The sequence below is a fragment of the Halosimplex rarum genome (assembly GCF_047715405.1).
Classification (GTDB): domain Archaea; phylum Halobacteriota; class Halobacteria; order Halobacteriales; family Haloarculaceae; genus Halosimplex; species Halosimplex rarum.
In genome coordinates, this window is sequence record NZ_CP180412.1 from 1,782,483 (window position 1) to 1,890,842 (window position 108,360).

The following is a 108,360-nucleotide window of genomic DNA, read 5'->3' on the forward strand; positions in this document are numbered from 1 at the left end:
TCAGAGAGCGCGTCGAGTGGACGCTCGACAACACCCACGGCACCGACTTCGAGACGGCCTACGCGACGATCAACACCCCGACGTTCTACCTGCCGTCGGGCAAGTTCGAGGACAAGCTCGCGGCGCTTGGCGCCGTCGAGCGCACGGAGGTGAAAGCATGACTGACCGACCCGCAGACAACCGAGAACAGTTCCGCCCCGCCGACCACGACAACGACCACTTCCTGCTGACGACGGTCGTCGGCAGCTACAAGAAGCCCAAGTGGCTCGACCACGCCCGCGACCTCCTCGAAGACGAGGACACGAACTTCGGCGACGAGGAGTGGGAGGAGGCCACCGACGACGCCGCCCGCCTCATCACCGAGGAGCACGAGCGTTCCGGGCTCGACGTCGTCGTCGACGGCGAGATGCGCCGCAACGAGATGGTGGAGTACTTCGCCGAGCGTATCGACGGCTACGAGTTCAACGGCCGCGTGAAGGTCTGGGGCCACAACTACTTCAACAAGCCCAGCGTCGCCGACGAGGTCGAGTACGGCGAGCAGTGGCTCGTCGACGAGTTCGAGTTCACCGACTCCGTGGCTGATCGCCCGGTCAAGGTGCCCATCACCGGCCCGTACACGCTCGCGAGCTGGACGTTCAACGAGGCCTACGAGGACGACGAGGCGCTCGCCTACGACCTCGCCGAGCTCGTCAACGAGGAGATCGAACAGCTCGTCGACGCCGGCGCCCGCTACATCCAGATCGACGAGCCCGCGCTCGCGACGACGCCCGACGACCACGCCATCGTCGGCGAGTGTCTCGAACGCATCGTCGAGGACATCCCCGAGGACGTGCGCATCGGTGTCCACGTCTGCTACGGCGACTACTCCCGCATCTACCCGGAGATCCTCGACTACCCGGTCGACGAGATCGACCTCGAACTCACGAACGGCAACTACGAGCAGATCGACGTGTTCACCGATCCCGAGTTCACGCTCGACCTCGCCCTCGGCGTCGTCGACAACCACACCGCCGAGGTCGAGACCGTCGAGGAGATCAAGGAGAACATTTTGCAGGGATTCAAGGTCGTCCCGCCGGAGCAGCTGACCATCTCCCCGGACTGCGGGCTGAAGCTCCTGCCCCGCGAGATCGCCTACCAGAAGATGGAGAACATGGTCCAGGCCGCCCGCGAGGTCGAGGCCGAACTCGACGCCGGCGAGATCGACGTGCCCGTCGCCGGCGAGACCGCCAGCGCCGACGACTGACGCCGTCCGTTCTTTTCACCCGGCGCGCGCGATCGTGCGTACGGGGAGTTTCCGATGCCCTCCGTTCGACTCCAGGAGGACCGACCGAAACCTGTCTCCACCCGACCGCAGTGACTGGACCGTCGCACCCGATCAGTATCACGCCTGCATACCGACAGAGATGGGTCCAAACACCACATTAGGGACCTAGAAGCCCTTGAAGGAATACGGCGGAAAGGGTTTTCAGGGGTCCACCCGAGAAATCGATCAAGTGAGAGACACCATGACCAGCTCAACGGACTATCGCGTCGAACTGTACCTCCGCGGCGACACGTACGGGAGCTACGACCGCCAGAGTCGAATCCTCGAACGCGTCGAGGCCCTCGACTCGGAGGGCGTCGTCGCCGACAGCGAGGTCGACGCGTCCTGGCAGCGCATCCGAACGCCCGAACAGGACAGTCGGGACGAGGCCCTGCGGACATACGAGGACCTGCGCGCGTGGGCGAACGAGAACGGCTACCGCATGGAACCGGCGTTCCAGCGGCGCCAGCGCTCGTATATCGGGACAAACGCGGTCCACGACGTGGTCGTGTTCCCGATGGCGTCGCTGGCGGTCTACGCGGACGCCGACCTGCAAGCGGTGTTCCCCTGCGCGGACGAGTCGGGCGAGATCCACTACTCGGTGCAGGACTGCCTCGACGCGTTCGAGAGCGGCGAAACCGACTGGTTCGAGCAGTTCGCGCCGGTGACGGTCGACCGCGCGGCGCCGCGGCTGACCGTCAGCGCGGACTGAGGGGGGTCGGTGGTCGGCGGCGAGTTCTCGAACGGCGGACGGATTTTTCGAGCGGGAATCGGCGAGAGAGTCAGCTCCTGAGCGCCTCGACCGGTCGCTCGTTGGCCGCCTTCCACGCCGGATAGAGGCCGCTGAGCAGGCTCGTCCCGACGCCGAAGGCGAAGGCGAGGCCGATGTAGACGAAGTTCCCCGGGCGGAAGGCGAGCATCGCGTCGCCGACGATGAAGTGGTTGATGACCAGTCCGGCGACGACGCTGAAGGCGACGCCGACGATACCGCCCATGATCCCGAGGAGGACCGCCTCGGAGAGCATGATCTTCAGCACGTCGCGCTTCTGGAATCCGACGGCGCGCAGGACGCCGATCTCCTGGCGTCGCTCGACGGTGCTCATGAGCATCACGTTGAGGATGCTCACCCCCGCGACCAGCAGGGAGATGGAACCGATGCCGATCAGGAAGAGGTTCAGCGCCTGGAACGACTGGCCGATCTGGTCGGCGACGCTGGAGTAGTCCCGCACGGAGACGCGTTCGCGGCGGTCGTTCAGCCGCGAACGGACGGCCATCGCGGTCGCGTTGGCCGCGGTGCTGTCGCTCTCGGTGATCGTGATCGCGTCGTACCCACGCTGTTGGAAGCTCCGCGTCGGGAGGACGATCTGATTGCTCGGATTCGTGTAGCCGAAGCCCTGGCTCGGGGAGAGCACAGCGGCGATGCGCTCTGTCGAACCGTTGACGGAGATGGTATCGCCGGGCGAGAGGTCGTACTGATCCGCCAGGTTGGGCCCCACCAGCGCACCGCTGCGGTAGGGCTGGGGGATCGCGCCCTCGCGGGCCTCGAACAGTTGTCCCGGTTTGTCCATCCCCATGACAAACCGGGTTTCAGATGACCCCCTGCCGTACGACACGCGGGTGAACCGCCGTTGGGCCGGCGCGACGGTCGCCTCGGCGCTTGCGAGAGACTCGATCTGGCGGAGATCGCGCTCGGTGAGCAGTTCCGGAGCCCCCTCGGAGTCCGCAGGCTCGACCATGACCTGATTGCCGATGCTGCCAAGGTTCTCCGTGAGCTGATACCGCAGCGTCAGCCCGAACATGCCCAGGGAGGCGATGGCGATGACGCCGATGACGATGCCGAGCGCCGCCAGTATTGACCTGACCTTCGTCCGCCCGATGTTGCGCCGGGCCATCAGCAGGGCGGGGAGCCGCCGGCGCAACCAGCCCATCACGGCGGATCACCCCCCGCGTGGCTTCCGTCGGACGACCCCACGCCGTCCGTGACGGGGGCCGAGTCGACGCTCTCGTCGGGGCGACGCCCGCCGTCCGCGGGCACCTCCTCGCCCATGTAGCCGTCGACGAGTTCGACGGTCCGGTCGACGTACTCGTTGACGAGTTCGTCGTGCGTGACGGCGATGACGGCCACGTCGCGCTCGGTGATCTCGACGAATTCGTCGAGGATCTGCCGGCCGGTCTCGCGGTCGAGATTGCCGGTCGGCTCGTCGGCGAGCAACACGCGCGGTTCGTTGATGAGCGATCTGGCGATGGCGACGCGCTGTTTCTGCCCGCCGGAGAGCTCGTCGGGCTTGTGGTCGAGGCGGTCGCCCAGCCCCATCCGTTCGAGCAGGTCGACGGAGCGCTCCTCGACGGTCGGGTCGTGGTCGAACAGCGCCGGCACCTCGACGTTCTCCTTCGCCGTCAGCGTCGGGATGAGGTAGAAGTTCTGAAAGACGAACCCGATGGTGCGCTTGCGGGCGGTGGTCTGCTCGCGGTCCGAGAGCCCCGTGACGTCCTCGCCGTCGAGGAGGACCTCCCCCTCGCTGGGGTCGTCGAGCAGGCCCAGCAGGTTCAGCAGGGTGGTCTTCCCGCTCCCGCTGGGGCCCATGATGGAGACGAACTCGCCGGGTTCGACGGCGAAGTCGATCCCCTTCAGGGCTGTCAGCGTCTGCCCGCCGGTCCGGTAGCGCTTGACGACGTCCCGAGTCTCAATCACCGCCACGACTGTTCCTCCAGGCGCGAACGATGAGCACGGCGACGCCCGCTGCGACGAAGAGGCCGACGACCGCCGGCAGGAGGAAGCCGCCGCCCCCGGAGCCGCTCGTGTCCGGCTCGGGACCGGTGGCGAGCGCGCGGCTCGCGCCCGCGGCGTCGACCTCGACGGTCCGGGTGTGCTGCTCGCCGTCGACGAGGTATTCGACGTCGAGCGGGACGGTCGAGACGTTGCCCTGCACGGTCGCGTACACGTCGAAGGAGACGAAGTCGCTCGCCGGGACGGTCCCGACGAAGAACTCGCGGTTGGGCGAGGTGGGCGTCACCCGCTCGGTGTCGACGACGACGACGCGGACGCTCTCGGCGTCGGTCGTCCCGAGGTTGCTCGCGCTCCCGGAGATGCGCAGGCGGTTGCCCTCCGGGACGACCTCCAGTCCGGTCAGACCGATGGTCCCCGGCGTATGGGTCAGCGCCGTCGAACCGGCCGCCCGGCCGCGCTGCTCACCGACGTCGTAGGTCGACTCGACGTCGACGGTCGCGCTGTTCTCCGACATCGAGGCGTTCAATCGGACGGTCCGCGACTCGCCGGGCGCGACCCGGTCGAGCAGCGCCTGGCCGACGGTAGCGTTCGGCGAGGTCCCCCGGACGCTGACGTTCGAGAGCGGCGCGTTGCCCTGGTTGAGCACCGTCACCTTGACGGCCTGCGAGTTGCCGCCCTCGACCGAACTCAGGTCGAGCGCGACGCGGTCGCGCAGCGGTTCCACTTCGATGGGGAGCGTCTCGGTGACGGTGCGGGTCGCCCCGCCGCGGGTCGAGTAGCGCAGCGTCGCGGTCAGTTCCTGCTCGCCCGCCTCCGCGGGCCGGAAGTCGAAGTTCGCCGTCGCCGATTCGCCGTCAGCGACGCGCGTGAACACCGTCCGGTCGTTGCGGACGGTGACGCCCTCGCCCGACACGGTCAGTTCGGCGTTGGTCATCGCCGCACCGATCCCGTTGGCCACCGTCACCGTCCCGTCGGACTCGATCCCCGCTGTGGAGGTGTTCGTGTCGATGTCGAGCTGCGGGCGTTCCTCGGTCGTCCGGACGGTCACTGTGTCGGTCACGGTGTCGGTCACGCCGCCGGAGGTGGTGTAGGTCAGCGTCGCCGTCATCCGATGAGTGCCGGGCTCGTCGGCTCGGTAGTCGAACTCGACCGTGCGCGAGGCGTTGGGTTCGACCGTCGCGAGCACCGCTCGGCGATTGGTGATCGCCACGTCCTCGCCGTCGACGGTGAGTTCGACGTTCTCGATGGGACTCCCCAGACTGTTCGCCACCGTCACCGACCCGTCCGTGCGGATGCCCGCCGCGGAGTCGTTCGCGTTCACGTCGACCTGGGGCGTGCGGTCTTCGACGGTGATCGTGAGCGGATAGCTCAGCTGCGTCCGCTGGTCGTTCGCGGTCTCGCGACCGGATACCCGGACCCGGAGGTCGTACGTCCCGGGTTCCTCGAAGGTGGTCGACAGCGGGACCGTCTTCGTCCCGCCGACCGGGATCGTCCCGAGGTCTTTCACGTCGGCGTACTCGTCGGGGTCGTTCCCGCCGCCCGCCTCCACGACTCGGACTCGGTCGACGAAGTAGCCGGCGGAGCTGCTGTCGAAGTTCTCGATAGTCGGTTCGATCGCCACCTCGTCGCCCGGAACCGGCTCGGAGGGGCTCACGTCGACCCCCGTGATCGTCACGTCGATGCTTGCGGCGGCCGAGACGGCCGGGAGCGATGCGACTGCGAGCAGTGCCAGTACGGCGAGCGTCTTGGTGCGGTTCATTGGTTGGAGGGATGCGATCGTCGAACGCGCGAGCGGGCTGTCGAGCGGGTGATTCGGCGAGACACGATCAGAGCACCTCGAGGGCGACCAGCAGCGTCCGGGCCGTCCAGAGCAGTCCCAGCCCGACGGGGACCGCTACGGTGATCGCGGCCTGGCGCAGGGTCAGATCCCGGGCGTGCTTCAGCGCGAACGTCCAGAGGAAGGCGCTCCAGAGCGTGAAGACGATCGACAACACGGCGGACAGCGCGACGAGCGGCCCCGTCTGGAGCGACTGGGAGAACTGTTGGTAGGCCTCCATCGTCATCTCGGTGGGGACGTCGATCCCGCGGACGTTGAATCGATAGTAGTTGACCGCCGCGCCGGCGATCGACCCGAGGACGCTCGGGACGTATCCCCAGCCGACGAGCGCCAGCGTCGTCGAGAACTCGCCCTCGCCGTCCAGCAGCGCCGAGATCCCGTGGAAGAGACCGGCGTACAGCAGCCAGAATACGAACGGGAGCGCGAACGAGAACACCAGTGACACCGCTCGGATCGCCGTCACGAAGCCACCGCCCGCACCGCCGCTCTCGAACACCTGCGACATGAACTGGAACTGGAGTAGAGACGCCACCACGCTCACTACTGCGATGGCGGCGACCACCACTGCGGGCCCCTTCAGCGATGGATCCGGCACCCGTCTCCGGAAGAACTCGTCCGGATCGGTCAGGAGGGACAGTACGGAGGGCATGACGCCGGGCGATCCGTACAGTTAGGACTTAAATACTTCGTTTCAACTTACACGTTCTGGCCAGAACAGGTCCGTGAGGAGCGTTGGTGCGTCGAGGAAAGCGGGCAGGTCAGAGCGGAGCGCCGCGACGCGTCGCGCTCACCGCGGGACGGCGTCGAGGAGGCGGTCGAACTGCTGGCGGTACTGGAACTCCGCGCGGGCGCGGCCGAGGTCGTCCTCGGCAAAGGCGTCGTCGAAACCGGTCATCCGCCACAGCAGCGTCGACAGCTGGTAGATCGGTTTGCACTGCTCGTACTGTTCGTCGGGTTCGAACTCGTGGTGGGTGCGGTACCCCTCGTACAGTTTCGTCCGCAGACGCTCGCGGGTCTGGGGGTCGTCGAACGTCGAGTCGATGTAGAGGAACTCCGCCTGGGCGAGCTGGTAATCGCGGTGGGCCGCGAGCGTGTCCTGCCAGTCCAGCACGGCCGTGATCGGGTCGGGTTCGTCCAGCATGCACAGGAGGTTCGTCGGCTGCATGTCGTCGTGGACGAGCCGCGGCATGCCGTCCTCGGGCACCAGCGAGACGCTGTCCTCCAGCGCCGCCTCGGCGCGCGACTGGACGCCGTCGAACGGTGTGCCGTCCAGTTGGCCGATGTGCGAGCGCGTCAGGTCCGCGAAGTACTCCCGCCAGTTGCCGCGCCAGTTGCGGATCGTGAGCCGGCCGTCGTAGAGCATCAGCCGCCCGAACGCCTCGAAGGCGATCTCCGAGTGCAGGTCGCCCATGATCGAACCGACCTGTTCGATCACCCGCTCCCAGTCGTCGCCGGCCATCTCGCCGTACCTGTCCGCGAGGTTGTCGCCTCGTACCCGCTCGGTGACGAAGTACGGCGGGACCGACCGCTCGGGCTCCTGTTTGAACACGAGGATCCGCGGGATGGGGATCTCCGTCCGGTCGGCGACGTACTCGTGGAGCTTCGGCTCGACCGCGAACCGCTCCTCGCCCGCCGGTTTGAACTTCACGTACACTTCGTACTCGGTCCCTCGGTAGACGAGCGTGACCATGTACACGTCAGCCCGCGTCCCACCCGTGGCCGGCTCGTAGCTGAATTCCTCGTAGTCCGGCCCGGACTCGTCGAGGACGGCTTCGATATCGGCGGCCGATGTCGTCTGCACGGCCCTCTATTGGATAGGGGGTGCCAAAAATGTATCAGTCGCGGCGACGGGAGACGCCGGGTCTGTCTCCCCCGCGGTCGCCGGAGGGCGACCCGGCTACCCGGCGGTGGGACTGGCGGCGCTCGTCGTGTAGCGAGTGCGGAGAGACGAGACCGTCGGGGGTCTCAGTGAGACTCGTCTTCGTAGACCCAGGGCTCGTCCGCCCGGGCGTAGTCGACGAGTTCGTCGTCGTCGAAGAACAGCTCGATCTCGCGTTCGTTGGCGCCCTCGTCCTCGTGGTCCGAGCCGTGGATGACGTTCTGGCTCAGGTCGAGGCCGTAGTCGCCGCGGATGGTGCCCGGGGCGGCCTCGGCGGGGTCGGTCGCGCCCATCATGCGGCGGACCTGGCGGGTCGCGTCCGCGCCTTCCCAGACCATCGCCATGACCGGGCCCGAGGTGATGAACTCGACCAGGTCGTCGAAAAAGGGCTTGTCCTCGTGCTCGCCGTAGTGCTGCTGGGCGAGGTCCTCGTCGATCTGCATGAACTTCGCCGCGACGAGCTTCAGACCGCGCTCTTCGAGCCGGGAGATGACCTCGCCGGTCAGGTTGCGCTGGACCCCGTCGGGCTTGACCATCACGAACGTGCGCTCGTCGTGGTGGCTCACGCTTCGGCCTCCTCCTCTTCGGCTTCCTCGTCGTCCGAGTCGTCGTCGGCTTCGGCCTCGTCGGACTCCTCGTCCGCTTCGGCTTCGGCGTCGTCCGCGTCGTCCGCGTCGTCGTCCGACTCGGCATCCGCTTCAGCTTCGTCTGCTTCGGCCTCGTCTGCTTCGGCGGCCTCGTCCGCAGACTCCTCCTCGGGTTCCGGCTCCGGCTCCGCTTCGGGTTCCGGCTCCGACTCCGCTTCGGCTTCTTCGCCGGCCCATTCGAGGTCGCGCGACTCGCGACCGAGGTTGGCGTTCTTCTCGCACTTCGAGGAGCAGTAGTGGATGGTCGAGCCGTTGACGCGGACGAACATGGTTCCCGTGCCGGGCTCGATGTCGGTGCCACAGTAGTCACATTCGCGCGTTCGTGGCATTATTGGCCTCCGATCTGGTCGGCCTCGCGGGCGGTCTCGCGGAGCTGGAGCACGTCACCCTCGCGGACCGGCCCGAGGACGTTTCGCGTGATGATGCGGCCCTGATTCTCGCCGCTGCGGATCCGGCACTTGACCTGCATGGCCTCGCCGTGCATCCCCGTGCGGCCCACGACTTCGATGACTTCGGCGGCCGTGGAACCGCCGTCTCCGTCGTTTTCTTCAGCTGACATCGTCGGTCACCTACCGGAGTTCCTCGACCTTGGAGGCGATGTCGTCGACGTCGTCCTGGGCGTCGCCCGCGTCGACGATCGCGGCGGCCGCGCTGCCGACTTCGAGGCCGGCCGCGTGACCGACGTCGTCCTGCGTCGCGATGAAGACGAACGCGATGTCCTTCTCGTCGGCCAGCTCGGGGAGGTGCATGACGATCTCCTCGGGCTGGACGTCCTCTGCGACGAAGACGAGTTCGGCGTTGCCGCGCTCGACGGCCTTGGTCGTCTCGTTGGTTCCTTTCTTCACTGTCCCTGTGTCTCGTGCGACCTCGAGGGCCTCGAGGGCGTCGTCCTCGAGGTCCGCGGGCACGTCGAAATCTACGTATACTGGCATTTGTGGATCACCTCCTGCGCGTGGGCTCGCGCTCCCCCGCCGTCCGGGCAGACGCCCGGGCACCGCGAACGGATCGCGGCGAGATATCCTGAGAGGCTAGGAGCATCATCAACCCCGCACAGGCTGTACACCGTACTGGCAGAGGAGTACTAAAAGCCCTTTCGAAGACGAAATAGCGTGAGAGGCCTGCACACGCCTCGACCGGTCGCTTCAGACGCCGCGAAACCGCCGGTTCGAACCCGGCCAGCCAGCGGTGTGACACGCGGCCTCAGGGGCGGTCGCCGCGGAGGCGTTCGAGCGATTCGACCGTCGCCGCCGCGCCGCCGACCAGTCGCTCCACGACCGCGGCCGCAGGGTCGACTTCGTTCACGCCGCCGACGCTCTGTCCGGCGTAGTGTGGCAACTCCCCGACACGCCCCTCGACGCCCGACAGCGGCGGCAGGTCGACGTACCGTTCGAGCGGCTCGCCCGATCCCGTCTCGGCCACCACCTCGTCGGCGTCGTCGCGTTCGTCGAGGGGCGGTCGCCCCGCGGCGACCCACCGTTCGGTGGCGCGTGATTCGAGCGTTCGATGAGGCTGGTCGGGCCACCCCTTCGGAAACGGCGTCCCGCGGACCGTCTCGTCGGCCGCGCCGTCGACCACGGACGACCGGTAGCGCTCGTGTGCGTCGGCTTCCTCCGTCGCGACGAAGCGCGTCCCGAGCCAGACGCCGTCCGCCCCGAGCGCGAAGGCCGCCGCCAGGCCGCGCCCGTCGGCGATACCCCCCGCCGCGACGACCGGTACGTCGTCCGGCGTCTCGTCCGCCACCCGCGGGACGAGCGCCATCGTCGACACTTCGCTCTGGACGTGGCCGCCGGCCTCCCACCCCTGTGCGACGACCGCGTCGACGCCCGCCCGGACTGCTGCCCGGGCTTCGGCCGCGCTCCCAACCGTCGCAAGCGCGTCGGCGCCCGCATCGTGGACTTGACCGACGTAGGGCGCGGGGTCGCCGAACGAGAACGAGACGAGCGGCGCACCGGCGTCGAGGCACACGTCCAGGTGGTCGTCCGTCGGGAACTCGGTCGCCTCGTCGTCGAGAACGAGGTTGACCGCGAACGGTGCGTCGGTGCGGTCGCGGACTGCCTCGATGACCGCGCGGGTCGCCTCGAAGTCCCGCCAGGTCACGGCGAGCGTCCCGAGCGCGCCGGCGTTCGAGACGGCCGCGGCGAGTTCGGGCGTCGAGACGCTCCCGATGGGCGCCTGTACGACGGGGTGGTCGAGGTCGAACCGGTCACAGAGCGGCGTGTGGAGGGACACGGGTGGTCGTGGGAGTCCGGCGAACTTGAATCCGATCGGCGGTTCTTTGCCGCTCGCCGGCGGACCCACAGCCATGACCGTCGGCCGCGTCGCGAGCGCGCTCCGCGGGGAAGCCGTCGCCACCGACGAGCGGCGCCTCCTCGTCCTCACCGGCGACGCGACCGCCACCCGCGAGGCCGCCGCCGACGCCCTCGACGCCGCCGCCGTCGACGCCCCGGACGTGACGTACATCGGCGAGTCCGCAGACACTCCCTGGGAGCAGGTTCCACAGGCCCGCGCCGGCGACCTCCTCGGTACCACGCACGCCGCGCTCGTGCTGGACTGCCACGCGGAGTGTCGTCCCAACGCCATCGGCCGGGCGGTCGGCGCCGTGGACGGCGGCGGCCTGCTCGTCCTCTGCGTCCCGCCGCTGGACTCCTGGCCCGGGCGCCGCGACGCCTTCGACGAGTCGCTGGCGGTCCCTCCGTTCGACGTCGACGACGTCGCCGGGAACTTCCGGACACGGCTGGTCGAGCTACTTCGCGTCCACCCAGGGATCGCGATCGTCGACGTGGGCGACGGGACCGCCGACCCGTCCGTCGAACGCGACGGGCTCACGAACCCCGCGCCGCGCGTCCGTTCGGACCCGCCCACGGCGCCGGAGAGACCCGTGTTCCCGGCCGCGGTGTACGAGCGCTGTCTCACCGACGACCAGGTCGCGGCCGTGGAGGCGCTCGAAGCCCTCCGCGACCCCGGGAACGCGGTCGTCGTCGAGGCCGACCGCGGTCGCGGGAAGTCGAGCGCCGCCGGCCTGGCCGCGGGGGCGCTCGCGCTCGGCGGCCGGGACGTGCTCGTCACCGCACCGCAGTACCGGGGCGCCGCCGAGGTGTTCGCCCGAGCGCAGGAGGTGCTCGCGGACGCGGGCGCGCTCGCCGGCGATCCGGACGAAGGCGACCCTGAGCGACTGGAAACGACCGAAGACGCGGGCGGCCGCGTCCGCTTCGAGCGGCCCGCTACGGCCGCTGAACTCCCGGGGAGCCCCGACGCCGTCGTCGTGGACGAGGCGGCCGCGCTCCCGGTCCGGCTGCTCGAACGGTTCCTCGACGCGCCCGCGGCGGCGTTCACCACGACCGTCCACGGCTACGAGGGCGCCGGTCGCGGCTTCTCGGTCCGGTTCCGCGACCGCCTCGACGAGAGCGAGTTCGCGGTGCGCGACGTGGCGATGATCGACCCGATCCGCTACGCCGCCGGCGACCCCGTCGAGGTGTGGGCCTTTCGCGCGCTCCTGCTCGACGCCGGACCCGCCGTCGACCCGCTCGTCGCCGACGCCGGTATCGGTGCCGGCGTCGGCGACGACACCGATGCCGACCCGGACTCGATCGCCTACCGCGTCGTCGACGCCGCCGACCTGCTCGCCGACGAGCACCTGCTCCGGGAGGTGTTCGGCCTGCTCGTCGCCGCTCACTATCAGACGGAACCCGACGACCTCGCCCGCCTGCTCGACGCCCCAAACGTCGCCGTCCGGGCGCTCACGTTCGACGGGCACGTCGTCTCCGTGGCGCTGCTCGCCCGCGAGGGGGACCTCCCCGCGGACCTGCGGGCGCACATGTACGAGGGCGGCCGCGTCCGCGGGAACATGATCCCGGACGTACTGACCAGCCAATTGCGCGACGAGGAGGCGGCCGTTCCCGCGGGACTGCGCGTCCTCCGCATCGCCACGCACCACGCCGTCCGTTCGCGCGGCCTCGGATCGCGACTGCTCTCGGAGGTCCGCGCCGAGTTCGCCGACGACGTAGACTGGCTCGGGACCGGATACGGCGCGACGCCCGATCTCCTGTGGTTCTGGCGGGCGAGCGGCTTCTCGACGGTGCACCTCTCGACGACCCGCAACGAGTCCAGCGGCGAGTACTCCGCGGTGATGCTCGCCCCGACGAGCGACGCCGGGCGAGACCTCGCCGAGCGCCACGGTCGGTGGTTCGCCGACCGCGTCGGCGCGATGCTGTCGGACCCGCTCGACGATATGGACCCCGACGTGGTCCGCGCCGCGCTCCGGAGCGTCGACGTGCCCCCTGCGCTGGACCTCTCGGCGTGGGAGTGGCGACTCCTCGTCGGCATGACCGGCGGCGCAGGCATCTTCGACACCTCGCCGCGGCCGCTCCGCCGGCTGACCATCCGGTATCTCGTCGAGGCCGGAGCCGCGGGCGACGAGCCGCTGTTGACTCACCGGCAGGAGCGCCTGCTCGTCCGGAAGGCGCTCCAGGGCCACACCTGGGAGGCGGTCGCCGACGACCTGGGATTCCACTCGCTCGGGCAGTGCATGCGGGCGCTGGGCGAGGCGGTGCGACCGCTGCTTTCACGGTTCGGGGACGCCAACGTGGAGGCAGAACTGGAGCGATTCGAATGATGCAACTCCCCGCAGTCGGCGCCCTCCCCGTCGACCTGCTCGTGCTCGTCGCGTTCGCCCTCCTGATCGCCGGCGTCGTCGGCAGCGTCACGCCGCTGGTCCCCGGGGGCGCCCTCTCGCTCGCCGGCGTCCTCGTCTACTGGTGGGGGTCGGGCTTCTCCGAACCGAACGTGCTCGTCCTCTCGGGCGTGATATTCGTCGCGCTCGTCGCCGTTCTGACGGACTGGCTGGCGGGCGCGATCTCCGCGAAGGCCGGCGGCGCGTCGCTGCGGACGACGATGATAGCTACCCTCGTCGGCCTCGTCGGCCTGACGTTCGGCCCGATCGGCTTCCTGGTGGGGACCGCCGGCACCGTCTTCCTGCTCGAACTGGCCGAGGGCGGCGAATTCGAGGAGAGCGCACGCGCGGCCGGCGTCACGCTGCTCGGGATGCTCACTTCCAGCGTCCTCCAGGTGCTGCTCACCGCGGGCGTCCTCGTCGCGATGGTCGGCGTGTACCTCCTGTGAGCGCACCGCCGGTCCGCCGGCGGGAAAGACTCTCCTCGCGGCGCCCGTAGTGAGCGCATGGCCGAGTGCGCGGAGGAAGACTGCGACGCCGCGGCGGTCGTCGAGTTGCACATCCCCTGGGCGGACAACCGCCTCGTGTGCGCGGGGCACGCGCGGGTGATCGCCAGACAGGACGGCGTCGTCGCCGACCCGCTCGACGGATACGAGGACGCCTGGCCGTGAGAACCGCTCGCCCGGGAACAGCGCGGGCAGCCCCTCTTACTCCGAGCATCGACGGACCCAGCGGTCCGAACGATGGGTCTCGGCGACGTCGAGACAGCGTTCGAGCAGGGGCGCCGAGTCGTAGTCGACGACGCGGGTCTCCTCGTCGAAGTCGATCACGCCGGCGGCGGCGAGTTTGGGGAGGTGGCCGTGGTAGAGGTCCGATGCCACAGTCGCGGCGTCCTCGTCGGTCTTCGCCGCGACGCCGTCGACGAGTGCCGGGAGTTCCAGCGAGCTGCGAGGGGCGCTCCGGAGCACGTCGATCACCGCACGCCGACGCCGATCGGCGAGCAGTTCGAAGGCCGCGTCGAGTCCGTCGCCTTCGCCACCTGTCATTACGTGAGCAATCGGGAGAACGAGTGAAAAACGGACACGGTGGTGTACCAGGTCCACCACGGATATACCGGGAACAAGCGCCCTCCAGGCGATTCTGCGCCGCCCTCACGGTGCCGTCGCCAGCATGACCTCGTCGAGGTACTCGCCGTCGTACTTGTAGTGGTCCTCGCGGACCGCCTCGACCTCCCAGCCGTGGGCCTTCAGGAACTCGATGGCGGCCTCGTTCGAGTCGGGGACGCTGTTGTAGATCTTCTCGTAGCCGTTGTCGGTGGCCCACTGGAGGCCGCGTTCGAGGAGTTCGCTCCCGATGCCGTGGCCGCGGTACTGTTCGAGGACGCCCACAGTGAGTTCGGCAGTGTGGTCCAGTTTCTCCGTCTCGTTCGTGTTGAGGTTCACCCAGCCGACGACGTCGTCCTCGACGGTGGCGACGAAGAACACCCGCGACTGGAGTTCGTTGTGCCGTAGGAGCACCTCCTCGTGGTCGATCACGTCGGCGACCGTCTCCGCGTCGACGTACGTCCCGTCGCCGATGGCCTGCCGGATCACCCCGACGAGGCCGGTCAGGTCCTCCTCGCGGGCGCGGCGGATCGTCACCTGAACCCCGTCAGAGCTGAACTCCTCCTCGAGTTCGTCCTCGTAGGCGATGCGCAACTCGCCCTCCGACTCCAGCAACACGCCGTCGCGCTTCAGGATGGCGACGTGGTGGCCGAACGCCCGCGGTTCCATCTCCAGCGCCCGCCGGGCCTTCCCCGGCTTCACCGACCCGTGTCGCTCGACGTAGTCGTAGATGTCTCGCCGGTCGTCGTGGTCGAACGAGAGTTCGGCTGTGAGCTCCATGGGTATCGGTACCACGCCACGACACTTATCGTTTGTCACGGTTGATCGGGTAAAACACGGCGCGTCGAGCCGGTCGGGCGGGTTGGGCGGCGACGGATCGGCGAGAGAACTCAGATCAGCCGTATGCCGCCCGCTCGTCGGTACGTTCGGGGACGTTGGTCAGGATCCGGGCCACGTCGGCGACGTTGTGCGTGTCGATCAGGGCCTCGGCGGCCGTCCTCACGGAGTAGTCGGCGTCGAGTTCGACGCCGTAGCAGCGGGCGTACAGTTCGAGGTAGTCGTTCATCGCCCGTTCGAGGCGGGCGAACTCCTCCTCGCCGAAGCGGTCCCATTCGCCGCTACGGGCGTCCACGTAGACGGCGACGGCCTCGCCGACGCCCTCCCGGCAGAACGCCATCGCGCGCTCGGCGTCCGGTGGGTCGGTCGGCGGGTCGAACGACTCGCGGGCGCTCGCTGCCTCGGCGGCGAGGTCCTCGATGCGGTCGCTGTACTGTGAGGCCATGGCGAGTCGAGGGCGGTTCAGCCCTCCTTGTACTCGACGCCCTTGCCGCCGCGCGGGTGCGTCCAGTCGGTGTCGGCGACGACGGCGCAGGTGCCGCACTCGACGCAGGGCTGGGTGTCGAGGCTGACGACGTGCTCCTCGGTGCCGTTCGTCCCGACGTACTCGTCGCGGTAGCAGCCGCCGCCGAAGTCCTCCGCGCTGACGGGGCAGGCCGTCACGGCCGTCCCGCTCGCCTCGTAGGAGTTGTCCCTGAGTTCGATGTGGGGGTTGCCCTGGTCGACGTCGTACGTCAGTTCCCCGATGCGGTCGTCGAGTTCCGGGGGTTCGACCGTCGATTCGCCCTCGACGGGCGCACCGAGTTCCTCGGCGATCACGGTGGGGACGGTGACGTAGCCCATCCGCGTGTCGGGGAGCATCCCCATGAGGAACGGGGAGTTGAACAGGGTCTCCGCCCGGTCGCCGAGCGCGGAGATGGCCGTGCGACCGACCACGGAGTCGGTCACGGCGTTCATCGCCGACGCGACGGGACCGACCTCGCCGAGTCGACCCAGCGTCTTGTACCGCGTCGGCCGGAGTTTGTCCATCACGCCCTCGTTCTCAAGCTTCGTGACGTAGCGCTCGCCCGCTGCGCCCGTATCGCCGCGGGACTTGGCGTCGACGAACGCCTCGGCCGCGAGCGCGCCCGCGGTGACGGCGTGGTTCATCCCCTTGATGATCGGCCCCTGGGCCTGCATCTGCCCGGCGGCGTCCCCGACGAGGAGGAGCCTGTCGCGATACGGCGACGGGTGGGCCACCTTCTTCGAGTCCGGGACGAGCTTCGCCGAGTACTCCAGTTCGGTGTACTCGTCGCCGATCCAGTCGGCGAGTAGCGGGTGAGTCAGCAGGTTGTCGAGCAGTTCCTGCGGTTCCGCGCGCTCGTTCGCGATGGAGTCGAGGTGGAAGACGGTCCCGACGGAGAGGGACTGGTCGTTCGTGTAGAGGAAGCCGCCGCCGCGGACGCCCTGGAAGAGATCGCCCGAGAACAGGTGGGCGACGCCCTCGCTCTCCGCGACGTCGAAGCGGTCCTCGATGGCGCCCTCGGGCATATCGACGACCGCCTTGACACCCTGGAACCACTCGTCCGGCTCCTCCCAGTCCATCAGCCCCGCGTCGCGAGCCAGTTCGGAGTTAACGCCGTCGGCCGCGATGATCACGTCGGCCGTGATCGGGTCGATCTCGTCGCAGGTGACGCCGACGATCTCGGCGCCCTCGCGGAGCAGACCGTTGACGCGGACCTCGGTGAGGAGGCCGCCGCCGGTCTCGCGGGTCATCTCGTGGACTTCGCGGGCGAGCCACGAGTCCATCTTCCGCCGCAGGACCGAGTCCGCCCACTCGGTGTCGTGGTGGTGCAGGTCGTGCAGGTCGAACGTCTTCACGTTCCGCCCGGCGACGTTGTGGATGTAGTGGTCGGTGACCTCCCGGTCGGTGGCTTCCTCGCGGAAGCCGGGGAACAGTTCGTCGACGGTGTACGGCGAGGACTCCTCCGCGTAGAGGAGGCCGCCGGAGACGTTCTTCGACCCGGCGTCCACGCCCCGTTCCAGGACCAGCGTCTCGATACCGTTGCGTGCCAGCGTGGCGGCCGCGGCCGCGCCGCCCGGGCCGGCGCCGACCACGACCGCTTCGTAGTGTTCGTAGTCGTCTGTCATGGTCAGTCGTCGCTCGCCTCCGCGAGTGCCGCCGCCAGTTCGCCCGATTCGACCGCCTCGGTCAAGCGGGGGAGCACCTCGAAGAGGTCGCCCTCGATGAAGTAGTCCGAGAAGCCGCGGATGTCCGCCTCGGGGTCGGTGTTGATCGCGATGATCGTGTCGGACTCGTCCATCCCGACCTTGTGCTGGATCGCCCCGGAGATGCCCGCGGCGACGTACACGTCGGGTTCGACCACCTGCCCGGACTCGCCGATCTGGCGGTCCTCGCCGACGTACTGTTCGACGTGGCCCTCGAAGTTGTACGAGGAGGTGATCACTCCGCGCGAGAGACCGAACGCGGCGTCGTCGAACGCCTCGACGAGGTCGAGGCCGAGTTCGATCCCCTCGGTAGGCGAATCGCCGATGCCCCGGCCTATCGCGACGACCACGTCGTGACCCGTGAGGTCGATGCCGCTGTCGAGGGTGTCGAACTCCGTCACCTCGACCTGGAACCAGTCGTCGTCCAGGTCCATCTCGTGCTCGATCACCTCGCCTTCCCGTTCGGGGTCGGCCTCCGGGATCTCGAAGCTCCCCGGGATGACCGACGCGCCCTGCGGGTGGAAGTCGCGGAACGGCTTGTCGATACAGAGGATCGTCGAGTACTCGAACCCGGAGAAGTCCGGCCGCTTCATGTGGAGGATACGGTCGAACTCCTTGCTGTCGCCGGGCTTGCCCGTCTTCGCCGGGTTCGAGATCATCGCGTCCTCGATGTACAGCCCCGAGCAGTCCGAGGCCAGCCCGGAGTCGAGTTCGCCCTGCACCAGCGCCGAGAGGTCCCGGCCGTTGTTCGTCGCCGGGAACACCGTGTACCGGGGTTCGTCGTACTCTTTCCAGTCGACGTCCTCCTGGTCCTCGTCGGCGACCTGCCCGCCGGCCCGCGCCATCGAGCAGAAGATCTCCGTGTAGGGCGTGTGCCTGAACCGCTCCAGCCGGTCGTCCTCGTGGTAGACGACCCGGTCGGCGCCGTACTCGACGGCCTGCTCGGTCAGATCACCGACAGAGTCACCGATGAGCACGGCGACGACGTCCTCGGGATTCCCGTCTTCGTCCCCGCCGTACTCCTGGTTGTACTCGTCCATCAACTGGCGGGCCTTCCCGAGCATCTCCAGCGACACGTCGATGAGTTCGCCGTGCTGGGTCTCGCAGTAGACCCACATGTCCCGGTAGGAGCCGTCGTCGATGTTCTCCACCCACTGCTTTTCGTTCGTGGGGTGGTCGAGGTCGGGGTGTTTCTCCTCGGGCGGGACGTACTCCAGTTCCTCGCCCTCCTCGTCGTCGCTGCCCTCGATGGACTCGATTCTGTCCTCGATCTGCCCCTTCGCGGTCTTGCGGTCCTGGCCCGCCTCCTCGCGTTCGAGCAGGTCTTCGAGGACCCCCACGTCGTCGATATCACGGACGAGGTTGGCGATGTCGGCGACAGTGAGGTCATCCAGATCGACGGTCTGGGGGTCGATCTCCTCGTCCTCGCCCTCGACCTTCTCGATGCGGTCCTCGATCAGGGTCTTGACCGGCACGCGGTCCTCGCCGCTCTCCTCGAGTTCCAGCATCTCCCGCAACTCGTCGGCGTCGTCGACGTCTTTGATCTTCGGGCCGAGCTCGGCGATCTCGTGTTCGGTCGGGTCTATCTCCGGCACGGTCAGTCACCCCCCGCGTAGGGCGCGAGTTCCTCGACGACCTGTTCCATCCCGGCGTCGTCGCTCGGGTCGACCACCGTGGCCTCGCGTTCGGAGGGGGCCTTCGGGATCGGGTCGACGCCGGCGACGATGGTCGGCGAGCCGTCGAGACCGATGTAGTCGGGGTCGAGGTTGAGCGCCGCGTGGTTCCACATCGTGAAGCGGTCGTACTCGGCGACGTCGAGATCGGTGTCGTCGTCGATGTACTCGCCGAACTCGTCGGCGCGCTCCCGGGTCTGCTCGCGCAGGTCCTTGTGTTTCAGCCGGTGTTCGGCCTTCCGGTAGGTCGGTTCGAACTCCGGGTCGGCGACGACGAACGCCGGGAGCGGCGCCTCGACCGTCTCGATCTCCTCGACGTCGCCCTCGACGAGGCGCTTCGCCCGCAGGATCCCCTCGTCCTCGTCGATGTCGAGCGAGATGACGTGAGTGACCAGCGGCATGTCGAGACACCAGTCGGTCTGGGGCCCGGTGTGGCCGGTCTCCCCGTCGGCGGTCTTGAAGCCGGCGAACACCAGGTCCGGCGGCTCGTCGAGCTTCTGGATACCGGTCGCGGCGGTCATCGCGGTCGCCCACGTGTCCGCCGCACCCATCTCGCGGTCCGAGAGGAGATACAGATCGTCAGCGTAGACGTCCCGCATTCCCTCCTGAAGGACTTCCATGTAGCCCGGCGGACCCATACTCATCAGCGATACCGTCCCCCCTTTGCGGACCTTCGTCTGCAGCGCCGCCCTGAGCGCGTGCTTGTCGTTGGGGTTCATCACCGTCGGCGTCTTCCCCCGCTCCAGGTGGCCGTCTTCGTCGAAGGAGACCTGGCCTTCCCTGAAGTCGGGGACGCCTTTCGTCAGTACGACACTGTGCATAGTGTTATCACACACATTGGTAACCGAACGGACAATGGGTAAGTTTTTCGTCCATCAAAACCTCGATTCTGGGACGCATCTCGCCGTCGTGACGGGCGATCGGCGCGGAGCAGTCGCTCGGCGGGAGAGTTGTTTAGAAAACTACAAAACGGCCATCGACGGGTCCGACGGCGTCAGATGCGGCCGGCGCGACCGGGGTCGACGTCGATGGCGTCGACCGGACAGACGTCGACGCAGAGCATGCAGTCGATGCACTGGTCCTCGTGGGCCGGGTCGGCCTTGATCTCGCTCTCGGGGTGGTCCGGGGTGTCGACCCACTCGAAGACGTCGACCGGGCAGTCTTCCAGACAGGCGCCGTCGGCGAGGCAGATGTCGAAGTCGACGGCGACGTGGGTCCCGTGGATGCCCAGCGTCTCGGGTTCCTCGACGGGGCCCCAGACCTTGTGCCCCTCGTGTTCCTCGACGACCTCGCGGTTGTTCTCGAACTCGGGATCGATGGCCATGGTACCTAGTCTGACCGGTCCGGCACACGTAAAGGTTGTCCCAGCCGAACCTCCGTACTCCAGCGGATCGCCGCCCCGAGCAGCCGAACCCGTCGAACCGTCCCGGGAGCGGTCGACGGATACCGCGGCACCGCAGTCACGGGATACCGCGACGTCGTAGTCACCGGAGACGGCGGCGTCCCGATGCCCGGCCACGGTCGGTCCCGCTCGCGTCTCTCAATTCTCGGCCGAGGTGAGGATAGTGTTGGTCGTGAGTCTGACTATCGCCCGACGGAGTCGCTCGGTGACCGCCTGGTCGGAGATGCCCAGGGCCTCGGCCAACTCGACGGTCGTGCAGCTGCGCGGAATGTCGTAGTATCCCTTCTCCACTGCGAGGACGATCGCCTCGCGCTGTCGCTCCGTCAGACCGAACCACGGGCCGAGGTCGGGGTCGTTCGGGTTGTACACGCGGATGACCTCGAATCCGACTCCGTCGTCGCGGCAGCGCTCGCGGAAGGTCGACATTGCGTCGTGCGACGGAAAGCGCAGTTCGAAGCGCCAGGAACCGTCGGTGCCGGTCGCGTTGAGGATGTAAGCGTTCACGCCCCTGATAGCCCGGAAGACGGCGTCGTTCTCGACGGACCACTCGAACGTGTAGAGGACGCGGTCGTCGTAGGTGTCGATCTGGACGAGATTGCTGACCGACTCGTTCCTGGCGACCGTCGCCTCGAACGCCTCGAAGTCCGCGTCGTAGACCCAGAAGAACGGCACCGCCCGCTCCCCGGTCGGGACGAGCGACTCCAGTTCGACCGTCCCCGACCGGGAGACGTCCATGATACGTCCCAACTCGAACTCCGTCGCTGGAATGCTAATCTCGGCGATGACGCTCATATAGACAACGTCCGTGAATTATACCGGCCCGCGGGATAGGGGGTCAGCATGACACATCATGCCGCAACTGTTCGAGAGCCACACGTTCCACTACAGAGAGACGACGGAAAAAACTGTTCTATGAGGCGACACCTCTTCGAAACCCACCAGCCGACCGAGAAGTCGCACCTCGAAGCGACCGCAGTCGCTCGCACGGCGGCCCGGTCGTCGGCCGACACTCGGCCGAACGCAGGGAGACCGACCGATTACGGGTGCGTGTAGTACGCGACCGCCGGATCGGCGTCGAGGTCGTCCAGCCGGGCGAATCCGACACGTTCGAACTGGAGCAGCGCGCCCTCGTCGTACTCGACGACGCCTGGCTCGGCGACCCCGGTCACGTCGCCGTCCATCGTCCGCAGGCGCAGGCGCGGCCCCGCAGCCGGCGCCCAGTGGATCACCGACACGTCGCCGTCCCGGACCACGTCGAGGTCGTCGCCCGTCGCGGCGAGTTCGCCGTCCTCCGCGCGGACGCAGCCGTACCCCTTGAGCCAGACCCGCTCGCCTTCCCCGGGCGCGTCGCCCGTTTCCAGCACGACCTCGTCACCGACGGGCACGTGCCGTCGACCGCGGTCCTCGTGGTTCGGGTGGACGAGCGGTTCACCGGCGTCGGGCCCGCCCGAGATCGCCATCGCGACGGCGCCATCCGTTCCGGGCCCCTCCTCGCGGACGAAGAAGGCGCGGTCGGTCTCCTCGTCGACCAGGTCGCGGTTGTTCGCGTAGATCGACGACATCGCGAGGTCGACGTTCGACGAGGAGGTGCCGAGTTCGGCCATCGCGTCGACGATGGCTTCGCCGCGGATGCCCCGCCGTCGGAGGCTCGCGATGGTGGGCGCGCGCGGGTCGTCCCAGCCCGTCAGCTCGCCCGCTTCGATCTTCTCGATGATGGTCGACGTGCTCATCGGCACGTCGTAGGCGTCGATCTGGACGTGCCCCCAGTGGACGACCTCGGGGTACTCCCACCCGAAGTAGTCGTAGACGAACGCCTGGCGCTTCGCCGAGTCCTGCAGGTCGATCCCGCGGATGATGTGCGTGATCCCCGTCAGCTGGTCGTCGATCCCGCTCTGGAAGTCCAGCATCGGCCAGCAGCGGTACTCGGCGGCCTCCTCGCGGGGATGGGGCGTGTCGATCATCCGGAACGCGACGAAGTCACGGAGCGCCGGATTCTTGTGCTCGATGTCGGTCTTGACCCGCAGGACCATCTCGCCGCTGGCGTACTCGCCGGCGACCATGTCCTCGAACTCCTCGCTGACCGTCTCGACGTCCTTGTCCCGGTGCGGGCAGGCTTCGCCGGAGTTTTTCATGTCGGAGAACGCCTCGCCGGAACACGAGCAGGTGTAGGCCCCGCCGAGGTCGATTAGCTCTCGCGCGTGGTCGTAGTAGATATCGAGGCGGTCGCTCGCCTTGATGACCTCGTCGGGTTCGAACCCGAGGTAGTCGATGGCGTCGAGGATGTCGTCGTAGGCGTCCAGATCCGGCCGCTTGGTCTCGGGGTCGGTGTCGTCGAACCGGCAGAGCATCCACCCGTCGTACATCTCCTTGTAGGTCCCGATTACCGCCGGCATCCGCGCGCTCCCGAGGTGCCACGGTCCGTTGGGGTTGGGCGCCAGGCGCATCCGTACCTCGTCGTACTGGTCGGCGTTCGGCAGGTCCGGCAGGATCTGGTCGTCCTCCTCCTCCTCGGCGTCGAGTTCCTCGACCCGCTCCGGGGCGAGTTCGGCCAGTCGCTCGCGCTTCTCCGCGGCGTCCATCCCGTTGACCCGCTCGACGACGGGCGCCACGACCCCGGCCATCTCGTCACCGTGCTCGCGGAACTCCGGGTTCTCGCCCATGAGCGGGCCCATGATGGCCCCGACCTGCGCGTCGCTGTCGTGTTTCAGCGCGTTGAACAGCGCGTTCACCTCGGCGGCCTCCTCGGCCTGCTCGCGTACGTCGTCGTCCATTACCCGGGCGTTCGATTCCGGGGGTGAAAATCCCGTTGGGTTGGGGCCGGCGACGGGACACCGCGTCGGACGGTAGGGTTTTCAGCCTCCCCCTCGCACCCCCGGACATGGCACGGGAGGTCGTCGCCTTCCTCGCGGGGTCACCCGACCGACTCGCTCTGCTCGACTACCTCGCCGAGGAGCCGTGCGCGCCCCGCGACGTGGCCGACGCGCTCGGCGTCTCCGGCAGGAGCGCCCAGCGCAACCTCGCGCAGTTCGCCGACCGCGGCTGGGCCGAAAAGCACGACGGCGCCTACCACCTGACGGCCCGCGGCCGCCTCGTCCGCGAGGCATACGCCGACTGTCTGGACCGGATCGACCGGATCGACGACCTCGCGGGGTTCTACGACCACCTCCCCGACGGCGACGAGGCGCCCGATCCCGCGTGGCTCGCCGACGCGACGGTCGTCACCGCCGACCCGGACCATCCCCAGGAACCGGTGACGCGATACGTCGACGCCGTCCGGTCACTCGACACCGACCGCGTGCGAATGCTCTCGCCGGTGCTCTCGCGCATCTTCGAGCGACCACACGCCGAACTCGTCCGCCGCGGCGCGAGCACGGACCTGATCCTCCCCGCCGACCGCGTCGCGGCCGCACGCGAACGGAACCCGCCGAAGTTCGAGACGGTCCTCGCCGTCCCCTCCGTCACCCTCTACGAGACCGACGACCCCGTCGACGTCGGCCTGACCGTCACCGACGAGCGGACCTTCGTCCTCGCGTACGACGCGGACGGCCACCTCCGGGCCTGCGTCGACGGCGCCGACCCCGACCTCCGGACGTGGGCCGTCGACCGCTTCGAGGACTACCGCCGCGCGGCGGCCGAAGTCGAGGGACGCGGCCCGTTCTGATCGGGCGCGGTCACCCCTCGCCACCCCTCGTCGGTCGCGACAGCCCTTGTCACCGGCGCCAGCGAATGTCGTGAAGGCGGCAGGCAGCGTATCCGGAGGTATGAACGTCCTCGTCGCCGGCGGCACCGGCTTCGTCGGCACTGAACTCTGTCGAGCGCTCGCCGACCGCGGCCACGACGTGACCGCGATGGCCCGGCATCCCGAAGACGCGGCGCTCCCCAACGCGGTCGAGACGGTCGCGGGCGACGTGACCGACCGCGAGTCAGTCGCGGCCGCGGTCGCCGGCCGCGACGCAGTGGTCAACCTCGTCGCCCTCTCGCCGCTGTTCGAACCCGACGAGGGAGGGGAGGCCCACGACCGGATCCACCGCGGCGGCACCGCGAACCTCGTCGCCGCCGCCGAGGACATCGGCGTCGACCGCTTCGTCCAGATGAGCGCCCTCGGTGCCGATCCGGACGGCTCGACCGCGTACCTCCGGGCGAAGGGAGCCGCCGAGGAGGTCGTCCGCGCCTCCGACCTGGACTGGACGCTCGTCCGCCCCTCCGTGGTGTTCGGCGACGGCGGCGAGTTCGTCGGGTTCACGAAGCTCCTGACGACGCCGTACGTGACCGGTCTCCCCGGCGGCGGCGCGACCCGCTTCCAGCCGATCTGGGTCGGCGACCTCGCGCCGATGCTTGCCGAGTGCGCGACCGGGGACCGCCACGTCGGCCGGACGTACGAACTCGGCGGTCCCGAAGTGCTGACGCTCGCCGACGTGACCCGCGCGGCCTACCGCGCCGAGGGGAAGTCGACCGTCGTCCTCCCCGTCCCGATGGCCCTCGCACGAGTCGGTCTGACGCTGGCCGGATTCGTCCCCGTCGTACCGTTCGGCGCCGACCAGTACCGGTCGCTTCGCCTCGACAACACCGTCGGCGACAACGACGTGACCGCCTTCGGCCGCGATCCCGCGTCGCTTCGCACACTCGGCGCGTATCTCGACGGGAGAGACGAGCGCGACGGAGATGCCGAACGCCACGACGGCGTCGACCGCCACGACGGCGACAGTGTCGACCGCGACAGCGGAGGTGCCCGCAGTGTCGACGACGGGGATCGCGGCGAGCGGGACGCAACGACGACCCCGCTGTATCGGTCGCAGGCGGTCCTCGCCGTCTTCGGCTTCCTCGCGGCCGCGTGGTCGCTGCAGTACGTCGTCGACATCTACGTGCACCCCCTCGTCCGGTGGCTGTTCGTCGTTCCCTACGTGGTGACGCTGTTCCTCTTCGACAACGGAGTAACCGAACAGGTAGTCTACGCGGTCGAACCGTTCGTTCCGGTTCCGGGGCCGGTCCTCTGGGAAGTCGGCAACCTACTCACTTACTACCTGGTCTCGATCGTCATCGGCGGGCTGATACGCGGCGGGAGACTGCTCCTGGGCCGGAACGACGGAGGAGATGCGGACAGCGCGACGATCTAGCCGCCGTCCGAGACCGACGCCGCGCGACCGGCGCGTTCGGCCCGCGCCTTGATCCCGAGCATCATCCCGCGTTCCATGACGAAGTGCGGCAGTTCGTACCCGACGTAGCGAGCGAGGTATCCGAGAGCGGTCCGGGCAACCGGCTTGCGCCCGCGCACGAGAAAGCGCGTCGTCTCGTCGTCGACCCGTTCGAGGTGAAACGTCCACGTTCCACCGTCGTGGCCCCGGAGCACGAGCGTTCGGCGGGGGTCGACGCGTTCGACAACCATCGACGTCGTCGGACTCTGGAGCCAATAGTCCGGTCGGACCATCCGGATCCTATCGCCCGCTCGCAACTGCTGTAACGCCGGGTCGACGCGGTCGGCGTTGTGAATACCCGCGCCGACCATGTTCTCGAGCCAGGTGTAGCTGTAGAAGCCCCCGCGTCCCTGACCGAGTTGCACGACCCAGGCCCAGACCTCGTCGGGGGACGCTTCGATGGTCACGGCCCGCGTGGTCTCGTCGCAGGGTTCGGGCGTGACGCCGTCGCCGGGGAGCCGCCGACGCACCTCTTCGTCGGTGGCGCCCCAGCGTCTGTGCCGGGGTCTGAACAACAGGTGATACGTCGAAAGGAGCGCGGCCGCGACGACGAGTGCGATTCGAGCAGCGTCGCGCCGCCCGATCGCCGTCCGAACCGAGTCCGTCTGGACGCCCTCGCTCGTTTCGGTACGCATGCTACTCTCTCACCAGTGGCGGTACGTGCGGAGTCAAGACGTATGTTTCGCCGCGACCAACGGGTGGCATGGGCGACCGAGGCGAACGGATCGAACCGTTCTCACCCCGTCGTCGCGGCACGGTCGATTACATGCGCGCGGCGGGCCGACGAAGCAACGTCCACGGTCTCGTCGAGATCGACGTCACCGAAGCGAGAAGGGCCATCCGGGCCATCGAAGCGGAGGAGGGCGAGGACGTCTCGTTCACCGCGTTCGTCGTGAACTGCCTCGCACGAGCCGTCGACGACCACCCCTACGTCAACGCGTATCGCGACTGGCGGGGACGGGTGCACGTCTTCGACGACGTCGACGTGAACGTGCTCGTCGAGACGGAGATCCGCGGCGAGCGGATCGGCGTCCCGCACGTCCTCCGCCGGGCGAATCGACGGTCACTGCGGTCGCTCCACGACGAGATCCGGTCCGCGCAGGAGTCGCCAGACCCCACGGACCTCTCGCGCTGGGCCGAACTGGCGCTCCGGCTCCCCGGGCCCGTCCGACGGCTCGTCTGGCGGCTCCCGCAGTGGTTCCCCCGACGCTGGAAGGACACGGCCGGGACCGTCGCAGTGACTTCCGTGGGGATGTTCGGTCGCGGCGGCGGGTGGGCGATCAGCCCGACGAACTACACGATGCAGGTGACCGTCGGCGGCATCGGCGAGCAGCCGCGACTCGTCGACGGGGACGTCCGGAACCGCGAGTTCCTTCACCTCACGGTGACGTTCGACCACGACGTGGTCGACGGCGCACCCGCGACCCGGTTCGTCCGACGGCTCGGGGAACTCCTCGAGGACGCCCACGGGCTCGATTCGTGGACCGAGACGTGACCGAACCAGTCCGCGCATCGACAGCCGGGGCTATCCTGCGAGGTGGAGAAAGCGAGAGAATCGAGAGAATCGAGAGACCGACCTGAATGCGAGCTAGTACTCGCGCTCGATGAGGTAGTCGGCGATGTCTTCCAGGCGGTCGCGCGAGTCGTTATCGGGGAGGACCTGGAGGTTGTCCTTCCCGCTGGCGATGAGGTCCCGGGCGGTCTCGCGGGCGTACTCGATGCTGCCGACCTCGCGGAGGCGCTCGACGGCGGCCTCGATCTCGGCCTCGTCGACGGCCTCGACGGAGTCAGTCTCGACGAGATCGTCCACGTCGACGCCCTGTTCGCGGGCGTGGAGCGTGATGAGGGTCTGCTTGCCCTCGACGAGGTCGGATCCCCGCTGTTTACCGAGTTTCTCGCTCGGCGTCGTCAGGTCGAGCAGGTCGTCCTGGATCTGGAAGGCCCGGCCGACGTCGAGGCCGTAGCCGTACAGCGAGTCGACGGTCTCCTCGTCTGCGCCGAGTAGCATCGCGGCGATGGCGGCGCTCGCGGCGTACAGCACGGCGGTCTTCAGTTCGACCATCTCGAGGTACTCGTCGGTGGAGACGGCGCCGCGCGACTCGAAGTCGATGTCGAGCGACTGGCCCTCGCAGATCTTCGTGCAGGTGGTGGCGAGTTCGAGCGCCGCCGCGTTGGTGTGCTCGGGGTCGGCGCCCGTCTCGAGCAGTTGCTGGAAGGCTTCCGAGTAGAGCGTGTCCCCGGCGAGGATCGCCGTCGAGAGGTCGTACTCGCGGTGGACCGACGGGACGCCCCGCCGCAGGTCGTCGTCGTCCATGATGTCGTCGTGGATGAGCGTGAACGTCTGGATGACCTCGACGCTGACCGCCGCTTTCATCACGTCGACCGCGTCGTCGCCGACCGGGAACGACCGGTAGTCGACGGCGTCGGGTTCGACGTCAGCCAGCGACTCCGCGACCAGCAGCAGGACGGTCGGGCGGAGCCGTTTCCCGCCCGCGTCGAGCAGGTACCGCGTCGCCTCGTAGAGGCGCTCGGGGTGCTCGATCGGGAGTTCCTCCGCGATTGCCTCGTTGACGCGCTCTCGACGCGCGACGATGGCCCGCTCGACGGCCGCCTGGGACTGCCCGCTCATGTTACTCGACCAGCTGGATCATGTTGCCGTTGCGCGTGACGTGCAGGTCGCGCCCCATCTTGTAGCCCTGGCTCTCGCAGAGGTTGACGTACTCCGAGAACCCGGACATGTCCTGGTGGGCCGGGATGACGTTCTGGGGCTGGAGTGCGTCGAGCATCTCGTAGTGGCCCTCGCGGTTGAGATGGCCGGAGACGTGGATGTCGTCGTAGATGCGCGCGCCCTGCATGCCGAGCAGTTTCTCGGATTGGTAGCGCTGGCCCTCGTTGGTCGGCTCGGGGATGACCCGCGCCGAGAAGATGACCTTGTCGCCGTTGTCCAGTTCGTACGGCGTCTCGCCGCGGCCCATGCGGGTGAGCATCGCGCGCGGTTCGCCCTGGTGACCCGTCACGATGGGCAGGAAGTTCTCCTTGCCCTCGTTCATGATCCGCTTGAACGTGCGGTCGACAGACTTGCGGTGGCCGTACATCCCCAGGTCGTCCGGGAAGTCGACGAAGTCCAGTCGCTCGGCGGTGCCGGAGTACTTCTCCATCGACCGGCCGAGCAGGACGGGCTGGCGTCCGATGTCGTCCGCGAACTCGACGAGCGAGGAGACGCGAGCGATGTGAGAGGAGAACGTCGTCGCGACGATGCCGCCGTCGTAGTCCTCCAGGCTGTACATGACGTCTTTGAGGTGACGGCGAGCGACGGACTCGGAGGGCGTGCGGCCCTTCTTGCCCGCGTTCGTGCAGTCCTCGATGTAACAGAGGACGCCCTCGCCCTCGCGACCGATCTCGCGGAAGCGCTTCATGTCGATGGGGTCGCCGATGACCGGCGTGTGGTCCATCCGCTTGTCGAGGCCGTAGACGATTGCGCCCTCGGGAGTGTGTAGCACCGGGTTGATCGCGTCGATGATCGAGTGGGTGACGTTGACGAATTCGAGTTCGTTCTGGTCCCCGATGGACATCGTCTCGCCGGCCTCCATCTTCTGGAGGTCGTTCTGGACGCCGAACTTCTCCTCGCTCTTGATCTGCTGTTTGACCAGCTCGATAGTGAAGGGCGTGGCGACGATCGGTGCGTCGTAGCGGTGGGCCAGTTTGGAGATGGCGCCGATGTGGTCGAGGTGACCGTGCGTCGGCACGATGGCCTTCACGTCGCCCTCCAGGTCGGACATGACGCGGTCGTCGGGGATCGCGCCCATGTCGATCAAGTCGAGGCTGTGCATCCGTTCGGTCTCGACGTTGTCGTGGATGAGGACCTTCGAGAGGTTGAGGCCCATGTCGAACACCACGACGTCGTCGCCTGCGCGAACTGCGGTCATCTGGCGGCCGACTTCCTCGTAGCCGCCGATAGTTGCGATTTCGATTTCCATGGTTTGCACTCCGAGGAAGGCTCGCCCGCGGGCGCGATGGCGACCGGCGAACAGTGGACGCTTGCGTGACTGCCACGCTCCGGACCGCGCCGGACTCCCGACTCGCAGGCCGGGGCGCCCCCAGCCCGCGCGTCACCCGCGCGGTCGGAACCCAGTCCGCATCGGCGTCCGATGCGTCAGCCGGCCGCCCCTACTGCGACCCGGGCGGCCGTATACTCGGTTACTTCACCCTATACGGCGAGGTTTTAAAAAGCGTGCGACTCGTCTCCGAAACCTGTCACTCCTCGTCGCCCACGTGGCCGGGCCCCGTCGTCCAGCCGCCGGCGTCGTCGTCTCCGTCTCCGCCGTCGTCGCCCGCGAACGCGGCCGCTTCGACGTCTTCGCCGTCCGCCCCCTCCACGTCCATCGACTCGTCGTCTCTCCCGTCCTCGTCTCCCGCAGACAGGTCCCCGGACCGCCCGTCGTCGGCCGCCTCCGACTCGCCCGTCGCGGGCGCGAGCGGATCGGTCGCGTCCCCGTCGTCCGACGAGAGCGGGTCCTCGCCGTCCCCGCTCGTCGGTGCCAGCGGGTCCGACGTGTCGTCAGCCCCCGGCGCCAGCGGGTCGTCACGCTCGCTCGTTCCGGACGCGAGCGGGTCAGATCCACCGTCGCCGCTCGAATCCAGCGGATCCGCGCCTCCGTCCGTTCCGGGATCAAGCGGATCCCCGCCGACGTCGGTGTCAGGTGCCAGCGGGTCGTCCTCCCCTTCGGCGTTCGGCGACAGCGGATCCCCGCCCTCGTCACCGGCCTCGAACCGCTCGTCGGATCCGGAATCCGATCGGTCGTCCGCTTCGCCCGCCGCCACCGACTCGCGCGCTGCGTCTCCGGCTTCCGATTCGCTCGCGGCGGTTCCGGTTTCGTCCGCGGACGACCCCGCATTCGCCCCGGTAGCGTCGCCCGTTGCGACTCCGGTGGCGTCCTCGCTCACCGCCGACTCGGACTGCTCGCGGTCGCTCACGGGTTCGTCCGGGCCGTTCCCCGCGGCGTCGTCCGCCGCGGTCGCTTCGGCGTCGGATTCGCCGCGACGGGGCGGGCCGCCGCCCTGACCGAAGCCGAGTTCCGCCGCGATATCGCTGTCGCTGGCGACGTCTTCGGGGGATTCGACCGAGTCGTCGACAGCCGACCCGTCAGTCTCCGAGGCGTCTGCCGCCGAATCGACAACCGCACCGTCGTCGGTCGCGCCCCCGTCGACCGGACCGTCCTCCCTCGCGTTTTGAAACATCGAATCGTCGGCGTCCAGATCTCGACCGGCTGGACCGTCGTCGATCTGGCCGTCGTCTCCGGTACCGTCGTCTCCCACGCCGTGGGCCGCCGAATCGTCGGCCGGCGAATCCGCCGCTGTCCCGGCCGATGTCGTCTCCCCAGCCGATCGCTCGTTCGCGCCGGTCGTCGGCTCGCCCGCGTCCGAATCGCCGCGCTGGCCGGGATCGTCGGGCGATCGCCACGGGTCGTCGGATCCGCCGGTCCCGCTCTCGTTCGCTCCGTCGGCCGGTCCGGCGCTGTCGGGCTCGCTATCGGTCGTCTCGTCCGGTTCGAGCCCAGGTGCGTCCCGGTGTTCGTCGTCTGCCTCGGACGACGAGTCTTCGGCCTGCGCGTCGCCGCGGACCGGTGGCTCGTCGGCCGATGCACCGCGAGCCGCGGCGCTCGCTGGCGCGGAGTCGTCCGCAGCGGTCGGGTCCGCCTCGGCGCCATCGTCGGAGGCAGCCGGCGCCGTTCCCTCGGACGGCTGGGCGGGCGCCGGGCCGGTCCGGGCCGTTGATTCACGGGGCGTCCGCGGTTCCGGCTCGGGTCGCTCGGAGTGAGACTCCGCAGCGTCGGTCGCCTGGATCGGATCGCCGTCGGCGTCCGCGGGGCCCGCGGCGACGGTCGCACTGTCGGCGTCCTCCTCGGTCGCGTCGTCCGTTTCGACGTCCGCCTCGGATCCGGGGTTCGCCGGCACCGCGCGGGTCACGCCGGCCATCGCGCCGTCGGCGACGAGTTTGTAGGCGATACCGGTCTGTCCGGCGCCGAAGACGAGGACGCCGAGCACCGCCGCGAACCCGCCGGCGGCCGCGAGCGCGCCGTCCTCGTTCGCGCCGACGCTGCCTGCCTGGACCTGCTCGGAGAGCAACCAGCCGCCGCCGGCGACCAGCGCGCCGCAGAGGGCAACCAGCACGAGCCAGTACGAGAAGAGGTAGAACCCGTATCGAAACGCCTCTCGACGGGGGACCGATGTCATATCACTCTCATTGCATAGCCCGGCCTAATAGGTTACGACGGTTCGGTGTCAGGAGCGGACGCCCGCTACCCACATATCGACCGATGCGAGATTGCGCCCGCGACCGTGGCCTGGTTCTGGGATAGTCGATCCCAGCGTCATCACTCCGGGCATCGCCACTCCCGACTGGCCTCACTCCCGACCGGCGACGACCGTCCCGGGCGACTCGCCGGCCAGAAACGCCGACAGCCCGTCGGGGCCGAAGACGTGGGCCGGCGCGGACAGCGCCAGGAGTTTCTCGACCTTGGCCGCCATCCCGCCGGTCACGTCCGTCGCGTCGCTCTCGCCGACGGCGTCGGCCACGTCCGAGAAGCGCTCGACGCGGTCTATCACCTCCTCCGACTCGTCGAGAACGCCGGGCACCGTGGAACACAGCCCCACCCGGTCGACCGTCAACTCGCGGGCGAGCGCGACCACGAGGTCGTCGCCGCTCGTTATCGTCACGCCAGCACCGGTCTGGGCGACGCCGTCGCCGTGGAGCACCGGCGTGAACCCCTCGTCCAGCATCGTCGCGACGCTCCCGATCGGAAGCGAGAGATCGCCGTCTGCGTCGCGGCTGGCGACCGACAGCGGCCGCACCGGGAGCGCCTCGACCCCCTCGGCGTGGAGCGCGTCGATGACTGCGGCGTTGAGTCTGCCCATCGCGTCGTGGATCGCGACGGCGTCGGCGGCCGAACGCGTCCCTTCCACCGAGCTGACGCCGCGCTCGGCGGCGGCGTGGTGGCCGAAGCTTCCACCGCCGTGGACGACGACCAGGTCGCCGTCGTGGGCGGCGACGGCCGACGCCGCTCGGGCGAGCGCGCCGTCGTCGACGGTCTCTGGCGTGTCCTTGTCGGTGACGACGCTGCCGCCGAGCTTGAGCACGGTCGTCATTCGACGCGGACCCCTTCGGTGTCGAGTTCGGCGCGGAACGTCTCCTCGCAGCCGGGGAGGTACCGCAACGCCGTCTCGGTCTCCTCGCTGTCGTCGAGCGCGACGACGCAGCCGCCGCCGCCGGCGCCCGTGAGCTTCGCACCGAGCGCGCCGGCGTCCCTGGCCGCCCAGACCATCGAGTCCAGCGACCGCGAGGAGACGCCGAGCGCCGAGAGCAGCCCGTGGTTGAAGTCCATCAGTTCCCCGAGTTCGTCGAGGTCGCCCGCAGTGAGCGCCTCCTCGCCCGCGCGCACCAGGTCGCCGATCGCCGCCACGGTGTCGGCGGCGAAGTCGTACTGGTCCTTGAGTTCGCGGACGCCCCCGACGAGCGCGCCCGTGTCGCCGGCGCCGCCGTCGAACCCGACGACGAACGGGAGTTCCGGCGCGTCGAGCGACCGACAGTCGTCGCCCTCGACGCGGACCGCGCCGCCGGTCGCCGAGCAGAAGGTGTCCGCGCGGGAGGCGTTGCCCTCCTGGACGGCCAGTTCCGCTCGGTAGGCTCGGTCGGCGACCTCCGCGGCCGAGAGATCGGCCCCGAGTTCCCGCGTCGCGGCGAGGATGCCCGCCGCCGTCACGGCCGCCGACGATCCCAGTCCGGCGCCGAGCGGGATCTCGCTCTCGATGGTGATGTCGAAGCCGGCCTGCGGCGCATCGGCGGCCTCGCGAGCCTGCTCGACCGCGGCGTCGACGTAGCCCGTCGCGGCCTCGACGAGCGACTGCGAGACGTTCACGTCGGGGTCGGTGTCGGTCGATCCGCCGTACTCGACGGTGAAGCCGTCGAGGCTCAGGTCCTCGGCGTGGACTCGCAGGTGGTCGTCCTCGCGCTCCTCGACCGTCACCCGCGCGCGACGGTCGATAGCGCAGGGCACCGCCGGCTCGCCGTACACCACTGCGTGCTCCCCGAAGAGGTAGACCTTCCCGGGAGCGCTCGCGGTAACCATGCCCACCCCTCGAACCCGCGGGGAGTTAGGGGTTTCCGAACGCCCGCGACTACAGCCAGCGGACCGGATCGAGGTTCCAGTCGGTGTGTCGTCGCACCCAGACGCCGACGGCCCCGCCGACGGCCGACAACCCGACCGTGTACGCCAGGAACAGCGCCGCGACGAGACCGAGAAAGAGGCCGTACGCGGTCGACGCCGGCGATATCCCGACGCCAAGCCACGCGACGACGCGGAGCGCGGGCAACAGCACCAGTGCGAGCGGCAACACCGCGACGACGCCGGCCAACAGCCCCAGTCCGACGCCGGCGAGGTATCCGGTCTCGCCGCGGAATGCGGCCGCCGCGCCGCCGGCGACCGGGGAGAACGGTATCACCGACAGCGCGAGCGTCACGAGCGCGCCGTAGCCGACGTCCCAGAGCGGACCGCTACGGTCGGTCTCGGTAGTTTCGTCTCGATCGACGGATCCGGGCCGCCCGTCGCCGTCGTCCCGGCCGGCCGCCATCGATCAGATGTCGATGTCGGTGTCGTACTTGACGTAGTTCCCGATCCAGCCGCCGAGCGCGCTCAGTCCGACGGTGTAGACGGCCAGCGCGACGAAGATGAACAGCACGATGATCCCGCCGAAGGCGAACGGAAGCACGCCTTCGCCGCTCCCGGCCGAGACGACTCCGAGGAGGCTGAGGACCAGGAACACGACGGCGACCACCGGGACGAGCGCGATGGCGCCGGAGATGGCGCCGACTTTCAGCCCGTCCGACCGCGTTCCCCCCTGGAAGTAACCCGCCAGCGCCCCGCCTAACACCGGAGATAACGGGATGAATCCCGAGGTCACTGCCGTCACGACCGCTCCCACGAGCGCGTTGACGAACGTGTTGCCTTCGTCCATACCCCGTCGTTCAGCGAGCGGGGGCTTAAAACCGGTACTCGCTTCGACAGGTCTCGCCGGCGGATCGCCGTCGCCTCACAGCGAGCGGTCACGCCGTGGCTTTCACAGCGAGACGGTCACGCCGTGCCACCCGGTCGAGCCGCCGGGGTGGGCACCCGTCTCCTCACGGGTCTGACGGTTCCCCTCGCCGTCGGTCGCCCGGACCACGACGTCCTTCGGTCCGGAGTCGGGCGCGTCGGCCACCAGCCGGAAGCGTCGCCAGGCGTGCGGCGACGGCGGATCTTCGAGTGTGGCGTCCGTCCACGAGTCGCCGCCGTCCAGGCTCACCTCGACGCGGTCGACCCCGCGCCGCCCGGCGTAGGCCACGCCTCCCACGGCCACGCGGTCGCCGCGCCGCTGGACTCCACGGACGTACGAGAGCGTGTTCACAACTGCCTCCTCGTCCCAGCCGCGCGCTTCCCAGTAGGCCTCGTGATCGTCGGTGCTGACCTCGATCGCCTCGACCCACTTGGTCGACTTCATGCCGTAGCGACCGGGGATCAGCAGGCGCGCCGGGAAGCCGTGTGCTTTCGGGAGGGTCCGCCCGTCCATCCCGACGGCCAGGACCACGTCGTCGCGCTCCCGAACGACCTCCCACGGGATCGCCTCGGTGTAGCCGTCGGCCGCTCGCGTCACGACGTCGACCGCACCGTCGGCGACGCCCGCTTCCTCCAGCAGCGCGCGGACCGGCACCGCTCGCCACTCGACGGTGCTGATGAGGTCGCCGCCGACGCCGTTGGAGATACAGGCCGTCGTGACGGTCATGTCGCGGGATTCGTCGTGATCGAGGAGGGCCGGCAGATCGAGTTCGAACGGCTCCGCCACGGCGCCGCGAACCGACAGCGACCACCGTCCGGCGTCGACGTTCGGGTTCGAGACCGCCTTGTCGACGACGTAGTGGTCGTCGGCGCTTCCGACCGCTGCGGGCATCCCGGCGAACTCGTACCCGAAGTCGGCGTCTGTGTCCGCGACCGAGACGACCACGTTCTCGACCTCCCGCCGGGTTTCGACGGCGTTCCGGTCGGCCACGGGCGTCGCAGCCGCTCCCGAGTCCGGCGTCGTCGTCCCGGCGCGCTTCTCGGCGACCGCATCCAGCGAGTCGCCGGGATCGGGGCCCTCACCGCTCCGCGTGCCGCCGATCGAGCGCGCCGCGAGTCCGCCGCCGATCGCGACGCCCGCCGCGCCGCCGATGTTCCGGAGCGTCCGACGTCGGCCCACGGTCGGCCGTCCCGCGTCGCGGAAGATGCGGAGGAGCGCCGGGCCCGAGAGTGCCAGCGCTGTCGCGAGCGTCCACCGCCAGAATATCCCGTCGCCCGCCGCGCGAAACCCCGCCGCGGTGAGGACCACGACGACGAGCGTCACCCCACGGACGAGCAGGCGCTGCTGCCGGCGGTTCGTCCCATAGCCTTCGGCGAAGGCGGCGATCCCGGCTGCGATGGTGACGACGAGGATAGCGATCCCGGCCATCAGCGCCGGCTGGGCCAACCCGCCGAGCGTCTCGATGGCGAGCGTCGCGACCGGGCCCGGCGACAGCTCGATCACGACCTGCGCGGCGACCGCGATCGGGTGCCCGCCCACGAGCGGCGCGACCACGAGGACCCCGAGCAGCCACACCGCCGCCGTCGCGGCCCACCGGAACGCCGCGCTGTCACGGCTGTTCATGCCACGCTCTCGGGACCGCACGCGGGAATAGCTTGCGCGGCCGCTCGGCGGCCTGCCGATCGCGCCGCTAGTCGGTGAGGTAGATGCGAGACCGGAAATTCGGAAAAACGGCCGTTAAATCTCGGTCTCGAAGTCGTCGAGCGAGTAGCTGGGTTCGGCGCCGCGCCGGTCCAGTGTCTCGTTGGCCAGCAGCCAGTAGACGACCGACAGGGCCTTGCGACCCTTGTTGTTCGTCGGGACGACCAGGTCCACGTTGGACGTCTGGTTGTTGGAGTCGCACATCGCGATGACCGGGATGCCGACGGTGATGGCCTCCTTGACGGCCTGGGCGTCGCCGATGGGGTCGGTGACGACCACGACGTCCGGCTCGATGTAGCCCTCGTAGTCGGGGTTGGTCAGCGTGCCCGGGATGAAGCGGCCGGTGCGGGCGCGAGCGCCCACGGCGTCGGCGAACTTCTCCGCCGGGAAGCGACCGTACTGGCGCGACGAGGCCACGAGGATCTGCTCGGGCTCGTAGTTCGCCAGGAAGTCCGCGGCCGTCCGGATGCGCTTGTCCGTCATGCTCACGTCGAGCACGTACAGCCCGTCCGTCCGGACGCGGTGGATGAACCGCTCCATGTCCTTGGTTTTCTGCTGGGTACCGATGTGGGCGCCTGCCGCGAGGTAGTCCTCGACGGGGATGAGGAGGTCTGCCTCGTCGTCGGGCATGACGTCCTCGTCGAGGGCCGGCCCCTCGTCGGCCTCGTCGGCCGCCTCGTCTTCGACGTCCTCGGCCACGTCGTCGGCCCCAGCGGCCGATTCCTCAGTCTCTGCCTCGGTGGCCGCTTCCTCTTCGTCGACGTCCGGGTCGACGTCTGAGTCGGCGGCGTCGAGGCCTTCGTTTTCGTTTCCGCTCATACTGCGTTGTCCTCGATTCGGATGAGTTCGTTCAGCTTTGCGGTGCGCTCGCCGCCGACCGCGCCCGTCTTGATGAACGGGGCGTCGGTCGCGACGGCGAGGTGTGCGATCGTGGTGTCCTCCGTCTCGCCGCTCCGGTGGGAGACCACGTGGCCGTAGGCGTTCTCGACCGCCAGTTCGATGGCGTCGAACGCGTCCGACAGCGTCCCGATCTGGTTCGGCTTGATCAGGATGCTGTTGGCCGCGCCCTGCTGGATGCCGTCACCCAGCCGGTCCGTGTTCGTCACGAACAGGTCGTCGCCGCAGACCAGGGTCCGGTCGCCGACCTGCTCGGTGAGGTCGGCGAAGCCCTCGTAGTCGTCCTCGTCGAGGGGGTCCTCGACGTACTTGAGGTCGTACTCGCGCACGAGGTCCGCGATGTACTCGACCTGCTCCTCGGTGGAGCGCTCGCGGTCGGAGTACTGGTAGGCGCCGTCCTCGTACATCTCCGCCGCGGCCACGTCCAGGCCGAAGCGGATCTCGAAGCCGACCTCGTCGGCGACCGCTTTGGTCGCCTCGTCCATGATCTCGAAGGCCTCGCCGTCGTCGATCGACGGCGCCCACGCGCCCTCGTCGCCCTTGCCGCTCGGGACGTCCCGATCGATCAGGATGTCGTGGACCTCCTGGTGGACCGCCGCGTTGGCGAAGATGGCCTCGGAGACCGACGGCGCGCCGACCGGCACCGAGAGGAACTCCTGGATGTCCGTCGCGTCGGCGGCGTGTTCGCCGCCGCCGACGACGTTCCCGAGCGGGATCGGGAAGGAGTTCCCGCGGAAGGTGCCCCCGAGATGCTGGTAGAGGGGCATCCCGGCCACGCTGGCACCGGCCTTCGCGGCCGCCATCGAGATGGCGACCGCGCTGTTGGCGCCGATCGACGAGAAGTCGTCGGTGCCGTCGGCCGCGTGCAGCGCCGCGTCGACCTCGCGCTGGTTGCCCGCGTGGACCTCCCCGACGAGTCGGGGAACGGCGTCCTCGCGGGCCTTCGCGATGGCCTCGCTCGCCGGCAGTTCGATGGCCTCGTACTCGCCGGTGGAGGCGCCGCTCGGTGCGGCCGCGCGGCCGAAGCCGCCCTCCTCGGTGAGCACGTCGGCCTCGACCGTCGGGTTGCCCCGCGAGTCGAGCACGCGGCGCAGGCGGACGTCGGTGACGAGCGTCACGCCTGTTCACCCCGCCGGACGGTGAAGGGTAGCACGCCTTCGTCGTACTCCTCGGCGGCGATCAGGATGGGCTGGGTCTGCTCGCTGTCGACGAGCACCGGTGCCCCGTAGGCCACCTGCAGCGCTCGCGCGCCGATGATGCGTGCCTTCTCGTAGCGGTTGTACGACTGACTCATTGATAGGGTGCGACGATGTCGACCAGGTCCTTGTGCGAGACGAGCATCCGCCGGCAGCAGTGGCGCTCGACGCCGAGCTCGTCGAGGACCATCTCCGGGTCCTCGGGCTCGTCGGCTTCGCGCGTGCGAGCCTTGAACTCCTCCCAGTGCTCGCCCACGACGTTACCACACGTGAAACACCGGACCGGGACCATCATGGCGAGATCACCTGTAAGACTTCTGGTAACGGGCCCGTGCGCCGGGGCCGCCCCACTTCTTGGACTCGCTCTGACGGACGTCGTTGACCAGCAGCGACCGGTCGAACTCCATGAACGCGTCGCGGAGCTCGGCGTCGTTGGTGTGCTGGACCAGGCCGCGGGCGATCGCGGTGCGGGCCGCGTCGGCCTGCCCCATGACGCCGCCGCCCTGGACGTCCACCTCGATGTCGACGCCGTCGCGGAGCTCGTCGTCGGCCAGGCGGAACGGTTCGAGCATCTTCAGCTGCGCCAGCTCCGGCTCGGTCAACTCGACTGGCTGTGCGTTGATACGCACGCGGCCCTCGCCCTCGCGAACCGTCGCGCGGGCCACGGCCGTCTTCTTCTTGCCTGAGGTGTTCGTTACCATGTTTTGTTCGCTCCCAGCGCCTCGCTCACGTCGCCGAGCGAGACGAACTTGATGTTCGAGAGTCGGTCCAGCGACGTGCCTTCCAGCACCTCGCCGTCCTCGTCGTAGGGGTTACCCATGTAGACGCGGACGTTCTCGAAGGCCTCGCGACCGCGCGTGGTCTTGTAGGGCACCATGCCGCGGATGGACCGCTTCAGGATGCCGTCGGGGCGCTTCGGGTAGGCCGGACCGCGGTCCGAACCGAGCTGTCGGCGCGTCTCGAACGTCCCGATGACGTCGTCTTCGCTGCCGGTGATGACCGCGCGCTCGGCGTTGACGACCGCCACGCGCTCGCCGTCCATCGCTCGTTCGGCGACCTGCGAGGCGACGCGGCCGAGGATGCAGTCCCGCGCGTCGACGACCACGTCGGCGTCGAATTCGGCGAGGCTCATCGGATCACCCGCACGTCGGAACCGTCGGGGTTGTCTTCGAGTGCCTGTTCTAGCGTTGCCGCCTCGCCGACCTGGTCGATCTTCGTCCGGGCGGTCCCGGAGAAATCGACCGCAGCGACGGTGACGTCCTTCTGCAGGACGCCACTGCCGAGTACCTTGCCGGGCACGACCACGGTCTCGTCCTCCTGGGCGTATCGCTCGATACGACCCAGGTTGACTTCGGCGTGGGTGCGCCGCGGACTCTCTAAGCGCTCGGCCACGTCGCCCCAGACGTCGCCGCCCGAGTTGCGGGCGGTCGCCTTGAGGTCAGCGATGAGGCTACTGAGTCTCGGATTGCTCTTGCTCATACGTTTCTCCTAGAAAAGTGCAGGGAGCAGGATTTGAACCTGCGGACCCCTACGGGACAGCGCCCTGAACGCTGCGCCGTTGGCCTGACTTGGCTATCCCTGCTCGCGATTTCTTGTTTCGCGTGCCCCCTCAAACCGCTTTCGATCCCGACGCTCGTCGCGCCGGATCGATGCGCACGGCGCGGTGCGCCGTTCGCTTCGAGGCGCGCCCGTCGGACGTACCTCGCTACCGCAGTCCGCGCATTTCCAGCCGGACGTGCGGGTCGCTCGTGGCCGTCGGAGATTCCCTCCGGCGACCGGGTGCGAGCGACGTGGGTTGTGGGGGCTCGTGACATCGTTACAGTTGGACCGATTCGCGCAGTTCGTCCGCGCGGTCTCGCAGCGAGTCGATCGCGCGGGTGACGAGTTCCTCGACCGTCAGTGAGCCGTCGGTCTCGACGCTGAACACGAAGGCGTTGGGAACGTCCTCGACCTCCAGCTCCTTCCCGGGGTATCGCTCCGTCAGGTCGTTGTCGAACTCGTCGGTCGCGATCAGCTCGCCGTCTTCCTCGATGACCCCGCGCAGGATGTGGGGGTCGTCGTCGGCGAACTCGCCTTTCTCACCGACCACGTTGACCCGCTGCAGGTGCCGGTACCCGACGGCCACGCCGCCCTGGTGTTTGGCGTGTTCGCGGCCGTGGTCGAGCACCGCGTCGGCCTCGACTTCGAGCCGCTGGCCGGCCTTGAGGTCGATGATCGGGATGTTGTCGTCGGCGGGCTGGACCATCTCGTCGCTACTGACGATGTCGCCCGAGTAGGCGGTCACCGTCTCGGTGGTCTCCTCTCGACTCGGTCCCTCGACGTCGAGCGCTAGCGTCACCTCGTCGCCGATCTCGAACTCGCCTTCGGGCGTGGTCAGCGGCACCAGCCCGAGTCGGAGTCCGATCTGCTCGTCGAACATGACGCTCGAGTTCTCCACGACGCGCAGCTGGTCGATGGAGAACGTCGGGACGTCCGCGATCATCGCGCGGCGGATGCCGTTGGCGAACGCGGGGGTGATCCCCCGCACCAGGAATCGCGCGTCCCGGTCGCCGCGTTCGACGAACTCGACCTCGTAGTCCTGCATCGTTAGAATCCTGCGTTCTTGGGACCGCGGGTGCCGTCGTGCGGGATCGGGGTGACGTCCTCGATGCGACCGATCTCGAGGCCGGCTCGCGCCAGCGCTCGGATGGTCGCCTGCGCGCCCGGTCCGGGGTTAGTCTGCTGGTTCCCACCGGGACCGCGCACGCGGACGTGAACGCCCTCGACGCCCTGGGCCTGGACTTCCTCGGCGACGACCTCCGCCATCTGCATCGCGGCGTACGGCGACGCCTCGTCGCGGTTCTGCTTGACGACGGTCCCGCCCGAGGACTTCGCGAGCGTCTCGGCGCCCGTCTCGTCGGTGATCGTGATGATCGTGTTGTTGAACGATGCGTGCACGTGGGCGACGCCCCACTTGTCGTCCTGTGTCTCGCTCATGTTATTGCTCCTCCGCGCGCTCGGGGTGGAGTTCGTCCGTCAGCGGGCTGTTCTCGTCGAACTCGACGGCGCCCTGCTCGTCGACGGTGATCTTCTTCGACGGCCGGGTGACGCGCTGTCCCTCGACCGTCACGTGCCCGTGACTGACGAACTGCCGGGCCTGGCGCGTCGTGTTGGCCAGCCCCTTCCGGTAGACGACCGTCTGGAGTCGCCGTTCGAGGATGTCCGTCACGTCGAGCGACAGGATGTCGTCCAGCGAGTCGGTCTCGTCGAGGACGCCGATGCGCTTGAGACGAGCGAGGAACTCTTCGGTCTCCTTGGCCGCGCCGGCGGTGCCGGTCTGGCCGAGGAGCTTCCGCGCCTCGCGGCGGTACGCGCGCAGTTCGGACTGGGCGCGCCAGAGCTCTTCTTTGTTCTTGAGCCCGTACTGGCCGACGAGTCCGGACTCCTCGCTGATGCGTTCGCCCTGGTAGGGGTGGTTGGGCGTCTCGTAGAACTTGGTGTTGCTACCGAGTGCCATTACTCTTCATCCCCCTCTTCGGCGGCGGCTTCCTCGGCCTGCTCTTCCTTGATGGCCTCGACGTTGACGCCGATGGTCCCTTCGGAGCGACCGGTGGACTTCGTCCGCTGTCCGCGGACCTTCTGTCCGCGCTTGTGACGCGACCCCTTGTAGGAGTCGATCATCTTCATGCGGTTGATGTCCTGTCGGCGAGTCAGGTCGAGGTCGTTGCCGGTCTCGTGGGTGGTCTCGCCCGCGAAGAAGTCGTTCCGGTGGTTCGAGAGCCACTCGGGCGCCTCCTCTGCGAAACCTTCCACGAGGGCGACGATCTCGTCGATGTCCTCCTCGTCGAGTTTCCCGAAGACGGCGCGGCGGTCGATGCCGGCCTCTTCGGCGATGATGCGGGCCGCGCGATGGCCGATTCCGTTCATGTCGGTGAGCGACCGCTCGACGGACTTCGTGCCGTCGAGGTCGGTCTGGCCGATTCGGACGAAATAGCGGATATCCTCTTCGTCTTCCGCTTCGTCCGGGTCTTGGTCTTCTGCACTCATGTGTCTGTGATTCGAGTGTGAGCGTCGTGGCGGGGATTCGAACCCCGGAGGCTGTACGCCACAGAGTTAGCAACCCTGCGCCTTGGGCCAGGCTTGGCTACCACGACACGCACTTTGCCGCGTGCGGTTGTATACTGGCGCCCTCGCGTACCGTGACTCCGACGAGTCACCTGCGGGACTCGGGACCCGATGCCCCTGCACGAGCGTACCTGAATTACCTACTGGGCCCTATTTAAACGTCACGAAGTGGTCCCCACGCGCCACGCCGTGGCACGGCCCCGGACCGGCCGCGGTCCCCGGGGGATCGTACCCACCGGCATCCCCTGAGTCGACGCCACCGATTAGTCCGTCCGGCCCGAGGTATCGGTATGACCGACGACCCCGCACTCGTCGACCCGACCGACCGCGAGTCGGTCCGCCGGAACCTCGAACGGTTCGCCGGCGCCGACGCGGTCTCCGAGCGCGAAGACGGATCGCTGGTCGCGGACTTCCGCGGCACCACACACGTCACCGTCCGTCTGGACGGGCGGGTCGAGACCGGGATGCCCCTCCACGAGTTCTCCGGGTCGTCGGACCGCCTCGTGTTCGACCACCCCGCCGGCGAGCTCCGCGTCGAGACCGACGCGGAGCCGGACTCGGACGGCCCGAACCTGTCCTACACGTTCCGCCGGCCCTGACCGCCGGAGACCCCGTTCCTCGCATCGACACAGAGGAACACCTGAACCGCGGTCGAGGTCGCCGAAGACCTGGTCGCGGAACTGGAGACGGCGATGTTCGTCACCGACTGGTGAGAACAGCGGTCTCCGATAGCGCGCGGTGGGGCGTCAGTCGTCGCCCCGGGCGGTCGTCTCGTCGGTGGCCGGATTCCGATCCCCGCTCTCGCCGAGCGACTCGCCGCTCCCGTTCGCGGGCCCGTCGCCGTCGTCCAGGTACGCGTCGTTGACGACCCACTCGCCGTCCTCCTGGACCATGTACTCGCCGTAGAAGGGGACGCGGTTGGCGACCGTCTCGCGGAACGTCTCGCGGATCTCGGCGCGAGTCATCTCTCCCATCGGTCGCAGGTCGTCGTTGCGGTTGAGACAGCCCTTCAGGTACCCTTCGTGCGTGACGCGCACGCGATGGCAGTTCGCACAGAACGTCGGGTTCTCGACGGGGTCGACGATCTCGACCATGCCCGCCCGCGACTCGTCGACCGCTCCGTCGTCGCCCTGAAGGTCGTCGCCGTCGGCAGCGCTCCCTTCGGGAGTGACCCAGTAGCGCGTGCGGTCGTGCATCTCGCGGCGCTCGACGTGTGCGGCTTCGTCCGCCAGCCAGTCGTGGACGCGCTGGATGTCGATGGCCCACTCGGGGTGGCCGGCGATCTCCGGCATGTATTCGATGAGCTGGAGGCGGAGTCCCTCGTTCTCGGCGACGTGTTCGACCATCTCGGGGACGTACCCCGCCGTCTGCTCGAAGACGACCATGTTGAGTTTGACCGGCGCCAGCCCCCCCTCCAGCGCGGCGTCGACGCCGTCCATCACGGCGTCGTACGCGCCGGCCTGGGTCACCTGTTTGAACGTCTCCCGGTCCAGCGCGTCCTGGGAGATGTTGACGCGGTCGAGGCCCGCGTCGACGAGGTCCGCGGCGCGGCCCGGCAACATCGTCCCGTTGGTGGTCAGTGAGACCTCCATCTCGTCGGGCGCGCGGCGGACGATCTCCTCGACATCCTCGCGCAGGAGCGGTTCGCCGCCGGTGAACTTCACCGAGTCGACGCCGAACTCCGCGACGACCCCCAGAAATCGGACCACGTCGTCGGTCCCCATCTCGTGCTCGCGGGGCGCCATGGGGCCGCGGGTGTCACCCAGGCCCTCGTTGTGGCAGTAGACGCAGTCGAAGTTACACCGATCGGTCAGGGAGACCCGCACGCCGCTCACTTCCCGACCGAACTCGTCCGCGAGCATACCGGCTCTTTCGGCCCGGCGGTAATAAGGCCGGTGCCCGTTCCAAGATTTCTGCACACCCGGTCACCGACCCGCGAAACCGCCCGAACCGGCAGGAGCCGTCGCGGACGACAGGTTCAAACGCCCGTGGCACGCAGTCACACGAAATGACCGCCGAGCGCCGGGACGCCGTCGGATCCACCGAGGGGCGAGCGGACGAGTCGGTGGCGCCGACCGACGCGGACGCGGCGGATCCGAGCGACGCGTTCGGCGCGCTCGGCAGCGAGACGCGCCTCGACGTGATCCGCGCGCTCGACGACGACTCGCCGCGCTCGTTCTCGGCGCTGTTCGACGCGACCGACGAGGACACCTCCGCCGGATTCGCCTACCACCTCCGGCAACTCACCGACCGATTCGTCCGCCAGCGCGACGACGAACGCTACGAGCTGACCGACGCCGGCCACTCGGCAGCACGCGCCCTCAACGCGGGGACCTACACCGACAGCGTCGACCGCGACCCCATCGAACTGGCCGACGACTGCCCGTTCTGCGGCGAAACAGGACTGCGCGCCAGCGCCGTCGACAACGTCACCGAGATCCGCTGCGACCGCTGCGACTCGCCGCTGTTGCGGTTGTCGTTCCCGCCGAGCGGGTACGCGAGCCACGACGCGGAGAATCTGCCGGACGCCCTCGACGTTCACCACCGCAGGCGCATCGAGTCGTTCGGCGACGGCGTCTGTCCGGAGTGCGCCGGGTCGGTCTCGGCGAAGATAGAAACGGCGTCGACGGAGGACCCTCGGACGCGCGACGAAGCGGGGCACGTTCCGGTCCAGATGACATTCGAGTGCGAGGCCTGCAGCGCGGGGTTGCGCTGTCCGGTCGCGCTCACGCTGCTGGAGCACCCGGCCGTCGTCTCGTTCTACCACGACCACGCCCGCAACGTGCGCGACCGACCCATCTGGAACGTCGGCAGCGAGTGGCGCGAGCGGGTCGTGTCTCGCGATCCCTGGTGCGTGGTCGTCAGCGTCAGACTCGACGGCGACGACCTGATCTGCTACGTCGCGGGCGACGGGCGCGTGGTCGACCATCGTCGGACTGACCACGACAACTCCGAAGAGCCCGCGAGGGCGACTGAGTCGGCAGATGTCGGCGAAGCGAACGCCGAGTCCGGATCCGACCGGGCGCCGGCCGGCGAGCGCACCCGAGGCGAAGAGAGCGGAACCGGGGAAGCCTCCGCCTGAGTCGGTCGGATCGTCTCAGGACGCCGGCGAGAGGTCCGCGTCGTCGAGCACTGTGGCTCGTCGGTCGCGGTCGAACGCTTCGTACCCGCACTCGTCGAGTACCGCGACGTCGATCTCCCGAGCACGCAGCTCGCCGTCTGTCCCCTCGTCGAGCGCCGAGAGGGCGAGCGAGACGCCGGCGCCGGCGTCCGATTCCGCCACATACTCGGCTTCGAGGTGGCTCCGGATGACCTCGCTTCCATCACCGACCGCCGTCGCGCGCCACTCGGTGGGCGTCCCGGACGGATCGATCTCGTAGAGTCGGGGAACCGATTCCACCACGCCGCCGACCAGCAACGCCGCACCGAACGGCCGAGTTCCACCGGTCTGCGTCGACTCCTGGATCTGGTCGGCCACGGCCTTCGCGACCGGTTCGACCGCCGGCGCCTCGCCGTATCGAAGCCGCTCGCGCTGGGCGAACTGCCGACCGTAGTCGACGAGCCGTCGCGCGTCGGCGACGTGGCCCGCAGTGGCGACGCCGAGGCGACCGTCGACGTCGTGGACCTTCTCGATACTATCCGGTTCCATTAGCGGCGACCGTGGCCGCCCGTGGGCGGCGAAGACGACCGCGTCGTCGGTCGCCACGCCGACGGCCGGGCTTCCGCGCTTGACCGCCTCGCGCGCGTATTCTACCTGATAGAGGCGGCCGTCGGGCGAGAAGACCGTCACCCCGCGGTCGTACGCCCGCTGGTCGTTCGACTGCATCAGGCCACCTCCTCCGCGCCGCCCGCCGCACCGTGTTCGTCACCGGTGTGGGCGGTCTCGTCGAGGGCTTCGATCTCGACGCCGTCGCTCGTGACCGTCGCGACGGTCACGCCGTTCCCGCTGGCGGTGTCGCGCTCGCTCGCGGCCTCGACCGCTGCGACGGCCGTTTCCGTCGCCTCCGATCGGCTCGCGTCGGGTTCGAACCGTCCTTCGAGCACGCCGTAGGCGACCTGCATCCCGCTCCCGCCCGCGGCGTAGGCGTCTTCCATGACGCTCCCGCCGCCGTCGAGTTCGTAGACGTGCCCGCCGGTGTCGTCGACGCCTCCGAGGATCGGCGCGATCGGGAGCCCGCGCACGATGTGCCCGGCCGTCTGCGAGAGCGCCTGCATGGTCATGGGCTCGCCACGTCGGGATTCGTAGAGGCTCGCCTCCGCGCGAATCGATCGGATCGCGTCCTGCGCGGGGCCGACCGACCCAGAGATCGCCAGCGCGGCGTGCGGGTGGACTCGCGAGATCTTTCTGACGTTCTTGTTGGCGGTGAACCGCCCGCCGAGGCTCATCCGCTGGTCAGCGGCCATCACCACGGCGTCGGCGGCTGAGACCGCGACGATGGTCGTCCCGGTGTCGAAGGTCGGCGCGTCGACGTCAGTCGTCGAGTCGGCTTTCCCGTAGTCGGCTGCTAAGTCGTGCAATCGCGACCCGCTGGGCGGGCCGAAGTCTGTCGGCGTCATCGGCGATGAGTCAGGGCGGTGTGGGGAAATATGTTATCTAAAATATATTTTAGCGAGGCGAGTGACAGACCGGGCTCGCGTCTTCACAATCCTTTTCGCTCGCACAGACGGAGACGAGGTATGGACGAAGACGACGTGCTCGACCTGCTCGGGACGGTCGAGGACCCGGATCTGGGCGACGATATCGTCTCGCTGGGGCTGGTCAACTCGGTCGACGTCACCGACGACGAGGTACGCGTCTCGCTGGCGCTGGGGGCGCCGTACTCGCCGACCGAGACGGACATGGCGGGCGCGGTCCGCGAGGCGCTGTCGGGCCTCGACCGGTCGATCGAACTCGACGCGGAGGTGGACAGCGGGCTGGTCGCCGAGGGGTCGGTCCTCCCCGGCGTCGAGAACGTCATCGCGGTTGCCTCGGGGAAGGGCGGGGTGGGCAAGAGCACCATCGCCGTCAACCTCGCGGCCGGGCTGGCCCAGCTGGGCGCTCGCGTCGGGCTGTTCGACGCCGACGTGTACGGGCCGAACGTGCCGCGGATGCTCGACGCCGACCAGCAGCCCCAGGCGACGCCCGACGAGACGCTCGTCCCGCCGGAGAAGTACGGGATGAAGCTCATGAGCATGGACTTCCTGCTCGGCGAGGACGACCCGGTGATCTGGCGCGGACCGATGGTCCACAAGGTGCTCACCCAGCTCTGGGAGGACGTCGAGTGGGGCGGGCTGGACTACATGGTCGTCGACCTGCCGCCGGGAACCGGCGACACGCAGTTGACGCTGTTACAGAGCGTCCCCGTCACCGGCGCGGTCATCGTGACCACGCCCCAGGAGGTCGCCATCGACGACGCGCGCAAGGGGCTGGAGATGTTCGGCGAGCACGAGACGCCCGTGCTGGGCATCGTCGAGAACATGAGTTCGTTCCGCTGCCCGGACTGCGGCAACGAGCACGCGATCTTCGGCGAGGGCGGCGGCGAAGTGTTCGCCGCGGACGCGCAGATGCCGTTCCTCGGCGATATCCCCCTCGATCCGGCAGTCCGCGAGGGCGGCGACGCCGGCGAACCGATGGTGCTCGACGAGGACAGCGAGACTGGCGAGGCGTTCCGCTCGTTCGTCAGCAACGCCGCGAACAATCAGGGGATCGTCCACCGGCGTCGCCACGCCGACCGACGCTGAGCGGCTACTCGTCGCTGTCGGGGTACTCCAGCGCGCTCTGGTCGACGCGGTAGACGGCCACGTCGCCCCACTGCTTCTCGACGCTGACACCGGCCATCGACTCGAAGGCGGTGAGCTCCTCCTCGGAGTACTCCTGGCGCTCGTTGGTCCCGACGTAGACGTACTCGACTTCGTACTTGTCGAGGTAGTACGCGCGTTCGGCCGGCGATCCGGTGTAGATGGTGTCTACGTGGTCGACGCGCGTCTGATACACCTCGGCCCCCCGGTAGCCGACCTCGTGGGCCCACCCGACCACCGTCGGCACGCCGGTCAGACTCGACACCGGGTTCGTCCAATCGTACATCTGTGACCCCCGTCCGGGCGCGGAGGCGATGTTCGGTTGCCCCTCCAGCTGGTCGAACCACTGGATGGCCGCGTACTCGTCGGGGTGGCGGTCGGTGACGAAGTCCAACGCGTCCAGGGTCGGGTCCTCGGGGTGGTTGGGGTACGTGTCACCGCTGAAGTGCGCCGAGAGCGCGAACGTGCCGTACAGCGCGGTCGAGATGACGAGCACGACCGCCAGGGCCCGGAACGCCGACTGCCAATTGTCGCCGGAGAGCGCGAGCGCGGGCGAGTGGTTCTCGACGAGATGGGCGAGGACGGCGCCGGCTGCGACAGCCCAGAGGATCCACACGTCCGCGTAGGTCTTGAACACGGTGTTCATCCGCCCCGGACCGGCCTGTTCTTTGACGTAGACGAACTCGACGATGACGACGACCCCGGCACCGGCGATGATCAGCAGCGTTTCGAAACCGAGCACGTCCCGGAGGCGTTTCACGGTGCTGGCGTCTCCCGAAGCTGCCGACTCGGTGGTCGCCGTCCCGCCGTCCGCCGCCGCTCGCTTCCCGGTCCCGATCGCTCGAGACGCGATGCGGTGCAGGGCGTCGGCCTGCGTTCGGAGGAGGACCCACCCGATGGCGACTACCGGACCGAGGAGCGCGAGTGCGGCCGACGACGCCAGGAACCACGCGATAGCGATACCGGCCCCCAGGAACACGAGGACCTCGCCTACCTCGTCCGACTCGACCTGCGGGACGGCGTGCCGCGCCAGGTGGAGGGCGAAGAGGAGCACGAACGCGCCGTGGACGATCAGCAGTTCACCCAGCGAACTCCTGTCCGTCCAAACGGCGATCGAGCGGCCGCCGCCACTGGCGGAGCCGAGCCAGAACGGCAGCGACCAGAGGGCGCCGAGGACGACCACGGCGACGGCGCCCGCGAGCGCCACGCCGTGGCGAGCGAGTTCGCGCTGCCAGTCCTCACGCCGCGGGATGTGCTCAACGACCGCGCCGGGCAGCAGCGACACCGGGTCGGCCGGTGCGAGCGCGAGAGTCAGGAACGTCAGTCCGCCGACGATCGGGAACGACCACGTGTTGACGACGGCGAGCAGGCCGGCGAGCGGCGGGACGGCGACCAGCAAGAGAAGCAGGCGCCGCGTCCGTTCGGCCGCCGGCGTTCGGTAGTAACTGAACAGGAGCGCGGCGGCGAGCAGGACGAACGGCGTGCTCATCATGTGGGCGTGCATGTCGCCGTTGAGCCAGGCGAACAGCGGGAACTCGTTTATCGTCCCCTCGATCACCCGGCTGGCCGACCAGTAGCCGAACTCGCTGGGCCCCTCCGCTGCGACGCCCGAGAGTTCGATCCCCAGGACGCCGGCGACGAACGAGGCGAGGCCGTCGGGTAACAGCCACATGAGGAGTTTCAGCGGGGTCGAGGCGTTGCTGGCGAAGCCCACGAAGAATGCGCCGAAGGCGCCCGCCCGGACGCGCGAGACGCCCCTGCTCGCGCCGATCGACCCCGCCAGCCCGTAGGCGGCGGTGACGAGCATCCCGAAGAAGCCCGCAAGCGCGAGGTTGTACGCGAATCGGGCCTCGGTGCCGGTGATCTTCGTCAGCAGCGCGGCGACGAGGTGCCCGCCGTAGTAGTACTTCACCGGGCGGCCGGCGAACCACACGTCTTCCGGGGGGAGCGCCTCGGCGCGGAGGAGCGACTGCAACATTCCGAAGTCGAGGAACTTCTCGCCGCCAGCGGGGTGGACCCCCGCGTCGACGGCGCGGATGGCGATCATGAACAGGAACGCGACAGTGAAGACCGCGGCGACCTCGCCGTAGCGCCGGCGGTCGAACTCGGCGCCGCGGTAGACGGCCGCCGCGGTAGCGGCCGCGAGGACGGCGAGACCGACCAGTAATCCGGCCGTAAGCGAGACGTGTCCGACGACGTACGCGACGACCCAGAGGACGGCGAGCGCCGCCGGGAGCGCCACGCCCGCCCCGCGGTCGGCGAGGCGCGGGAACAGTACCGCCGCCAGCGGCATCCCGACCGCCATGAAGGCGAGGTAGGCCACGAGCCACCAGAGGACGAGACCGTACTCCATTACCAGAGTGGCCGTCTCCGGGGCCTATACCTCTTGTGGACCGGCGTACCCCGTACCGACGAGGGAGCCCGCGACCACACCGACGACGGCGTCGTTTCACCGCGAGACCGTGGGGCGGGGCACCGCCGATTCCCGAGTTCCGAACGGTTTTTACTCGCTGCGGTGGTCACAACTGGCAATGAGCGCGTCCGTCGGTATCGTGGTCCCCGCCTTTCGACCCGACGTCGATCGCCTCGCTTCCTACGTCCGGTCGCTCGATGCCCGGCTCACCCCGGAAACGATCCGCATCGAGCTGGACGACGCCGACGAGGAGGTGGCGACTGCCCTCGCGGACCTGCCCGCGACGGTCAGCGTCAGCCCGTACCGCCGCGGCAAGGGCGCCGCGGTCACCGCCGGGTTCGAGGCACTAGAGACCGACATCCTCGGATTCGTCGATGCCGACGGCAGCACCGCCCCGGGAGAGTTCGCGGCGGTGCTCGCCGCGATCACCGACGGCGGCGCCGACGTCGCGGTCGGGTCGAGACGACATCCCGACTCGGAGATCACGAGTCACCAGACGTTCGCCCGACGGTTCCTCGGCGACGGGTTCGCCTGGCTCGCTCGTCGGATGCTCGACGCGGACCTCTACGACTACCAGTGCGGCGCGAAAGCGATCACCGCAGAATCGTGGGACGCCGTCCGCCAGCACCTCTACGAACCGGGGTTCGCCTGGGACGTCGAACTCGTCGCGATGGCGGGCGCGCTGGAACTCGACGTGGCCGAGGTACCGATCACCTGGGAGGACCAGCCGGGCTCGACCGTCTCCCCGGTCCGGACTTCGGTACGGCTGGGTCGGGCGCTCGTCTCCTCGCGCCACCGGGCGAAACAGATCCGCAACAGCCGCGTGCACAACGCCATCGCCGCGACCCGCGAGGACCCGACGGCACTGGTGGAGAAGAATGACTGACGGGAGCGGGACGGTCAGGTCGCGGCTGTCGTCGCTGGCCTCCGGGATCCGGTTCGGCAAGTTCGTCTCTGTCGGCGTGGTCGGTGCGGTCTGTGACACCGCCGTCCTGGTGTTCCTCTCGGAGGTGGTCGGCGCCCCGCCGAACCTGGCGTGGCTGGCGGGCGTCGAGACGGCCATTCTCGTGATGTTCCTCGTCAACGAGAACTGGACGTTCGCAGACCACGGCGGCGACCAGGAGTCCTTTTTCGCCCGCCTCAAACGGTCCCACGTCGTCCGCGCCGGTGGCGTGACGACGCAGTTCGTGGTCTGGTGGACCATCTACAATCCGCTGTTCGTCGACCTGACGTTCGGCGACGTGGCGGTACTGTCGAGCGCGGCAGGCGTCGTCGGACTGGCGTCGGCGCTCTCGGGCCTCGATCTCTGGCTCCTCGTCGCCAAGGGCAGCGGCGTCGCAGTCGGGATGGTCGTCAACTACGTCTTCGAGAGTCTGTTCACCTGGCAGGTCCACGAGGGGTGACCGCGACACTAACTCACGGACGGCGAGTGAATCACAACCCTTAATGGGTGGTCGCCGGTACGAATGAGTAGCGGGATGGGATAGCCAGGAGATTCCGGCGGGCTCATAACCCGCAGATCGGTAGTTCAAATCTACCTCCCGCTATTTTCGAAGAAACAACGCGAACGAGGAGCGTAGCGACGAGTGAGCCGGTTTCTTCGAAAATATTCCGAGGAGATTTGAACCCTGCCAGTCGCGCGCAGCGAACGAAGTGAGCGAGCACGTCTGGCTCCGGTTCAAATCTACCTCCCGCTATCAGTTTGCGGACGCAACGACGAGGAACGAAGTGACGAGTCCTGCGTCCGCAAACGTAGGCCGTTGTAGATTTGAAGTAGACCACGAGGGAGCGAAGCGACCGAAGTGGGCGTAGTTCAAATCTACCTCCCGCTGTGATTTTGCCGCGAGCTAAACGGCGAGCACCGCCTCGCGTGTGCGAGCTGTCGGCACGGATGGACGTCTCCTGTGCGTTCTGCGAGCAAGAGACGACACAGACACTCAGAGGTGTGCGAGCGGTGACGGGGGTACGTCGAGGAACGTCCAATCGGGTCCTCAGGCGAACGACCGCAGCTGGATGAGGCCGTCGCTCGTCACGACTACCTCGTAGCCGAGGTACTCGAAGGAGAGCGTTTTCACGGACGAGCCGGCGGCGTCACGGAGTCCGTTGAGGATGTCGGGGTCGATGCTGTCTCGGAGCGGCGGGAGCGACTCCGGGTCGCTCCCGAGCTCGTCGGCGATCGCCGTCAGGACTATCGTCCCGAACTCGTCGTCGCGCGAGGGGCGCGCCTCGATGACCACGTCGGGTCCACGGTCGTCGTCGATCTGGTTCATGTGTGTGTGTGCCTGGGTGGGTGCGCGTTACGCCGGCACGCGACGGGCCGCCCCGGCCGGTGTCGCCACTCGCGCTGGGCAACGCTTTTACCGGCGGGGGGAGAAGGCCGACATGTCCTACCAAGCGCCCTTCTCCGCGCGCTCGTGTTCTAGTGACGGCCATACCACGGACTGGGTTATTAGCTTTATTCTGTAAACATGATAGGCCACGTGATAGTAAACGAATAGAACCGCCGTCGTCTCTCGAATCGGCGAAAACGTACAACGTTTCTCCGAGCTGTAATACGCGCCGAGAGCGCGAGCGCACGGCGACAGCGCTCGACCGTCGTTCTCCCCCGGAGTGGCCCCGGCTCGCTCGGGAATCCCAGTTTCCACGTCGCGGCGGCCCGCAGGAAACGTCCACGCGGCCAGGTCGAGATCGGTCGCGCGCGCTCGTCGACACGGGAGACTCCCCGAGCCGTTCGCTCGGAACAACTCCAGAGCGCCCGCGACCGGCGGCCCCGTCGGCGGGAACCGATGCGGCGGATCTGATACCGATAGTATAGGTCAGACAGCGGGTTTCGGACGGTTTAGTGAGGACGATCCCGGGGTTCTTAGTGGGAAGGTGCTGGACACGACAGGTATGCGCCACCCAAGTCTCGTCGCGCGGATGGCGGTCGTCGGATCGGTCCTGTTCGCGTTCTACGCAGTGGCAGCGGTCGTAGCCATGGGCGCGTTCGGGGCACCGCTGTGGCTGGTACTGGTCGGGAGCGTCCTGTTCGTCGGGGTCCAGTACAAGATCGGCAAGTGGGTCGCGATCCGGAGCGTCGGTGCGGAGGACCTCCCGGAGGACCGGTTCCCGGAGGTCCACCGCCAGGTCGAATCGCTCTCCGACGAGATGGGCATCGAGAAACCGCGACTGATGATCGCGCGGATGGGCGTCCCCAACGCCTTCGCTGTCGGTCGAAAGGGCGCGGGAACGGTCGTCGTCTCCGAGGAGCTCCTCCGGACACTGAACGGCGACGAAGTCGAGGGCGTGCTCGCACACGAGCTGGCACACATCGCGAACCGCGACGTGGTGATGATGGTGCTCGGCCAGGGGATCGCTTCGATCGTCGCCATCGTCGCCCAGTGGGCCGTCCTGCTGACGGGCGACAACGACATCGCCGACTTCTTCCTGGCCATCGTCGTCGGCCAGGTCGTCCAGATGCTGGTCATGCTGTTCGTGTTCGCCATCTCGCGGTACCGCGAATACGTCGCGGACAGCGACGCGGCGGGCGCCATCGGCTCCGGCGAACCGCTCGCCCGCGCGCTGGAGAAGATCAGCAGTGGTAACGAGCGTGCGAGCGACTCCGCGGTAGACGAGCAGGTGAACGCGCTGTGTATCTTCGGCGAGAAGCGCGGGCTCGCGCGCCTGTTCGCGACCCACCCGCCGATCGAGAAGCGTATCGAGAAACTGCGGGCTTGAGATGGACTACCGCACGCTAGCCGCCGCTGTCCTGGGGATCGGCCTCGGTGTCGTTCTGGTCGCGGCGCCGGAAGCAGTCGTCCGCGCGCACACGACTGGGCGCGTCCCCGGCGAGCGCGGCGGCGAGTACGGCACCGACGGCGAACCGGAAGGGAAAATTAGACGGCTCGTGCAGGTCGTCGGTGCGGCGCTGATCGCGGCCGGGGGGTACTTCGGCGTCGTCGCGGCCGGAGTCCTGTGAGAAGCGGGGCAGTCAGTCGTCGCCCTGCTCGTCGACGATGACGACCTCGCCGTCTTCGACGACGACGTTGATGAGCGTCTTCGCCTCGTAGCCGGCGTCGGCGAGTTTGTTCTGCCCGTCGTCTTTCTTGATGACGCAGACGATGTCGACGATGTCGGCGCCGATCTCTTCGAGCGCGCCGGTGATGCCCGAAAGGGTGCCGCCGGTCGAGAGCACGTCGTCGAGGACGAGCACGCGGTCGCCCTCGTAGACGTCGTTGACGTACATCTCCGACTCGGAGTAGCCGGTGACCTGCGAGAGCGCGACCTCCCCTTCGAGACCGTACTGGCGCTTGCGGACGACGACGATGGGGATGTCGGTCATCAGGGAGACGGCGGTGGAGATGTGGATGCCCATCGCGGCGGGCGTGACGATCTTGTCGACGTTTTCGAGTTCGGCTTTGCGGATGATCTTGATGACGATCTCGCGGAGCAGTTCCGGCCGGAGCATCGGGACCCCGTCGCTGATCGGGTGGACGAAGTAGTGATACCCCTCTTTCTCGACGATCGGGGCGTCGAGCAGCGACTGCTTCAGACGATTCATGCCCGGTGAATGGAAACCCGGGGGGAAAAGCCTGACTAGCTCGGTCGGGTCAGGCGGTCGACAGCAGGTCGGCGAGCCAGTCCGCCATCGGGAGCGCGTACGGACCGTACTGGAAGTAGACGAACGCCGAGAGGACGACGAGGTTCGTCCCCAGCGCGGCGGCGAGTCCGCCGACGGCGGCCGTCACCCTGTCGAATCGTTCGTCGAGCGCGCTCGCCGTCGCGGCCAGTGCGAACGCAGCCGCGACCGCGAGGCCGACGACGGCGTGTAACTGGAGCGCACCGCCGCGCCCGAACGTCCCGGTGGTCGTGGCGACGAAGATCAGTTGGGCTCCGAGAAGGACACCGGCGAGATACGTCCATAGCGCCGTTCGGCCGTGATCAGTGAGAGCGCGACGGATCTGGTTCTGTCGAACGATACCGTAGACGGCCAGCGGATACAGCGGGAGGAGATAGCGGACGGTGACTTGCGCGTGGAGAGGCAACCGGTGAATGTACACCAGGTAGAACAGCAGCGCCGCGGCGACGACGAAGGCGTCGGTGGCCCGCTTCGGCGATCGACGGAGGGTGCGCATCGCGCTGAGTAGGCGAGCCGGGCGAATCCGCTCGACTCTGTCGAGTCTCCCGCTGAAGAACCGGCCTGCTGCGATTCCGACGGTCCCGGCGATGCCAGCGACCAGCGGGGCTGATTCGACGATCGTGAGGTTGATCGCTTGCTGGTTGTCGCGCGAACCCACTGACGAGATGTATCCCGCTCGGACGAACGTCTGGTACACATCGCCCGGCCGGTTGACCGTGGCGTGGAGACCCTGGACGAACGGACCGAAAATGAGGTTTAGTCGCTGCGTGATCTCGTCGACCGGTCCACCGAGTACTGGTGGCAACAGCCCAGATCCTCCGCCACCGCCGCTGCCACCGCCACCACCGCCCGAACCGGATCCAGAGCCGAACGTCGAATCGCCAGAGAACTCGCCGAACTGGTCGAGCATTCGCGGCGGTCGCACCGGGTCACCAGAGATGAGCGCGTTGGTCAGGAAGAACGGGAGCATCGAAAGAGCGAACGCCCCCCCGACGACCGCCAGCGTTCGCCAGTCGTTCGACGGTGCCGTCGGAACGTCGACGAGCACGAGCGCGAGGAAGACGACGAACCCCTCGCCCGCGTGAACCCAGGTCAGTAATCCGACCAGCGCGTACGCGAGCCCCCGGAACTCGGTCGGCGAGAGGAACGCGTCGTCGGTTGGTCCCTCGCGGCTCCTGTAGAACGCGTAGACGACACCGAGCAGGAGCGCGACGACGTACACGTGTCGCTTCGGAATCGTGGCCCAGAATCCGACCGGAGTGGCGAGCACGATACCCGTCGCCGCTGCGGCGCCCGCTCGACGACTGTGCATCCGAGCGAGGAGGCGATAGGCCGTACTCGCGGCGAACGCCGCGGCGACGAGCGCGCTGAGCTGGAGCGCCGCGAGCGGTATCAGATCCGGAGAGAGCGGTTCGGCCAGGTGCGCGTTGAGGCCGAACGTCGATAGCGCCACTGCCGCGCCGACGACGGCCATGAGCGACTGGCGGTCGACGAGCCGACCGATCTGGACGGCAAGCGCGAGCACCACCAGGGACCAGAGCGCAGAGAAGACGAGCCCGGGATCCGCGACCGACAGCGTGAGTCTCAACGCCCAGAGGAACGGGACCGCGAACGCGACCTGCCCGTAGTTGCGGCCGTACGTCTTCCCGTCGTGGATCTGCATCCCAGGGGCTTCGAGCGTTCCGTAGAGCGCCTCGTCCACGACCAACTGGCCGCCGGCGAGTGCGACCAGCGCGTTTGCCGGCGTGTAGTTGTCCGTGATGAAGATTCCGACTCGCCAGGTGAGACCGAACACGGCGAGCGTCCCGAGAAAGATGACGAGTCCGAGGCGGTCCCCGACCGTCGCCCTGACGAACGCCTGCCGGAGGTCGTGGATCCGCTGTTGTGAGAGGGCGAATCCGGCCGATCGTTCGCGGCCGGTGCTCATTTCGTGACCTCCACGTCGATCGACTCGTTGTAGAGAAGCGATTTCCCGTCGCTCGCGCGCATGACGACCGAGAGTTCGCCCTCGTACACCTCACCTGGCGTGACGTCGTCGGAGAACGTGTCGGTCTGCAAAGAGAGCGCGATCCAGCCGGTCCGTCCGTCGCTCAAGAAGTGCGTCGTCGACCGCGAGTAGCCGAATTCGGGGATCTCGATGCCGTATGCGACGGTGGGCTTCCCGGATATCGACGCGAGGTGAATTCGCGCGTCGGGGACGTTGAGATAGTACGTCTCGGACTGGTACTCGCGTTCGATCGTGGCGGATGCGGGCGCATCGATCCGATCGACGCTGGCGTTCCCCTCACCGAGACCCGCCATGTCGTACCTCGGTGTCGTCAGGTCGACGACACCGATGGCCGGCCCCGAGAGGAGCGTGACGCCGAGGATCACAATCGCGGCGGCGTACGTTATCGCCCGCGGCCGATTCATTGGCGAATCACCGCTTTCGACCAGTATAAAGTCGTTGACCGTGGCCGTACAGGGTTCGAATGTTGAGCGCCGAATCCACCGAACTCGAACATCGTGTCGCTACCGGTCGATCTCGTCGGGCGCGTATCCGTCGTCGCCGAGTCGCATGTCCGCACCGCTGTAGGTGTGATACGCGGCGGCGACCGTGAACGTCGCGGCGATGACCGTCGCCCACTCGAGCGGAGTGAGAAGGGTCAGCGGGAACAGCTCGGCCCAGAGCGCGACGACGACCGCGCAGCTGATAGACCCGAGCGAGAGGTAGAACTCCCGCCACGGGAACTCGGACCCGGGGACGATCTCCAGGTAGACCGTCATTTCTTCCGTGTACGGCGTACGTGTCACGAGGTTCTCGTCGGCGTCGTACTCGACGATCCCGGCGTCCTCCATCTTGCAGAGGTGGGTCTGCTGGAGCGTCGTGTAGACGCGCTTTTTCTGGTCGTTCGTCACCTCGTCGACGGGCGTCTGGTACTCCCAGGCGGCGATCTGCGTGGCGAGATCGCTCAGTTCGACCGGTTCGTCGAACCGCTTGAGATACTCCAGAACGTATCGACGTCGCTGGTTCTGCAGGACGTCGAATATCTCTCCCTTCGACAGCTCTCCGTCCCCGCGCGCCGGAAGTCGTCTCGTCTGATTACTCATGGTGTGGACCCGTTGTCACGAGTGGAACCCCAGCCACCCGTCGTCTGGATGATGTGTGTTAGATTGCTCATCCGCTAAGACTGTTTCGGAGCGAACGTCCAGTTCGAGAGTCTGTCGCCCGCTTCTCTTCCCCGTTCTCGTGGCCCGTAACTGCAATTGACGGTCGAAAGTATTAGATCCGAGATCTACAGTGCCAGGTGTTGGTATCAAATGTGAATGAGTCGCCCGCGAGTAGCGGGCAAAACCGCACGTCTACCGCCGTCCGAACGGCGTGAGATATGCCGAGCCCGTTAGGCCGTCGGGCCGGTCCACTCCTTCATCGTCGAGGAGCTGTCGCCAGCCGTGCTCTGCCAGACGATGCGGGCTTCACCATCGGAGCCCACGTCAGCGATCTCGATAGACATGCCTGCCTGAACATCGGATGTAGCTCCGATGTTGGGCGGATAGTTATCCCAACTTTGACCCAAACTGGCGCCGCCCGAACCGGGGGAACCACGGATGTAGAGGTTCTGAGCCTGAATGGTCTCACCACCGTCGTGAGTGACTTTGAGCGGTGCCGTGCTGCCCGCCTCACCGTTCCACTCGAAGCTGAACGACGCCTGCGGGGTTGTGCTACTGACCTGGTCGCCGAGTCCGAGGACGAACGTCGCGATGACGGCCGCGAGGATGACCGTGATCGCGACCATGAGGATGACGCCGATGACCGGCGACACCGCGTCGTCGTCCGCGAAGAGTTGATTGAGTTGCATTGTTGTTGTCGTCACGCCCGATGCGTGGGGCCGAACCCCTGTCTCGCCGCCGGCCTGACGTCGAATCTGGACCGAGCTGCGATCGGTGCGTGTCACCTACGCCTCACCCAGCGCCGCACATAAGCGTCACTACCGTATTATCAAAATCGGAAATTCAAGGGCGTGCTGTATCGTATCAACACTGATACTCGGGCGTATCGTGCCGATTGAATCGACGAGCCGAGTCGTGGAACTGTCCTGAGAGCGGACGGGAATTACGCGAACGACATAGCTGACGGAAATTATATCTTCACTAATATGATTCCCGATGCCCGAAATTCTGACGAGTATATCTGTCGGCTATGATTCCAGAGTTATAACACGATGGCCGGTTCGTCAGTGGGTTTTCGGCAGCCGGAGATCGTTCGGGGGTCACGCTCGGCGAAGTTGAGAAGCATTAAGTCGCGTCTCGGCAGATGAACGCGTGTGCAACCGAGCTCGTCCGCGCTCCTGGCGCTGTTGGCACTGCCGTTTCTCGGTGCGGCGCTCGCCCCCCTGGTCTACCGGGTGCTCGGCGAGCGGACGGCCTACTTCGCCGCGGCCGTCGCCGCGGCCTCGCTCGCCCTCGTCGCCAGCCTCTACGGTACCCACGGGACGGTCGTCGTCCCGTGGATCCCGACGTACGGGGTCTCGCTGGCGTTCTACGTCGACGGACTCGCCCTGCTGATCGGGACGCTGGCCACCGGTGTCGGCGTCCTCGTGTTCACCTACTCCGGTGGCTACATGCACGGCGAGCCCGGCCAGGCGAAGTACTACGCGACGCTGCTGGCGTTCATGGGGTCGATGCTGGGCGTCGCCTTCGCGGCCGACCTGATCGCGCTGTTCGTCTTCTGGGAACTCACGAGCGTCTCGTCGTTCCTGCTCATCGGCCACTACCAGGACGCCGACGCCTCCCAGTACGCCGCGCGCAAGTCCATGCTCATCACCGTCGCCGGCGGCCTGTTCATGCTCGTCGGCTTCCTCCTGCTCCACGTCGTCGCGACGGGTGTCCCCGGCGTCGACTCGGCGTTCCGGCTCGCCGGCGAGGGTTCGATACTCGCCAACGCCGACACGATGGTCGCCGCCTTGCGCGCGCAGGGACTGTTGGTTCCGGTGCTCCTGCTCGTCGGCGTCGGCGCCGCGACCAAGTCCGCGCAGGTCCCCTTCCACATCTGGCTGCCGAACGCGATGGAGGCACCCACGCCCGTCTCCGCGTTCCTCCACTCCGCGACGATGGTCAAAGCCGGCGTCTACCTCGTCGGTCGCTTCCGCCCGCTGCTCGTGACCGACGAGTGGACGCTGGTGTTCGGCGTCCTCGGCCTCGCGACGATGACGATCACCGCGATCCTGGCCGTCGGCGCCAGCGACATCAAGGAACTACTGGCGTACTCGACGGCCTCGCATCTGGGGCTCATCGTCGCCGGCTACGGCATGTCGGGCTATCTCGGCGCCGAGACCGGGGCCTTCCACATCCTCAACCACGCGCTGTTCAAGGCCGCCCTCTTCCTCGTGGCCGGCATCGTCGCCCACGAGGCCGGCACGCGCGCCATCGACGAGCTCGGCGGCCTCGCCGAGGACCTGCCGATAACGGCGGGAATCACGTTCGTGGCCGCGCTCGGGATGGCCGGCGTCCCCCCGTTCAACGGCTTCTACTCCAAGGAGTTCCTCTTCCACGCCGTCTACGTGACGGCCGAGCAGTTCGTCGCGAACGGCGGCTCCGTTCTCTGGTGGCTCCTCCCCGCTGTCGCCGTCTTCGGGAGCATCTTCACGTTCCTCTACTCGATTAAGTTCCTGATGCTCTTCTTCGGGGACAAGCCCGACGCGCTCGGCGAGGTCCACGCGCCCCCGCTCGCGATGACGATCCCGGCGTTCGTGCTCGGGACGCTCGCGCTGCTCGTCGGCCTCGGCGGCGTCGCCGCCACGTTCGGGTATCACGGCTGGCCCGTGGGCGCCCTCGAGAGTTTCGTAGGGAGCGTCACCCACAGCTCCGTCGCCCCCGGAGGCGAGAGTCACGACTTCTCGTACTACCTGCCGACCGAGGTCTCGCCGTGGCTGATCATGAGCGCGGTCACGATCGGCGTCGGCACTGTCGCCTACCCGTTCTTCGACCGCATCCGCGATGCCGTCCGGGCGGTTCGAAGCGTCGACCCGCTCCGGCCGAACTGGTACTACGACGGGATCACCGAGGGACTCGACCGCTCGTCGGCCATCGACCTGATCCAGACGGGGAACCTCCGCACGTACGCGGCCGTGCTCTCGCTCGCGCTCGCGGCACTGACCCTCGGGGCGTACGCCGCCGCGAGCGTGGCGCTGCCGGACATCGTCTACGCGGGCCTCGAACCCGCGCTCGTGATCGTCCTCGCCGTCGCGGTGATCGGCGCGGTCGCCGTCGCCGCGTCGCCGTCACATATCTCCGGCGTCCTCACCCTCTCGATCCTCGGGTTCATGGTCGCCATCTTCTACATCCTCGGGAGCGCGCCGGACCTGGCGCTCACGCAGCTGGTCATCGAGACGCTCGTGCTCGTCATCTTCCTGCTCGTGCTCGACAAGCTCCCGGCCTTCTACGGCACGGTCGACAGGCTCAAGGCGGCCCGCGACGCGGTCGTCGCCGCGGCCGTCGGGCTCACCGTCTCCGTGACGGTGCTGCTCTCGACGGCCGCCGGACCCGACGACGTGATCGCCCAGTACTTCGTCGCCAACGGCGGCGTTCCGGCCGAACACGACCCGATATTCGTGAACGCCGGCGGCGGCGGCAACATCGTCAACGTCATCCTCGTGGACTTCCGTGCGTTCGACACCCTCGGGGAGATTTCGGTGGTGGCGATGGCCGCGCTGTCGGTCATCACGCTCATCGCCATGCGGGAACGAGGTGAGATCCAGTGAGTCTCGACAGGCAACCGACCGTCATCGCACGCACAGTGACGCGACTGGTCGTCCCGCTCATCCTGGTGACGGCGTTCGCCCTGCTGTTCCAGGGGCACAACCTGCCGGGCGGCGGCTTCATCGCCGGCGTCCTGACGGTGACGGCGTTCGCCCTCGTGTACATCATCTTCGGGCTCGACTACCTGGAGACCGAACTGCTCGACCGCAACCCCGAGACGCGCTACGAGACCGAGTCCGGCATCGTCCGCGAGTACGGCGCCGTCTTCTCGCTCGGTCTCGCCGTCGCCGTCGGGAGCGGCATCGCCGCCATCGCGCTGGGCTACCCGTTCCTGACCCAGGCAGTCGCCTTCGTCGAACCACTGCCGATCTACGGGTATCTGGAAGTCGCATCGGCGCTCGCGTTCGACCTCGGGGTGTACGCCGTCGTCGTCGGGGCGCTCCTGACGATCCTCGCGGAGGTGGGCGCGGAATGACCCAGGTCATCCTCGCCGGCGTGCTCGGGCTCCTGTTCGCGCTCGGCACCTACCTGATCCTGCGCAGGGACGTGGTCCGGGTCATCTGGGGCGTCTCGATCATCAGCCAGGCGGCGAACGTCTACCTCGTCACGATGGGCGGGCTCACCGGCCAGTCGCCGATCCTCGGCCACGGCGGCGAGCACCCGGTCGCCTGCTCCGTGCCCGACGCGGGCGCCAACTGCGTGACGGACCCGCTCGTCCAGGCGCTCGTCCTGACGGCCATCGTCATCGGCTTCGGGACGACCGCGTTCGCGCTCGTGCTGACCTACCGGCTCTACGAGGAGCACGGCACGCTCGACCTCGGGGAGGTGACCGTCGAATGAGCGCCGACCTCGCTATCTCGACGACCCACATTGTCGTCGCGCCGATGCTCGTCGCGCTCGTCACCGCGGTCCTGACTCTCGCGACGCGCCGCTACGACCGCCTCCAGCGGGTCCTCAGCCTGCTCGGCATCGGCATCTACGCGGTCGGCGTCGCGGTCCTCGCCGAACGCGTCCTGGGCGGCGGGACGCTCACCTATCAGCTGTCGGCCTGGCCGGCGCCGTTCGGCATCTCGCTGGTCGCCGACGCGCTCGCCGTGTTCATGCTCGCGCTCGCCGCGCTCGTGACGGTCGCCATCCTCGTGTTTTCGGTCGCCTACGTCGACGACCAGGGCCAGCGCGTCTCCTACCATCCACTCTTCCACTTCATGCTGCTGGGGGTCACCGGATCCTTCCTCACCGGCGACATCTTCAACCTCTTCGTCTGGTTCGAGGTGATGCTCATGCCCAGCTACGTGTTCGTCGCCTTCTACAGCGGCCCGCGCCAGACCGCCGCGACGCTGCAGTACACCGTCCTCAACCTCGTCGGCAGCGCGCTCATGCTGGTCGCCATCGGCGGCCTCTACGCGACGATGGGGACGCTCAACATGGCCGACATCGCCCGCCGGCTCGCCGACCCCGCGGCGTTCGGGATCGACCCCGCACCCGTCCTGGGGCTGTCGGCCATCCTGTTCATCGTCTTCGCGCTGAAGGCGGGGATCGTCCCCTTCCAGTTCTGGGTGCCGCCCGCCTACCGCGCGGCGCCCGCGCCGATCTCCGCGTTCCTCGCCGGCGTCACCAAGAAGGTGGGCGTCTACGCCATCGTGCGCCTCTACTTCACGGTGTTCGCCGCGGGGACCATCGAGGGCGGGCTCGACCTGCCCGGCCTCTCGGGCGAGTCGTTCCTCGCCTTCTTCGGGCCGGTCCTCTTCCTGATGGCGCTGGCGAGCATGCTCGTCGGCGGGATCGGCGCGGTGAGCCGCGGGAACCTCGACGACGTGTTCGCCTACTCCAGCATCGGGCAGGTCGGCTTCATCGTCCTGCCGCTGGCGGTCGTCGCGACTGTGGGCGACCACTCCCTCGGGGCGACGGCGACCGACCTGCAGGTCCTCGGGATCGTCGCCGCGCTGGTCTACTCGCTCAACCACGCCGTCGCGAAGTCCCTGCTGTTCATGGTCAGCGGCGCCGTTTTCGACGCGACCGGGACGATCGAATTCGACCAGATCGGCGGGCTGACGACGCGGTTCCCGGTCCTCTCGGGGTCGTTCTTCGTCGGCTCGCTCGCCCTGGTCGGGATCCCGCCGCTGTCGGGCTTCTTCGGCAAGCTCCTGGTGTTCGACACCGGAGGCCGGGCGCTCGCGGCCGGAGCGCCCGGCGCCGGACTCGCCCTCGCCGGCGCGCTCGTTGGTGCGATATTCACGATCGCGTACCTCTCGCGGACGTGGACGAAGGGGTTCTGGGGCGCCGTCACGCCGGTCGTCGAACACGGCGACCGCTCGACCGTCCTCGTCGGCGTCGTCGCCGCGCTCGCGCTGGTAGTCGTCGCCATCGGCATCGGCTTCGACCCGGTGTACGACTTCGCGGCGTCGGCCGCCGAGGCCGCGCTGGACACGGAGGGATACGTCGACGCCGTCGACCCGGAGGTGGTCGCTCATGAGTGAGCGACCGCAGGTGACTTCGGTGACGACCGGGGAGGTGGAGACATGAGACGCTGGATCGCCGTCGGCGCCGGCCTCGCTGTCGTCTGGCTGTTCGTCCGCGGCGTCACGCCGGACGCCCTCGCCGGCGAGTTCCTCATCGGCCTCGCGATCGGGATGCCGATCGCCTTCGCCTTCCGGCGCTTCTACCTGCCGGAACTGCCGCTGGGCGAACGCCTTCGCGGGCTCCCGTACGTCGGAATCTACCTCGCGCACTTCCTCTGGGAGCTGCTGACTGCGAACGTCGACGTCGCCTACCGCGTCCTGGCGCCGTCGATGCCCATCGAGCCGGACGTGATCGAACTGCCGCTCCGGGTCGAGACCGACCTCGCGATCACGACCATCGCGAACAGCATCACGCTCACGCCGGGGACGCTGTCGATGGACTACGACGACGAGCGAAACACCCTGTACGTCCACGCCATCGACGGCCGCGACCACGCGTCCATCGTCGATCCCATCCGAACCTGGGAGGGCTACGCGCTCCGCATCTTCGACGAGGAGCGCGAGCCAGGCGACCCGGTCCCGGACCCGGACGCCGTGGCCGCCGCGTCGAACGGCTCGACCGCCGACGGCGACCCCGCCGAGACCGAAGCCACAGCGGGCGCGAGCGCCGCCGACGCGGGAGGTGAGACCGATGGCGAGTGAGCTCCCCGCGTTCCTGGAGACGGCCGTCCTCGGCGGCCTCCTCCTCGCCACCGCAGTGACGCTCCTCGCCGGCTACCGCGTCATCTGGGGGCCAACGGTCCCGGACCGGGTCGTCGGTCTCGACACTATCGGGACGAACGTCGTCGCCATCGCGGCGCTGTTCGCGCTCCAGACCGGCGAGAGCCTGTTCGTCACGGTGAGCCTCGTCCTCGCCATCATCGGCTTCATCAGCACCATCGCCGTCGCTCGCTTCGTCACGGAGGGTGACATCATCGAATGATCTCCACAGTCCACGCCGTCGTCGTGACCGCGCTCGTCGCCGTCGGGAGCTTCTTCCTCCTCGTGGGGACCGTCGGGCTCCTGCGGTTCCCGAACGTTTACAACCGGATGCACGCCACGAGCAAGGCCGCCACGCTCGGCACCTCGTCCATCCTGCTCGCCACGGCCGTCTACTACGGCCCCGCCGGGGACGCCCTCACCGCGCTCGTCGGTATCGTCTTCCTCTTCTTCACGGCGCCGACCGGCGCGCACGTCATCTCCCGGGCCGCTCGGAAGATGGGCGTCCCGTTCATCGAAAGCGCCGACTGGCCCGGGGCCGACCCGATGCGCGACGAGGACGGCCCGACCGACGACGACTGATCCGCTCGCGCCCCTCGGTTCGCGTCCAGCGACTCACGCTCGCCGGCTCTCGCTCACCGCCCACGTCCGCCGGCTCTCGCTCACCGGCGCGCCAGGCCCTCCCACACCCCCGTTCGGCTTTTCACGGTGGCCCTCGATCGGCCGGTATGGCCCACTGGACCGAGACCGCGTTCCGCGAGCGTCCAGACGTCTTTCGCCGCCACCTCGAAGACAAACTCGCGGAGGCGACCGCGGAGACCGAGGACCTGCTCGCGCTGCTGGCCGACAACGGCGTCGAACCGACGACGGCGCTCGACGTGGCCTGCGGCATCGGCCGCCACGCGGTCGAACTCGCCGACCGCGGGGTCTCGGTCCGCGGGATCGACATCTCCGAGTCGTACCTCGGCCGCGCCCGGGAGCGGGCCGACGAGCGAGGCGTCATCGAGAGAGCGACGTTCGAGCGTGCAGACATGCGCGACCTGGGCGACCGCACCGAAGAGTACGACCTCGTCTCCAACCTCTGGACATCGTTCGGCTACTACGACGACGCGACGAACCGCGCGGTCCTGCGGGGAATGTACGACCGGACCGCGGACGACGGGGCCCTCGTCATCGAACTCGTCAATCGAGAAGGTGTGCTGGCCGACTTCCGCCCCGCCGGCGTCCCGGAAGACGGCGACGCCCTCGTCGTCGAGTCGGCGGACTACGACCCCGAGACCGCCCGGATGGAGACGACGCGCCGCGTGTTCGCCGAGACCGACGGGGGCTACGACTACGAGGGCGAGATGGTCTACGACGTCCGGCTGTACGCGCCGGCGGAACTGGCCGCGTCCTGTCGGGAAGCCGGCTTCGCCGACGTGTCGCTGTACGCCGGCCTCGACGGCGCGCCCCTCGAACGCGAGTCGACGCGACTGGTCGTGGTCGCCGAGCCCTGACCGCCCGCGACCCGCCTACAGCGGGGCCGAAGCCGGCCACGCGTCCGACCGCCGTCACCGGGATCCGATGGCTCAAAGAGCTCTTTGACGTGACGGAAGACACTCATAATCGTCGACAGTATCGGCGAACATGTCACTGCTGGAGAGGCTGTGGGCGCGCCGCCGCGAGCGCCCCGGCCTGGTCCTCGTCGCCGCTCTCCTCCTCGGGGCGCTGTTGACCTACCCGTTCGTCGACTGGTGGCTGCGCGCGAACTTCGAGTTCGCCTCGAACTTCCGGTTCGGCGACTTCGGCGCGTACAACACCGCCATCGAGCGCTGGCACGAGGGCGAGTCGCTGTACCGCCGGACCGAGGACGGGGGCTTCTGGGGTACCTACCTCTACCCGCCGGTCGTGCTCCTGCTGTTCTGGCCGTTCACCGAACTGCTGGCGTTCCGGCCCGCCGCGATGGCGTGGGTCCTCTCGACGGGACTGTTCCTGTGGCTCGGTCTGCAGGCGCTGGTCGCCGCCCTCGGCGTGGACCTCCGCTGGTTCGAGCGGCTTGGCCTCGCCTGGCTCGTCGCCGGCTTCCAGCCGGTGATCCTGACCGCGAAACTGGGACAGACCGCCCTGTTTATGGGCGGACTCCTCTCGTTCGCAGCCGCGGCGATGATCGACGACGGGCGCCGTTCGGCGAACCGGGCCGACAACTCCCTCCGATCGTCGCCGGTGGCGCTCGCCAGCGGCGCGGCGACGGCGGTCGTCGGCATCGTCAAGTTCGCCTACGCGCCCGTCGGTGCGCACCTCCTCCACGACCGCCAGCGCATGGCGGGGGCCCTCTTGGCGCTGGTTCCCGTCCTCTGGTTGTCCATTCGGTTTTTCGACGTCTCGTCCTACCGGACCTACGTCGAAGTGCTCCGCTGGGGCGTCGAGCAGGGCGACGGCGGCGCGCGGTCGCCGACGCTCTGGCTCCCGCCGTACTTCAAACCGTTCGCGTGGCTCCCCGGCGCGCAGGCGCTGCGCGCGCTCGTCTGTCTGGGAATCGCCGGCCTCTCCGTGCTCGCCCCGTCCCGGGCGCGCCGGAGTGTCTTCGCGCTCGGCGTCGCGGCCGTCCCGCTATTCACGCCTCAGACGTACGCCTACTACTTCGTCGCCCTCCTGCCCGTCGCGCTCGTCCTGCTCGCGGTCGAACTCGAACGCGACGGCTATCCCGAACTCGTGCTCGTCAGCCTCCTGCTCGTCCACCTGCACTCCTACGGGCTGAAGTTCGTGGTCCACAACGTGCCCGCGGCGGTCCCGGCGTTTGAGACGCTGCAACCCGCCTACCTCCTCTTCCAGCCCGGGCTCTGGGGGAACGCGCTGTTGTTCGGACTGGCCGCGCGCAGCGTCGTCCGGTCGACGGACCTCTCGACGGTCCTCCTGACAGGGTTCGACGGGACGGGAAGCCGGGCGAACGAGAGCGACGGGTAGCGACAGCGGGCGACAGTCAGAGTTCCTCGGCGAGTTCCTCGGCGATGCGGGCGCCCAGTCCGGCCTTCTCGCCCTCGTACTCGCTCACTTCGTCGGGGCGAACGAGCAGCGCGCGCGTCCGGTCGGCGGCCATCACGCCGGCGTCGTTGCCGACGACGAACGCCATCCCAGCGCGGTCGAGCAGGGCACGGGCGGCCGCGACGACGTCCTCGTCGTCGCCGTCGGTCTCGGCCTTGAACCCGACGATGGGAAGGTCGGGGCGGGCCTCGCGGACGGCGTCGACGAGTTTCGGCGTCGGTTCGAGTTCGAGCGTCAGCCTCTCCTGCCCTGAGCGGATCTTCGATGGGCGGCGCTCGACGGTGTAGTCGGAGATGGCCGCCGCGGAGACGAGCGCGTCGGCGTCGGCCACGGCGTCGAGCGTCGCTTCGCGCATCTGCTCGCCCGACTCGACGGACGCGACGGTCGCGTAGGGAACGCCCTCACCGTCGTGGACGAGCGTCACGTCGGCGCCGCGGACGTAACACGCCCGGGCTACCGCACGGCCCGTCTTGCCCGAGGCGCGATTCGAGAGCGTCCGGATCGGGTCGATCGACTCGGTCGTCGCACCGCTTGTGACGACGACGTGGCGGTCGGCGAGGGCGTCCGGCGTCGCGGCGCGGGCGGTCGCCAGCGCGATGGCGTCCTCGGTCGCGATCTTCGCTTTCCCCTCCTCGACGCGCGGGTCGACGAACTCGACGCCCCAGGACTCGACGCGGTCGATGGCCTCCAGCACGCCGGGGTGGTCGTACATCGGTTCGTGCATCGCGGGCGCGACGACGACGGGCACGCCCGCCCCCAGCGCCGTCGTCGCGCAGGTCGTAACCGGCGTGTCGTCGACGGCCGCCGCTATCTTCCCGACGGTGTTCGCCGTCGCGGGCGCGACGAGGAACACGTCGGCCCACCCCTCGCGACCGCAGAGTTCGACGTGTTCGACGGCGCCGGTGATCTCGGTGACCACAGGCTCGTCAGTGGCAAACTCCAGCGACCAGGGGTGGACGATCCCGCGCGCTGCGCTCGTCGTGACGGCCCTGACGCTCGCGCCGCGGCGGCGCAGTTCGTGGGCGAGTTCCACCGTCTTCACGGCCGCGATCGAGCCGGTGACACCGAGCGCGACGTTGACGCCGTCCAGCATCGCTCGCAGGTTGGCGCCGGCGCGACTTATAAGAGGCGGCTCGGACGCGGGCGACGCTCTCGGAAGAGACGGATTCGGCGCGCCGATAGCGAGAACCGAGAGGGGGGAGAGGGGTGTCCGATTCGATAGGGGATGCCTCTGACACCCGTTCGATACTGGTCGGGACTGGCCTAATGAGTGTTCCGTTCGCTGACGATCGGTCCCGCAATCGGGCCGTCGGACGGTCGGCGTCGCCGTCGATTCGCCATCGGTCGGCCGATCCGCCGCCCGCAGACTCGTCAGCGCCGCACCGCGAACGCGACAGCGACGAGCGAACAGAGGACGAGGGCGAGCGCGACGGCGGCGCGGTCGTCCGGGATCCGGAGGGGGACCGCCAGGTAGCCGACTGCCGTCGCGACGGCGACGCCCCCGAGGAGCGCGCTCCCGGCGGCCGTCGCGTGGACGACTTCGGTCCGCGCCGGCGGGCTGATCCCGCCCAGGTCGCGTTCGAGTCCGACCGCGTGGACGCCGAGGTCCCAGACGAACAGGCAGACCGCGGCGCCGACGACGACGGCGACCGCCGGGAGGTCGTCCGCGAGCAATAGCGTCCCTCCGAGCAGCAGCGTCGCGCCGACGGCGAAGCCGGCGCCCGTCAGGTTCGCGCTGTCGACGAAGACGTGGACGCCGAGGATCACCGCGGCGGTCACCAGGATCGACACGAACACCCCACCCAACACCTGCAAGGCCGGTCCGAAGGCCGCAACCACAGCACCGGTCGGGACCCACGGCGCGAGCCACGCGAAGGCGAGTCCGAACGCGGCGAGGACGCCGACGGCGAACGCACAGACCACCGCGACGATCCCGCCCGCGGCGAACGCCAGCGTGTACCCGGGCGACGTCCCGGTCCAGAAGACGACGCTCCGCTGGAGCGGTGCGGCCAGCACGACGGCCGCGAGCACGGCGGCCACGCCGGCGAGCGCGACCTGCGTGGCGCCGGAGAGCAGCGCGACCTCCGCGGCCCGTTCGACGGCCGGACGCGCGGTCAGGAACGGATCCAGTAGGTCCGGGACGACCGTCGCGAGGACGAACTGCACGACCAGCGCCCCGACGTACCACAGCGGTAGGTCGGTCAGCCGGAGCCTGAACTGCGCGGCGAGGCCGTCGTCCATCTCGGTTCCCTCCGGCGTCCAGCGGTCGACGACCCGCGCCGCTCGCTCTGCGAGCAGTCCGACGCCGATGACGCCGACCTGGATCCACCACAGCGCGGCCATCGACGAGTACGTCGACAGCGCGAACACCTGCCCGAGCGCGATCGCCACGACCCCGGTCCCGAACAGGAACGCCCCCAGTGCGAACGCGATGCAGCCGACGACGACCACGAACCCGGACTCGGACACCGTCCGGTACAGTTCGGAGACCGCGTCGTCCGCGAACCCGTCCCAGCACGCGACGGCGACGACCGCCGTCCCGACGAGGAGCAGCGCGTACGCGGTCGCGTCCGCTCGGACCGCCAGCATTACGCCGCCGATAAGGAGGGCGCTCCCGAGCGACAGCGCCGTGCTACCGGCGCCGACGCGTCGCTTTCGCTCGCTCGTGACCGCGCCGGTCCCCCAGCCGAGCGCCAGTGCGCCGCCGCCGGCGACAGCAGCGAGCGACGGCGCGTCCAGCCCGACCGCGACCAGTGCGGCGAACGCGACCGCGACGACGAGCGCCGTGCGCGCGGAGACGACGCCGCTCCGGGCGCGACTGTCGGGAGCCGTCACGCGCCCCACCTCGCGCCGGCGCGATCGACGGCCGCCTGCAGCGGTTCGTCCGGGGTCCAGTCGACGACCCGGACCCGCTTCGTGCCGGTGACCGTCCGCAGCCGTTCGGACCGCTTGACCCGTTCCACGGTCCCGCCGAGGGTCGACCCGTCGGTCACGTCCGGGCTGACGACCGTCGTCACGTGCTCGCGGGCCACCAGTTCGTCCACCGTCCGGACCGAGACGTCGTCGAGCAGCGGCGTGACGAAGACGACCTGAGCACCGTCCGGGACGGCGTCGAACAGCTGGCGGTTCTGCTTGCCGACGTCGCCGGACCCACGGCCGGTCGCGTCCGGTCGCTCGCCCGACGCGTCCCCGCCGGCCGGGTCCGACTCGCGGTCGGCCGAGACGTACAGGTCGTCGACGTCGACGTCGAGTTGCGCCCGGAGCAACGTCCGGATCCGCAGCGTCTGCTCCGGGCCGCGGTCCGGGGCCACCGTCCCGAGCGTCCCGATGACGCCCGACGAGCGGTAGTAACACACGGACGCGCCGACGAGGTTCTGGTCGTCGAGGACCGCGTCGGCCAACCGAACCGTCGCGTAACAGCAAAGCTCACGGACGGTCGGTTCGCCGACCGCGCGTCGGTGGTCGAAGCGCCCGTCGACGACGAAGACGACCGTCGCCGCGTTCGACTCGCGGTAGGTGACGGTCGTGAGGTCGCCGGTCGACGCGTAGCGGTTCCAGTCGACGCGGCTCGCGGGGTCGCCGCGCGCGTACTCCCGGGTGGCGTAGAACTCGACGCCCTCGCCGCCGCTGTCGGTCTGGACGCGGCCCGACCCGATCCCCGTCTGGCCGGCCAGCGCCAGCGACTCGACGGGGGCGTGACAGACCAGCGTCGCCTCGGCGCCGTAGACCGTGCGACGGACGCCGACGCCGCTCGCGCCGCGCGCGACCGCGACCACGTTGCCGAAGGCGTGCTTCCCCCGCGAGATCCGCAGGTCGTAGCTGAACTCCAGGGCGTCCCCCGATTCGACGGTGCCCGCGGCGCGCGTCTCGCCGTCGACCACCTCCAGGCCCTCCGGCGGGTCATCCGCGACGCGCAGATCCGCGAGCGGTGCCGAGCCGACGTTCTCAGCCCGGACCGTCACCGTCGCTCGATCGCCCGGTTTCGGCGCCGCCGGCGCCACGGTCCGCTCGACCACGAGCGGCGCCGCGGGCGGCCCCGAGAGCGAGACGTAGCCGGCGTAGACCAGCCCGACGATCCCCGCGAGGAACGCGCCGGTGTTCGAGAGCACGACGCCGGCGCTTCCCGCGGCCAACGCGAGCACGAGGCCGACGACCCACCGGTCGTCTGCGTCGACGCTCGCCGTCTCCGAGACGGTCGTCGTCCGCGTCACCAGCGGCTCGTCCACGTATCCGCCAGTCGTCGCGGTCCGCCCGTCCTCGGGCCGCTCGCCGCGCTCGCCCTCGGCCGCCGCGGACGGTCGGTCGCCCTCGGCGGTCGTCTCCGCGCTCACGGCGACTCCACCTCCGACTCGACGTCGGCGATGGCGGCCAGTTCCGCCACGGTCGCCTGCACTCTCCGGCGATACGGATCCCCGCTGGCCCAGTCGATCACTCTGATCCGGACCGGGAGTTCCACGTCGCCCATGTACGCCGCGGCGCGCGGGTCGTCGGTCCAGGTCCCCTCGTCGAGCGCGGCCTGTAACCCGCCCAGGTCGTAGTCGGCTTCCTCCCGGAGCACGTCGACGGCCACTCGCCGGATCGTCCGCTCGACGTCGATTCGGCCCCGCAGTTCGACCGTGTCAGTCGGATCGGCGAGTCTCCGCAACGTCTCGTCGATATCGCCCCCGAGGACCTTGCCGGGCGATTCGTCCGCGCGCTCCGGGTGCGGGAGCGTCGTCTGTGTCTCTTCCGTCCCACTCCCCCTGGCCGTCCACAGCGACCAGAGGCCGAGCGCGACCGCGAGGTGCGCGATGAGGTAGACGAACAGCCGCGCCGGGTCGGCGAGTGCGCCGATAGCGTCAGCGACGCGGGGACCGCCGACGCCGGCCGCGACTCCGATGGCCGTCACCAGCGAGAGGACGCCGAGGCCGCCTGCGACAGTCCGGAGCGTCCGGGAGTTCAGAACGAGCGACCCGACGGACCGCCACGGGGCCTCACCAGCCGGATCCGCGGCCGACCGGTCGCTCATCGGTCGTCCTCCCGGTCGCGGTCGGCGAGAATGTCGCTCACGGCGTCGATCGCCGACCGCGTCAGGTCGCCCGACGGCGGCCGACCGCCGTAGCGCACGTCGCGGAACGCGCGCGTCAGTCGGCGGACCGGCCCGCGCGGGTCACCGTGCTCGACCGCCAACCGCGCGAACTCGCCCGGCGTGCGCGCCTCGGGGTCCTCGACAGGGAGCGGAGCGGCGAACGCCTCCCAGGCGCCTTCGACTGTCCGGATCGGATCGGCGCTCTCCTCCTCGGAGTCGGGATCGATCGAAGCCGTCGCGCGGGCGTCCGCAGTCGGCGACTCGCCCGTCGCTGTGCTCGTCCCGCCGCGGCCCAGCCCGGAGAACAGGCCAGAGAGCGAGAGCGACGGCGCGCTGGGGAGCGAGAACAGCCCGTCCAGCCCGCTCCCGAACCCCTTGCCGAGCGAGCGCGCCCCGGCACCGAAGACGAACGCGAACCCGCCGGCGGCCTCGCTCGCGAGCGACCCGGCGCCGGCGAGGATCCGCGCCGTCCCGGTCGAGACGCCGACGAGCGCGACCATCGTCGCCTGCGGGATCCGCGCCGCGACCGCCGTCGGCGACCCGGTGAACAGCCGCGCGATCCCACCGAAGAGACCGAGCGACTGCGCCGACCCGCCCGCGGATCCCCCGCTCTCCCGGAGGGCCTGGACGAATCGGCCCACGAAGACGAGCGCGAGCACCAGCACGAACAGGAGCGTGAGCCCGCCGACGATACCGAGCAAGTCGACGCCGCTCTCGTCGTCTCTCTCGGCTGTCGTTTCGATTGCCGTGGCCGTCGGCGTCGGGCTCGCCGTGGGCGTCGGCGTCGCTGTGCGCGTAGAAGCCGCCACCGTGGTCACCGTCGCCCCCGACGAGGCTCCGTCGGACCCGTCGGTCGCCGTCCCATCGACCGTCCCCCTATCAGCCGACGAGTCGTCCGCCGAGTCACCCGGGTCGGCGGTCGCTCCGTCCGGTCCAGGCGCGTGACCGTCCCCGGAAGCGGGGGCGTCGGGGCCGACGAGGTCGGTCTCCGAGGCCGGCGCGGATCCGAACCCGGTGGGCGGGAAGAGCGCGCTCCCGAGTGCGACCGCGACGACTCCCAGTGCCACCAGCACTGTGCGGTGCCCTGATCGCGTCACACCGGACACTGGACGCTGCGCGACTAAACTGTTGCCTTCGGTGACTGTTCCGACGATCGGACAGTTTTTGCCCCGTCCCCGAGAACGCCACTGACGTGCCTCTCAGCAGCGACCGCGGGCTGGCGGTCAGGATGGCGGCGACGCTCGCCGCCGTCGTCGCCGCCAACGCCATGTTCGTCGGCGCGCTCGTCTACCTGACGGCGCCGCGGCTCGGCGCGCTCGCACGGCGGGCAGGCGACGCGGTCGGACTACCCCCGGCAGTCACGGCGCTGTGGTGGCTCCCGCTGGCCGGCGCCCTCGTCGGCGCGTGCGTCTGGGCGCAGTTGCGATACGTCCGCAGCGAGACCCTGGGCGCCGTCGACGCCGAGCGCGCCACGGCGGACTCCCACCCGGAGCTGGACCGCCGCGTCACGCGGCTGGCCGCCCAGGCGAGCGTCCCGACCCCAGAGTGCTACGTCGTCGACAGCGAGACGCCCAACAGCTTCGCGCTCGACGGCGTCGGACGGCCCACGCTCGTGGTCAGCACCGGACTGCTCGCGACGCTCGACGGCGACCACCTCGACGCGGTCCTCGCCCACGAACTCGCGCACCTCCAGCACCGGGACGCGACGGTGATGACCCTCGCCTCGTTCCTCCCGGCGCTGACCAGCGACCGCTACTCCCTCCTCGACTCGCTGGGACCGTGGGCGCGCAGTCGCTTCGTCTGGGCGGTCGCGCTCTGTGTGGTCTACTTCGCCGGCGCCGTCGCGACGCGGTCGAACCCCTTCACCCCTGGGTACGTCGTCGGGTTCGTCGTCGGCCTCGCGGCGGTGATCGTCGGCGGCGGCGTCGTTCTCGGTATCTTCGCCACCGTCGCCGTCGCCGCCGCCCGCCGGCTCTCGCACTATCGCGAGTTCGCGGCCGACGACGCCGGCGCCGCGCTCACCGGCGACCCGGCCGCCCTGGCCGACGCGCTCGCGACGCTCGACGAGGAGACGGCGAGCGCCCCCTCCGTGGACAAGCGCCTCGCCTACGACGAGGTCCGCGGCCTCTGTCTGCTCCCGCACGGGTTCGAACCGGGAGACGGCGACGGTGCTGCTGGCGACGTTCACGACGACGAGTTCCACGTCGAGACGCGCTCGCACCCGCCGACCGACGAGCGGATCGCGCGACTCCGCGAGTTGGTGGAAACGCAGTAGTCGAAACCGAGCCGGCGCTCGCGATTAGGATAGGTCGAAGCGCTCGGCGGCGGTCTCCATGTCCTTGTCGCCGCGGCCGCTGAGGTTGACGAGGATCGTCTCGTGGTCGGTCTCCTCGGCGACGCGCTTGGCCATCGCGAGCCCGTGGGCCGTCTCCAGCGCCGGGATGATCCCCTCTTCCCCGCTCAGCGCGCGGAACGCCTCCAGCGCCTCGTCGTCGGTGATCGCCCGGTACTCAGCCCGGCCGACCTCCCGGAACATCGCGTGCTCGGGGCCGACGCCGGGGTAGTCCAGCCCGGCAGACACCGAGTGGACCTCTGTGTCGTCGTCGATCACTCTGGTCTTCATCCCGTGGATCACGTCCTCGTGCCCGTCGTCCAGCGGTGCGGCGTGGCGCGTGGAGTCGCTCCCCTCGCCGCCGCCCTCGCCGCCGTAGAACGCCACGTCGTCGTCCCGGAAGGCGTGGAACAGCCCGATGGCATTCGATCCGCCGCCGACGCAGGCGACCGCGGCGTCGGGCAGCTCGCCCGTCCGATCCAGGAACTGCTCACGCGCCTCGCGGCCGATGACCGACTGGAACTCCCGGACCATCCGCGGGAACGGGTCGGGGCCGACGACCGACCCGACCAGGTAGTGCGTGTCGTCGACGTTCTCGACGAAGTCCTCCAGCGCGGCGTCGACGGCGTCGGCGAGCCCCTCGCCGCCGCGGGTCACCTCGTTGACTTCCGCGCCCATCAGGCGCATCCGGAAGACGTTCATCTGCTGGCGCTCGACGTCTTTCTTCCCCATGTAGACCTCCGTATCGAGGTCGAACAGGGCGCCGACCATCGCCGTCGCCGTGCCGTGCTGGCCGGCACCGGTCTCCGCGATCAGCCGCGACTTGCCGGCCTTCTCCGCGAGCAGCGCCTGTCCGACGGCGTTGTTGATCTTGTGTGCGCCGCCGTGGAGCAGGTCCTCTCGCTTGAGGTAGATCTCCGCGCCGTAGCGCTCGGAGAGGTTCTCGGCGTGGTAGATCGGCGTCGGGCGGCCCGCGTACGACTCCAGGATCGCCCGGAACTCCTCGCGGAACTCCTCGGTCTGGGCGACCGTCTCGAAGGCGTCGGCCAGCTGGGCAAGCGGTTCCTGCATCGGTTCCGGCACGTGGCGGCCGCCGAACGACCCGAACTCGTGGTCTCCGTCCTCGCTCATGGAGTAGGCTGTCCACGGTCGAGACCATAGGTCTATCGACAGCCCTCGACCGATCCGTCGAAAGACCCGAAATTACGCGCCAAAGGCCCTCTATGTAGAACATAGGTTTATCGTGTGAGAGCGCCTATAGGATGCCATGGACACGAAATCCGCGGATTCGTTCGTCGCACAGCGAGAGGGTGACTTCTGGGTGAACGCGCTCATCGGGGCCGTCGCGATGGTCCTCCTCTCCTGGATCCCCTTCGCAACGGTGCTCGGAGGCGCCGTCGCCGGCTATCTGCAGCGAGGGACTCGCATGGACGGGGCGAAGGTCGGGGCCGTCTCCGGCCTCATCGCCGCGATCCCTATCTTCGGCGTCCTCCTGCTCGTCTTCAGCCTCTTCAGTTTCGGCGCGATCGCCGGCGGCGAGGCGCTCGGCCTGGTGATCGTCGTGGGGATCATGGTGTTCGCGCTCGCCGTCGTCGCGGCCGTCGTCGCGGGGACCGGCGCCGTCGGCGGCTACCTCGGGGTCGCCCTCCGCGAGCGCTCGGACGAGGGCGACGAATTCGACGACCGCGGCGACGGGTTCGACGACCGAGACCCGCGCACCGCCGATTCTGCCAGGGAGGCCGACGTCGAGGTCGACGCGGCCCACTGACCGACAACTCGGAACCAGTTCGATTTTCACGCTCGATTCGGCTCTTGTCCGGGGATCGCTCGCTGACCGTGAGCGGTCGCCCGCCGAGGCTATTAGTACGAGCGGCCCGCAGGGGACGTGTGGACGAAGTCGAGGTCAGTACGGTAGTGTACGTACCGCCCGACGAGATGTACGACTTCATCGTCGACTTCCCGCGGTACGCGAACTACTCCGAGTACCTCGAGGAAGTGCGACGCGACGGCGACGGCTCGCCCGGCACGCGCTACAGCCTGCGGTTCGCCTGGTGGAAGCTCAGCTACACGGCCCAGACGGAGGTCGTCTCGACCGAGCGGCCGAGTCGACTCGACTGGCGCGTCGTCAAGAACGTCGACGCCGACGGTCACTGGCTCGTCGAGGAAGTCCCCGAGGAGGCGCCCCCGAACGCCGAGACCGCCTCGCGCGTGACGTTGCGGATCGAGTACGAACCCGGCTCGGTCAACGCGGGTAGCATCGACCTGCCGCGGTTCGTCTCGCTGTCCTGGGTCGTCGAGAAGGTCAAACCGCTCATCCGAAAGGAAGCGACGCGAGTGGTCGAACGGATCGTCGCGGACGTGGAAGGCGAACCCCGCGAAGTCGACCTGACGGTCCACACCGGACCGGACGCTATCTGACACGAACTCGCTGTCTGCGACGACCGAAAAATTGGGCTCCGCGAAGGGGCAGGCCGACGCCTCAGGCCTCGTCGTACTCGCCGTAATCGCCGCCGTACTTGATGAAGAAGTACGCCAGACCGAGCGTCGCGGCCATCCCGAACCCGGTGGCGATGCCGAGGGACTTCGCCGCGTCGGGCACTTGCGGTATGCTGCTACCGCCGCCACCGCTGTCCACCTCGACGGTCGGAACGTCTTCGCCGACGGCGATGGCGCCCTTCATTCCCTGGCCCGCGTGGGGCGCGCAGTTGTACGTGTACATCCCGCCCGTTTCGAGCGTCGCCGAGTAGGTCTCCCCCTCGGAGATGGTGGCGAACTCGCCGCCCTCGGTCCCGTCGAGGCTGCCGCCCTCGGGCTGTTCGTTCGGCTTGACGTTGTGTCCGGCCTCCACGAACTCGAAGTTCACCGTCGTCCCCGAGTCGATCCAGATCTTGGTGGGTCCGAACGCGAAGCCGCCCGACCCGACGCCGACCTCGACGGTCGCCTCTGACTGCCCGCGGAGGTCCTCGTAGCCCTCGTCGTTGGCGTCGTCCACGTACGATGGCCACTCGGGTTGGACGTTTCCGCCGCCTCCGCCTCCGCCCCCGGTATCGGTCCCTTCCTGGGCGGCGGCGGTACCCGCGCCCGCCGCGACTGCTGTGGCGCCCGCGCCGGCGCGCAGGAACGCCCGACGTGACACGTCCGCGCTCTGATCGCTCATACCCGGGGGTTGGGGACCGCCCGTAGTGAATCCACCGGAACAGAACCGACGCCACGCCGCCCACCGCTCGCGACACACACGCGGTGCGGTGCCTTTTTGCCGAGTCCTCGCCACACTCCGGTGATGACGAACGGACCGGTCGTCGGTGTCGTCGGCGGCGACACCGACGGCGTCGTCGCCGCTGTCGAAGCCGCCGGCGGGACGCCAGTCGTCGGCCCTGCGCGGAGCGTCGTCGACGATAGCGAGGTGCTCGTCGCCGTCGGCGAACCGGCGCTACTTGCACTCGCGCGCGCGACGCCGTCGGTCCCCGTGCTGCCGGTCGCCGCCGGGCGCGGCGTCAGGTCCGTTCCGCCGGGCGCCGTCGACGAGGCGGTCGCCGCGCTCCTCGTCGACGACTTCGAACGCACTTCCCACCCCGTCGTCGACGTCCGCGTCGGCGACGGCACGCGCGCACGGGCGCTGCTCGACGTGATGCTCGTCAGCGCCGAGCCCGCGCAGATCTCGGAGTACGCGGTAGACAGTGGCGACCACCGAGTCGCCCGGTTCCGCGCCGACGGCGTCGTCGTCGCGACGCCGGCGGGGTCGAGCGGCTACGCCAGCGCGGCCGGTGGACCGGTCCTCGCCCCGGGCAGCGACGCCGCCGCAGTCGTCCCCGTCGCCCCGTTCGAGACGGACATCGGCCACTGGGTCGTCCCGACTGACGACCTGGGCGTCACCGTCGAACGCGACGAGACCGCCGTCCATCTCCTCGCCGACGACCGCGTCGTCGGCCAGGTCGATCCGGCCGAACCCGTCACCGCGTCGCCGGCCGCGTCCCTGGTCGTCGCGGTGGTCGAGGCGAGCCGGTCGCCGTACGCCCCAGCGTAACCCGCCTCCACCCGGTCCAGCGCCGCGCTGGATTGGAAAAACTCTAATGGGCCACGGACTGATCTCCCGCTATGGTTGCATACGAGCTGTTCGGGCCGATCGACGCCGCCCTCGGGGACCACATCACCGGGGAGATCCTCGTCATCGAGGCGGTGCTCCTCGGTCTCGTGGTGTTGAACATCGCCGCGCGCGCGCTGGCGCACAGACGCCACATCTCGCAGGCCGAGAACGGTGACGCCGACGAACTCACGCGTCACCCCTTCCACATCGCCACCAACGTCGCGCTCGTCCTCGGGTCGTTCTACTACGCGACCATCCACCACCACGCGGGGATGGTCGCCTCGACGATCGCTATCTTCATCCTGCTGACCGACCTCTTCGAGTTCGAATCTCGCCGGGTCGAGGTCCGCCGGGAGATCGACGTCGAGCGACCCAAGGCCGCGATCGGCGCCTCGCTCGTCGCCCTGCTGTACGTCGGGTACGTCACGTTCTTCTACGGCCCGCTCGGCCAGTTCCTGTAAAGCCATCTTTTTCTCTCGGGGGTTTCCTCGGTCGCTACGCTCCCTGCGGGAACCCCCGAGCCAAAAACATGGGTGAAATAGCCGGAATCTCGCTCCGCTCGATTCCGGTGAATCGCGCTCACTGCGTTCGCGCGAATGCTCAGTACAGCCTGTCGAGTGAACAGTTGCGGTGGCGCGCGCTGTCGCGAGTCTTGTCTTCCTCGTGAGCGAAGCGAACGAGGGTCAGCGAGAGCGACGCTCTCGCCAGACGCGACAGTATCCTGCGAGGTCTTCGTGAACGCAGTGAACGAAGGCTCGGAAGACGAGCGGATCGAGTCTTCCGGTGGATGAGGAGCGCAACGTAGTGAGCAGCGAGGGACCGAAGGTCCCTCGGGCCATGCGGACGACTCGCGGGTCGCCCGCAGACACCGCAATCGGCTGGGGAGGCGTGAGGCGCGGTGCTGTGCGGTTGCTGTTCTGCTGTCTTCCTGGCGGACTGAAAGGGCGAGGCGGGCTCGCGGCGACCGCAGGGAGCGGAGTCGTCTGAGTCGGCACTATCCGAGCGCAGTCGTTCGAAAGACGGCGGAGCCGTCTTTCGTGATGACGAGAGAGCGAAGCTCTCTCAGACCACGAGGATATCCGACTCAGCGACCGCGAGCCCGCCGAGGGCTTTCATCGCTTGCTGTCAATAGTGGCGGCGTCCATCTAACGTCATTTCATAGCCAAACCCACAGAAACAACGACTCAGTTTGCACGCTGTACCGACAGCGCGGCGAACTGAGCGAGCGCTCGGAACCGAAAGCGGCGAGAGAAATCGAGTCGTCGTCAGTTCGAGCGTTCGGCGTACGCTTCGCGTGTCTGTTCGATGGCGGGGATGACGACCCAGAAGGTGAGCGCGCCCATGATGGCGAACCACGCCATCACGTCCATCAGTGCGATCCCGATCTCGCCGTAGATAGACGAGGGGGTCTCGACCGGCGCGATCAGCTGGACGCCGCTACCCTCGAAACTCGGGGTGCGATACCAGCCGGCCAGGGTCAGCCACGCCATCCCCGCGCCGGACAGTATCGCCAACCCCTTCGCGAATTCGTCAGCCATTGTTTGACGGTTCGTCGGTGTCGTCTTTAGCGTTTCCCATTCCTTCGGCCCGGAACCGCGTCGAGAAGGCGTAGGTGACCGCCCCGAAGGCGATCAGTCCCACGCCGGCCAGCGCCACGAGCGGGTCGATCTCCGATAGCTCCGCCGTCGCCCTGTCCGTCGCCACGTCGAGGACGAGAAACCCTCCGACCACGGCGACAACCGCGATCAGCGTCGAGAAGACCGTCACGCGCTTGTAGACGGCCGTGGGGACGACGACGCTCCGCGCGTCGCCTCCGGCTTGGCCGCTCTCGGCGCCCTCGCCGTCGGAATCGTCGCGCTCCGAGCGCGTCTCGGAAGTCGCCGAGTCGAAACCGACCGCAGAATCCGGGTCCGTCCCGCGGGCGTCCGCGGCCTCGTCGGCCGAGTCGCCGGTCCGGGACGGGTCGTCCGCCATCTATTTCGGCGGCCGCAGCCGGTAGTACCGGCGGTTGAGGTTGAACATGTACCCTTCCCGCATCGTCCTGAGCACCGCGTACGCGAGGAACGCGGACAGGATCGGGAGCAGGAACGTCAGGTCGAACAGCAGGTGCGAGTCCATCGTGATCAGGTTCTTGACCGACAGCGCGGCGATGGTGAACGCGAACACGATGCCGCTAACGCCGACCGCGCCCCAGAAGGGCTGTTCGACCGGCCGGCGCGCGCTCCCCTTGTTGAGGAAGGGGACGATTGCGACGAACCCGACGACGACCAGGTTGGCGAGGACGCCGTACGTTCGGTCGGCCATCAGCTTCTGACCGCCCAGCAGGCTGATGTCGGGGTTGAGCGGGCCGAGTTTCAGCAGGCCGAACGACCAGTAGAGGTACCAGTCGGGCAGGATGACCGGCGGCGTCGACGACGAGTCGGCCGGCGGGCCGATGTGGGGCGGCAGCGCCGCCGAGAGGAAGATGATCATGCCGACGAAGAAACTCGTCAGCGCGAGGTTGCGGATCATCTCGTGGGGCCAGGTCGGGAACGCCAGCACGTCCCGTTCGACGTAGCTGGACTGCTGGCGCAGGTCCTGGTCCTCCCGTCGCGAGCGCTCGAAGTACTCGTAAGTCAGCCGGGCGAGCCCCTGCTGGCGCGCTTTCCGCTCGCTCCAGGTCGGGGTCTCGTCGTCCGGCGGGACGATACCCGTGCCGTCGGTGCGAACTTCTTCGCTGTTGTCGTTGTCGCTCATTGTATCAGTGTGGTTCCGCGATGCCCTGCATCCAGACGATGCCGATGTGGACGGCGATCAGCCCCGTCGTGACGAACGGGAGCACGAACACGTGCAGGATGTACATCCGCTGGACCGTCGACTGACTGAGGGTGAACCCGCCGAACAGCAGCTGAGCCACCCACTCGCCAATCAGCGGTATCGACAGGCTCATCTCGACGCCGATCTGCCCGGCCCAGAAGGCCAGCTGGTCCCACGGGAGCAGGTACCCCGTGTACCCGAAGACCATCGTCAGCGAGATGAGGACGATGCCGATGATCCAGTTGAGCTCGCGCGGCTCCTTGTACGCGCCCGTGAAGTACACGCGCAGCATGTGCAGGAACACGGCCGCGACCATCACCTGCGCCGACCACCGGTGGAGACTCCGGAGGAAGAAGCCGAAGTTCAGGTCGGTCATGATGAACGTGATGGAGTTGTACGCGAGGTCCGGCGTCCCGTTCGAGGCGCCCGCGCCGGGCGCGTAGTAGAAGCCCAGCAGCGCGCCGGAGATGGCGGCCACGACGTACGCGATGGTCGAGAACGACCCGAGCGCGTACAGCGGATACCAGTACCAGAACTTGTTGTCCAGGTTGTACTGCTCCGTGTGGCTCTTGGGCATCTGGAAGTTGACCTTGTAGTACATGTTCTCGAGGATCTCCAGATAGTCGACGATGCGCAGGCGCCTGTCGAGCCACAGCAACAGGGTGAGGTAGATCTCCTCGATAGCCGTCAGGTCGCGGCTCTCCATCCAGGTCTCGTGGTCGTGTTCCTCCTTGCGTTCTAAGCTCATCTGTTAGTCCTCCGGGCGCGGACGCGCGACGAACTGTACTTGTGTGGGACTGAACGGGTCGTAGATCGACTGGTGGCACTGACAGTACACTTCGTCCGCGCCGCCGAAGTTCGCGCTCCCTTCGAGCTGTTTGTAGCCCGGCACGCAGCAGAAGTGAGTGCACTTGTTGATCCAGGCCATGAAGTCCTGGTCGGTCGCCGCGTCGATGAAGCTCTGGATGTTTCCGGGGAGGTCGCTGAATTCGCCCTCGCCGTTGGCCATCTGCGAGACCTTCGTCGAGCGGAGCACCTGCACGGGAATGGTCTTCGCTTCCTCGCCTTGCGACCGCCAGGTGGCGCTCGCGGGCTTGCCGAGGCCGTCCTTCCCGATCCCGTTGCCCCACGTCTCGTAGTCGTCGAACATGTCGACTGTGAGGACGGTGTCGCCCTCGACTTCCTGCTGCCACTCGTACGCGGGCGGCGGACTCGCCGAGGCGCGGATCATATTGTCCGCGTCGGCAGTGGGCTGGACGCCCTGATACTGTTCAAGCCCGCAGTACTGGAACCACTGCGAGGAGTAAGTCACTCCGCCCAGGTCCATCTCGGCGATCGTCCGCTCGATACCTTGCACGGTCTCGGTGCTCGCTTCGGGGAAGAGCCCCTGCAGCTCGCCCGAGTCGGTCACTTCGACCGGGACGATCGGCATCCCGCGCGGCGCCGGCCCGTCCGTGTTCTCGATGGCGATGTACTGCGTCGGGCCGCCACCGCCACCCGACGCGGATGTCACCGTGTTCATCGCGGCCGCGCCGCCCGTTCCGACGCTCGCCAGTGCCGCACTGCCGACCACGCCTTTCACGAACCGGCGTCGACCCGTTTCTCCGGGGTACTTGTCTTCGTCCAGTGGCATTGTTTATCGTTTGTAGTAAGGGTAGACGGCTCGTTTCACGCTCTCGATGGGGTCCCCCTCGGCGAAGGGCGTCCCATCGACGTCCTCTTCGCGGACGTAGAGGTCCTCCCACTTGCGGCGTCGTTTCTTGACGATCATCACGTCCGGCAGGAACTCCTTGCGGTACAGCATCAGAATGAACGCCAGGTCGACGAAGATGATCGCGAGGATACCGCCCAGGTACATGTTGCCGAGCGGACTGTACCCCCAGCCGTTGACCAGGCCAAACGTGAACAGGCCGACGAAGACGACCTCGACGATCGTCAACAGGACGATCCCGACGGCCGCCGCCGTGCTCTCGCGGGCCGGTTCGTAGCGGTGGATGTCGCCGTAAGTGCTTCCGGACGAGGACATCAGTTGTTCCCTCCTTTCGCGTTCGGTGATTCACCGTACTTCAGCAAGAAGAACGTGAACAGCAGGGAGACGACCATCATCACGATGGTCGACACCCCGACGTAGTGTGGGTGGAAAGGCACGCCCATGTGTTCGGGGTTCAACGGCGTCGCGCCGCCGCCGACCTCCTCGGTCTCCACGTCTTCGCCGACGGCGACGGCGCCTTTCATCCCCTGGCCCTCGTGGGGGCCACAGTAGTAGGTGTACATGCCGCCGGTTTCGAGGGTCGCGGAGTAGGTCTCGCCCTCCGGGACGGTATCGAACTCGCCGCCTTCGGTCCCATCGAGGCTGCCGCCCTCGGGCTGTTCGTTCGGCTTGACGTTGTGGCTCGGCGTGACGAACTCGAAGTTCACCGTCGTCCCGGGGTCGACCCAGACCTTGGTGGGCGCGAACGCGAAGCCGGACGAACCGACGCCGACCTCGATCGACACCTCCGATTCGCCGCGGAGGTCCTGGTACTCACCACCGGCAGCGTCGTCTACGTACGACGGCCACACGGGCTGCACGCTCCCGCCTCCGCCACCTCCCTCCTCCTGGGCGGCGGCGGCCGTACCGGCCCCGACGGCCGCGGCGGACGCACCGCCCGCGGCGCCGCCGGCGGTCCGCAGAAAGTCCCGTCTATTCATACACGTCGATGCTCGGTACCGAATTTGTATAAACCCACCGAATACGCACGCAGGCGCGCGATTAGCCGCCTGCGACGGAGCAGAGACCCGCAGATATTCGGGTCGGGGTCGGTCCGACAGCACCCGTCCGGGAGACGGAGGACACAGTGGGACAGCGACGCCGACACACCGACCCGCTCACGACGCGTCGCCCTCGCCTTCCGAACCGCTCCCCGGGAGCCCGTCCGACCGCTCCCCGGGGATCCCCTCTGTCCGCTCTGCCGCTTCCCCCTCGTCCGACAGGAAGTCCGGTCGCTCCCCCGGCTCCAGTTCGACGGCGCGCAGCCGATTGCGGTACTCCTCGGCGCGGAACTTGTCCGACAGCCGGGCGTTCGCGACGACCGCGAACAACAGGAGTCCGATCCCGAGGAAGACGACGCCGGCGACGAGCATCCCGATCACGTTCAGCGACCGGACGCTCCCGCCGCCGGGCGGCTGGATCAGTCCGAGGCTGATGACCAGCCAGCCGCCGATCAGGAGGAACCCGGCCAGCACCTGGAACCCCGCGACGACCTGCAACATCGTGTTCCCGAGTTCACCGCTGCCCTCCGGTACCTCCTGGGGTTCGGGAAGCAACTCGTCGGGGGGCGCCTCCGGCACGTCGTAGGAGTTCATCGACGCCAGCGCGACCGTCGGCTTCACGTCGCGCAGGACCGTCCCGTGACCTTCGACCGCGCCGTCGGCGTAGACGGTGGCGTACCCCTCGTCGGAGTACGCCAGCACGCGGTCGTCCTGGCGCTCGACGCGGGCGAACACCTCTCGGTCGGCGACCCGCCGCTTGAGATCCGCCTCGACCCGGTCGAGCAGTTCCTGCCCGGTAATCCAGGTGTCCGGATCGAAGACGGCCTCCCACTCGTCGGCGGACATCGACTCCATTTCGGCCGGACCGAAGTCCTCGAAGTCGTACTCGGCCTCGACCTGCTCGCGGAGCGCCTCGATGGACTCGGGCCCGCCGTCGCCGTCCGCCGTGTCCGACGCGTCGGCTCCGCCGCTCGCTCCATCCGAGGGCTCCCTTCGCTCGCCCTCGCGGCTCGCGGGTTCTTCGTCCCCGCTCGCTCCATCCGAGGGCTCCCTTCGCTCGCCCTCGCGGCTCGCGGGTTCTTCGTCCCCGCTCACTCCGTCCGAGGGCTCGCTTCGCTCGCCCTCGCGGTCGTCGGCCGCGTCGCTCATTAACGGAACTCGGTCCCCGAGGGGTAAAAGCGCCCCGACCCGATGACGGCCGTCCGTCTCAGTTCCACGCCACAGACCGCGCCGAGCGCCCCGAAGGGGGCGTTCTCGCGACCCCTACCCGACGCAGACGGCCACAGACTCCACCGATCCTCTGCGACGGTTTCGAGCACGACGCGGGAGTGGCCAACTCGCGTGCGCACACGAGAATCGAACGGCAATCGGTCGGAAGTCGGCTCGGCACCGGAACCCAGGCCACGGTCGTGGTGGCAAACCTAGTTCAGTACCTATTCAACTACGTTCGATCCGGACGTACCGACATCTGGTGCATTAAGGAGAATTTCGCGGCTTTGTCGGATATTCGCGGCCTTCGATCGGTACACTTACTTTAGATATCGATCAACTGTCTCTCGATGGCCCAGGGAACGGAGCGGCTTCGGCGGTACCTCGACGACGAACTCGGCGAGTGTCGGAACGAGGACGTCGAGCGCCGCCTGGACGAACTCGGGACGCTCGAAGCGGCGCTCGGGGCGGCACAGGTCGACGCGGAACTCGACGTCCTCTCGGCGCTCGCCAACGAGACGCGCTACACGCTGGTCCGCGTGCTCGTCGCCGCGGGCGAGGAACTGTGCGTCTGCGAACTGAACGCGGTCGTCGACGTCTCCGAGAGCGGACTGAGTCACGCGCTCTCCGCGCTCGTCGAGGCGGGACTGGTCACCGATCGCAAGGACGGCCGCTGGAAGAAGTACCGCGCGACCAACCGCGCGGTCGCGCTCGTCACTGTCCTCGACGGGAGCGTCGACGATGAGTGACGCCCACGAACACGGACCGGACTGCGACTGCGAATCCTGTGGGGACCCGCGCTCGATGGACGTCCTCGACAAGTACCTTACCGTCTGGATCTTCGGCGCGATGGCCGTCGGCGTGGGCCTCGGATTCGTCGCGCCGTCGGTGACGCAGCCGATTCGGGACCTCCACCTCGTCGAGATCGGGCTCGTGGCGATGATGTACCCGCCGCTGGCGAAGGCGGACTACTCGCGGCTCCCGACCGTGTTCCGCAACTGGCGCGTGCTGGGGCTGAGCCTCGTCCAGAACTGGCTCATCGGCCCGACGCTGATGTTCGGGCTCGCCGTCTTCTTCTTCAGCGGGCTCGTCCCCGGGCTCCCGGCGCGCCCCGACTTCTTCCTCGGGCTCGTCTTCATCGGGATGGCCCGCTGCATCGCGATGGTCCTCGTCTGGAACGAACTCGCCGAAGGGTCGACCGAGTACGTGACCGGTCTCGTCGCGTTCAACAGCCTCTTCCAGATCCTCACCTACGGGGTGTACGTCTGGTTCTTCGCACTCGTGCTACCCCCGCTGTTGGGCATGGAGACGCTCGTCGCGGGCATCACCGCCTTCGATATCACGCCGATGCAGGTGTTCGAAGCGATCGTCGTGTTCCTCGGGATCCCCTTCGCCGCCGGCTTTCTCACCCGATACGTCGGGACGCGAGCCAAGAGCGAGGAGTGGTACGACGAGCGACTCGTCCCGAAGATCGACCCGCTGACCCTGGTCGCGCTGCTGTTCACCGTCGTCGTGATGTTCGCCACGCAGGGCGAGAGCATCGTCGCCGCGCCCGCCGACGTGCTGCTCATCGCGGTGCCGCTGACCATCTACTTCGTCGTCATGTTCCTGGTGAGCTTCGGAATGGGGCGGGGGATCGGCGCGGACTACTCGACGACGACGGCGATCGGCTTCACCGCGGCGAGCAACAACTTCGAACTCGCCATCGCGGTCGCGGTCGCCGTGTTCGGCGTCGGCTCCGGCGTCGCCTTCGCCACCGTCGTCGGCCCGCTTATCGAGGTCCCCGTCCTGCTCGCGCTCGTCAACGTCGCGCTGTACTTCCAGCGCAAATTCGACTGGGGAGCGTCCGCGGCGGGAACGCCCGAACCGACCGCCGGCGAACCGGCGACGGACGACTGACCCACACCCGACAACCTATCGACGTTCGACCACCTACCCACACCCGACACCCGATCGACACTCGACGACCAACCACCCGACCGCACGACACACGATGTCCACAGAAACCGACACCACCGACCCGACCCGTATCGCCTTCATGTGCGTCCAGAACGCCGGCCGCTCCCAGATGTCGACCGCGTTCGCCGAGCGCGAACGTGATCGACGTGGACTCGACGACAGCGTCGAGATCCTGACCGGCGGGACCCACCCCGCCGACCGCGTTCACGAGGAAGTGGTCCAGGTGATGGACGAAGCCGGCTTCGACCTCTCTGACCGGACGCCCCGCGAGATCACTCTCGACGAACTCCGCTCGTGCGACTACGTGGCGACGATGGGATGCTCGACGCTCGACGTCGGCAAGGTCGGCGACGACGTGACCGTGGCCGACTGGGCGCTCGACGACCCGGACGGCCAGGACCCCGAGCGGGTCCGCGAGATCCGCGACGAGATCGAAGCGCGCGTCGCGGCGCTGTTCGACGAGATCGAGTCCGAGGAGTGAGCGGACTTTCGGCACGGTTTAGGAGGCATGGCCGATAGAGTCGGCTATGGTCACGGACAGGGTGATCGCGACGGTCGTGCTGCTGGCCGTGACGGCGAGTTTCCCCTGTTTCTTTTACGGCGCCTGGTACATCATCGAGACCGAGCCGGTCACCTGGGGGGTGTTGATGCACCACCTGAAGTTCGTCGTGACGGGGCTCGTGCTGACGACGGTGCCGCTGGTGACGTGGATGGCCCCACGGCTGCTCGACCAGTTCGGGAGCTTCGCCATGGTCCACGCCTTCCTCGGGTTACAGGCGTACGCGATGCTCGCGTTCGGGTTCACCGGCATCGTCCGCATCTTCTCCGCCAAGCGCCGCCACGACCTCTACAACGACTACGACGAGGACGTGCTGCTCGACGAGATCGGCTCCGAGCGGATGAGCCACTGGCGCAGTCGCGTCCGGATCGGCGTCTTCGGCTACGTGATCTTCTGGGTCCTCGCCTACGGCGCTGGCGTCGCCCGGTACGTCCTGCGCTACGATATCCTCGAACTCGTGCCCGGCCTCTGAACGGGGACATATTCTCGGACCGCGTCGCGAGAGGCACCCGACGACGGGATTTTTGAGGGACCACGTCGAACTGGCGGCCCATGACCGCAGATTCGACGGACGAGCACCCCGAAGTGTTCGTGTTACGACAGAATATCCACGGCATCTCCCCCCGAGAGTACGTCGACGCGCTGCGCGAACGACTCCCCGACCGCGAGGTCGGTTTCGCCGCGACCCCCGATCAGGAGCGTGAGATGCTCCCCCACGCCCGCGTCGTCGCCGGCTTCTCCCTCGACGAGGACGACATCGAGCGCGCGGAGAACCTGGAACTGTTCGCGTGTTCGTTCGCCGGCGTCGATCACCTGCCGCTCGACGCGTTCCGCGAGCGCGACATCGCCGTCACGAACGCCTCGGGCGTCCACGGCCCGAACATCGGCGAGTACGCCGTCGGCGCGATACTCACCTTCACCCGCGACTTCCTGGAGTCCCGACGACGTCAGCGCCGCCGCGAGTGGCGCTCGCACAAGACCCACGAACTCGCGGGGAGCACCGTCGCCGTCGTCGGTATGGGACCTATCGGCGAGTCGATCGTCCAGCGCCTCGACGGGTTCGACGTCGACACGGTCGGCGTCCGGTACACCCCGGAGAAGGGCGGCCCGACCGACGACGTGTACGGCTACGAGGACATCGGCGAGGCCGTCGCCGACGCCGCGTACGTCGTCCTCGCCTGTCCCCTCACCGACGCGACCGAGCACCTGGTCGACGCCGAGGTGTTCCTGACGATGCCAACCGACGCCGTCCTGATCAACACCGCGCGCGGCGGCGTCGTCCACACCGGCGACCTCGTCGACGCGCTCCGCTCGAACAACATCCGCGGCGCTGCGCTGGACGTCACCGACCCCGAACCGCTCCCCGAAGACCACGAGCTGTGGACGTTCGAGAACGTCCTCGTCACGCCGCACAACGCGGGCCACACCCCCGAGTACTTCCAGCGCCTCGCCGACATCGTCGCCGACGCCGTCGCCACCGCCGAGGAATCGGGCGAGTGGGAGGGGCTGCCCAATCAGGTAGTCTGATGGCGTCTCCGAGCCGACCGGCCGCCGATCAAGCGCCGCTCTCGCCGGTCGAATCCCGATACCCGGCGCGGGCTTCGAGGAGCAGGTAGCCGGCCGCGACGACGCCGGCGAGAGCGGTCAGCAGTCCGTCGGTCGTGACCGGCCCGACGGCGACCGGCTCGGTCACGGCCGCGGTCGCGCCCAGAACGACGACGACGCCGACCGCGGCGACGAACCGCCACCGCGCGGAAACGGGGACGAGTCCGTCCTCGCCACGCCACGCGAGATAGAGGTGCGCGCCGGCGAGGACGACGCCGTTGAATGCGACGAGCGCTACGACTGCGAACGGGCTCTCGGCGTCGAAGACGGACGGGGAGAGGGCGGCCAGACTGGCGAACGCCAGCGCGACGACCGTCACGTGGACGGCCGTGTCTCTGGAGACCATACTGGACTGTCACTGCGACTGATGAAAAGCGTTGAGTCTCCCGTCGCGAACGGGAGAGCGGCCACGTTCACTCCCGCTCGTCGAGGACCTCGGTGTCGCCAGCGCGCAACCCCTCGCCCTCTTTGATGGCCTGGGCCTCCTCCTCCATCGCGTCGACGTCGACCTGTGCTTCCTCGTCGATCTGGCCGATGATCTCGGCGATGTTATCGAGACCGAGGAGCTCGCGCGTCTCGGCGTCGAAGTTCAGGCTATCGAGTTCGCCGTCGCCGCTGGCCTTCGCCATGTCGGTCACGTCGCTACCGGTGAGGTGTTTGCCGTAGCGACCGAGCAGTGAGGACATCTCCTGGGGCAGGATGAACGTCGAGGAGTCGCCCTGGCCGATGTTCTCCAGCGTCTCCATGCCCTTGTCGATGATGGCGCGCTCGCCCATCGACTCGGCGGATTTGGCCCGCAGCACCGTCGAGATGGCATCGCCCTGCGCTTCGAGGATCTGGCTCTGTTTCGACCCCTGCGCGCGGACGATGTCGGACTGTTTCGCGCCCTGGGCCTGTTCGATGGCCGAGCGCCGTTCGCCCTGCGCTTCGAGGATCATCGCGCGGCGACGCCGCTCGGCCGAGGTCTGCTGTTCCATGGCCTGTTTGACGCCCGCGGCGGGGTTGACCTCGCGGACCTCGACGCTCTCGACGCGGATCCCCCACTCGTCTGTGGGTTCGTCGAGTTCCTCGCGGATGCGCGCGTTGATCATCTCCCGCCGCGAGAGCGTGTCGTCCAGTTCCATGTCGCCCAACACCGCGCGCAGCGTCGTCTGCGCGAGATTCGACACGGCGTGTTTGTACTCCTCGACCTGGAGGAAGGCCCGCTTGGCGTCCATGACTCGGATGTAGACGACGGCGTCGGCGGTCACCGGTGAGTTGTCGCGGGTGATCGCTTCCTGCTGTGGCACGTCGATCGTCTGGGTCCGCATATCGAACGGGTAGGTCCGGCTCACGAACGGCGGGATGACGTGGATCCCGGGTTCGAGCAGCTTTCGGTACTCGCCGAAGACCGTCAGCGCCTCCTTCTCGTAGGCCTCGACGATCTCGATCGCCGAGTACACCGCCGCTATCGCGATGAGGAGGAGCAGTCCGCCGACCACGACCAGCGGGGAGATGTCACCGAGCGCCTGGAGCGGGACGGTGATCGAGAGGCTCATACGTGAGCTAGAGAGTTACAGACAGATAAGGAATCGGCACCATCTTTTTCGCTCGGGGGTCGCTCACACCGTTCGCGACCCCCGAGCCAAAAACATGGGTGAAAAACGCCGAGCGCTCACTTCGTTCGCGCTCGGTAGAACCGCCTCGCGCCTGGGGCGCTCGGCGGATGCTCAGTACACCAAGTGAACCGGAAACCACAATATCAAGCCCAACAAGAATCGGCGATGAGACCTCAGACAAGCGGTTCGTCGGGGGCGTCACGCTCGTAGGTCTCGCGGAGCGTCTCCGCGAATCGGCCGTCCTTGTCCAGCGCGATGGTGACGACGGTAAACGTCCCGTCCGGGGGTCGCAGAACGAACAGTTCCCGGGCTGCCGGCTCGGTGTCGGCCTGGTCGTTGATCCGGTCGACGAGCGGTTCGAGCGGGCGGGCGCCCGCGCGGAAGTCGTCGAAGACGCTCGGCTGTCCCGCGTCGGCGAAGACGTAACAGACGCCGTTGACCTTGTTGTCCGTGTTGTACGTCTGCGTGGCGTTCATGCCCTCGCCGGCCGCACGGGTTTCCTCCCAGAGGCTCTGTGCCACCTCGAAGATCGGGTCGGCGTCCTCGACGAAGGTGTACAGCGTCGGGCGAACGACCGAGAGCGACCGCACCGTCGGATCCTCCGACCCCCAGTCGAGTTCGGCCTCCACGAGGTAGCCAGGGTGCAGATCCTCGACGGGTACGTTGTGGCCTTCGATCGGAACCGCGATAGTCTCGAAGGTGTCGCGGTCGAGAAACCGCCACGTCTCCTCGTCGCGACCGGGCAGCACGCGGTAGGTCCCCTCGTCCATGGTCGCACTTCGCGGGGCGGCGGGATAACGTCGTCCATATGCTTCGCTCGGGGCGCTCCGCGCCCGTTCGCAGGTTCGTGGGACTCACAGAGTCCCGCGCCCATCCCAATACTCTCAGATGTCGAGCGTCTGGTGAGCGCACGCTCTTCTGGCTTCGGCGCGAGCGCTCAGTGCAGGTGGCGTCTCCCGGAACGCTGATCCGACCTGTCGAGCGGTGGGGGAGATCGGCTGCGAGATAGCGGTGTCGTCAGCGACGAGGGAGCGAGTGAAGAGGGAGACACCCACGGAAAGCAGATCGACCAGAGTCTCTCACTGTCGAGGAGGGGTCGCGCAGCAGTCGACTGCTGTCGGACAGGCAGTCGTCCCCGCCACAATCGCGATCACCAGTTCTCACAGCCCCCAGAAGAACGCGATACCGGCAGTCGTGACGACGGTCAGTACGAGCTGCAGCGGCGCGCCGACGCGCGCGAAGTCCGTGAACTTGTACCCACCAGGGCCGTACACCATGAGGTTCGTCTGATAGCCGACCGGGCTCAGCAGGGGTGTGCTGGCGGCGAACGTCACTGCGAGGGCGAACGCGAAGGCGTTGACGCCGAGCTGGCCGGCCACCTCGATAGCGATGGGGAGCATCAACACGATGCTGGCGTTGTTGCTCACCATTTCGGTGACGATCGCGGTCCCGAGGTAGAACGTCGCGAGCATCGCAATCGGGGGCAGGACGGCGCTCGCACCGACGATACCCGTCGCGATCAGATCTGCCGTCCCCGATGCCTCGAACGCGACTCCCAGCGGGATGACCCCGGCCAGCAGGAAGATGACGTCCCAGTCGACGGCCTCGTAGGCGTCGGCGGGGCGGAGGATCCCCGAGAAGAGCATCGCGACGACGCCGGCGAGGGCGCTCACCATGATCGGGAGGTACTCGAGGGCGGCCAACCCGACGACGCCGGCGACGATCCCCAGGGCGATCGGGATCTGCGCCCGGTCGAACTCTTCCCAGCGCTCGTCGCTGGAGACGACGACGTTGGTGTCGGTCCGGAGCCGGTCCAAAACGGTTTCGTTCGTCTGGACGAGCAGCACGTCCCCGGCCTGCAGGCTGACGTCGCGGAGGCGCTGGCGAATCACTTCGCTGCCGCGGCGGACGGCGAGCACGGTCGCGTCGTACTCGCTCTCGAATCCGGCGACGCCGTCCCGTCTGTTCGACCACGGCCCCGGGAGCAAGACGACTTCCGTGAGCGAGGTGTCCGCCTCGGATTCCGCTCCGTCCTCGCCTTCCTCGCCCTCGTCGTCTTCCGTGTCCGTGGTGGTGGGCGCTGACGGCGGATTCCACGTGTGATGTTCCGGCACGAACCCCTCGGGGAGCGACTTGTCGCCCTCCCGTGCGGCATCGAGGAGCTCCGGCAGGAGTTCGAGGTGTTCGTCCTCGATGACCTGTTCGAGCGTCTCCTGATTCGCTCTGACCGAGAGAACGTCGCCGGCGCGAATCCGCTCGCTGGGGAGGCCGCGGACGATGCTACGACCGTCGCGCACGACCTGGAACACGTCCAGGTCGAGGTCGCCGCGTTGCAGTTCTCGTATCCGCGATCCGACGAGGTCAGAGTCCGTCCGGACGACCACGTCGGTCAGGTAGTCGGCCATCCCGAACTGGTCGGCGGAAGACCCCTCCGCCGAAATTCGGGCCGGCGTGAGGTGTCGGCCGACGGTCAGTAGATAGACGATACCGACCGCCAGCACGACGACGCCGAGCTGCGTGAACTCGAACAGCGAGAACGGCTCTCCGGTCGGGCCGATCTGCGCCCAGATGTCGCTCGCGAGCAGGTTCGTCGACGTCCCGATAACGGTGAGCGTCCCCCCCATCATCGAGGCGAACGAGAGCGGGATCAGGAGCTTCGACGGCGAGGTGCCGGTCTTCCGGGCGAGATTCGTGACGGCGGGGATCAGCACCGCGACGATCGGCGTGTTGTTGACGAAGCCCGCGAAGGGGCCGGACAGTCCGACCGTCGCGACGAGCTGTCGGGACTCGCTGTCGCCCGCGAACGCCTCCATCTTCTGGGTGAGGATCTGGATGACGCCGGTCTGTCGAACCCCTTCGCTCAGGATGAACATCGCCAGCACGGTGAGCGTCGCGGGGTTCGAGAAGCCAGACACGCCCTCCTCGGGAGAGACCCCCGTCCACGGCCCGAGGAGGATGAGCCCGACCATCAGCGCGATGGCGGTGGTGTCGATCGAGACCGGCTGGAGGACGAACAGGACGAGCGCGACGGCGACGACTGCCAGCACGACGAACACGTCGATAGAGACCGGCAACGCCACGGGGAGTTGCCCGGGTAGTGTCGACACCGCCAGTGCGAATTCGTGCAGGACGTTCACGAACCAACTACCCCTCGAATCTCTACGGGACCTACATAAAAGTACGGTTCCGGCTCGAGCCGCGAGACTGCCGGAGAACAGCACACCCAGTTCCCAGCTCATCTACGTCGCTCACAGCCCCCCTGTCTTCGGCGACTGTTCTCCGCTTTGATCGGGACCGCAGCCGTGACGGGTTCGCGCCCCTATTCAGCGCACCCCTTTCGAGGTCTCTGCCGAGTGGTAGATACACTGACGATCAGTACGCACACGTACTGCGTGATCGATTCGTCGAAGACGGTCGACCGTGGCGACTGCTTACAGGTAGCCGGTGTCGAGCAGCAGTTCGCCGTTGAGCACGCTCGCGCCGGCCGCGCCCCGGAGCGTGTTGTGGGCGAGGCAGTTGAACTGCAGGCCGTGGGTGGTCTCCTGGACGCCGCCGACGGAGACGGTCATGCCGTTGCCGAGGTTTCGGTCCATGCGGGGCTGGGGGCGGTCGGGTTCGTCGAAGACCTTGATGAGCTGGTCGGGCGAGCTCGGGAGGTCGAGCGACGGGTACGCTTCCAGCGCCTCCTCGGCCTCGGAGGGAGTGAGGTCCTGCTCGGTGTCGGCCCAGACGTTTTCGAGGTGGCCGTCGATGGTCGGGATCCGGTTACACGAGGCCGAGACGTCGGCGTCGTGCCACTCGACTTCGGCGCCGTCGAAGGTGCCGAGGAGCTTGCGTGACTCGGTCTCCATCTTCCCCTCTTCCTTGCCGATGTGGGGGATGGCGTTGTCGATGATCTCCATCGAGGAGACGCCGGAGTAGCCGGCGCCAGAGACGGCCTGCAGGGTGGCGACCTCGATACGGTCGAGGCCGGCGGCGTCGTCGATGGCGGCCAGCGGCGGCACCATCGTGATCGTCGAGCAGTTGGGGTTCTTGACGAGGGCGCCGTCCCAGCCGCGCTCGTCGCGCTGGACCTCGATGAGGTCGAGGTGGTCGGCGTTGACTTCGGGGATGACGAGCGGGACGTCGTCGTCCGAGCGGGCGTTCGAGGAGTTCGAGGAGACCACGTAGCCGGCCTCGCAGAAGTCCGGCTCGACGCGCTCGCCGACGCTAGAGGGCAGCGACGAGAAGATGAGGTCCACGTCGTCGGGGACGGCGCCGGGCTCGGTCGCCACGACCTCGGTTTCGGCCACGTCCTCCGGGATGGGCATGTCGATGCGCCACTTGCTCGCCTCGCGGTAGCTCTTGCCCACGCTGGACTCGCTCGCGGTGAGCGCTTCGATCTCGAAGTCGGGGTTCGGGTCGAGTAGCTGGATGAGTCGCTGTCCGACGGCGCCCGTCGCACCGAGGATGCCTACGCTGACAGTCATTGATCCGGGATAGAGAGACGCCTCCTCAAAACAGTTTGGATACGTCTACCACGGTCAGGAACAATCATGGGCGATATCGCAGGAAGGCGCCGCCGCTCCGGACGAACTGACGAAGAGAGGAGAGAACCGCGCCTACGCTTCCGCGGGCTGGGCGTTCTTGCTGGTGACGTAGCCGGCGATGCGGTTCCGGACGCCCTTCGATTCGACGTTCGTGAGCTCTGTGACGACGTCCTTGTTGTGCTCGAAGTCGTCGCCGAAGGCGTTCGGATACCGCTCCATCAGCAGCGTCGCCGTCTTCTTGACGTAGGCGGGTTTGATAGCCATACCCGCCTGTTCAGCCCTCGCGCCCTAAAAGGATTCGAATCGACGCGCCGGTACCGTAGCGCCCAGTCGGGCCTGCGCGGGTCAGGACCCGATCTCAACCGGTTCGACGACGGCCGACGAGTCGTTGGCCGGGTTGTTCACGGCCGTCGAGACCGGATAGGTTCGCATCTCGTCGGCGGGATACGGGTCCAGCAGCGCCTCGGCCTCGTCTGGGTCGGCGGTGAGCCACCGGTCTTCCTCGTCGGGCGCGAGGACGACCGCCATCCGGTGGTGGAGTTCGCCCACGGTGTCGTTGGGCTCGGTTGTGACGACGGTGAACGTCTCGACGGACTCGGGCTCGGCGTCGGGGTCCGAGCCGCCGCCGAAGTCGCCGAGTCCGGTCTGGGTCTGCGGGGGCGTCCAGCGCTCCCAGAGCCCCGCCATCGCGAAGAGGTCGCCGTCGCCGACGGTGACGCGGTACGGCTGTTTCCCTCCCTCGTCGGTCTCGGCCCACTCGTAGAACCCGTCCGCGAGGACCAGACACCGACCCGCCTTCGGCGTGTCGAGATCCCGCTCGCTCCGCTCGCGGGAACAGCGCCGGGACTCGTAGGCGTCGGCGAAACTCCGCTTCTTCCGTGCTGTTTCCGCGCGTGCGTTGATGAACTCGAACTCCGAACGGTCGTCGGCCCACGAGGGAACGAGCCCCCACTCCATGCGCTGGATCGTCTCGGGCTCGTCCCCGATGACGACCGGTAGGCCCTGGCTCGGCGCGGCGTTGTACCGCGGTTCGTACTCGAAGTCGAAGGTCGCGCCGAACCGCTCCTCGACGTCGTCGGGCGGCGCGAAGAGACTGTAGCGGCCACACATATCGCTCGCTTCGGAGGCCAGCGCCATAACGGCATCCGCCTCGGGCCGAGACTACTGGTCGCCGGCAGGTGAGAGAGCGCCACAGTTAGGGTGCCGACGGAGCCAGCGTCCCCATGGCCGAGGAGTACGACAAACTCGTCCGGGACGACATTCCGCGGATTATCCGAGAGAACGGGGATGAGCCGGTGACCCACGAAGCGTCGGGCGAGGAGTACCGCGAGCGCCTGCACGAGAAACTCGACGAGGAGGTCGCGGAGTTCCACGACGACCCGAGCGCCGGCGAGTTGGCCGACGTGCTGACCGTCCTCGACGCTCTCGGGGAGTGCCACGGACTGGAGGCGGAGGAAGTCGAACGCGTCCGCCGAGAGAAAGCCGACGAACGCGGAGCGTTCGACGACGGGGTGGTCCTCGAAGCGGTGCGTCGGTGATACGCCGGCCCGTTTCGGGGTGACGATGCGACCCCCGGCGGTGTGTTACTCCTCGTCCAGTGCCGCGGCGAGGATGTTCGCGTCGGCGACGAGTTTGAACAGCGCGCCGATCACGCCGCCGAAGAAGAACGTGGCGCCGACGAGCACGATGGCGAGGCCGATGATCTGGCGGACGATCTGCGCGAGCCCGCCGATGAACGGCGGGTTGACGAACATCGACAGGCCGATAGGGAGCAACAGCGTCCCGACGAGGTAGAGGATGATGAGCCGGCGCATCTCCGGGTGGAGCGCGTACGCGACGGCCGAGTCGAAGTCGACGGGCGAGCGACTGAGCGTGTCTTCCGGTTCCGGCATGGTCGCTACTGTCGGGCACGCGGGATAGTAATTGGCGTCCGTTCACCGGCTATCGACGTTATTTGTCCGGTCTCGTAGAGGTAAGCGAAATCGCGTTAGACGCTTTATACCCGCCGGTAATCGTCCGATAGCAATGTCGGCTGCCGACGCATCGGCGATCGATGGCGACACACGGGGGGACGAAGACGAGGCTGACCGCGAGTGTCTGGATCGTCGCACTGGTCGCGTTCGGCGTATTCGACGTCGCCCTGACCGCGGCGGCGGTCGGGACCGGCGTAGCGGCGGAAGCGCACCCGCTCGTCCGCGAAGGGATCCGGCAGTTCGGTCTCCTGGTCCTCCCGGTCTGGAAGGGGATCCTGCTCGCCGCGTTCTACGTCCTCTACCGGGCGACGCCGCGACCCTACGACGTCGGCGTCCCGCTCGGCCTCGCGATCGTCGGCGTCGGCGTCGGGATCTGGAACGTCGCCGTGGTCGTCTTCGCGATCGCGTAGGTCTCGCTTGTCGATGCCGTGCGGAGAGAACTAGCGTCCGCGCCGAGCGAAGCGAGGCGCGGTTCGCCGGACGCGAGCGAACGCAGTGAGCGAGGCGTCCGGCTTTTTCACCCATGTTTTTGGTCCGGGGGTCCCCGCAGGGCCGAAGGCCCGAGGAGACCCCCGGACGAAAAAGATGGTAACCAGATGGTCTCTAGATGGCGAGGAACTGCGTCACTAGCCACTTCGTGACGGCGGCGGTGATCGAGCCGACCCAGGTGAGCGCGACGAAGTGGATGTAGGTGTTGATCTTGTGGCCGCCGTCGACGGTGCGGACCATCAGCGCCGAGAGCATGGCGCCGAACATGATGATGATGACGAGCAGGAACTCGATGAGGGGGATGTTGTACACCTCGGTGTTGATGAGGCTGCCGACGTCGAAGTTGCTGGTGTTGCTCTGGAGGTCGAGGCTCATCGAGGCGAGGATGTTGACGACCTGGAGGCCGATGAAGAAGGCGAAGGTGGAGGCGGCGGTGATCCCGTAGAGGAGACCGATGAGGGTGGTGGTCGCCTGAGTGCGGCGCTGGCGGAGCTGCTGGACCTCCATCATGTTCTCGGAGATGACTTCGCCGAGGAGTTTGGGGTCGCCGCCCATCTCCCGGCCGATGAGGTACATCTCGGAGAACATCTGGATGAGGTAGGAGCGACACTCGGCGGTGAAGTGGCGCCAGGCCTCGGTCGTCTCGATGCGCATGTTCAGGCGCTTGTAGAGATTGTCGACGTTGTCCGTGAGGGGGCCGAAGTCCTTCTTGCGGAGGCTCTCCAGCACGGTCGAGGTCGTGGACTGCTTGGCGCCCTCGGTGGCGCCGAGCGCGCGGATGAAACTCGGGAACTCCTCGTCGCGGGCCTTGATCTTCTTCTCCTCGGCGTTGACGACGATCCCCGGGATCAGCAGGGGCAGAGTGGGGATAGCCGCGTAGAACGGCAGCGGGAGGGGATCGAGGAAGAAGACCACGTCGTCGAGGGTGACGGGGCTGACGCCGAGCATGCCGGCGAGCGAAAAGGCCAAAAGCAGCGTCGAGAGGGCGGTGCCGGCGACGGTCGCGTTGCGGATCTTGTCCTCGACGGGCGAGCGCTTGTCCTCGGGGTGGTACCACAGCGGGTCGTGGGGCGCCATCGAGCGGATGGCGAGGTAGAACCCGGACTGGACGAACACGTAGAGGACGATGACGGCGCTGACGGTCATCGTCGGGTTCGTGCCCGTGAGCACCGGGAGGACGACGGCGAACACGAGCGCGAACGTCATCGAGAGGATCATCGACAGGTAGAGGTCCTTCATAACCTCCAGGTTGTCGAGGGTCCCCTGGTAGACCGTCTTGTAGTTCTGGATGATCTGGTCCTGTTCGGAGACGAGGTAGTCGTCGAGCGCCTGGCCGGCGCCGAGGGTGTAGCCGAGGCGGTCGAAGAAGTCGGAGACGGCGTCGCTGGGGACCTGTTTGGCTCGGCGGCGGCAGGCGTCGTCGAGGCTCTGGTTCCAGGTGTCGACGAGTTCGACGACGCGACCGATCTCGGCGGCCATCTCGCCGTACTGGTCCTGCTGGGCGAGCTGGCGGAACACCTCCATGCGGTCGATGTTGGTCGTCGCGAGGACCGTCATGTGCGTGACGACGAGGTGGAACTGGTTGTTGAGTTCGGCCTTGCGCTGCGAGAGGAGGATCTTCGGGTAGAACACGGCCGAGAGGAACATCAGGAAGCCGAGCAGCGGGATCGGTCCGCGGATCATCAGCGGGAGATCGAGCAGAACACCGATCCCGAGCGTGACGAGGAAGAACAGGGCGGACGGCGCGAGGATGACGCCGATGTACCGGTTCAGCGGCATCGGCATCTGCTGGTAGGCGTCGATCAGGCCCGAGAGGGCGCTGGTGACCGTGAGTTCGAGATCGCCCGCGGATTCGTCAGCCGAGGCCATCAGTCGGGTCTGTGGATGTCGAAGGGGAGGCCCTCGACGCCGTCGCGGTGGTAGTCCTCGATCAGTTCGTTGACCTCGTGGTAGCCGAGGATACCCTCCTGGATGGCCCGCTCGATGATGCTCGCGCGGAAGTTCAGGTCGTCGTAGATGTCGCGGGTGTCCTCGTAGCCCAGCAGGGTCGCGATCTGCTCCTCGAGGACGAACGAGTTGTTCATGCCCTGGAAGATGATCTCGTCCTCGACGGGGTCCCAGTAGAACGACTGGCGGGTGACGACCCCGTCCATCTCCTTGGAGTAGCCCTCGATCTCCTGGACCGAAGTCACCCGCCTGAGGACCTGGTCGCCCTGCTTGACCCGGTTCTGGAACAGCGCCACGTCGGCGACGTCCATGAACGTCTCCGGGACGTTGATCGGTTCGCCGGTAAAGCGCTGGATCATCGAGACGATGTCGCTCGCGTGGAAGGTCAGCATGACCGGGTGACCGGTCTGGGCCGCCTGGAACGCCATCCGGCCCTCTTCGCCACGAACCTCACCGACGATGATGTAGTCGGGGCGCGAACGCAGCGCGGCGGCGACCAGGTCGAACATGTCGACGCTGGACCCTTCGTCTTCGCCCTCACGCGTGAGGAGCTTCTGCCACGTGTCGTGGGGCGGCAGGACCTCGGCGGTGTCCTCCGCGGTGTATATCTTCGCGTCGCGGGGGATGAACGCCATGATGGAGTTCAGCGTCGTCGTCTTCCCTGACGCCGTCTCCCCGACGACGAAGACGGTCTGCTCGTTCTCCAGGCACAGCCAGAGGTACGCGGAGAGCTGCGGGCTGAGCGTCCCCCACTTCGTGATCTGGAAGATCGAGAGGGGCACGTCGTCGCCCTGACGGATGGTGAGCGAGGGGCCCTTGACCGAGACGTCGTCGGAGTAGATGAGGTTGAGACGCGAGCCGTCGGGCAGGGTGGAGTCGACGATGGGGTCCGAGTCGGAGACGGGGTCGCCGATCCGCTCGCCCATGTTCTTGAGCCACTGGTCGTACTCCTCGGGGGTGCCGAAGTCCACAGTAGTGGAAAGCATGCCGTAGACGGCGTGGTCGACGTGGCACTCGTGGGGGCCGATGACGTGGATGTCCTCGTTCGCCGGGTCGCGCATGACCGGTTCGAGCGGGCCGAGCCCGACGATGTCGCGGTTGAGCCGGTAGAGGATGTTCTCGTAGGTGTGCTCGGTCACCTCGACCTTGCCGATGTTCGAGAACTTCGAAAAGCGGGAGAGGACGCCGCCCTCGTCGCTGGCGCCGCTCTTGACGTTGGTCGACTCCTGGAGGAGCTCCTCGATGCGGTCGTCGTACTCGTTGTCGCTGGTGGGGGCCGGTTTGGAGACGCTCTTCTGGAGGAGCTTGTTGCGGACCTTCTGGAAGACGACCTTCTCCTCGTCGTCGAGCTCCGGCTCGATGGCGTAGTACTTCATGTCCTGGCCGATGTCCCCGTAGATGTGACAGAAGATGGGGCCGCCGACCGGGTAGAGGACGTTCGGCCGGTGGGACTCGTAGTCGTCGTCGGCCTCCTCGATGAACGTGGGGAACTCCCCGGTGATCTGCTTGAACTTCTTCAGGTGGTCCATCAGGTGGGGCCGGCGCGACGCGACCTGCCTGAGTTCGTCCGAGGGTTTGGGTCGTCCGTGGTCTGTCATGTGTGTCTGTGCTCCGAGGGGTTACGCCACGCTGCGCGATTCGATCACGATGCCGGTACCCGAGCGGACCGAGTACCCGATGGAGTCGCCGACCTGTTCGCCCATCCCGGCGAAGCGGAGGACGCTGATCTGACGGCGGACGTCGTTGCCGACCTCGACCATCTCGAGTTCGAGGAAGACGTCGGCGATGGCCCGGAACGGGCCGATGGCCTCCTCGTCCAGGGTCGAAGGGTCGACTGTGAGCATGATGACCTTCCCCTGGGAGATGATGTCCCGGAAGAAGGAGATGATCTCAAGGGCGGCCTGGCGCTCGTCGTTCTGGCGGACCAGCGCCTCGAACTTCGGGTCGTTGCGGAGGATGGCGTCGAAGGTGTCGATGATGACGACCTCCGACTCCCACATCACTTCGGCCTCCATCAGCCGCTTGAGCAGCTCCTTCCGGTCGCCCTCGTCCTCCTGGCCGGAGAAGGTGTTGCCGTCGCCGATGTCGGCGTGCAGGAACAGCATGTTCTCGTCGAGGAGGTGCTCGACCATGCCGTAGTCCAGCGAGTGCATCTGGTCGAGGAAGCTCCCGACCGTCAGCTCGGTCGAGAGCATCGTGACCGTGTGCCCCTCCTCGCAGAAGCCGTAGGAGAAGCGCTGGCTGATGGCGGACTTGCCGGCCCCGTAGTCGCCCTCGACGAGGACGATACTGCCCGGCGGGATGCCCCCGCCCAGCTCCTTGTTCAGTCGGTCCCGCTCTTTCAGTCCCAGTGAGAGTAGGTCGGTGGTTGCGATGCTCATGTTCTGAACTCGAATATCTCCTCGTCGCCGTTGACGATCACTTTCACGCGGTGGTCTTCGCCGCTCGTGAGCGGGTTGGCGGTCCGGTTGATATCCGCCCGCAGGACGGTCCCCGGTCGCCAGGTCGTGCCGTCGGCCAGCAGCGTCACGCCCACCTCCGTCTCGAACCGGCCGTCGACGAAGACGTTGATCGCGCGGCTCTCCGCCGCGAGCGTCTCCGTGCCCGTGTTCTTGAGGTGGATGGTGATGTTCTGGTTCCCGTCGGCGTCGTAGATCCCGCCGGCGCCGCTGTCACTGATTATCTCGACGTCCGTGCGCACGTCCTGGCTCACCTGGAGCCCCTGGTCGTCGATCGCGTTGCTCAGCTCCCCGACCGTCTGCGTGAACACGCCCGCGACGGAGGCCGCGACCAGCATCGAGGCGATGAACAGGATCATGTGCGAGACGGACACGCTAGCCACGCAGGATCACCTCCGACGACCGGTTCGGCAGGGCGCCGCCGATTCGCGGACGGGCCCACCGGACGGCGCGCGACGCGGTCGTCACGAGACCGACACCTCCGCACTGCCGCTGACACCGGTCTCGGTGGCGACTTTCACGTGACTCGGTTCGGTCGACTCGTTGAACTCCACGAACAGCCGCTCGTGGGGGAGCCAGAGGTCGGTGGCCGCGTCGCCGTCGACGGTCGCCTCGGTCTCCCAGCCGTCCATGTACTCGTTGTCCAGCAGGATATCGGTCCGCTCGACGGACAGGCCGTTCGACCCCGTGTTCCTGACGGCCAGGTCGATCAGGTACCACGTCCTGTTGTTGTGGTCCTTCGTCGTGTAGCTCGACGTCCGGATGTCGATGGCCGTGTTCGTGCGTTCGAGCGCGGCGTCAGCGCGGTCGTTCTGGGCCTCGGTGACGCGCTCGAAGCTGTTCGAGGCGGCCGTCTGCCACATCCCGAACGCGATGAACAGCCCGATGAAGATGAGCGCCGCAGAGCCGCTAACGCTGAAGCCCATCGGCACCACCTCCGCGGCGCCCCGAAAGCTTCGAGAGGGCGACGGTCTCGGCGGCGTCGCCGTCGAGCTGACTGATGTAGCGCAGGCTCTCGGTGTGGTGGTCGATCGTGAGGCCGCCCTCGTCGCCCGACCCGTCGAACCCGCGCAGGTACGCCTGCAGGTCGTCGGCCACCGGCTCGGACACCCAGTCGATCGTCTCGTAGTAGTCGATCGCCCTCGCGGTCTCGCGGACGCCGACCTGGTCGACGAGGTACTCCAGCCACTCGACGACGACGAGCTCGCTCGCCAGCCCCTCCGGCATCGCCGCCAGGTAGGGCTTCCCGTCGGAGTCGGCGTCGGCCGCCGATCCGGCCTCGGACGACGCGTCGGCCGTCGCAGCCGTCGGTTCGGTCGGTTCCGGGTCGGAGGCGGGCTCCGGCTCCGGTTCGGGCTCAGGGTCAGCGACCGGTTCGGGCTCCGGTTCCGGATCGGGGTCGGGGTCGACGTCCGGCTCTGGATCCGGCTCGGTCTCGCCCGCCAGCCCGTCGTCTTCGATAACCTCGTCGAAGAGGTCGTCGTCGGCGAGGTCGCCGTCGGTCTCCTCCTCGGAGCCGTCGTCCAGCAGCTCGTCGGCGTCGCCGAGGTCGTCCCCGAGGTCGTCGTCGAGCGAGTCGTCTTCCTCGTCTTCTTCGAGTTCGTCCGCCCACTCGGCGTCGCCGGACTCGTACTCGTCTTTCAGTTCCGCGAAGGACTTGCCGCCTTCGCCGTCGCCTGTTGAGTCACTCATGTCCTCACTGTCTCCATCGAGGTCGTCGACCCCGTCGTCGAAGTCGCCGTCGTCGAAGTCGTCCATGCCGCCGAAGTCGTCGCCCTCGTCAAGCGACCCGTCGTCGAAGGTACCGCCGTCGTCTTCGAAGCCGCCGTCCATCCCGTCGTCTACGCCGCCGCCCATGACGTCGTCGACGCTGCCCTCCGGCGCGGCGTCGTCCTCGACGAGGTCCTCGTCGAAAAAGCCCTCCGCGTCCGCGTTGGCGATATCGTCATCGAGGTCCTCCTCGCCCTCGTCGCCGTCCCCGTCGTCGTCGAAGAGGCCGAAGTTGCCGCCGCCTCCGGCGCCGCCCATTCCGCCGGGTTCCATGTCGTCGGCGAACGGGTTGACGCCGCGAGTGACCATCTCGTAGATGTCGAGGAGTTTCCGGACGTTCTCCTCGACGTCGTCGACGGTCTCCGCGATCTGCTCGTTCTCGTTCCGGACGGTGTTCACGGTCGACGAGAGGCTCCCGACCTCGGTCTCCAGCTCGTCGAGGCGGTGTTCGAGTTCGTCGGTGTCCGAGCCGCCCTCGTCCATGTCGCCGAACTCGTCGTCGCCGAACTCGCCGAAGTCGTCGCCCTCGCCGCCGTCGTCGAGGCCGCCGAAACCGCCGAGGTCGTCGTCGTCGCCGTCCTCGGCCATCAGTCCGCCGTCGGCCATGCTCTCGTCGCCGTCGTCGCCGTCGTCACCGCCGCCGTCACCGAAGATGTCGATCATCTGCCGGATGCTCATCCCGACGGCACCGCTGGTCAACATGACCAGCAGCGCGGGAAGCGCCTCCGACGCGTCCGGCGCGATGGGGCCGAACGACTGTGCGACGAGGCTCATTACGTCCAGTGGTTCACTCAGATACCCTTCAATGTACCGTTTCTGGTATCATTACTGATAATAAACTCGTTAATACGATCCTACCGGCGTTGAAATTACGGCGGGACCCGCGAAAGAAACGTCGGACGTAAATTTCGGCAGTTGCGGCGCGAAAGCAGTGTGTTCCCTGGAGAGTGAAACGCGCCCCCGTCGGACGCTCGTCAGACCTACGTTCCCTATCTCTGATACTATAGCGTGATCGCGTCGCGGTTCGCACTTTTGACGATGAGATCGCCGGTCCTCGTTTCGAGTCGAAGCGACCGGCCGTGGTCGCCGCCGACGTCTTCGCCGACGATCGGGATGTCGAACTCGGCGAGCGTCTGGCGGCCCCTCTCCACGTTCCGGACGCCGATGCCCGACCCGCTCTCGGAGAAGTCCAGCATGTCGCTTCCGCCGGCGATCTTCGCTTCCATCCGCTCGCGTTCCGCGCCGAGTCGTTCCATCTCGTCGACGAGGTCGCGGATTCCCGAATCCGCGAACTTCGCCTCGTTCTTGCCCTCCATCTCGTCGATCGAGGGGAGCATGACGTGGAGCAGGCCGGCGACGTCCGCCTCGTCGTCGTACACGGCGACGCCGAGACAGGAGCCGAGGCCACTCGTTGTCAACACGGCGTCAGCGTGCGAGACCTTCGACTCCGCGATCCCGACCTTGATACGCTCGGGTTCGACCGTCGGTTCGCTCTCGGCCGCCGTCCCGTCGTACACCTTCATGTGTCAGAATATCTTTTCCACGTCGGCCTCGGTCTCGTCAGCGCGTTCGACGAGTAGTTCGTCAAGCGCCTGACGTAATTCCTTTTCGTTCGGGAGCGCGTGTATCTCGGCCCCAAACTCGATGTCGTCGGTCCGCATCTCGGAATCGATGATGAACGCGTGCTCCTGGTGTTGTCCGACCTGAGCGGCCAGCGGGTCGACGATGGCGCGGCCCATGTCGTGGACCAGCCGCGGGGGCGTGTGCTCCACGGACGTCTGGAGCACGTTCGCCCAGCCGTCGACGAACCCCGAGGTCATGATGTTCCCGAGTTCCTCGATAGCGGCCTCGTGCTGGTCGGTCAGTTCGTCTACGTCCATCTCGACGGGCATCATCGCCTCGGCGATGTGGACGGCCGACGCCTCGTCGAAGAGGACGAGCAGGAACCCGCTCGGCACGCCCGTGAACTCGACGACGGTCCCGACGTAGGTGTCGGTCCCGACCTGTTTCGGGACGTCCTCGATCGGGGCGAAACTCAGCCGGGTCACCTCCGCTTCCGTCTCGATCCCGGTCATCATCTCGACATTGGCGGCGGCCTGGGCGGTACCGTCCTTGGTCATCTCGTTGAAGACCTCAAGCTTGTCGACGGGGATCGCGTCGTCCTCGGTGTCGGTGGTCCGCGACATCACGTCCGCGAGCGGGTCGTACTCGGGGAACATGTAGATGTAGAAGCTCACGGACTCGCCGACCCACTCGATCTCGCTCTTGAAGACGAAGACGTGGTCGCGCTCGTCGTCGCTCGGGGGATCCGGGAGCATCGCGGCCCCGTCGCCTTCGACGTAGTTGGGCGTCGAGTGCTCGATGGTCGTCTCGAGGAAGTCCGCCCACCCGTCGATGAACCCGCTCATCATGATGTTCCCGATCTCCTCGACGCTCGATCGGGCCATCGCGTCGTCCCCGGAGCCGCCGGGGACGAGCGACTCGACGATCGTCTCGCTGCCCGCGCGGTCGAACACCAGAACCGTGTCGCCGGCCAGTTCCCCGTCGAACGCGAACTGGACGCCGACGTAGTCGCCGTTCGCCAGCTGTTCGCCCACGTCCGCGCGGTTGACCAGCGTGATCTTCGTCACGTCGACCACGGCGTCGAGGCCGGTCATCTGACACAGCGACTGGGTCGCCTGCTCGGCGCCCTCGTGGGCCAGGCGGTTGAACGTCCCGAGCGACTGGACGTCTATCTTCATGAGGGGACGACGTCCTCGATCGCTTCCATCACGCTCGGCTTCTGGAACGGCTTGGTGATGTACCCGTCCGCGCCGGCTCTAACCGCTTCCTTCATCTTCTCCTCCTGGCCGACGCTCGTGCACATGATGACGTTCGCGTCTGGGTTCGATGTCTTGATCTCGTCGGTCGCCTCGATCCCGTCGCGGATGGGCATCACGATGTCCATCATCACGAGGTCCGGGTCGTGTTCCTTGTACGT

General features: G+C 68.1%; 117 protein-coding genes, 3 tRNA genes and 1 pseudogene (2 of these 121 running past the window's edge). 38 read left to right on the forward strand and 83 right to left on the reverse strand.

Translation table 11 applies throughout. The annotated features are described in order from the left end of the window. The 3 genes from ACMGFH_RS08665 to ACMGFH_RS08675 form a co-directional block, all read left to right on the forward strand. On the forward strand, nt 1-161 hold the 3' portion of the coding sequence (locus ACMGFH_RS08665) for a 5-methyltetrahydropteroyltriglutamate--homocysteine methyltransferase (protein ID WP_415382601.1). 853 nt of this gene lie to the left of the window's left edge; the window shows 161 of its 1,014 coding nt (coding positions 854-1,014); its start codon lies off the left edge, out of view; its stop codon occupies nt 159-161. Continuing rightward, complete coding sequence (locus tag ACMGFH_RS08670) at nt 158-1,243, forward strand: methionine synthase (protein WP_415382602.1); 1,086 nt, start codon at nt 158-160, stop codon at nt 1,241-1,243. Before ACMGFH_RS08665 ends, ACMGFH_RS08670 begins: the two co-directional genes overlap by 4 nt. 262 nt (nt 1,244-1,505) lie before the next feature. Further along, on the forward strand, nt 1,506-2,015 hold the full coding sequence (locus ACMGFH_RS08675; protein WP_415382604.1) for an HTH domain-containing protein: 510 nt from the start codon (nt 1,506-1,508) through the stop codon (nt 2,013-2,015). Between the two features lie 70 nt (nt 2,016-2,085). On the opposite strand, the gene ACMGFH_RS08680 is transcribed toward ACMGFH_RS08675, so the two are convergent. The 10 genes from ACMGFH_RS08680 to ACMGFH_RS08725 form a co-directional block, all read right to left on the reverse strand. After that, on the reverse strand, nt 2,086-3,231 hold the full coding sequence (locus ACMGFH_RS08680) for an ABC transporter permease (protein WP_415382606.1): 1,146 nt from the start codon (nt 3,229-3,231) through the stop codon (nt 2,086-2,088). After that, a complete protein-coding gene (locus ACMGFH_RS08685) occupies nt 3,231-4,001 on the reverse strand; it encodes an ABC transporter ATP-binding protein (protein ID WP_415382607.1) in 771 nt (256 codons plus the stop codon). The genes ACMGFH_RS08680 and ACMGFH_RS08685 overlap by 1 nt, the downstream gene beginning before the upstream one ends. Continuing rightward, entirely contained in the window at nt 3,988-5,790 is a 1,803-nt protein-coding gene (locus tag ACMGFH_RS08690) for a COG1361 S-layer family protein (protein ID WP_415382609.1), read from the reverse strand. The genes ACMGFH_RS08685 and ACMGFH_RS08690 overlap by 14 nt, the downstream gene beginning before the upstream one ends. Before the next feature lie 67 nt (nt 5,791-5,857). After that, the gene (locus ACMGFH_RS08695) at nt 5,858-6,517 is read right to left on the reverse strand and encodes a Yip1 family protein (RefSeq protein ID WP_415382611.1); all 660 of its coding nucleotides are present in this window, start codon (nt 6,515-6,517) and stop codon (nt 5,858-5,860) included. 138 nt (nt 6,518-6,655) lie between these two features. Continuing rightward, entirely contained in the window at nt 6,656-7,669 is a 1,014-nt protein-coding gene (locus ACMGFH_RS08700) for a phosphotransferase family protein (protein WP_415382613.1), read from the reverse strand. Between the two features lie 164 nt (nt 7,670-7,833). Continuing rightward, the gene (gene ndk, locus ACMGFH_RS08705) at nt 7,834-8,313 is read right to left on the reverse strand and encodes a nucleoside-diphosphate kinase (protein WP_415382615.1); all 480 of its coding nucleotides are present in this window, start codon (nt 8,311-8,313) and stop codon (nt 7,834-7,836) included. Further along, nucleotides 8,310-8,723 (reverse strand): 50S ribosomal protein L24e, encoded by a 414-nt coding sequence (locus tag ACMGFH_RS08710; RefSeq protein WP_415382617.1) that lies wholly within the window; start codon nt 8,721-8,723, stop codon nt 8,310-8,312. The genes ndk and ACMGFH_RS08710 overlap by 4 nt, the downstream gene beginning before the upstream one ends. Next, entirely contained in the window at nt 8,723-8,953 is a 231-nt protein-coding gene (locus ACMGFH_RS08715) for a 30S ribosomal protein S28e (protein ID WP_415382619.1), read from the reverse strand. Before ACMGFH_RS08715 ends, ACMGFH_RS08710 begins: the two co-directional genes overlap by 1 nt. Nucleotides 8,954-8,963: 10 nt before the next feature. Further along, nucleotides 8,964-9,326, reverse strand: a complete 363-nt coding sequence (rpl7ae, locus tag ACMGFH_RS08720; protein WP_415382621.1) for a 50S ribosomal protein L7Ae — start codon at nt 9,324-9,326, stop codon at nt 8,964-8,966. A 268-nt stretch (nt 9,327-9,594) separates the two neighbouring features. Further along, the gene (locus tag ACMGFH_RS08725; RefSeq protein WP_415382623.1) at nt 9,595-10,623 is read right to left on the reverse strand and encodes an NAD(P)H-dependent flavin oxidoreductase; all 1,029 of its coding nucleotides are present in this window, start codon (nt 10,621-10,623) and stop codon (nt 9,595-9,597) included. Between the two features lie 73 nt (nt 10,624-10,696). On the opposite strand from ACMGFH_RS08725, the gene tmcA reads away from it, so the two are divergent. Genes tmcA through ACMGFH_RS08740 form a run of 3 tightly spaced genes read left to right on the forward strand, consistent with a single transcriptional unit; the run spans nt 10,697 to nt 13,734 of the window. Next, nucleotides 10,697-13,006 carry a tRNA(Met) cytidine acetyltransferase TmcA gene (tmcA, locus tag ACMGFH_RS08730; RefSeq protein ID WP_415382625.1) on the forward strand — a complete coding sequence of 770 codons (2,310 nt, stop codon included), beginning with the start codon at nt 10,697-10,699 and terminating at the stop codon, nt 13,004-13,006. Continuing rightward, a complete protein-coding gene (locus ACMGFH_RS08735) occupies nt 13,006-13,512 on the forward strand; it encodes a DUF456 domain-containing protein (RefSeq protein WP_415382627.1) in 507 nt (168 codons plus the stop codon). The genes tmcA and ACMGFH_RS08735 overlap by 1 nt, the downstream gene beginning before the upstream one ends. Before the next feature lie 57 nt (nt 13,513-13,569). Further along, nucleotides 13,570-13,734 carry a hypothetical protein gene (locus ACMGFH_RS08740; protein WP_415382629.1) on the forward strand — a complete coding sequence of 55 codons (165 nt, stop codon included), beginning with the start codon at nt 13,570-13,572 and terminating at the stop codon, nt 13,732-13,734. A 36-nt stretch (nt 13,735-13,770) separates the two neighbouring features. Here ACMGFH_RS08740 and ACMGFH_RS08745 read toward each other — a convergent pair whose 3' ends face one another. The 9 genes from ACMGFH_RS08745 to ACMGFH_RS08785 form a co-directional block, all read right to left on the reverse strand. After that, complete coding sequence (locus ACMGFH_RS08745) at nt 13,771-14,109, reverse strand: hypothetical protein (RefSeq protein ID WP_415382631.1); 339 nt, start codon at nt 14,107-14,109, stop codon at nt 13,771-13,773. Nucleotides 14,110-14,214: 105 nt separating this feature from the next. Continuing rightward, nucleotides 14,215-14,946 (reverse strand): GNAT family N-acetyltransferase, encoded by a 732-nt coding sequence (locus ACMGFH_RS08750; RefSeq protein WP_415382633.1) that lies wholly within the window; start codon nt 14,944-14,946, stop codon nt 14,215-14,217. Nucleotides 14,947-15,061: 115 nt separating this feature from the next. Then, nucleotides 15,062-15,448 carry a hypothetical protein gene (locus ACMGFH_RS08755; RefSeq protein WP_415382635.1) on the reverse strand — a complete coding sequence of 129 codons (387 nt, stop codon included), beginning with the start codon at nt 15,446-15,448 and terminating at the stop codon, nt 15,062-15,064. 17 nt (nt 15,449-15,465) lie between these two features. Next, nucleotides 15,466-17,133, reverse strand: coding sequence for an FAD-dependent monooxygenase (locus tag ACMGFH_RS08760; RefSeq protein WP_415382637.1), 1,668 nt, complete (start codon nt 17,131-17,133; stop codon nt 15,466-15,468). A 2-nt stretch (nt 17,134-17,135) separates the two neighbouring features. Beyond that, nucleotides 17,136-18,806 (reverse strand): electron transfer flavoprotein subunit alpha/FixB family protein, encoded by a 1,671-nt coding sequence (locus ACMGFH_RS08765; protein WP_415382639.1) that lies wholly within the window; start codon nt 18,804-18,806, stop codon nt 17,136-17,138. Nucleotides 18,807-18,808: 2 nt separating this feature from the next. Then, nucleotides 18,809-19,705 carry an electron transfer flavoprotein subunit beta/FixA family protein gene (locus tag ACMGFH_RS08770; RefSeq protein WP_415382640.1) on the reverse strand — a complete coding sequence of 299 codons (897 nt, stop codon included), beginning with the start codon at nt 19,703-19,705 and terminating at the stop codon, nt 18,809-18,811. A 173-nt stretch (nt 19,706-19,878) separates the two neighbouring features. Further along, the gene (locus ACMGFH_RS08775; protein WP_415382641.1) at nt 19,879-20,208 is read right to left on the reverse strand and encodes a ferredoxin family protein; all 330 of its coding nucleotides are present in this window, start codon (nt 20,206-20,208) and stop codon (nt 19,879-19,881) included. Between the two features lie 216 nt (nt 20,209-20,424). Next, nucleotides 20,425-21,078, reverse strand: a complete 654-nt coding sequence (locus tag ACMGFH_RS08780) for a helix-turn-helix domain-containing protein (protein ID WP_415382642.1) — start codon at nt 21,076-21,078, stop codon at nt 20,425-20,427. A gap of 245 nt (nt 21,079-21,323) precedes the next feature. Further along, nucleotides 21,324-23,057, reverse strand: a complete 1,734-nt coding sequence (locus ACMGFH_RS08785; protein ID WP_415382643.1) for a glutamate--tRNA ligase — start codon at nt 23,055-23,057, stop codon at nt 21,324-21,326. 107 nt (nt 23,058-23,164) lie between these two features. On the opposite strand from ACMGFH_RS08785, the gene ACMGFH_RS08790 reads away from it, so the two are divergent. After that, the gene (locus ACMGFH_RS08790; RefSeq protein WP_415382644.1) at nt 23,165-23,947 is read left to right on the forward strand and encodes a helix-turn-helix transcriptional regulator; all 783 of its coding nucleotides are present in this window, start codon (nt 23,165-23,167) and stop codon (nt 23,945-23,947) included. A 100-nt stretch (nt 23,948-24,047) separates the two neighbouring features. Continuing rightward, nucleotides 24,048-24,923 (forward strand): annotated as a pseudogene (locus tag ACMGFH_RS08795) (complex I NDUFA9 subunit family protein); the annotation flags it as partial. A 473-nt stretch (nt 24,924-25,396) separates the two neighbouring features. Here the strand turns inward: ACMGFH_RS08795 and ACMGFH_RS08800 are convergent. Beyond that, nucleotides 25,397-26,113, reverse strand: a complete 717-nt coding sequence (locus ACMGFH_RS08800) for a hypothetical protein (RefSeq protein ID WP_415382645.1) — start codon at nt 26,111-26,113, stop codon at nt 25,397-25,399. A gap of 68 nt (nt 26,114-26,181) precedes the next feature. Here ACMGFH_RS08800 and ACMGFH_RS08805 point away from each other — a divergent pair, with 68 nt between their 5' ends. Continuing rightward, nucleotides 26,182-26,973 carry a 2-oxo acid dehydrogenase subunit E2 gene (locus ACMGFH_RS08805; protein ID WP_415382646.1) on the forward strand — a complete coding sequence of 264 codons (792 nt, stop codon included), beginning with the start codon at nt 26,182-26,184 and terminating at the stop codon, nt 26,971-26,973. Nucleotides 26,974-27,066: 93 nt separating this feature from the next. Here ACMGFH_RS08805 and idsA3 read toward each other — a convergent pair whose 3' ends face one another. From idsA3 to ACMGFH_RS08910, 21 genes are all read right to left on the reverse strand, one after another. After that, nucleotides 27,067-28,107, reverse strand: a complete 1,041-nt coding sequence (gene idsA3, locus ACMGFH_RS08810; protein ID WP_415382647.1) for a geranylfarnesyl diphosphate synthase — start codon at nt 28,105-28,107, stop codon at nt 27,067-27,069. Nucleotide 28,108: 1 nt separating this feature from the next. Continuing rightward, nucleotides 28,109-29,455 (reverse strand): RNase J family beta-CASP ribonuclease, encoded by a 1,347-nt coding sequence (locus ACMGFH_RS08815; protein ID WP_415382648.1) that lies wholly within the window; start codon nt 29,453-29,455, stop codon nt 28,109-28,111. A 277-nt stretch (nt 29,456-29,732) separates the two neighbouring features. Next, nucleotides 29,733-31,712: a hypothetical protein gene (locus ACMGFH_RS08820; RefSeq protein ID WP_415382649.1), complete on the reverse strand. Its 1,980-nt coding sequence runs from the start codon at nt 31,710-31,712 to the stop codon at nt 29,733-29,735. Nucleotides 31,713-31,883: 171 nt separating this feature from the next. Beyond that, nucleotides 31,884-32,624, reverse strand: coding sequence for an isopentenyl phosphate kinase (locus ACMGFH_RS08825; RefSeq protein WP_415382650.1), 741 nt, complete (start codon nt 32,622-32,624; stop codon nt 31,884-31,886). Then, entirely contained in the window at nt 32,621-33,604 is a 984-nt protein-coding gene (gene mvk, locus ACMGFH_RS08830; RefSeq protein ID WP_415382651.1) for a mevalonate kinase, read from the reverse strand. The genes ACMGFH_RS08825 and mvk overlap by 4 nt, the downstream gene beginning before the upstream one ends. 49 nt (nt 33,605-33,653) lie before the next feature. Further along, nucleotides 33,654-34,106: a DUF5518 domain-containing protein gene (locus ACMGFH_RS08835; RefSeq protein ID WP_415382653.1), complete on the reverse strand. Its 453-nt coding sequence runs from the start codon at nt 34,104-34,106 to the stop codon at nt 33,654-33,656. A 3-nt stretch (nt 34,107-34,109) separates the two neighbouring features. Continuing rightward, a complete protein-coding gene (locus tag ACMGFH_RS08840; protein WP_415382655.1) occupies nt 34,110-34,490 on the reverse strand; it encodes a DUF5518 domain-containing protein in 381 nt (126 codons plus the stop codon). A gap of 102 nt (nt 34,491-34,592) precedes the next feature. Then, nucleotides 34,593-36,191: a molybdopterin-dependent oxidoreductase gene (locus tag ACMGFH_RS08845; RefSeq protein ID WP_415382657.1), complete on the reverse strand. Its 1,599-nt coding sequence runs from the start codon at nt 36,189-36,191 to the stop codon at nt 34,593-34,595. Between the two features lie 114 nt (nt 36,192-36,305). Continuing rightward, on the reverse strand, nt 36,306-37,088 hold the full coding sequence (gene rpsB / locus ACMGFH_RS08850; RefSeq protein ID WP_415382658.1) for a 30S ribosomal protein S2: 783 nt from the start codon (nt 37,086-37,088) through the stop codon (nt 36,306-36,308). Continuing rightward, nucleotides 37,085-38,284: a phosphopyruvate hydratase gene (eno, locus tag ACMGFH_RS08855; RefSeq protein ID WP_415382659.1), complete on the reverse strand. Its 1,200-nt coding sequence runs from the start codon at nt 38,282-38,284 to the stop codon at nt 37,085-37,087. Before eno ends, rpsB begins: the two co-directional genes overlap by 4 nt. Continuing rightward, nucleotides 38,281-38,460: a DNA-directed RNA polymerase subunit K gene (locus ACMGFH_RS08860; RefSeq protein WP_415382660.1), complete on the reverse strand. Its 180-nt coding sequence runs from the start codon at nt 38,458-38,460 to the stop codon at nt 38,281-38,283. The genes eno and ACMGFH_RS08860 overlap by 4 nt, the downstream gene beginning before the upstream one ends. Then, entirely contained in the window at nt 38,457-38,657 is a 201-nt protein-coding gene (locus ACMGFH_RS08865; RefSeq protein ID WP_415382661.1) for a DNA-directed RNA polymerase subunit N, read from the reverse strand. Before ACMGFH_RS08865 ends, ACMGFH_RS08860 begins: the two co-directional genes overlap by 4 nt. A 7-nt stretch (nt 38,658-38,664) precedes the next feature. Further along, nucleotides 38,665-39,063 carry a 30S ribosomal protein S9 gene (locus tag ACMGFH_RS08870; RefSeq protein ID WP_415382663.1) on the reverse strand — a complete coding sequence of 133 codons (399 nt, stop codon included), beginning with the start codon at nt 39,061-39,063 and terminating at the stop codon, nt 38,665-38,667. Next, complete coding sequence (locus ACMGFH_RS08875) at nt 39,057-39,494, reverse strand: 50S ribosomal protein L13 (RefSeq protein ID WP_415382664.1); 438 nt, start codon at nt 39,492-39,494, stop codon at nt 39,057-39,059. The genes ACMGFH_RS08870 and ACMGFH_RS08875 overlap by 7 nt, the downstream gene beginning before the upstream one ends. Next, nucleotides 39,491-39,841, reverse strand: a complete 351-nt coding sequence (locus tag ACMGFH_RS08880) for a 50S ribosomal protein L18e (protein WP_274323428.1) — start codon at nt 39,839-39,841, stop codon at nt 39,491-39,493. Before ACMGFH_RS08880 ends, ACMGFH_RS08875 begins: the two co-directional genes overlap by 4 nt. A gap of 18 nt (nt 39,842-39,859) precedes the next feature. Continuing rightward, nucleotides 39,860-39,944: transfer RNA gene (locus tag ACMGFH_RS08885), tRNA-Leu, on the reverse strand. Between the two features lie 234 nt (nt 39,945-40,178). Then, a complete protein-coding gene (locus ACMGFH_RS08890) occupies nt 40,179-40,946 on the reverse strand; it encodes a DNA-directed RNA polymerase subunit D (RefSeq protein ID WP_415382666.1) in 768 nt (255 codons plus the stop codon). Nucleotides 40,947-40,948: 2 nt separating this feature from the next. Next, nucleotides 40,949-41,338 (reverse strand): 30S ribosomal protein S11, encoded by a 390-nt coding sequence (locus ACMGFH_RS08895; protein WP_274323426.1) that lies wholly within the window; start codon nt 41,336-41,338, stop codon nt 40,949-40,951. Nucleotide 41,339: 1 nt separating this feature from the next. Further along, complete coding sequence (locus tag ACMGFH_RS08900) at nt 41,340-41,858, reverse strand: 30S ribosomal protein S4 (RefSeq protein ID WP_415382667.1); 519 nt, start codon at nt 41,856-41,858, stop codon at nt 41,340-41,342. Continuing rightward, nucleotides 41,858-42,388, reverse strand: coding sequence for a 30S ribosomal protein S13 (locus ACMGFH_RS08905; RefSeq protein WP_415382669.1), 531 nt, complete (start codon nt 42,386-42,388; stop codon nt 41,858-41,860). The genes ACMGFH_RS08900 and ACMGFH_RS08905 overlap by 1 nt, the downstream gene beginning before the upstream one ends. Before the next feature lie 22 nt (nt 42,389-42,410). Further along, nucleotides 42,411-42,495: transfer RNA gene (locus ACMGFH_RS08910), tRNA-Ser, on the reverse strand. 261 nt (nt 42,496-42,756) lie between these two features. On the opposite strand from ACMGFH_RS08910, the gene ACMGFH_RS08915 reads away from it, so the two are divergent. Further along, the gene (locus ACMGFH_RS08915; protein ID WP_415382670.1) at nt 42,757-43,065 is read left to right on the forward strand and encodes a hypothetical protein; all 309 of its coding nucleotides are present in this window, start codon (nt 42,757-42,759) and stop codon (nt 43,063-43,065) included. A gap of 147 nt (nt 43,066-43,212) precedes the next feature. Here the strand turns inward: ACMGFH_RS08915 and moaA are convergent, their stop codons facing one another. After that, nucleotides 43,213-44,328 carry a GTP 3',8-cyclase MoaA gene (moaA, locus tag ACMGFH_RS08920; RefSeq protein ID WP_415382672.1) on the reverse strand — a complete coding sequence of 372 codons (1,116 nt, stop codon included), beginning with the start codon at nt 44,326-44,328 and terminating at the stop codon, nt 43,213-43,215. A 146-nt stretch (nt 44,329-44,474) separates the two neighbouring features. Between moaA and ACMGFH_RS08925 the strand changes: the two genes are divergently transcribed. Next, nucleotides 44,475-45,548: an ArsR family transcriptional regulator gene (locus ACMGFH_RS08925; RefSeq protein WP_415382674.1), complete on the forward strand. Its 1,074-nt coding sequence runs from the start codon at nt 44,475-44,477 to the stop codon at nt 45,546-45,548. 15 nt (nt 45,549-45,563) lie between these two features. On the opposite strand, the gene ACMGFH_RS08930 is transcribed toward ACMGFH_RS08925, so the two are convergent. Continuing rightward, the gene (locus ACMGFH_RS08930) at nt 45,564-46,292 is read right to left on the reverse strand and encodes an archaeal proteasome endopeptidase complex subunit alpha (RefSeq protein WP_415382675.1); all 729 of its coding nucleotides are present in this window, start codon (nt 46,290-46,292) and stop codon (nt 45,564-45,566) included. Then, entirely contained in the window at nt 46,292-47,023 is a 732-nt protein-coding gene (locus ACMGFH_RS08935) for a proteasome subunit beta (RefSeq protein ID WP_415382677.1), read from the reverse strand. Before ACMGFH_RS08935 ends, ACMGFH_RS08930 begins: the two co-directional genes overlap by 1 nt. Before the next feature lie 120 nt (nt 47,024-47,143). On the opposite strand from ACMGFH_RS08935, the gene ACMGFH_RS08940 reads away from it, so the two are divergent. After that, on the forward strand, nt 47,144-48,187 hold the full coding sequence (locus tag ACMGFH_RS08940) for an Mrp/NBP35 family ATP-binding protein (protein ID WP_415382678.1): 1,044 nt from the start codon (nt 47,144-47,146) through the stop codon (nt 48,185-48,187). Between the two features lie 4 nt (nt 48,188-48,191). Here the strand turns inward: ACMGFH_RS08940 and ACMGFH_RS08945 are convergent, their stop codons facing one another. Further along, entirely contained in the window at nt 48,192-50,597 is a 2,406-nt protein-coding gene (locus tag ACMGFH_RS08945; protein ID WP_415382679.1) for a DUF2298 domain-containing protein, read from the reverse strand. A 178-nt stretch (nt 50,598-50,775) separates the two neighbouring features. Between ACMGFH_RS08945 and ACMGFH_RS08950 the strand changes: the two genes are divergently transcribed. From ACMGFH_RS08950 to ACMGFH_RS08960, 3 genes are all read left to right on the forward strand, one after another. Further along, nucleotides 50,776-51,543, forward strand: a complete 768-nt coding sequence (locus tag ACMGFH_RS08950) for a glycosyltransferase (RefSeq protein ID WP_415382680.1) — start codon at nt 50,776-50,778, stop codon at nt 51,541-51,543. Further along, nucleotides 51,536-52,060, forward strand: coding sequence for a GtrA family protein (locus ACMGFH_RS08955; RefSeq protein ID WP_415382681.1), 525 nt, complete (start codon nt 51,536-51,538; stop codon nt 52,058-52,060). Before ACMGFH_RS08950 ends, ACMGFH_RS08955 begins: the two co-directional genes overlap by 8 nt. A 69-nt stretch (nt 52,061-52,129) precedes the next feature. Then, nucleotides 52,130-52,204: transfer RNA gene (locus ACMGFH_RS08960), tRNA-Met, on the forward strand. 444 nt (nt 52,205-52,648) lie between these two features. Here the strand turns inward: ACMGFH_RS08960 and ACMGFH_RS08965 are convergent. After that, nucleotides 52,649-52,927, reverse strand: coding sequence for a HalOD1 output domain-containing protein (locus ACMGFH_RS08965; protein WP_415382683.1), 279 nt, complete (start codon nt 52,925-52,927; stop codon nt 52,649-52,651). A 622-nt stretch (nt 52,928-53,549) separates the two neighbouring features. On the opposite strand from ACMGFH_RS08965, the gene ACMGFH_RS08970 reads away from it, so the two are divergent. Together ACMGFH_RS08970 and ACMGFH_RS08975 are read left to right on the forward strand one after the other, a co-directional pair. Further along, nucleotides 53,550-54,374 (forward strand): M48 family metallopeptidase, encoded by an 825-nt coding sequence (locus ACMGFH_RS08970; protein ID WP_415382684.1) that lies wholly within the window; start codon nt 53,550-53,552, stop codon nt 54,372-54,374. A gap of 1 nt (nt 54,375) precedes the next feature. Further along, nucleotides 54,376-54,615 carry a hypothetical protein gene (locus ACMGFH_RS08975; protein WP_415382685.1) on the forward strand — a complete coding sequence of 80 codons (240 nt, stop codon included), beginning with the start codon at nt 54,376-54,378 and terminating at the stop codon, nt 54,613-54,615. A 12-nt stretch (nt 54,616-54,627) separates the two neighbouring features. Here ACMGFH_RS08975 and hpt read toward each other — a convergent pair whose 3' ends face one another. The 5 genes from hpt to ACMGFH_RS09000 form a co-directional block, all read right to left on the reverse strand. Beyond that, nucleotides 54,628-55,197 (reverse strand): hypoxanthine/guanine phosphoribosyltransferase, encoded by a 570-nt coding sequence (hpt, locus tag ACMGFH_RS08980; protein WP_415382687.1) that lies wholly within the window; start codon nt 55,195-55,197, stop codon nt 54,628-54,630. Nucleotides 55,198-55,246: 49 nt separating this feature from the next. Continuing rightward, nucleotides 55,247-57,202, reverse strand: a complete 1,956-nt coding sequence (locus ACMGFH_RS08985; RefSeq protein WP_415382689.1) for a hypothetical protein — start codon at nt 57,200-57,202, stop codon at nt 55,247-55,249. Beyond that, nucleotides 57,199-57,687: a hypothetical protein gene (locus ACMGFH_RS08990; protein ID WP_415382691.1), complete on the reverse strand. Its 489-nt coding sequence runs from the start codon at nt 57,685-57,687 to the stop codon at nt 57,199-57,201. The genes ACMGFH_RS08985 and ACMGFH_RS08990 overlap by 4 nt, the downstream gene beginning before the upstream one ends. A 99-nt stretch (nt 57,688-57,786) precedes the next feature. Then, the gene (locus tag ACMGFH_RS08995) at nt 57,787-58,365 is read right to left on the reverse strand and encodes a hypothetical protein (protein WP_415382693.1); all 579 of its coding nucleotides are present in this window, start codon (nt 58,363-58,365) and stop codon (nt 57,787-57,789) included. A 290-nt stretch (nt 58,366-58,655) separates the two neighbouring features. Then, nucleotides 58,656-59,210, reverse strand: coding sequence for a type IV pilin (locus ACMGFH_RS09000; RefSeq protein ID WP_415382694.1), 555 nt, complete (start codon nt 59,208-59,210; stop codon nt 58,656-58,658). 369 nt (nt 59,211-59,579) lie between these two features. Here ACMGFH_RS09000 and mbhE point away from each other — a divergent pair, with 369 nt between their 5' ends. The 9 genes from mbhE (at nt 59,580) to ACMGFH_RS09045 (ending at nt 68,174) form a co-directional block, all read left to right on the forward strand. Next, on the forward strand, nt 59,580-62,015 hold the full coding sequence (gene mbhE / locus ACMGFH_RS09005) for a hydrogen gas-evolving membrane-bound hydrogenase subunit E (RefSeq protein ID WP_415382696.1): 2,436 nt from the start codon (nt 59,580-59,582) through the stop codon (nt 62,013-62,015). Then, a complete protein-coding gene (locus ACMGFH_RS09010; RefSeq protein WP_415382698.1) occupies nt 62,012-62,488 on the forward strand; it encodes an MnhB domain-containing protein in 477 nt (158 codons plus the stop codon). Before mbhE ends, ACMGFH_RS09010 begins: the two co-directional genes overlap by 4 nt. Then, the gene (locus tag ACMGFH_RS09015) at nt 62,485-62,853 is read left to right on the forward strand and encodes a sodium:proton antiporter (RefSeq protein WP_415382700.1); all 369 of its coding nucleotides are present in this window, start codon (nt 62,485-62,487) and stop codon (nt 62,851-62,853) included. The genes ACMGFH_RS09010 and ACMGFH_RS09015 overlap by 4 nt, the downstream gene beginning before the upstream one ends. Then, complete coding sequence (locus ACMGFH_RS09020; RefSeq protein WP_415382702.1) at nt 62,850-64,490, forward strand: complex I subunit 5 family protein; 1,641 nt, start codon at nt 62,850-62,852, stop codon at nt 64,488-64,490. The genes ACMGFH_RS09015 and ACMGFH_RS09020 overlap by 4 nt, the downstream gene beginning before the upstream one ends. Before the next feature lie 42 nt (nt 64,491-64,532). Beyond that, nucleotides 64,533-65,174, forward strand: coding sequence for a Na+/H+ antiporter subunit E (locus tag ACMGFH_RS09025; RefSeq protein WP_415382704.1), 642 nt, complete (start codon nt 64,533-64,535; stop codon nt 65,172-65,174). After that, on the forward strand, nt 65,164-65,454 hold the full coding sequence (locus ACMGFH_RS09030) for a monovalent cation/H+ antiporter complex subunit F (RefSeq protein ID WP_415382706.1): 291 nt from the start codon (nt 65,164-65,166) through the stop codon (nt 65,452-65,454). Before ACMGFH_RS09025 ends, ACMGFH_RS09030 begins: the two co-directional genes overlap by 11 nt. Continuing rightward, on the forward strand, nt 65,451-65,813 hold the full coding sequence (mnhG, locus tag ACMGFH_RS09035) for a monovalent cation/H(+) antiporter subunit G (RefSeq protein ID WP_415382707.1): 363 nt from the start codon (nt 65,451-65,453) through the stop codon (nt 65,811-65,813). The genes ACMGFH_RS09030 and mnhG overlap by 4 nt, the downstream gene beginning before the upstream one ends. A 146-nt stretch (nt 65,814-65,959) precedes the next feature. Continuing rightward, nucleotides 65,960-66,727, forward strand: coding sequence for a class I SAM-dependent methyltransferase (locus ACMGFH_RS09040; protein ID WP_415382709.1), 768 nt, complete (start codon nt 65,960-65,962; stop codon nt 66,725-66,727). A gap of 130 nt (nt 66,728-66,857) precedes the next feature. Continuing rightward, the gene (locus ACMGFH_RS09045) at nt 66,858-68,174 is read left to right on the forward strand and encodes a glycosyltransferase family 87 protein (protein WP_415382710.1); all 1,317 of its coding nucleotides are present in this window, start codon (nt 66,858-66,860) and stop codon (nt 68,172-68,174) included. A gap of 16 nt (nt 68,175-68,190) precedes the next feature. Here ACMGFH_RS09045 and coaBC read toward each other — a convergent pair whose 3' ends face one another. The 5 genes from coaBC to ACMGFH_RS09070 all read right to left on the reverse strand — a co-directional run bounded on the left by coaBC (nt 68,191) and on the right by ACMGFH_RS09070 (nt 74,417). Beyond that, nucleotides 68,191-69,345, reverse strand: a complete 1,155-nt coding sequence (gene coaBC / locus ACMGFH_RS09050) for a bifunctional phosphopantothenoylcysteine decarboxylase/phosphopantothenate--cysteine ligase CoaBC (protein WP_415382711.1) — start codon at nt 69,343-69,345, stop codon at nt 68,191-68,193. Nucleotides 69,346-69,623: 278 nt separating this feature from the next. After that, the gene (locus tag ACMGFH_RS09055) at nt 69,624-71,087 is read right to left on the reverse strand and encodes a hypothetical protein (protein WP_415382713.1); all 1,464 of its coding nucleotides are present in this window, start codon (nt 71,085-71,087) and stop codon (nt 69,624-69,626) included. Beyond that, complete coding sequence (locus tag ACMGFH_RS09060; RefSeq protein WP_415382715.1) at nt 71,084-72,583, reverse strand: DUF58 domain-containing protein; 1,500 nt, start codon at nt 72,581-72,583, stop codon at nt 71,084-71,086. Before ACMGFH_RS09060 ends, ACMGFH_RS09055 begins: the two co-directional genes overlap by 4 nt. Further along, complete coding sequence (locus tag ACMGFH_RS09065; protein ID WP_415382716.1) at nt 72,580-73,260, reverse strand: hypothetical protein; 681 nt, start codon at nt 73,258-73,260, stop codon at nt 72,580-72,582. The genes ACMGFH_RS09060 and ACMGFH_RS09065 overlap by 4 nt, the downstream gene beginning before the upstream one ends. Then, complete coding sequence (locus ACMGFH_RS09070) at nt 73,257-74,417, reverse strand: DUF4129 domain-containing protein (RefSeq protein ID WP_415382718.1); 1,161 nt, start codon at nt 74,415-74,417, stop codon at nt 73,257-73,259. Before ACMGFH_RS09070 ends, ACMGFH_RS09065 begins: the two co-directional genes overlap by 4 nt. Before the next feature lie 95 nt (nt 74,418-74,512). On the opposite strand from ACMGFH_RS09070, the gene ACMGFH_RS09075 reads away from it, so the two are divergent. Further along, nucleotides 74,513-75,595, forward strand: coding sequence for a M48 family metalloprotease (locus tag ACMGFH_RS09075; protein WP_415382719.1), 1,083 nt, complete (start codon nt 74,513-74,515; stop codon nt 75,593-75,595). Between the two features lie 24 nt (nt 75,596-75,619). Here the strand turns inward: ACMGFH_RS09075 and trpB are convergent, their stop codons facing one another. Further along, complete coding sequence (gene trpB, locus ACMGFH_RS09080; protein ID WP_415382721.1) at nt 75,620-76,783, reverse strand: tryptophan synthase subunit beta; 1,164 nt, start codon at nt 76,781-76,783, stop codon at nt 75,620-75,622. A gap of 136 nt (nt 76,784-76,919) precedes the next feature. On the opposite strand from trpB, the gene ACMGFH_RS09085 reads away from it, so the two are divergent. Together ACMGFH_RS09085 and ACMGFH_RS09090 are read left to right on the forward strand one after the other, a co-directional pair. Beyond that, nucleotides 76,920-77,420: a DUF5518 domain-containing protein gene (locus ACMGFH_RS09085; RefSeq protein ID WP_415382722.1), complete on the forward strand. Its 501-nt coding sequence runs from the start codon at nt 76,920-76,922 to the stop codon at nt 77,418-77,420. A 119-nt stretch (nt 77,421-77,539) separates the two neighbouring features. Next, nucleotides 77,540-78,070, forward strand: coding sequence for a type II toxin-antitoxin system RatA family toxin (locus tag ACMGFH_RS09090; protein WP_415382723.1), 531 nt, complete (start codon nt 77,540-77,542; stop codon nt 78,068-78,070). Nucleotides 78,071-78,131: 61 nt separating this feature from the next. Here the strand turns inward: ACMGFH_RS09090 and ACMGFH_RS09095 are convergent, their stop codons facing one another. Continuing rightward, nucleotides 78,132-78,809 (reverse strand): plastocyanin/azurin family copper-binding protein, encoded by a 678-nt coding sequence (locus tag ACMGFH_RS09095; protein WP_415382724.1) that lies wholly within the window; start codon nt 78,807-78,809, stop codon nt 78,132-78,134. A gap of 123 nt (nt 78,810-78,932) precedes the next feature. Between ACMGFH_RS09095 and ACMGFH_RS09100 the strand changes: the two genes are divergently transcribed. After that, on the forward strand, nt 78,933-79,676 hold the full coding sequence (locus tag ACMGFH_RS09100) for an ATP-NAD kinase (protein ID WP_415382725.1): 744 nt from the start codon (nt 78,933-78,935) through the stop codon (nt 79,674-79,676). A 71-nt stretch (nt 79,677-79,747) separates the two neighbouring features. Then, nucleotides 79,748-80,197 carry a hypothetical protein gene (locus ACMGFH_RS09105; RefSeq protein WP_415382727.1) on the forward strand — a complete coding sequence of 150 codons (450 nt, stop codon included), beginning with the start codon at nt 79,748-79,750 and terminating at the stop codon, nt 80,195-80,197. A gap of 804 nt (nt 80,198-81,001) precedes the next feature. Here ACMGFH_RS09105 and ACMGFH_RS09110 read toward each other — a convergent pair. From ACMGFH_RS09110 to ACMGFH_RS09145, 8 genes are all read right to left on the reverse strand, one after another. Beyond that, the gene (locus tag ACMGFH_RS09110; protein ID WP_415382728.1) at nt 81,002-81,274 is read right to left on the reverse strand and encodes a hypothetical protein; all 273 of its coding nucleotides are present in this window, start codon (nt 81,272-81,274) and stop codon (nt 81,002-81,004) included. Continuing rightward, nucleotides 81,267-81,710 carry a hypothetical protein gene (locus ACMGFH_RS09115; RefSeq protein ID WP_415382729.1) on the reverse strand — a complete coding sequence of 148 codons (444 nt, stop codon included), beginning with the start codon at nt 81,708-81,710 and terminating at the stop codon, nt 81,267-81,269. The genes ACMGFH_RS09110 and ACMGFH_RS09115 overlap by 8 nt, the downstream gene beginning before the upstream one ends. Then, nucleotides 81,711-82,472, reverse strand: coding sequence for a cytochrome bc complex cytochrome b subunit (locus ACMGFH_RS09120; protein WP_415382731.1), 762 nt, complete (start codon nt 82,470-82,472; stop codon nt 81,711-81,713). 4 nt (nt 82,473-82,476) lie between these two features. Next, on the reverse strand, nt 82,477-83,280 hold the full coding sequence (locus ACMGFH_RS09125) for a cytochrome b (RefSeq protein ID WP_415382732.1): 804 nt from the start codon (nt 83,278-83,280) through the stop codon (nt 82,477-82,479). Nucleotides 83,281-83,283: 3 nt separating this feature from the next. Next, nucleotides 83,284-84,165, reverse strand: coding sequence for a ubiquinol-cytochrome c reductase iron-sulfur subunit (locus ACMGFH_RS09130; protein ID WP_415382733.1), 882 nt, complete (start codon nt 84,163-84,165; stop codon nt 83,284-83,286). 3 nt (nt 84,166-84,168) lie between these two features. Next, a complete protein-coding gene (locus ACMGFH_RS09135; protein ID WP_415382735.1) occupies nt 84,169-84,558 on the reverse strand; it encodes a hypothetical protein in 390 nt (129 codons plus the stop codon). After that, nucleotides 84,558-85,223 (reverse strand): plastocyanin/azurin family copper-binding protein, encoded by a 666-nt coding sequence (locus tag ACMGFH_RS09140; protein WP_415382737.1) that lies wholly within the window; start codon nt 85,221-85,223, stop codon nt 84,558-84,560. Before ACMGFH_RS09140 ends, ACMGFH_RS09135 begins: the two co-directional genes overlap by 1 nt. Before the next feature lie 177 nt (nt 85,224-85,400). After that, nucleotides 85,401-86,432 carry a hypothetical protein gene (locus ACMGFH_RS09145; protein ID WP_415382739.1) on the reverse strand — a complete coding sequence of 344 codons (1,032 nt, stop codon included), beginning with the start codon at nt 86,430-86,432 and terminating at the stop codon, nt 85,401-85,403. Nucleotides 86,433-86,842: 410 nt separating this feature from the next. On the opposite strand from ACMGFH_RS09145, the gene ACMGFH_RS09150 reads away from it, so the two are divergent. From ACMGFH_RS09150 to ACMGFH_RS09170, 5 genes are all read left to right on the forward strand, one after another. Further along, entirely contained in the window at nt 86,843-87,241 is a 399-nt protein-coding gene (locus ACMGFH_RS09150) for an ArsR/SmtB family transcription factor (RefSeq protein ID WP_415382741.1), read from the forward strand. Next, on the forward strand, nt 87,234-88,391 hold the full coding sequence (arsB, locus tag ACMGFH_RS09155; RefSeq protein WP_415382743.1) for an ACR3 family arsenite efflux transporter: 1,158 nt from the start codon (nt 87,234-87,236) through the stop codon (nt 88,389-88,391). Before ACMGFH_RS09150 ends, arsB begins: the two co-directional genes overlap by 8 nt. A 94-nt stretch (nt 88,392-88,485) precedes the next feature. After that, nucleotides 88,486-88,932, forward strand: coding sequence for a low molecular weight phosphatase family protein (locus ACMGFH_RS09160; RefSeq protein ID WP_415382745.1), 447 nt, complete (start codon nt 88,486-88,488; stop codon nt 88,930-88,932). Nucleotides 88,933-88,978: 46 nt separating this feature from the next. Beyond that, nucleotides 88,979-89,482: a hypothetical protein gene (locus ACMGFH_RS09165; RefSeq protein ID WP_415382746.1), complete on the forward strand. Its 504-nt coding sequence runs from the start codon at nt 88,979-88,981 to the stop codon at nt 89,480-89,482. Nucleotides 89,483-89,562: 80 nt separating this feature from the next. Continuing rightward, the gene (locus ACMGFH_RS09170) at nt 89,563-90,537 is read left to right on the forward strand and encodes a D-2-hydroxyacid dehydrogenase (protein WP_415382748.1); all 975 of its coding nucleotides are present in this window, start codon (nt 89,563-89,565) and stop codon (nt 90,535-90,537) included. Between the two features lie 28 nt (nt 90,538-90,565). On the opposite strand, the gene ACMGFH_RS09175 is transcribed toward ACMGFH_RS09170, so the two are convergent. The 7 genes from ACMGFH_RS09175 to ACMGFH_RS09205 all read right to left on the reverse strand — a co-directional run bounded on the left by ACMGFH_RS09175 (nt 90,566) and on the right by ACMGFH_RS09205 (nt 97,852). Further along, complete coding sequence (locus ACMGFH_RS09175) at nt 90,566-90,961, reverse strand: hypothetical protein (RefSeq protein ID WP_415382750.1); 396 nt, start codon at nt 90,959-90,961, stop codon at nt 90,566-90,568. Nucleotides 90,962-91,028: 67 nt separating this feature from the next. Further along, complete coding sequence (locus tag ACMGFH_RS09180) at nt 91,029-92,153, reverse strand: SPFH domain-containing protein (RefSeq protein ID WP_415382751.1); 1,125 nt, start codon at nt 92,151-92,153, stop codon at nt 91,029-91,031. 233 nt (nt 92,154-92,386) lie between these two features. Further along, nucleotides 92,387-92,983 (reverse strand): DUF6663 family protein, encoded by a 597-nt coding sequence (locus tag ACMGFH_RS09185; protein WP_415382753.1) that lies wholly within the window; start codon nt 92,981-92,983, stop codon nt 92,387-92,389. 390 nt (nt 92,984-93,373) lie between these two features. Next, complete coding sequence (locus tag ACMGFH_RS09190; protein WP_415383227.1) at nt 93,374-95,341, reverse strand: SLC13 family permease; 1,968 nt, start codon at nt 95,339-95,341, stop codon at nt 93,374-93,376. 303 nt (nt 95,342-95,644) lie between these two features. Further along, nucleotides 95,645-96,682 (reverse strand): aspartate-semialdehyde dehydrogenase, encoded by a 1,038-nt coding sequence (gene asd, locus ACMGFH_RS09195; protein ID WP_415382754.1) that lies wholly within the window; start codon nt 96,680-96,682, stop codon nt 95,645-95,647. Between the two features lie 132 nt (nt 96,683-96,814). Further along, the gene (locus tag ACMGFH_RS09200) at nt 96,815-97,006 is read right to left on the reverse strand and encodes a 30S ribosomal protein S17e (protein WP_123537175.1); all 192 of its coding nucleotides are present in this window, start codon (nt 97,004-97,006) and stop codon (nt 96,815-96,817) included. A gap of 81 nt (nt 97,007-97,087) precedes the next feature. Next, the gene (locus ACMGFH_RS09205; protein WP_415382756.1) at nt 97,088-97,852 is read right to left on the reverse strand and encodes an SOS response-associated peptidase; all 765 of its coding nucleotides are present in this window, start codon (nt 97,850-97,852) and stop codon (nt 97,088-97,090) included. A gap of 113 nt (nt 97,853-97,965) precedes the next feature. On the opposite strand from ACMGFH_RS09205, the gene ACMGFH_RS09210 reads away from it, so the two are divergent. Next, nucleotides 97,966-98,280 carry a hypothetical protein gene (locus ACMGFH_RS09210; RefSeq protein ID WP_415382757.1) on the forward strand — a complete coding sequence of 105 codons (315 nt, stop codon included), beginning with the start codon at nt 97,966-97,968 and terminating at the stop codon, nt 98,278-98,280. A gap of 45 nt (nt 98,281-98,325) precedes the next feature. On the opposite strand, the gene ACMGFH_RS09215 is transcribed toward ACMGFH_RS09210, so the two are convergent. Then, complete coding sequence (locus tag ACMGFH_RS09215) at nt 98,326-98,634, reverse strand: hypothetical protein (protein WP_415382759.1); 309 nt, start codon at nt 98,632-98,634, stop codon at nt 98,326-98,328. Between the two features lie 161 nt (nt 98,635-98,795). Here ACMGFH_RS09215 and ACMGFH_RS09220 point away from each other — a divergent pair, with 161 nt between their 5' ends. Further along, a complete protein-coding gene (locus ACMGFH_RS09220; protein WP_415382760.1) occupies nt 98,796-99,125 on the forward strand; it encodes a hypothetical protein in 330 nt (109 codons plus the stop codon). Between the two features lie 193 nt (nt 99,126-99,318). On the opposite strand, the gene flaJ is transcribed toward ACMGFH_RS09220, so the two are convergent. The 9 genes from flaJ to cheY form a co-directional block, all read right to left on the reverse strand. Then, the gene (gene flaJ, locus ACMGFH_RS09225) at nt 99,319-101,073 is read right to left on the reverse strand and encodes an archaellar assembly protein FlaJ (protein ID WP_415382761.1); all 1,755 of its coding nucleotides are present in this window, start codon (nt 101,071-101,073) and stop codon (nt 99,319-99,321) included. Next, complete coding sequence (locus ACMGFH_RS09230; RefSeq protein WP_415382762.1) at nt 101,073-102,749, reverse strand: type II/IV secretion system ATPase subunit; 1,677 nt, start codon at nt 102,747-102,749, stop codon at nt 101,073-101,075. The genes flaJ and ACMGFH_RS09230 overlap by 1 nt, the downstream gene beginning before the upstream one ends. A gap of 21 nt (nt 102,750-102,770) precedes the next feature. Further along, nucleotides 102,771-103,532 (reverse strand): ATPase domain-containing protein, encoded by a 762-nt coding sequence (locus tag ACMGFH_RS09235; RefSeq protein ID WP_415382763.1) that lies wholly within the window; start codon nt 103,530-103,532, stop codon nt 102,771-102,773. Next, nucleotides 103,529-103,993: a flagellar protein G gene (locus ACMGFH_RS09240; RefSeq protein ID WP_415382765.1), complete on the reverse strand. Its 465-nt coding sequence runs from the start codon at nt 103,991-103,993 to the stop codon at nt 103,529-103,531. Before ACMGFH_RS09240 ends, ACMGFH_RS09235 begins: the two co-directional genes overlap by 4 nt. An 81-nt stretch (nt 103,994-104,074) precedes the next feature. Then, nucleotides 104,075-104,536 carry a flagellin gene (locus tag ACMGFH_RS09245; RefSeq protein WP_415382766.1) on the reverse strand — a complete coding sequence of 154 codons (462 nt, stop codon included), beginning with the start codon at nt 104,534-104,536 and terminating at the stop codon, nt 104,075-104,077. After that, a complete protein-coding gene (locus ACMGFH_RS09250; protein ID WP_415382767.1) occupies nt 104,520-106,154 on the reverse strand; it encodes a FlaD/FlaE family flagellar protein in 1,635 nt (544 codons plus the stop codon). Before ACMGFH_RS09250 ends, ACMGFH_RS09245 begins: the two co-directional genes overlap by 17 nt. 227 nt (nt 106,155-106,381) lie before the next feature. After that, a complete protein-coding gene (locus ACMGFH_RS09255; protein WP_415382769.1) occupies nt 106,382-106,903 on the reverse strand; it encodes a chemotaxis protein CheD in 522 nt (173 codons plus the stop codon). A 3-nt stretch (nt 106,904-106,906) separates the two neighbouring features. Then, the gene (locus tag ACMGFH_RS09260; protein ID WP_415382771.1) at nt 106,907-108,121 is read right to left on the reverse strand and encodes a chemotaxis protein CheC; all 1,215 of its coding nucleotides are present in this window, start codon (nt 108,119-108,121) and stop codon (nt 106,907-106,909) included. Then, nucleotides 108,118-108,360, reverse strand: the 3' portion of a protein-coding gene (cheY, locus tag ACMGFH_RS09265; protein WP_274323355.1) for a chemotaxis protein CheY. It continues 117 nt past the right edge of the window; only the last 243 of its 360 coding nucleotides appear in the window; its start codon lies off the right edge, out of view; the stop codon is at nt 108,118-108,120. Before cheY ends, ACMGFH_RS09260 begins: the two co-directional genes overlap by 4 nt.

Bases quoted from the DNA above. Each gene is read 5' to 3' on its own strand.
- ACMGFH_RS08670 (WP_415382602.1), top strand. From the start codon at position 158: ATGACTGACCGACCCGCAGACAACCGAGAACAGTTCCGCCCCGCCGAC.
- ACMGFH_RS08675 (WP_415382604.1), top strand. From the start codon at position 1,506: ATGACCAGCTCAACGGACTATCGCGTCGAACTGTACCTCCGCGGCGAC.
- ACMGFH_RS08680 (WP_415382606.1), bottom strand. From the start codon at position 3,231: ATGGGCTGGTTGCGCCGGCGGCTCCCCGCCCTGCTGATGGCCCGGCGC.
- ACMGFH_RS08690 (WP_415382609.1), bottom strand. From the start codon at position 5,790: ATGAACCGCACCAAGACGCTCGCCGTACTGGCACTGCTCGCAGTCGCA.
- ACMGFH_RS08695 (WP_415382611.1), bottom strand. From the start codon at position 6,517: ATGCCCTCCGTACTGTCCCTCCTGACCGATCCGGACGAGTTCTTCCGG.
- ACMGFH_RS08710 (WP_415382617.1), bottom strand. From the start codon at position 8,723: ATGCCACGAACGCGCGAATGTGACTACTGTGGCACCGACATCGAGCCC.
- ACMGFH_RS08715 (WP_415382619.1), bottom strand. From the start codon at position 8,953: ATGTCAGCTGAAGAAAACGACGGAGACGGCGGTTCCACGGCCGCCGAA.
- rpl7ae (WP_415382621.1), bottom strand. From the start codon at position 9,326: ATGCCAGTATACGTAGATTTCGACGTGCCCGCGGACCTCGAGGACGAC.
- tmcA (WP_415382625.1), top strand. From the start codon at position 10,697: ATGACCGTCGGCCGCGTCGCGAGCGCGCTCCGCGGGGAAGCCGTCGCC.
- ACMGFH_RS08735 (WP_415382627.1), top strand. From the start codon at position 13,006: ATGCAACTCCCCGCAGTCGGCGCCCTCCCCGTCGACCTGCTCGTGCTC.
- ACMGFH_RS08740 (WP_415382629.1), top strand. From the start codon at position 13,570: ATGGCCGAGTGCGCGGAGGAAGACTGCGACGCCGCGGCGGTCGTCGAG.
- ACMGFH_RS08745 (WP_415382631.1), bottom strand. From the start codon at position 14,109: ATGACAGGTGGCGAAGGCGACGGACTCGACGCGGCCTTCGAACTGCTC.
- ACMGFH_RS08750 (WP_415382633.1), bottom strand. From the start codon at position 14,946: ATGGAGCTCACAGCCGAACTCTCGTTCGACCACGACGACCGGCGAGAC.
- ACMGFH_RS08755 (WP_415382635.1), bottom strand. From the start codon at position 15,448: ATGGCCTCACAGTACAGCGACCGCATCGAGGACCTCGCCGCCGAGGCA.
- ACMGFH_RS08760 (WP_415382637.1), bottom strand. From the start codon at position 17,133: ATGACAGACGACTACGAACACTACGAAGCGGTCGTGGTCGGCGCCGGC.
- ACMGFH_RS08770 (WP_415382640.1), bottom strand. From the start codon at position 19,705: ATGCACAGTGTCGTACTGACGAAAGGCGTCCCCGACTTCAGGGAAGGC.
- ACMGFH_RS08775 (WP_415382641.1), bottom strand. From the start codon at position 20,208: ATGGCCATCGATCCCGAGTTCGAGAACAACCGCGAGGTCGTCGAGGAA.
- ACMGFH_RS08780 (WP_415382642.1), bottom strand. From the start codon at position 21,078: ATGAGCGTCATCGCCGAGATTAGCATTCCAGCGACGGAGTTCGAGTTG.
- ACMGFH_RS08785 (WP_415382643.1), bottom strand. From the start codon at position 23,057: ATGGACGACGACGTACGCGAGCAGGCCGAGGAGGCCGCCGAGGTGAAC.
- ACMGFH_RS08790 (WP_415382644.1), top strand. From the start codon at position 23,165: ATGGCACGGGAGGTCGTCGCCTTCCTCGCGGGGTCACCCGACCGACTC.
- ACMGFH_RS08800 (WP_415382645.1), bottom strand. From the start codon at position 26,113: ATGCGTACCGAAACGAGCGAGGGCGTCCAGACGGACTCGGTTCGGACG.
- ACMGFH_RS08805 (WP_415382646.1), top strand. From the start codon at position 26,182: ATGGGCGACCGAGGCGAACGGATCGAACCGTTCTCACCCCGTCGTCGC.
- idsA3 (WP_415382647.1), bottom strand. From the start codon at position 28,107: ATGAGCGGGCAGTCCCAGGCGGCCGTCGAGCGGGCCATCGTCGCGCGT.
- ACMGFH_RS08815 (WP_415382648.1), bottom strand. From the start codon at position 29,455: ATGGAAATCGAAATCGCAACTATCGGCGGCTACGAGGAAGTCGGCCGC.
- ACMGFH_RS08820 (WP_415382649.1), bottom strand. From the start codon at position 31,712: ATGACATCGGTCCCCCGTCGAGAGGCGTTTCGATACGGGTTCTACCTC.
- ACMGFH_RS08825 (WP_415382650.1), bottom strand. From the start codon at position 32,624: ATGACGACCGTGCTCAAGCTCGGCGGCAGCGTCGTCACCGACAAGGAC.
- mvk (WP_415382651.1), bottom strand. From the start codon at position 33,604: ATGGTTACCGCGAGCGCTCCCGGGAAGGTCTACCTCTTCGGGGAGCAC.
- ACMGFH_RS08835 (WP_415382653.1), bottom strand. From the start codon at position 34,106: ATGGCGGCCGGCCGGGACGACGGCGACGGGCGGCCCGGATCCGTCGAT.
- ACMGFH_RS08840 (WP_415382655.1), bottom strand. From the start codon at position 34,490: ATGGACGAAGGCAACACGTTCGTCAACGCGCTCGTGGGAGCGGTCGTG.
- ACMGFH_RS08845 (WP_415382657.1), bottom strand. From the start codon at position 36,191: ATGAACAGCCGTGACAGCGCGGCGTTCCGGTGGGCCGCGACGGCGGCG.
- rpsB (WP_415382658.1), bottom strand. From the start codon at position 37,088: ATGAGCGGAAACGAAAACGAAGGCCTCGACGCCGCCGACTCAGACGTC.
- ACMGFH_RS08860 (WP_415382660.1), bottom strand. From the start codon at position 38,460: ATGAGTCAGTCGTACAACCGCTACGAGAAGGCACGCATCATCGGCGCG.
- ACMGFH_RS08865 (WP_415382661.1), bottom strand. From the start codon at position 38,657: ATGATGGTCCCGGTCCGGTGTTTCACGTGTGGTAACGTCGTGGGCGAG.
- ACMGFH_RS08870 (WP_415382663.1), bottom strand. From the start codon at position 39,063: ATGGTAACGAACACCTCAGGCAAGAAGAAGACGGCCGTGGCCCGCGCG.
- ACMGFH_RS08875 (WP_415382664.1), bottom strand. From the start codon at position 39,494: ATGAGCCTCGCCGAATTCGACGCCGACGTGGTCGTCGACGCGCGGGAC.
- ACMGFH_RS08880 (WP_274323428.1), bottom strand. From the start codon at position 39,841: ATGAGCAAGAGCAATCCGAGACTCAGTAGCCTCATCGCTGACCTCAAG.
- ACMGFH_RS08890 (WP_415382666.1), bottom strand. From the start codon at position 40,946: ATGCAGGACTACGAGGTCGAGTTCGTCGAACGCGGCGACCGGGACGCG.
- ACMGFH_RS08895 (WP_274323426.1), bottom strand. From the start codon at position 41,338: ATGAGCGAGACACAGGACGACAAGTGGGGCGTCGCCCACGTGCACGCA.
- ACMGFH_RS08900 (WP_415382667.1), bottom strand. From the start codon at position 41,858: ATGGCACTCGGTAGCAACACCAAGTTCTACGAGACGCCCAACCACCCC.
- ACMGFH_RS08905 (WP_415382669.1), bottom strand. From the start codon at position 42,388: ATGAGTGCAGAAGACCAAGACCCGGACGAAGCGGAAGACGAAGAGGAT.
- ACMGFH_RS08915 (WP_415382670.1), top strand. From the start codon at position 42,757: ATGACCGACGACCCCGCACTCGTCGACCCGACCGACCGCGAGTCGGTC.
- moaA (WP_415382672.1), bottom strand. From the start codon at position 44,328: ATGCTCGCGGACGAGTTCGGTCGGGAAGTGAGCGGCGTGCGGGTCTCC.
- ACMGFH_RS08925 (WP_415382674.1), top strand. From the start codon at position 44,475: ATGACCGCCGAGCGCCGGGACGCCGTCGGATCCACCGAGGGGCGAGCG.
- ACMGFH_RS08930 (WP_415382675.1), bottom strand. From the start codon at position 46,292: ATGCAGTCGAACGACCAGCGGGCGTACGACCGCGGGGTGACGGTCTTC.
- ACMGFH_RS08935 (WP_415382677.1), bottom strand. From the start codon at position 47,023: ATGACGCCGACAGACTTCGGCCCGCCCAGCGGGTCGCGATTGCACGAC.
- ACMGFH_RS08940 (WP_415382678.1), top strand. From the start codon at position 47,144: ATGGACGAAGACGACGTGCTCGACCTGCTCGGGACGGTCGAGGACCCG.
- ACMGFH_RS08945 (WP_415382679.1), bottom strand. From the start codon at position 50,597: ATGGAGTACGGTCTCGTCCTCTGGTGGCTCGTGGCCTACCTCGCCTTC.
- ACMGFH_RS08950 (WP_415382680.1), top strand. From the start codon at position 50,776: ATGAGCGCGTCCGTCGGTATCGTGGTCCCCGCCTTTCGACCCGACGTC.
- ACMGFH_RS08955 (WP_415382681.1), top strand. From the start codon at position 51,536: ATGACTGACGGGAGCGGGACGGTCAGGTCGCGGCTGTCGTCGCTGGCC.
- ACMGFH_RS08965 (WP_415382683.1), bottom strand. From the start codon at position 52,927: ATGAACCAGATCGACGACGACCGTGGACCCGACGTGGTCATCGAGGCG.
- ACMGFH_RS08970 (WP_415382684.1), top strand. From the start codon at position 53,550: ATGCGCCACCCAAGTCTCGTCGCGCGGATGGCGGTCGTCGGATCGGTC.
- ACMGFH_RS08975 (WP_415382685.1), top strand. From the start codon at position 54,376: ATGGACTACCGCACGCTAGCCGCCGCTGTCCTGGGGATCGGCCTCGGT.
- hpt (WP_415382687.1), bottom strand. From the start codon at position 55,197: ATGAATCGTCTGAAGCAGTCGCTGCTCGACGCCCCGATCGTCGAGAAA.
- ACMGFH_RS08985 (WP_415382689.1), bottom strand. From the start codon at position 57,202: ATGAGCACCGGCCGCGAACGATCGGCCGGATTCGCCCTCTCACAACAG.
- ACMGFH_RS08990 (WP_415382691.1), bottom strand. From the start codon at position 57,687: ATGAATCGGCCGCGGGCGATAACGTACGCCGCCGCGATTGTGATCCTC.
- ACMGFH_RS08995 (WP_415382693.1), bottom strand. From the start codon at position 58,365: ATGAGTAATCAGACGAGACGACTTCCGGCGCGCGGGGACGGAGAGCTG.
- ACMGFH_RS09015 (WP_415382700.1), top strand. From the start codon at position 62,485: ATGACCCAGGTCATCCTCGCCGGCGTGCTCGGGCTCCTGTTCGCGCTC.
- ACMGFH_RS09020 (WP_415382702.1), top strand. From the start codon at position 62,850: ATGAGCGCCGACCTCGCTATCTCGACGACCCACATTGTCGTCGCGCCG.
- ACMGFH_RS09025 (WP_415382704.1), top strand. From the start codon at position 64,533: ATGAGACGCTGGATCGCCGTCGGCGCCGGCCTCGCTGTCGTCTGGCTG.
- ACMGFH_RS09030 (WP_415382706.1), top strand. From the start codon at position 65,164: ATGGCGAGTGAGCTCCCCGCGTTCCTGGAGACGGCCGTCCTCGGCGGC.
- mnhG (WP_415382707.1), top strand. From the start codon at position 65,451: ATGATCTCCACAGTCCACGCCGTCGTCGTGACCGCGCTCGTCGCCGTC.
- ACMGFH_RS09040 (WP_415382709.1), top strand. From the start codon at position 65,960: ATGGCCCACTGGACCGAGACCGCGTTCCGCGAGCGTCCAGACGTCTTT.
- ACMGFH_RS09045 (WP_415382710.1), top strand. From the start codon at position 66,858: ATGTCACTGCTGGAGAGGCTGTGGGCGCGCCGCCGCGAGCGCCCCGGC.
- coaBC (WP_415382711.1), bottom strand. From the start codon at position 69,345: ATGCTGGACGGCGTCAACGTCGCGCTCGGTGTCACCGGCTCGATCGCG.
- ACMGFH_RS09065 (WP_415382716.1), bottom strand. From the start codon at position 73,260: ATGAGCGACCGGTCGGCCGCGGATCCGGCTGGTGAGGCCCCGTGGCGG.
- trpB (WP_415382721.1), bottom strand. From the start codon at position 76,783: ATGAGCGAGGACGGAGACCACGAGTTCGGGTCGTTCGGCGGCCGCCAC.
- ACMGFH_RS09085 (WP_415382722.1), top strand. From the start codon at position 76,920: ATGGACACGAAATCCGCGGATTCGTTCGTCGCACAGCGAGAGGGTGAC.
- ACMGFH_RS09095 (WP_415382724.1), bottom strand. From the start codon at position 78,809: ATGAGCGATCAGAGCGCGGACGTGTCACGTCGGGCGTTCCTGCGCGCC.
- ACMGFH_RS09100 (WP_415382725.1), top strand. From the start codon at position 78,933: ATGACGAACGGACCGGTCGTCGGTGTCGTCGGCGGCGACACCGACGGC.
- ACMGFH_RS09105 (WP_415382727.1), top strand. From the start codon at position 79,748: ATGGTTGCATACGAGCTGTTCGGGCCGATCGACGCCGCCCTCGGGGAC.
- ACMGFH_RS09110 (WP_415382728.1), bottom strand. From the start codon at position 81,274: ATGGCTGACGAATTCGCGAAGGGGTTGGCGATACTGTCCGGCGCGGGG.
- ACMGFH_RS09115 (WP_415382729.1), bottom strand. From the start codon at position 81,710: ATGGCGGACGACCCGTCCCGGACCGGCGACTCGGCCGACGAGGCCGCG.
- ACMGFH_RS09120 (WP_415382731.1), bottom strand. From the start codon at position 82,472: ATGAGCGACAACGACAACAGCGAAGAAGTTCGCACCGACGGCACGGGT.
- ACMGFH_RS09125 (WP_415382732.1), bottom strand. From the start codon at position 83,280: ATGAGCTTAGAACGCAAGGAGGAACACGACCACGAGACCTGGATGGAG.
- ACMGFH_RS09130 (WP_415382733.1), bottom strand. From the start codon at position 84,165: ATGCCACTGGACGAAGACAAGTACCCCGGAGAAACGGGTCGACGCCGG.
- ACMGFH_RS09135 (WP_415382735.1), bottom strand. From the start codon at position 84,558: ATGTCCTCGTCCGGAAGCACTTACGGCGACATCCACCGCTACGAACCG.
- ACMGFH_RS09140 (WP_415382737.1), bottom strand. From the start codon at position 85,223: ATGAATAGACGGGACTTTCTGCGGACCGCCGGCGGCGCCGCGGGCGGT.
- ACMGFH_RS09145 (WP_415382739.1), bottom strand. From the start codon at position 86,432: ATGAGCGACGCGGCCGACGACCGCGAGGGCGAGCGAAGCGAGCCCTCG.
- ACMGFH_RS09150 (WP_415382741.1), top strand. From the start codon at position 86,843: ATGGCCCAGGGAACGGAGCGGCTTCGGCGGTACCTCGACGACGAACTC.
- arsB (WP_415382743.1), top strand. From the start codon at position 87,234: ATGAGTGACGCCCACGAACACGGACCGGACTGCGACTGCGAATCCTGT.
- ACMGFH_RS09160 (WP_415382745.1), top strand. From the start codon at position 88,486: ATGTCCACAGAAACCGACACCACCGACCCGACCCGTATCGCCTTCATG.
- ACMGFH_RS09165 (WP_415382746.1), top strand. From the start codon at position 88,979: ATGGTCACGGACAGGGTGATCGCGACGGTCGTGCTGCTGGCCGTGACG.
- ACMGFH_RS09170 (WP_415382748.1), top strand. From the start codon at position 89,563: ATGACCGCAGATTCGACGGACGAGCACCCCGAAGTGTTCGTGTTACGA.
- ACMGFH_RS09175 (WP_415382750.1), bottom strand. From the start codon at position 90,961: ATGGTCTCCAGAGACACGGCCGTCCACGTGACGGTCGTCGCGCTGGCG.
- ACMGFH_RS09180 (WP_415382751.1), bottom strand. From the start codon at position 92,153: ATGAGCCTCTCGATCACCGTCCCGCTCCAGGCGCTCGGTGACATCTCC.
- ACMGFH_RS09185 (WP_415382753.1), bottom strand. From the start codon at position 92,983: ATGGACGAGGGGACCTACCGCGTGCTGCCCGGTCGCGACGAGGAGACG.
- asd (WP_415382754.1), bottom strand. From the start codon at position 96,682: ATGACTGTCAGCGTAGGCATCCTCGGTGCGACGGGCGCCGTCGGACAG.
- ACMGFH_RS09200 (WP_123537175.1), bottom strand. From the start codon at position 97,006: ATGGCTATCAAACCCGCCTACGTCAAGAAGACGGCGACGCTGCTGATG.
- ACMGFH_RS09205 (WP_415382756.1), bottom strand. From the start codon at position 97,852: ATGTGTGGCCGCTACAGTCTCTTCGCGCCGCCCGACGACGTCGAGGAG.
- ACMGFH_RS09210 (WP_415382757.1), top strand. From the start codon at position 97,966: ATGGCCGAGGAGTACGACAAACTCGTCCGGGACGACATTCCGCGGATT.
- ACMGFH_RS09215 (WP_415382759.1), bottom strand. From the start codon at position 98,634: ATGCCGGAACCGGAAGACACGCTCAGTCGCTCGCCCGTCGACTTCGAC.
- ACMGFH_RS09220 (WP_415382760.1), top strand. From the start codon at position 98,796: ATGGCGACACACGGGGGGACGAAGACGAGGCTGACCGCGAGTGTCTGG.
- flaJ (WP_415382761.1), bottom strand. From the start codon at position 101,073: ATGGCCTCGGCTGACGAATCCGCGGGCGATCTCGAACTCACGGTCACC.
- ACMGFH_RS09230 (WP_415382762.1), bottom strand. From the start codon at position 102,749: ATGACAGACCACGGACGACCCAAACCCTCGGACGAACTCAGGCAGGTC.
- ACMGFH_RS09235 (WP_415382763.1), bottom strand. From the start codon at position 103,532: ATGAGCATCGCAACCACCGACCTACTCTCACTGGGACTGAAAGAGCGG.
- ACMGFH_RS09245 (WP_415382766.1), bottom strand. From the start codon at position 104,536: ATGGGCTTCAGCGTTAGCGGCTCTGCGGCGCTCATCTTCATCGGGCTG.
- ACMGFH_RS09250 (WP_415382767.1), bottom strand. From the start codon at position 106,154: ATGAGCCTCGTCGCACAGTCGTTCGGCCCCATCGCGCCGGACGCGTCG.
- ACMGFH_RS09255 (WP_415382769.1), bottom strand. From the start codon at position 106,903: ATGAAGGTGTACGACGGGACGGCGGCCGAGAGCGAACCGACGGTCGAA.
- ACMGFH_RS09260 (WP_415382771.1), bottom strand. From the start codon at position 108,121: ATGAAGATAGACGTCCAGTCGCTCGGGACGTTCAACCGCCTGGCCCAC.